This is a genomic window from Mesorhizobium oxytropidicola (assembly GCF_056174625.1).
Window position 1 is genome coordinate 4699809 of the sequence record NZ_CM149692.1, and the last position, 115343, is coordinate 4815151.

The 115343-nt window shown below is 59.7% G+C and carries 106 protein-coding genes and 17 pseudogenes (1 of these 123 only partly in view); 33 read left to right on the forward strand and 90 right to left on the reverse strand.

Annotated features, from left to right (window positions below):
- Together AC0V8S_RS23485 and AC0V8S_RS23490 are read left to right on the forward strand one after the other, a co-directional pair.
- Nucleotides 1–196: the final stretch of a TetR/AcrR family transcriptional regulator gene (locus AC0V8S_RS23485; protein ID WP_475433658.1), read on the forward strand. 407 nt of this gene lie to the left of the window's left edge; 196 of the gene's 603 nt are visible here — the last part of the coding sequence; its start codon lies beyond the left edge, outside the window; it ends in the stop codon at nt 194–196.
- A gap of 32 nt (nt 197–228) precedes the next feature.
- Complete coding sequence (locus tag AC0V8S_RS23490) at nt 229–1395, forward strand: DmpA family aminopeptidase (RefSeq protein WP_475433660.1); 1167 nt, start codon at nt 229–231, stop codon at nt 1393–1395.
- Between the two features lie 117 nt (nt 1396–1512).
- Here the strand turns inward: AC0V8S_RS23490 and AC0V8S_RS23495 are convergent, their stop codons facing one another.
- On the reverse strand, nt 1513–2553 hold the full coding sequence (locus AC0V8S_RS23495) for a glutamine synthetase beta-grasp domain-containing protein (RefSeq protein WP_475433661.1): 1041 nt from the start codon (nt 2551–2553) through the stop codon (nt 1513–1515).
- Nucleotides 2554–2868: 315 nt separating this feature from the next.
- Here AC0V8S_RS23495 and AC0V8S_RS23500 point away from each other — a divergent pair, with 315 nt between their 5' ends.
- Nucleotides 2869–3060 (forward strand): DUF2735 domain-containing protein, encoded by a 192-nt coding sequence (locus AC0V8S_RS23500; protein WP_475433663.1) that lies wholly within the window; start codon nt 2869–2871, stop codon nt 3058–3060.
- A gap of 75 nt (nt 3061–3135) precedes the next feature.
- Here AC0V8S_RS23500 and AC0V8S_RS23505 read toward each other — a convergent pair.
- From AC0V8S_RS23505 to rpsL, 43 genes and pseudogenes are all read right to left on the reverse strand, one after another.
- Nucleotides 3136–5024: pseudogene (locus AC0V8S_RS23505) on the reverse strand (MFS transporter).
- Between the two features lie 179 nt (nt 5025–5203).
- Nucleotides 5204–5995 carry an ATP12 family chaperone protein gene (locus AC0V8S_RS23510; RefSeq protein ID WP_475433665.1) on the reverse strand — a complete coding sequence of 264 codons (792 nt, stop codon included), beginning with the start codon at nt 5993–5995 and terminating at the stop codon, nt 5204–5206.
- Nucleotides 5996–6007: 12 nt separating this feature from the next.
- Nucleotides 6008–6880 (reverse strand): DMT family transporter, encoded by an 873-nt coding sequence (locus tag AC0V8S_RS23515; RefSeq protein ID WP_475438685.1) that lies wholly within the window; start codon nt 6878–6880, stop codon nt 6008–6010.
- Between the two features lie 47 nt (nt 6881–6927).
- A pseudogene (locus AC0V8S_RS23520) lies at nt 6928–7907 on the reverse strand (RluA family pseudouridine synthase).
- Between the two features lie 61 nt (nt 7908–7968).
- Complete coding sequence (gene crcB / locus AC0V8S_RS23525) at nt 7969–8343, reverse strand: fluoride efflux transporter CrcB (RefSeq protein WP_475433667.1); 375 nt, start codon at nt 8341–8343, stop codon at nt 7969–7971.
- Nucleotides 8344–8384: 41 nt separating this feature from the next.
- Nucleotides 8385–8747, reverse strand: a complete 363-nt coding sequence (locus tag AC0V8S_RS23530; RefSeq protein ID WP_475433669.1) for a DUF779 domain-containing protein — start codon at nt 8745–8747, stop codon at nt 8385–8387.
- A 102-nt stretch (nt 8748–8849) separates the two neighbouring features.
- Nucleotides 8850–10366: pseudogene (gene adh, locus AC0V8S_RS23535) on the reverse strand (aldehyde dehydrogenase).
- A 141-nt stretch (nt 10367–10507) separates the two neighbouring features.
- The gene (locus AC0V8S_RS23540) at nt 10508–11473 is read right to left on the reverse strand and encodes a helix-turn-helix domain-containing protein (RefSeq protein WP_475433671.1); all 966 of its coding nucleotides are present in this window, start codon (nt 11471–11473) and stop codon (nt 10508–10510) included.
- A gap of 194 nt (nt 11474–11667) precedes the next feature.
- Nucleotides 11668–12498: an aspartyl/asparaginyl beta-hydroxylase domain-containing protein gene (locus AC0V8S_RS23545; RefSeq protein WP_475433673.1), complete on the reverse strand. Its 831-nt coding sequence runs from the start codon at nt 12496–12498 to the stop codon at nt 11668–11670.
- Nucleotides 12499–12675: 177 nt separating this feature from the next.
- Nucleotides 12676–13371, reverse strand: a complete 696-nt coding sequence (locus AC0V8S_RS23550) for a DUF930 domain-containing protein (protein WP_475433674.1) — start codon at nt 13369–13371, stop codon at nt 12676–12678.
- 5 nt (nt 13372–13376) lie between these two features.
- A complete protein-coding gene (locus tag AC0V8S_RS23555) occupies nt 13377–14684 on the reverse strand; it encodes a replication-associated recombination protein A (protein WP_123167584.1) in 1308 nt (435 codons plus the stop codon).
- A 41-nt stretch (nt 14685–14725) separates the two neighbouring features.
- A pseudogene (locus tag AC0V8S_RS23560) lies at nt 14726–16220 on the reverse strand (DegQ family serine endoprotease).
- Between the two features lie 180 nt (nt 16221–16400).
- A complete protein-coding gene (gene rplQ / locus AC0V8S_RS23565) occupies nt 16401–16832 on the reverse strand; it encodes a 50S ribosomal protein L17 (protein ID WP_183458980.1) in 432 nt (143 codons plus the stop codon).
- A 104-nt stretch (nt 16833–16936) separates the two neighbouring features.
- Nucleotides 16937–17947 carry a DNA-directed RNA polymerase subunit alpha gene (locus tag AC0V8S_RS23570; protein ID WP_006205443.1) on the reverse strand — a complete coding sequence of 337 codons (1011 nt, stop codon included), beginning with the start codon at nt 17945–17947 and terminating at the stop codon, nt 16937–16939.
- A gap of 103 nt (nt 17948–18050) precedes the next feature.
- Complete coding sequence (gene rpsK, locus AC0V8S_RS23575; protein ID WP_006205444.1) at nt 18051–18440, reverse strand: 30S ribosomal protein S11; 390 nt, start codon at nt 18438–18440, stop codon at nt 18051–18053.
- A 139-nt stretch (nt 18441–18579) separates the two neighbouring features.
- Nucleotides 18580–18948: a 30S ribosomal protein S13 gene (gene rpsM / locus AC0V8S_RS23580; protein ID WP_006205445.1), complete on the reverse strand. Its 369-nt coding sequence runs from the start codon at nt 18946–18948 to the stop codon at nt 18580–18582.
- 218 nt (nt 18949–19166) lie between these two features.
- Nucleotides 19167–19763 (reverse strand): adenylate kinase, encoded by a 597-nt coding sequence (locus AC0V8S_RS23585; protein ID WP_475433680.1) that lies wholly within the window; start codon nt 19761–19763, stop codon nt 19167–19169.
- Nucleotides 19764–19767: 4 nt separating this feature from the next.
- Nucleotides 19768–21100: pseudogene (gene secY, locus AC0V8S_RS23590) on the reverse strand (preprotein translocase subunit SecY); the annotation flags it as partial.
- 194 nt (nt 21101–21294) lie between these two features.
- Nucleotides 21295–21768: a 50S ribosomal protein L15 gene (gene rplO, locus AC0V8S_RS23595; protein ID WP_010909286.1), complete on the reverse strand. Its 474-nt coding sequence runs from the start codon at nt 21766–21768 to the stop codon at nt 21295–21297.
- Nucleotides 21769–21790: 22 nt separating this feature from the next.
- Nucleotides 21791–21988: a 50S ribosomal protein L30 gene (rpmD, locus tag AC0V8S_RS23600; RefSeq protein WP_006205449.1), complete on the reverse strand. Its 198-nt coding sequence runs from the start codon at nt 21986–21988 to the stop codon at nt 21791–21793.
- 24 nt (nt 21989–22012) lie between these two features.
- Entirely contained in the window at nt 22013–22576 is a 564-nt protein-coding gene (gene rpsE / locus AC0V8S_RS23605) for a 30S ribosomal protein S5 (RefSeq protein WP_032933400.1), read from the reverse strand.
- Between the two features lie 81 nt (nt 22577–22657).
- Entirely contained in the window at nt 22658–23017 is a 360-nt protein-coding gene (rplR, locus tag AC0V8S_RS23610; protein WP_095203285.1) for a 50S ribosomal protein L18, read from the reverse strand.
- A 137-nt stretch (nt 23018–23154) separates the two neighbouring features.
- A pseudogene (gene rplF / locus AC0V8S_RS23615) lies at nt 23155–23687 on the reverse strand (50S ribosomal protein L6).
- Nucleotides 23688–23775: 88 nt separating this feature from the next.
- Entirely contained in the window at nt 23776–24174 is a 399-nt protein-coding gene (rpsH, locus tag AC0V8S_RS23620) for a 30S ribosomal protein S8 (RefSeq protein WP_006205453.1), read from the reverse strand.
- Between the two features lie 12 nt (nt 24175–24186).
- Nucleotides 24187–24492, reverse strand: a complete 306-nt coding sequence (gene rpsN / locus AC0V8S_RS23625; RefSeq protein ID WP_010909282.1) for a 30S ribosomal protein S14 — start codon at nt 24490–24492, stop codon at nt 24187–24189.
- Between the two features lie 27 nt (nt 24493–24519).
- A complete protein-coding gene (gene rplE / locus AC0V8S_RS23630; RefSeq protein WP_095203283.1) occupies nt 24520–25098 on the reverse strand; it encodes a 50S ribosomal protein L5 in 579 nt (192 codons plus the stop codon).
- Nucleotides 25091–25405 carry a 50S ribosomal protein L24 gene (gene rplX, locus AC0V8S_RS23635; RefSeq protein ID WP_006205456.1) on the reverse strand — a complete coding sequence of 105 codons (315 nt, stop codon included), beginning with the start codon at nt 25403–25405 and terminating at the stop codon, nt 25091–25093. The genes rplE and rplX overlap by 8 nt, the downstream gene beginning before the upstream one ends.
- 12 nt (nt 25406–25417) lie before the next feature.
- Nucleotides 25418–25786 carry a 50S ribosomal protein L14 gene (gene rplN / locus AC0V8S_RS23640; protein ID WP_006205457.1) on the reverse strand — a complete coding sequence of 123 codons (369 nt, stop codon included), beginning with the start codon at nt 25784–25786 and terminating at the stop codon, nt 25418–25420.
- Between the two features lie 71 nt (nt 25787–25857).
- Nucleotides 25858–26097 (reverse strand): 30S ribosomal protein S17, encoded by a 240-nt coding sequence (gene rpsQ, locus AC0V8S_RS23645; protein ID WP_010909280.1) that lies wholly within the window; start codon nt 26095–26097, stop codon nt 25858–25860.
- Between the two features lie 11 nt (nt 26098–26108).
- On the reverse strand, nt 26109–26309 hold the full coding sequence (gene rpmC / locus AC0V8S_RS23650) for a 50S ribosomal protein L29 (protein ID WP_006205459.1): 201 nt from the start codon (nt 26307–26309) through the stop codon (nt 26109–26111).
- A gap of 13 nt (nt 26310–26322) precedes the next feature.
- Nucleotides 26323–26737, reverse strand: a pseudogene (gene rplP, locus AC0V8S_RS23655) (50S ribosomal protein L16).
- A 27-nt stretch (nt 26738–26764) separates the two neighbouring features.
- Nucleotides 26765–27490 carry a 30S ribosomal protein S3 gene (gene rpsC / locus AC0V8S_RS23660; protein ID WP_010909278.1) on the reverse strand — a complete coding sequence of 242 codons (726 nt, stop codon included), beginning with the start codon at nt 27488–27490 and terminating at the stop codon, nt 26765–26767.
- Nucleotides 27490–27879 carry a 50S ribosomal protein L22 gene (gene rplV / locus AC0V8S_RS23665; RefSeq protein ID WP_010909277.1) on the reverse strand — a complete coding sequence of 130 codons (390 nt, stop codon included), beginning with the start codon at nt 27877–27879 and terminating at the stop codon, nt 27490–27492. Before rplV ends, rpsC begins: the two co-directional genes overlap by 1 nt.
- A 2-nt stretch (nt 27880–27881) precedes the next feature.
- Nucleotides 27882–28160 (reverse strand): 30S ribosomal protein S19, encoded by a 279-nt coding sequence (gene rpsS / locus AC0V8S_RS23670; protein ID WP_006205463.1) that lies wholly within the window; start codon nt 28158–28160, stop codon nt 27882–27884.
- Between the two features lie 16 nt (nt 28161–28176).
- A complete protein-coding gene (gene rplB, locus AC0V8S_RS23675) occupies nt 28177–29010 on the reverse strand; it encodes a 50S ribosomal protein L2 (protein ID WP_010909276.1) in 834 nt (277 codons plus the stop codon).
- 22 nt (nt 29011–29032) lie between these two features.
- Nucleotides 29033–29326, reverse strand: a complete 294-nt coding sequence (locus tag AC0V8S_RS23680) for a 50S ribosomal protein L23 (protein WP_010909275.1) — start codon at nt 29324–29326, stop codon at nt 29033–29035.
- Nucleotides 29323–29943 carry a 50S ribosomal protein L4 gene (rplD, locus tag AC0V8S_RS23685; RefSeq protein WP_475433692.1) on the reverse strand — a complete coding sequence of 207 codons (621 nt, stop codon included), beginning with the start codon at nt 29941–29943 and terminating at the stop codon, nt 29323–29325. The genes AC0V8S_RS23680 and rplD overlap by 4 nt, the downstream gene beginning before the upstream one ends.
- Nucleotides 29943–30656, reverse strand: coding sequence for a 50S ribosomal protein L3 (gene rplC, locus AC0V8S_RS23690; RefSeq protein ID WP_115143197.1), 714 nt, complete (start codon nt 30654–30656; stop codon nt 29943–29945). The genes rplD and rplC overlap by 1 nt, the downstream gene beginning before the upstream one ends.
- A 61-nt stretch (nt 30657–30717) precedes the next feature.
- Nucleotides 30718–31026, reverse strand: a complete 309-nt coding sequence (gene rpsJ, locus AC0V8S_RS23695; protein ID WP_010909272.1) for a 30S ribosomal protein S10 — start codon at nt 31024–31026, stop codon at nt 30718–30720.
- Nucleotides 31027–31095: 69 nt separating this feature from the next.
- A pseudogene (gene tuf, locus AC0V8S_RS23700) lies at nt 31096–32272 on the reverse strand (elongation factor Tu).
- A gap of 67 nt (nt 32273–32339) precedes the next feature.
- Nucleotides 32340–34430, reverse strand: coding sequence for an elongation factor G (gene fusA, locus AC0V8S_RS23705; protein ID WP_095205311.1), 2091 nt, complete (start codon nt 34428–34430; stop codon nt 32340–32342).
- Nucleotides 34431–34459: 29 nt separating this feature from the next.
- Nucleotides 34460–34930 (reverse strand): 30S ribosomal protein S7, encoded by a 471-nt coding sequence (gene rpsG / locus AC0V8S_RS23710; RefSeq protein ID WP_475433695.1) that lies wholly within the window; start codon nt 34928–34930, stop codon nt 34460–34462.
- Between the two features lie 60 nt (nt 34931–34990).
- Nucleotides 34991–35362: a 30S ribosomal protein S12 gene (gene rpsL, locus AC0V8S_RS23715; RefSeq protein ID WP_006333356.1), complete on the reverse strand. Its 372-nt coding sequence runs from the start codon at nt 35360–35362 to the stop codon at nt 34991–34993.
- 502 nt (nt 35363–35864) lie between these two features.
- Between rpsL and AC0V8S_RS23720 the strand changes: the two genes are divergently transcribed.
- The 3 genes from AC0V8S_RS23720 to AC0V8S_RS23730 all read left to right on the forward strand — a co-directional run bounded on the left by AC0V8S_RS23720 (nt 35865) and on the right by AC0V8S_RS23730 (nt 38266).
- Nucleotides 35865–36146, forward strand: coding sequence for a transcriptional regulator (locus AC0V8S_RS23720; protein ID WP_095205310.1), 282 nt, complete (start codon nt 35865–35867; stop codon nt 36144–36146).
- Nucleotides 36147–36162: 16 nt separating this feature from the next.
- Entirely contained in the window at nt 36163–37275 is a 1113-nt protein-coding gene (locus tag AC0V8S_RS23725; RefSeq protein WP_475433703.1) for a PLP-dependent cysteine synthase family protein, read from the forward strand.
- A gap of 64 nt (nt 37276–37339) precedes the next feature.
- Entirely contained in the window at nt 37340–38266 is a 927-nt protein-coding gene (locus AC0V8S_RS23730; protein ID WP_475433705.1) for a Gfo/Idh/MocA family protein, read from the forward strand.
- Between the two features lie 286 nt (nt 38267–38552).
- On the opposite strand, the pseudogene AC0V8S_RS23735 reads toward AC0V8S_RS23730, so the two are convergent.
- Both AC0V8S_RS23735 and AC0V8S_RS23740 read right to left on the reverse strand, forming a co-directional pair.
- Nucleotides 38553–39217: pseudogene (locus AC0V8S_RS23735) on the reverse strand (O-methyltransferase).
- Nucleotides 39218–39439: 222 nt separating this feature from the next.
- The gene (locus AC0V8S_RS23740) at nt 39440–39958 is read right to left on the reverse strand and encodes a chlorophyllide reductase (protein WP_475433707.1); all 519 of its coding nucleotides are present in this window, start codon (nt 39956–39958) and stop codon (nt 39440–39442) included.
- Here AC0V8S_RS23740 and AC0V8S_RS23745 point away from each other — a divergent pair.
- Together AC0V8S_RS23745 and AC0V8S_RS23750 are read left to right on the forward strand one after the other, a co-directional pair.
- On the forward strand, nt 39939–40517 hold the full coding sequence (locus tag AC0V8S_RS23745) for a DUF2975 domain-containing protein (protein WP_475433708.1): 579 nt from the start codon (nt 39939–39941) through the stop codon (nt 40515–40517). The genes AC0V8S_RS23740 and AC0V8S_RS23745 overlap by 20 nt on opposite strands.
- Before the next feature lie 13 nt (nt 40518–40530).
- A pseudogene (locus AC0V8S_RS23750) lies at nt 40531–40650 on the forward strand (helix-turn-helix domain-containing protein); the annotation flags it as partial.
- 245 nt (nt 40651–40895) lie between these two features.
- Here AC0V8S_RS23750 and rpoC read toward each other — a convergent pair.
- The 8 genes and pseudogenes from rpoC to secE form a co-directional block, all read right to left on the reverse strand.
- Nucleotides 40896–45092 (reverse strand): DNA-directed RNA polymerase subunit beta', encoded by a 4197-nt coding sequence (gene rpoC, locus AC0V8S_RS23755; RefSeq protein WP_095205119.1) that lies wholly within the window; start codon nt 45090–45092, stop codon nt 40896–40898.
- A gap of 129 nt (nt 45093–45221) precedes the next feature.
- Nucleotides 45222–49358: a DNA-directed RNA polymerase subunit beta gene (gene rpoB / locus AC0V8S_RS23760; protein WP_475433711.1), complete on the reverse strand. Its 4137-nt coding sequence runs from the start codon at nt 49356–49358 to the stop codon at nt 45222–45224.
- Between the two features lie 249 nt (nt 49359–49607).
- Nucleotides 49608–49984, reverse strand: a pseudogene (gene rplL / locus AC0V8S_RS23765) (50S ribosomal protein L7/L12).
- Nucleotides 49985–50038: 54 nt separating this feature from the next.
- Nucleotides 50039–50557: a 50S ribosomal protein L10 gene (gene rplJ, locus AC0V8S_RS23770; RefSeq protein ID WP_115143192.1), complete on the reverse strand. Its 519-nt coding sequence runs from the start codon at nt 50555–50557 to the stop codon at nt 50039–50041.
- Nucleotides 50558–50931: 374 nt separating this feature from the next.
- Nucleotides 50932–51630, reverse strand: coding sequence for a 50S ribosomal protein L1 (gene rplA / locus AC0V8S_RS23775; RefSeq protein ID WP_010909263.1), 699 nt, complete (start codon nt 51628–51630; stop codon nt 50932–50934).
- Between the two features lie 4 nt (nt 51631–51634).
- Nucleotides 51635–52063, reverse strand: coding sequence for a 50S ribosomal protein L11 (rplK, locus tag AC0V8S_RS23780; protein ID WP_095205116.1), 429 nt, complete (start codon nt 52061–52063; stop codon nt 51635–51637).
- Nucleotides 52064–52235: 172 nt separating this feature from the next.
- The gene (nusG, locus tag AC0V8S_RS23785; RefSeq protein WP_010909261.1) at nt 52236–52763 is read right to left on the reverse strand and encodes a transcription termination/antitermination protein NusG; all 528 of its coding nucleotides are present in this window, start codon (nt 52761–52763) and stop codon (nt 52236–52238) included.
- Nucleotides 52764–52792: 29 nt separating this feature from the next.
- Nucleotides 52793–52996: a preprotein translocase subunit SecE gene (secE, locus tag AC0V8S_RS23790; RefSeq protein WP_010909260.1), complete on the reverse strand. Its 204-nt coding sequence runs from the start codon at nt 52994–52996 to the stop codon at nt 52793–52795.
- 835 nt (nt 52997–53831) lie between these two features.
- Between secE and AC0V8S_RS23795 the strand changes: the two genes are divergently transcribed.
- A complete protein-coding gene (locus AC0V8S_RS23795; RefSeq protein ID WP_475433714.1) occupies nt 53832–54056 on the forward strand; it encodes a hypothetical protein in 225 nt (74 codons plus the stop codon).
- Nucleotides 54057–54203: 147 nt separating this feature from the next.
- Nucleotides 54204–54380: a hypothetical protein gene (locus AC0V8S_RS23800; protein ID WP_475433715.1), complete on the forward strand. Its 177-nt coding sequence runs from the start codon at nt 54204–54206 to the stop codon at nt 54378–54380.
- A 559-nt stretch (nt 54381–54939) separates the two neighbouring features.
- Here the strand turns inward: AC0V8S_RS23800 and proB are convergent.
- From proB to AC0V8S_RS23865, 13 genes and pseudogenes are all read right to left on the reverse strand, one after another.
- Nucleotides 54940–55794 (reverse strand): glutamate 5-kinase, encoded by an 855-nt coding sequence (gene proB, locus AC0V8S_RS23805; protein WP_475433717.1) that lies wholly within the window; start codon nt 55792–55794, stop codon nt 54940–54942.
- A gap of 154 nt (nt 55795–55948) precedes the next feature.
- Complete coding sequence (locus tag AC0V8S_RS23810) at nt 55949–57172, reverse strand: ATP-grasp domain-containing protein (RefSeq protein WP_475433719.1); 1224 nt, start codon at nt 57170–57172, stop codon at nt 55949–55951.
- Between the two features lie 54 nt (nt 57173–57226).
- Nucleotides 57227–57400, reverse strand: coding sequence for a hypothetical protein (locus AC0V8S_RS23815; RefSeq protein ID WP_475438763.1), 174 nt, complete (start codon nt 57398–57400; stop codon nt 57227–57229).
- Between the two features lie 222 nt (nt 57401–57622).
- Nucleotides 57623–59221, reverse strand: coding sequence for a M81 family metallopeptidase (locus AC0V8S_RS23820; protein ID WP_475433721.1), 1599 nt, complete (start codon nt 59219–59221; stop codon nt 57623–57625).
- Between the two features lie 68 nt (nt 59222–59289).
- A complete protein-coding gene (locus AC0V8S_RS23825) occupies nt 59290–60621 on the reverse strand; it encodes an FAD-dependent oxidoreductase (protein WP_475433722.1) in 1332 nt (443 codons plus the stop codon).
- A 133-nt stretch (nt 60622–60754) separates the two neighbouring features.
- The gene (locus tag AC0V8S_RS23830; protein ID WP_475433723.1) at nt 60755–61381 is read right to left on the reverse strand and encodes a helix-turn-helix domain-containing protein; all 627 of its coding nucleotides are present in this window, start codon (nt 61379–61381) and stop codon (nt 60755–60757) included.
- A 2-nt stretch (nt 61382–61383) separates the two neighbouring features.
- Nucleotides 61384–62366, reverse strand: a pseudogene (locus AC0V8S_RS23835) (Ldh family oxidoreductase).
- Nucleotides 62367–62435: 69 nt separating this feature from the next.
- Nucleotides 62436–63299, reverse strand: coding sequence for an ATP-binding cassette domain-containing protein (locus AC0V8S_RS23840; protein ID WP_475433724.1), 864 nt, complete (start codon nt 63297–63299; stop codon nt 62436–62438).
- Nucleotides 63296–64282: an ABC transporter ATP-binding protein gene (locus tag AC0V8S_RS23845; RefSeq protein WP_475433725.1), complete on the reverse strand. Its 987-nt coding sequence runs from the start codon at nt 64280–64282 to the stop codon at nt 63296–63298. The genes AC0V8S_RS23840 and AC0V8S_RS23845 overlap by 4 nt, the downstream gene beginning before the upstream one ends.
- A 9-nt stretch (nt 64283–64291) precedes the next feature.
- On the reverse strand, nt 64292–65098 hold the full coding sequence (locus tag AC0V8S_RS23850) for an ABC transporter permease (protein WP_475438686.1): 807 nt from the start codon (nt 65096–65098) through the stop codon (nt 64292–64294).
- 87 nt (nt 65099–65185) lie between these two features.
- Entirely contained in the window at nt 65186–66103 is a 918-nt protein-coding gene (locus AC0V8S_RS23855) for an ABC transporter permease (RefSeq protein WP_475433727.1), read from the reverse strand.
- 60 nt (nt 66104–66163) lie between these two features.
- Nucleotides 66164–67684, reverse strand: coding sequence for an ABC transporter substrate-binding protein (locus AC0V8S_RS23860; RefSeq protein WP_475433729.1), 1521 nt, complete (start codon nt 67682–67684; stop codon nt 66164–66166).
- A 77-nt stretch (nt 67685–67761) separates the two neighbouring features.
- A complete protein-coding gene (locus tag AC0V8S_RS23865) occupies nt 67762–68769 on the reverse strand; it encodes a dipeptidase (RefSeq protein WP_475433731.1) in 1008 nt (335 codons plus the stop codon).
- A gap of 745 nt (nt 68770–69514) precedes the next feature.
- Here AC0V8S_RS23865 and AC0V8S_RS23870 point away from each other — a divergent pair.
- Nucleotides 69515–69791 (forward strand): annotated as a pseudogene (locus AC0V8S_RS23870) (transposase); the annotation flags it as partial.
- Between the two features lie 273 nt (nt 69792–70064).
- Here the strand turns inward: AC0V8S_RS23870 and AC0V8S_RS23875 are convergent.
- The 6 genes from AC0V8S_RS23875 to AC0V8S_RS23900 form a co-directional block, all read right to left on the reverse strand.
- Entirely contained in the window at nt 70065–70937 is an 873-nt protein-coding gene (locus AC0V8S_RS23875; RefSeq protein ID WP_475433733.1) for a PhzF family phenazine biosynthesis protein, read from the reverse strand.
- Complete coding sequence (locus tag AC0V8S_RS23880) at nt 70934–73639, reverse strand: AMP-binding protein (protein ID WP_475433735.1); 2706 nt, start codon at nt 73637–73639, stop codon at nt 70934–70936. The genes AC0V8S_RS23875 and AC0V8S_RS23880 overlap by 4 nt, the downstream gene beginning before the upstream one ends.
- A 1043-nt stretch (nt 73640–74682) precedes the next feature.
- Nucleotides 74683–75360: a DUF6602 domain-containing protein gene (locus AC0V8S_RS23885; RefSeq protein ID WP_475433737.1), complete on the reverse strand. Its 678-nt coding sequence runs from the start codon at nt 75358–75360 to the stop codon at nt 74683–74685.
- Between the two features lie 44 nt (nt 75361–75404).
- On the reverse strand, nt 75405–76343 hold the full coding sequence (locus AC0V8S_RS23890) for an AAA family ATPase (RefSeq protein ID WP_475433739.1): 939 nt from the start codon (nt 76341–76343) through the stop codon (nt 75405–75407).
- 10 nt (nt 76344–76353) lie between these two features.
- Complete coding sequence (locus tag AC0V8S_RS23895; RefSeq protein WP_475433741.1) at nt 76354–76857, reverse strand: HORMA-1 domain-containing protein; 504 nt, start codon at nt 76855–76857, stop codon at nt 76354–76356.
- A gap of 4 nt (nt 76858–76861) precedes the next feature.
- Nucleotides 76862–77827, reverse strand: a complete 966-nt coding sequence (locus tag AC0V8S_RS23900) for a CBASS oligonucleotide cyclase (RefSeq protein WP_475433743.1) — start codon at nt 77825–77827, stop codon at nt 76862–76864.
- A 101-nt stretch (nt 77828–77928) separates the two neighbouring features.
- Between AC0V8S_RS23900 and AC0V8S_RS23905 the strand changes: the two genes are divergently transcribed.
- Both AC0V8S_RS23905 and AC0V8S_RS23910 read left to right on the forward strand, forming a co-directional pair.
- Nucleotides 77929–78282, forward strand: a complete 354-nt coding sequence (locus tag AC0V8S_RS23905) for a helix-turn-helix domain-containing protein (protein WP_475433745.1) — start codon at nt 77929–77931, stop codon at nt 78280–78282.
- A gap of 3 nt (nt 78283–78285) precedes the next feature.
- On the forward strand, nt 78286–79170 hold the full coding sequence (locus AC0V8S_RS23910; protein WP_475433747.1) for an ImmA/IrrE family metallo-endopeptidase: 885 nt from the start codon (nt 78286–78288) through the stop codon (nt 79168–79170).
- Between the two features lie 169 nt (nt 79171–79339).
- Here the strand turns inward: AC0V8S_RS23910 and AC0V8S_RS23915 are convergent, their stop codons facing one another.
- Nucleotides 79340–79636 carry a hypothetical protein gene (locus tag AC0V8S_RS23915; protein WP_475433749.1) on the reverse strand — a complete coding sequence of 99 codons (297 nt, stop codon included), beginning with the start codon at nt 79634–79636 and terminating at the stop codon, nt 79340–79342.
- Between the two features lie 81 nt (nt 79637–79717).
- Here AC0V8S_RS23915 and AC0V8S_RS23920 point away from each other — a divergent pair, with 81 nt between their 5' ends.
- Together AC0V8S_RS23920 and AC0V8S_RS23925 are read left to right on the forward strand one after the other, a co-directional pair.
- Complete coding sequence (locus tag AC0V8S_RS23920) at nt 79718–79963, forward strand: CopG family ribbon-helix-helix protein (RefSeq protein ID WP_475433750.1); 246 nt, start codon at nt 79718–79720, stop codon at nt 79961–79963.
- Between the two features lie 10 nt (nt 79964–79973).
- Nucleotides 79974–80251 (forward strand): annotated as a pseudogene (locus tag AC0V8S_RS23925) (type II toxin-antitoxin system RelE/ParE family toxin).
- Between the two features lie 54 nt (nt 80252–80305).
- Here AC0V8S_RS23925 and AC0V8S_RS23930 read toward each other — a convergent pair.
- Complete coding sequence (locus tag AC0V8S_RS23930) at nt 80306–80680, reverse strand: helix-turn-helix domain-containing protein (RefSeq protein WP_475433752.1); 375 nt, start codon at nt 80678–80680, stop codon at nt 80306–80308.
- A gap of 460 nt (nt 80681–81140) precedes the next feature.
- Between AC0V8S_RS23930 and AC0V8S_RS23935 the strand changes: the two are divergent.
- A pseudogene (locus AC0V8S_RS23935) lies at nt 81141–81529 on the forward strand (IS30 family transposase); the annotation flags it as partial.
- Nucleotides 81530–81894: 365 nt separating this feature from the next.
- Here the strand turns inward: AC0V8S_RS23935 and AC0V8S_RS23940 are convergent.
- From AC0V8S_RS23940 to AC0V8S_RS23990, 11 genes are all read right to left on the reverse strand, one after another.
- Nucleotides 81895–83145, reverse strand: a complete 1251-nt coding sequence (locus AC0V8S_RS23940; protein WP_475438687.1) for an IS256 family transposase — start codon at nt 83143–83145, stop codon at nt 81895–81897.
- 75 nt (nt 83146–83220) lie between these two features.
- A complete protein-coding gene (locus tag AC0V8S_RS23945) occupies nt 83221–84444 on the reverse strand; it encodes a serine protease family protein (protein ID WP_475433754.1) in 1224 nt (407 codons plus the stop codon).
- A 351-nt stretch (nt 84445–84795) separates the two neighbouring features.
- The gene (locus AC0V8S_RS23950; protein WP_475433756.1) at nt 84796–86646 is read right to left on the reverse strand and encodes a di-heme-cytochrome C peroxidase; all 1851 of its coding nucleotides are present in this window, start codon (nt 86644–86646) and stop codon (nt 84796–84798) included.
- Nucleotides 86647–86987: 341 nt separating this feature from the next.
- The gene (locus AC0V8S_RS23955) at nt 86988–87386 is read right to left on the reverse strand and encodes a hypothetical protein (RefSeq protein ID WP_475433758.1); all 399 of its coding nucleotides are present in this window, start codon (nt 87384–87386) and stop codon (nt 86988–86990) included.
- A 207-nt stretch (nt 87387–87593) separates the two neighbouring features.
- The gene (locus tag AC0V8S_RS23960) at nt 87594–87890 is read right to left on the reverse strand and encodes a hypothetical protein (protein WP_475433760.1); all 297 of its coding nucleotides are present in this window, start codon (nt 87888–87890) and stop codon (nt 87594–87596) included.
- A 1355-nt stretch (nt 87891–89245) separates the two neighbouring features.
- On the reverse strand, nt 89246–90613 hold the full coding sequence (locus AC0V8S_RS23965) for a DNA methyltransferase family protein (RefSeq protein WP_475433762.1): 1368 nt from the start codon (nt 90611–90613) through the stop codon (nt 89246–89248).
- A 157-nt stretch (nt 90614–90770) separates the two neighbouring features.
- A complete protein-coding gene (locus AC0V8S_RS23970) occupies nt 90771–92390 on the reverse strand; it encodes a DNA methyltransferase (RefSeq protein ID WP_475433764.1) in 1620 nt (539 codons plus the stop codon).
- A 406-nt stretch (nt 92391–92796) separates the two neighbouring features.
- Nucleotides 92797–93822: an OmpA family protein gene (locus tag AC0V8S_RS23975; protein WP_475433765.1), complete on the reverse strand. Its 1026-nt coding sequence runs from the start codon at nt 93820–93822 to the stop codon at nt 92797–92799.
- Nucleotides 93810–95072, reverse strand: coding sequence for a hypothetical protein (locus tag AC0V8S_RS23980; RefSeq protein ID WP_475433767.1), 1263 nt, complete (start codon nt 95070–95072; stop codon nt 93810–93812). The genes AC0V8S_RS23975 and AC0V8S_RS23980 overlap by 13 nt, the downstream gene beginning before the upstream one ends.
- Before the next feature lie 3 nt (nt 95073–95075).
- The gene (locus AC0V8S_RS23985) at nt 95076–95909 is read right to left on the reverse strand and encodes a hypothetical protein (RefSeq protein ID WP_475433769.1); all 834 of its coding nucleotides are present in this window, start codon (nt 95907–95909) and stop codon (nt 95076–95078) included.
- A complete protein-coding gene (locus AC0V8S_RS23990) occupies nt 95896–97341 on the reverse strand; it encodes a hypothetical protein (protein ID WP_475433771.1) in 1446 nt (481 codons plus the stop codon). Before AC0V8S_RS23990 ends, AC0V8S_RS23985 begins: the two co-directional genes overlap by 14 nt.
- A gap of 372 nt (nt 97342–97713) precedes the next feature.
- Between AC0V8S_RS23990 and AC0V8S_RS23995 the strand changes: the two genes are divergently transcribed.
- Both AC0V8S_RS23995 and AC0V8S_RS24000 read left to right on the forward strand, forming a co-directional pair.
- Nucleotides 97714–98541 (forward strand): excalibur calcium-binding domain-containing protein, encoded by an 828-nt coding sequence (locus AC0V8S_RS23995; protein ID WP_475433773.1) that lies wholly within the window; start codon nt 97714–97716, stop codon nt 98539–98541.
- Nucleotides 98542–98593: 52 nt separating this feature from the next.
- On the forward strand, nt 98594–98911 hold the full coding sequence (locus AC0V8S_RS24000) for a hypothetical protein (protein ID WP_475433775.1): 318 nt from the start codon (nt 98594–98596) through the stop codon (nt 98909–98911).
- 21 nt (nt 98912–98932) lie between these two features.
- Here AC0V8S_RS24000 and AC0V8S_RS24005 read toward each other — a convergent pair whose 3' ends face one another.
- Together AC0V8S_RS24005 and AC0V8S_RS24010 are read right to left on the reverse strand one after the other, a co-directional pair.
- Nucleotides 98933–99583, reverse strand: coding sequence for a hypothetical protein (locus tag AC0V8S_RS24005; RefSeq protein ID WP_475433776.1), 651 nt, complete (start codon nt 99581–99583; stop codon nt 98933–98935).
- Nucleotides 99584–99801: 218 nt separating this feature from the next.
- Nucleotides 99802–101301: a DUF4403 family protein gene (locus tag AC0V8S_RS24010; RefSeq protein ID WP_475433777.1), complete on the reverse strand. Its 1500-nt coding sequence runs from the start codon at nt 101299–101301 to the stop codon at nt 99802–99804.
- A gap of 767 nt (nt 101302–102068) precedes the next feature.
- Between AC0V8S_RS24010 and AC0V8S_RS24015 the strand changes: the two are divergent.
- A pseudogene (locus AC0V8S_RS24015) lies at nt 102069–103280 on the forward strand (trypsin-like serine peptidase); the annotation flags it as partial.
- Between the two features lie 68 nt (nt 103281–103348).
- A complete protein-coding gene (locus tag AC0V8S_RS24020) occupies nt 103349–103819 on the forward strand; it encodes a DNA/RNA non-specific endonuclease (RefSeq protein ID WP_475438688.1) in 471 nt (156 codons plus the stop codon).
- Between the two features lie 65 nt (nt 103820–103884).
- Here AC0V8S_RS24020 and AC0V8S_RS24025 read toward each other — a convergent pair whose 3' ends face one another.
- Nucleotides 103885–104799, reverse strand: coding sequence for an ArdC family protein (locus tag AC0V8S_RS24025; protein ID WP_475433779.1), 915 nt, complete (start codon nt 104797–104799; stop codon nt 103885–103887).
- A gap of 608 nt (nt 104800–105407) precedes the next feature.
- Here AC0V8S_RS24025 and AC0V8S_RS24030 point away from each other — a divergent pair.
- The 5 genes and pseudogenes from AC0V8S_RS24030 (at nt 105408) to AC0V8S_RS24050 (ending at nt 110834) form a co-directional block, all read left to right on the forward strand.
- Complete coding sequence (locus AC0V8S_RS24030; protein ID WP_475433781.1) at nt 105408–106577, forward strand: ImmA/IrrE family metallo-endopeptidase; 1170 nt, start codon at nt 105408–105410, stop codon at nt 106575–106577.
- A 7-nt stretch (nt 106578–106584) separates the two neighbouring features.
- Entirely contained in the window at nt 106585–107049 is a 465-nt protein-coding gene (locus AC0V8S_RS24035; RefSeq protein ID WP_475433783.1) for a DUF4411 family protein, read from the forward strand.
- A gap of 915 nt (nt 107050–107964) precedes the next feature.
- Nucleotides 107965–109112, forward strand: a pseudogene (locus tag AC0V8S_RS24040) (IS701 family transposase); the annotation flags it as partial.
- A gap of 778 nt (nt 109113–109890) precedes the next feature.
- Entirely contained in the window at nt 109891–110409 is a 519-nt protein-coding gene (locus tag AC0V8S_RS24045; protein WP_475433784.1) for a Ros/MucR family transcriptional regulator, read from the forward strand.
- Between the two features lie 71 nt (nt 110410–110480).
- Nucleotides 110481–110834: a sunset domain-containing protein gene (locus AC0V8S_RS24050; RefSeq protein WP_475433786.1), complete on the forward strand. Its 354-nt coding sequence runs from the start codon at nt 110481–110483 to the stop codon at nt 110832–110834.
- Between the two features lie 18 nt (nt 110835–110852).
- Here AC0V8S_RS24050 and AC0V8S_RS24055 read toward each other — a convergent pair whose 3' ends face one another.
- A complete protein-coding gene (locus tag AC0V8S_RS24055) occupies nt 110853–111398 on the reverse strand; it encodes a recombinase family protein (RefSeq protein WP_475433788.1) in 546 nt (181 codons plus the stop codon).
- A 239-nt stretch (nt 111399–111637) separates the two neighbouring features.
- On the opposite strand from AC0V8S_RS24055, the gene AC0V8S_RS24060 reads away from it, so the two are divergent.
- The 8 genes from AC0V8S_RS24060 to AC0V8S_RS24095 all read left to right on the forward strand — a co-directional run bounded on the left by AC0V8S_RS24060 (nt 111638) and on the right by AC0V8S_RS24095 (nt 115335).
- On the forward strand, nt 111638–112435 hold the full coding sequence (locus AC0V8S_RS24060) for a hypothetical protein (protein ID WP_475433789.1): 798 nt from the start codon (nt 111638–111640) through the stop codon (nt 112433–112435).
- A 63-nt stretch (nt 112436–112498) separates the two neighbouring features.
- Nucleotides 112499–112870, forward strand: coding sequence for a hypothetical protein (locus tag AC0V8S_RS24065; RefSeq protein WP_475433791.1), 372 nt, complete (start codon nt 112499–112501; stop codon nt 112868–112870).
- A gap of 155 nt (nt 112871–113025) precedes the next feature.
- Nucleotides 113026–113280, forward strand: a complete 255-nt coding sequence (locus tag AC0V8S_RS24070; RefSeq protein ID WP_475433793.1) for a hypothetical protein — start codon at nt 113026–113028, stop codon at nt 113278–113280.
- 76 nt (nt 113281–113356) lie between these two features.
- Nucleotides 113357–113917, forward strand: coding sequence for a hypothetical protein (locus AC0V8S_RS24075; RefSeq protein WP_475433795.1), 561 nt, complete (start codon nt 113357–113359; stop codon nt 113915–113917).
- Between the two features lie 52 nt (nt 113918–113969).
- On the forward strand, nt 113970–114338 hold the full coding sequence (locus tag AC0V8S_RS24080; RefSeq protein ID WP_475433796.1) for a hypothetical protein: 369 nt from the start codon (nt 113970–113972) through the stop codon (nt 114336–114338).
- Nucleotides 114339–114364: 26 nt separating this feature from the next.
- Nucleotides 114365–114586 (forward strand): hypothetical protein, encoded by a 222-nt coding sequence (locus AC0V8S_RS24085; protein WP_475433798.1) that lies wholly within the window; start codon nt 114365–114367, stop codon nt 114584–114586.
- A gap of 30 nt (nt 114587–114616) precedes the next feature.
- On the forward strand, nt 114617–114835 hold the full coding sequence (locus tag AC0V8S_RS24090; protein WP_475433800.1) for a hypothetical protein: 219 nt from the start codon (nt 114617–114619) through the stop codon (nt 114833–114835).
- An 80-nt stretch (nt 114836–114915) separates the two neighbouring features.
- Nucleotides 114916–115335 carry a hypothetical protein gene (locus tag AC0V8S_RS24095; protein WP_475433801.1) on the forward strand — a complete coding sequence of 140 codons (420 nt, stop codon included), beginning with the start codon at nt 114916–114918 and terminating at the stop codon, nt 115333–115335.
- Nucleotides 115336–115343: the final 8 nt, after the last annotated feature.

The window sequence follows — 115343 nt, forward strand, 5'->3', positions numbered from 1 at the left end:
CATCCTGGAAGCGGGTGCGGCCATCGGCATCTTCAAACTGCAGGCGACCAGCGAGACGATCGCGCGCAGCCTGGTGGTGCTCGAGGACGGGCTGGGGCTGCATCTCGTCAACGTCGTGCCCGCGGTCGATCAGGCTTCGGCACTGGCAATCCTGACCAGCTATGCCGAGCTTGCGACCGGCTGCAGCCTTCGCTGAGCCGGCTTATTTCAACGGAGCGAAACCCAAGCATGGACCAACTGCCGACGCAGACCACAACGCCAGCCGGCAAAGCACGAGCCCGGGCGCTCGGCATCCCCTTGCAAGGCACGCCCGGTCCCGCCAATGCCATCACCGATGTCGACGGTGTCCTGGTCGGATATTCCACAATCATTCAAGGCGAAGGCAAACTCGACCTCGGACAGGGGCCTGTGCGCACCGGCGTGACGGCTATCCTGCCGTTCGGCCATGCCGGCGTCGGTGTCGCCTGTGCCGCCGGCTACCACTCCTTCAACGGCAATGGCGAGATGACCGGCGCACCGTGGATCGAGGAGGCCGGCAGCATCAGCCTGCCGATCCTGATCACCAACACCCATGCGATCGGCCCCTGCCATCGCGGCGTCATCGACTGGGTGGCGCGCCACAAGCCCGATGTCGCCAACCAGTGGCTGCTGCCGGTGGTGGCCGAAACCTGGGACGGCTATCTCAACGACATTAATGGCTCGCATGTCACGGTCGACCACGCGATGGCCGCGATCGACAACGCAACGAGCGGGCGCATCGAGGAAGGCTCGGTCGGCGGCGGCACGGGCATGAACTGCTATGCCTTCAAGGGTGGCTCCGGCACCGCCTCGCGGATCGTCGACTACGGCCATCGCTCCTACACGGTCGGCGTCTTCCTGCAGGCCAATTTCGGTTCGCGCCATGAACTCACCATCGCCGGCCTACCGCTTGGCGATCAAATGGCAGACGACAACCCGATGGAGGCCTATTTCCAGGGCGGCCCGACGGGCGCCGGCTCCTGCATCGGCATCGTCGCCACCGACGCGCCACTTCTGCCTGGCCAATGCAAGGCGCTGGCCAGGCGCGTACCGCTCGGCCTGGCGCGGACCGGCACCACCGGCTCGCATTTCTCCGGCGACATTTTTCTCGCCTTTTCGACCGCCAACCGCGATGCGCTCAACGGCCGTTTTCCAAAGGGCCCGGCCAGCGAAAAGAGCTACAGCCACATGGATTTCATCCCGTGGGGGCGCATGGACGATTTCTATGCAGCCGTCGTGCAGGCGACCGAGGAGGCGGTACTCAACGCGCTGGTCGCCAACGGCGACATGACCGGCCGCGACGGCAACCGCAGCCCTGCTTTGCCGCATGCGAAGGTGCTGGCGGCGCTGAAGGCGCGCTGGGCAGTCGCCGGCTGACAGCGGCAGACGCACCCGCCCTTCGCGAGCATGAAAAAGCCCTGGCGTTTCCGCCAGGGCTTTTTGTTATCGAGTCCTGCTCGCGGCGTGGACCTTGCGATCCGCGCCGCGAAACAATCAGGCGGCTGCCGAGACCTTCGCGTCGGTCGCAACCTGCGAGATCGTCTTCAGCACCTGCGAAGCGATCTGGTAGGGGTCGCCCTGGGAGTTCGGACGGCGGTCTTCCAGATAGCCCTTGTAGTCGTTCTTGATGAAGGAGTGCGGCACGCGGATCGAGGCGCCACGGTCGGCGACGCCATAGCTGAACTTGTTCCACGGCGCAGTCTCGTGCTTGCCGGTCAGGCGCTTGTCGTTGTCCGGGCCGTAGACGGCGATGTGGTCCATCAGGTTCTTGTCGAACTGCGCCATCAGCGCCTCGAAATAAGCCTTGCCGCCGACTTCGCGCATGAACTTGGTCGAGAAGTTGCAGTGCATGCCCGAGCCGTTCCAGTCGGTATCGCCGAGCGGCTTGCAGTGGAACTCGATGTCGATGCCGTAAGTCTCGGTCAGACGCAGCAGCAGGTAGCGCGCCATCCAGATCTGGTCGGCGGCCTTCTTGGAGCCCTTGCCGAAAATCTGGAATTCCCACTGGCCCTTGGCCACTTCGGCGTTGATGCCTTCATGGTTGATGCCGGCCGCAAGGCACTGGTCGAGATGCTCTTCGACAATCTTGCGCGCGACGTCGCCGACGTTCTTGTAGCCGACGCCGGTGTAGTACGGGCCCTGCGGCGCGGGATAGCCACTCTCCGGGAAGCCGAGCGGACGGCCATCCTTGTAGAAGAAATATTCCTGCTCGAAACCGAACCAGGCGTCCTCGTCGTCGAGGATGGTCGCTCGGCTGTTGGATTCATGCGGGGTGACGCCATCGGGCATCATGACCTCGCACATGACGAGAATGCCGTTGGTGCGGGCCGGATCCGGGTAAAGCGCCACCGGCTTCAACACGCAATCGGAGCTGCGGCCTTCGGCCTGCATGGTCGAGGAGCCGTCGAAGCCCCACAGCGGCAGCTGTTCGAGCGTCGGGAATTCGGCGAATTCCTTGACCTGCGTCTTGCCGCGAAGGTTGGGGACCGGGGTGTAACCATCGAGCCAAATGTACTCGAGCTTATATTTCGTCATTCTAGCCTCTCGTTGCTTGTTCACCGAACACCAAACGGCGTCGACATGCGTCCGCCGTCGGCAGCCGGCGCTGCCGGTCCTTAAAATGCAATTCGTGTGCCACTCCGGCTTCGGCGGGTGCGGCAAAATGGCCGTGATATCGCGTCGAATTTGCTGAGCCGCCTCATCACTGGGTCCACAGCAGTCAAACGCAGATTATGCATAAATATTAGGCAATTACTGATCTTTTCGTAGGCATATTGCCTAAATGAATCGCAAGCCCTATCTTGTGGGAAGCTGAATCGACAAGCTCCTGAAAAAGAAAGGAGACCGCCCATGGAAGTCGTCCAATCCCGTCCGTCGGCAAAAATTCTGACGTTCCCTCTGGCAGCGCGTAACTCTGCCTCAAATTTAGGCGCAAAGGCGAAATTCGCGGCAGAGCTCGCTTCGCTGCGTTACACGCACGCGGATTTTGACGGCTGGTACCACGAAGCGGCGGTCGAGGAAGAAAATCAGCGCAAGAGCTGAACCTTCCGCATCGTTTTCACATGAAAAAGCCCGGCGTGTTTGCTCACGCCGGGCTTTTTCACGCGGATCTGATCGCTACTGCTTGGCGTGCAGATCGGTTCCGAGCGTGTCCTTGACGAAGATCATGCCAATGACCAGCGTGATCGCCGCGATCACCACCGGATACCAAAGGCCATAATAGATATCGCCCTTGTAGGCACTGAGCGCGAACACGGTCGCCGGCAGCAGGCCGCCGAACCAGCCATTGCCGATGTGATAGGGCAACGACATGCCGGTGTAGCGGATGCGGGTCGGGAACATCTCGACCAGGATCGCCGCGATCGGCCCGTAAACCATGGTCACGAAAAGGACCAGGATGAACAGGATGCCGATTGTCATCGGCCAGTTAACCGCCGCAGGATCGGCGAACATGGCGAAGGCGCCGCCGCCCGGAATGTTGTAGACGGTGACCTCGGGCGCGCCCGCTGCCTCGTCAGCGGTCAAGAGCTTGTCCTTGACCGCCTGATCGGTCGGCACGGCTGCCTTTTCGCCGCCGCGGATGGTAGCGGCGTCGAGCTTGAGTTCAGGATTGGCTGCGATGAAGGCATCGAGTTTCTGATCCGCAACCTTGATCGCCGCGCGCTTCAACGGATAGCCGCCGTCCAGCAGCGACATGTTGACGGCCTTGACGAAGGCAGCGTCCTTGGCCTTGGCCTGGTCGCCTGCGGCGACCGCATCGTAGGATGCCACCGTCTCGTTGCCGATCTTGACCGACGCAGCCGTTCCAGCCGCGGCCGTCGACAACACGTCATAGGGCACCGAGTTCTTGGTCAGGAATGACGTCGCGATGTCGCAGGACGTCGTGAACTTCGCCGTGCCGACCGGATTGAACTGGAACTTGCAGTCGCCAGGGGCTGCCGTCACCGTTGCCCGTGTGCTCTGCTGTGCCTTGGCGAGCGCCGGGTTGGCGGCCCAGGTCAATGCCTTGAACAGCGGGAAGGTGCAGACGATGGCCAGCGCAAGGCCAGCCATGATGATCGGCTTGCGGCCGATCTTGTCGGACAGCCAGCCGAACACGACGAAGAAGATCGAGCCAAGCGCCAGCGCGGCGGCGATCATGATGTTGACGGACTGCGCGTCGACCTTCAGCACGTTCTGCAGGAAGAACAGTGCGTAGAACTGGCCATTGTACCAGACCACGGCCTGGCCGGCGGTGAGGCCGAGCAACGCCAACAGTGCGATCTTGGCATTCTTCCACTGACCGAAAGCTTCCGAAAGCGGCGCCTTGGAGCCCTTGCCCTCTTCCTTCATTTTCTGGAAGGTCGGCGATTCCGAAAGCGATAGCCGAATCCAGATCGAAACGGCGAGCAGCACGAAAGAAACGATGAACGGAATGCGCCAGCCCCAATTGGCATAGGTTTCCTTGCTCAGCGAGCCCTGAACGATCAGGATGACGATCAGCGACAGGAACAGGCCGAGCGTCGCCGTCGTCTGGATCCAGGACGTATAGAAGCCGCGGCGGTCATCGGGTGCGTGCTCGGCAACGTAGGTCGCCGCACCACCGTATTCGCCGCCGAGCGCCAGGCCCTGCAGCATGCGCAGGCCGATCAGGATCACCGGAGCGGCGATGCCCAAAGTCGCATAGCCAGGCAGCAGACCGACCAGGAAGGTCGACAGGCCCATGATCGTCATGGTGACGAGGAATGTGTATTTGCGGCCGACAAGATCGCCAATGCGGCCGAACAACAGCGCCCCGAACGGACGGACAAGGAAGCCGGCAGCGAAGGCCAGCAGCGCGAAGATGTTGCGCGTCGCCTCGGGAATGGTCGGGCTGAAAAGGTCGAACCGATGAAGGCCGCCAGTGAGCCGTAGAGATAGAAATCGTACCATTCGAAAACGGTACCGAGCGAGGAAGCGAAGATGACCTTCTTCTCTTCCCGCGTCATGCCGCGGCTGGTTCCGCCGGCGGTCGATGCCATTGCCATTGAGTTGTCCTCCCGTGAGACCCTTGTCCTCGATGCCGCGTGGCAGTGTCCGTGTTCTCCTCCGAGCGCGGACTCACGACAGCCATCACGGAAAAAATGACAGAAAGCGCCCCACGACGGCAGAGCGACGATGGGATTATGACTTTGGTATTAGGTGCGCTGCGGTATTGGCCGCAGGGTCAGGCCTTGAGCGCTTCGAGAAGGCTGACGGCAGCCATCATGTCGCGTTTGCGGGCGGCGCGTCGGGCGACCGCTTCGGCGTCCTGCCCCCAATGTTCGATCTGCCAGTCCTCGTCGACATGGCCGGCGGCCCAGGCGGCCTCTACGTCGAGCTCGCCAAAATCGACGGCCAGCGCCAGCAGCGCCGAACCGGTCAGCGAGGTCATGACGTGGATGGCGGCCAGCCGCATCGGCTCGGCGCGCTGAGCAAGATGACTGCCAAGAATGGCGATCGTCTCGCGCGGCTGCTCGACATGGATGATCCCCTCGGCAAGGTTGAAGCGGGCTCCGAGTGTGGCACGCGCCCAATCGATGACCGGATCCCAGTGCTCGTTCTGCCACTCAACCAGCCCTTGCGGCGCATCAGTGCGGTAACAGAGCAGATCGGACGAGGCAAAACGCAGTATGTCTTCCAGCACCGCCTGCGGATCGCTGGCAACGCCGTCGATGGCGGTGTTGACCAGGCGCATCACCGGCATCGTCACCGGATTGATCGTCTCGCCCTGCGAGGCGAATTCGTCGGCAACCAGCGCTGCAGCCGCCTCGGTCGGCAGCGCCAGCAGCGCCTTGCCCGGCGTGCGCACCGGCTTGCCGTCGAGATGCACGGCGAAACCTTCCTCCACCGGCGCAACCAAAACGGTCTTGTAGAAGCGCTTGGGCAGCGGCGTCTTCATCTGGATCTGGGCGCGGCGCACCGGATCCGGATCGGAAAGATATTTTCCGGCTTCGAGGTCGTTGAGGATGTCACGCATGAAAAATCTCTCTCACACCGGTGTCAGCTTACGTGCCGGCCGGTTGACCATGATCAGGCCCGCCGCAATCAAGCCAAGTGCCAGAAAAATGCGAATGGTCAGCGGTTCGTTCAAGATGATCGCGCCGCACAAAACGCCGAAAACCGGCGACAGGAAGGTGAAGCTGGACAGGCCGGAGGCCGGATAGCGGCGCAGCAGCCAGAACCACAGGACATAGGTGAAGGCGACGATGTAGATCGCCTGGAAAAGCAGCGCCAATGTCGGCAACAAGGAGGGATCGCGCACCGGTGGACCGGCGAGAGGCAGCACCAATATGCCGACGATCCCCGCGCCGGCGAGCTGATAGAGCAGCAACTTCTCCGCGCTCGCCTCGACCAGTTTGGACCGTTTGATGAGGATGTTGGTCAGCGCCCAGAAAAATCCGGAGCCGAGACTCAGCAGATCGCCGAACAGCATGTCCCCGCCGCCGCCGAGCTTGTCGGAAAAGACGGCGGCAAGGCCGGCGAAGGCCAGCAGCAGGCCAAGGAACTTGCGCATGGTGATTTGTTCGCCAAGCAGGAAGTGCCCGCCAATCAGCATCCAGAACGGCATCGAGTTGACCAGCAGCGTGTTGCGGGCAACGGTCGTGTGCTCCAGGCCGACATAGAGGCAGAGGAACTCGATGCCGAAAAGCACGCCCACGGCAATGCCAGCCAGCAATGTGCCATCGCGCGTGAACAGCGCGATGCCGCGCCAGCGGCACCAGAGGAAGACGCAGAAGCCGCCGATGATCGAGCGTGCGATCGACAGGAAGACAGGATCGTAGCCGGCGTAGGAGATTTTCGCGGCGACGTAGTTCAAGCCCCAGGAAAAGGTCAGGCCGACCATGATGGCGGCGGCGGCCATGTCGACTGCGTCGCGCCGATCGAGCGCGTCGGTGGCGCCGCTCAAGGTCAATCCTCCGCGCTGGCGTCGTCGAAGCCGATCAGGTTCCAGCTCTGGCGCATATGCGGCGGCATCGGCGCGGTGACGTCGATGACACCCTTGTCAGGGTGCGGAATGATGATGCGGCGCGCATGCAGATGCAGGCGGTTTTGAATGCCGCCGGGAAAATCCCAGTTGGTGTCGGCTTCGAAATATTCGGGTCGCCGATGATCGGGCAGCCGATATAGGCGGCATGGACGCGAAGCTGGTGGGTGCGGCCCGTATAAGGCTCCATCTCCAGCCAGGTCATGGTCTGCGCCGCCTGTTCGATGATGCGGTAGTAGGATACGGCGTGATCGGCGCCTTTTTCACCATGCGCAGCCACCCGCACACGGTCGCCGTCCTCGGTCGGCTCCTTGATCAGCCAGGTCGAGATCTTGTCCTCGCGCTTTGGCGGCACGCCCTTGACCAGCGCCCAATAGGTTTTCTTGGTCTCGCGGGCGCGGAACGCTTCGGAAAGCTTCATTGCCGCGAGCCGGGTGCGGGCGACGACCAGCACGCCCGACGTGTCGCGGTCGAGCCGGTGGACCAGCCGTGGCTTCTCGCCCTTCTGGTTGCGCCAGGCTTCCAGCATGTCGTCGACATTGCGGGTGACGCCCGAGCCACCCTGCACCGCCAAGCCCGCGGGCTTGTTGAAGACGAAAACCTTCGGATCCTCATGGATCAGCATTTTTGCCAGGACGTCGGCATCGCCCTGATTGCGGATCGAATGGCCGGTCAGCGCGCTCTCGCCCTTCTTGTCGACCTCGAGCGGCGGGATACGCACCACCTGGCCAGGTTCGACACGGCTGTCGGCCTTGACGCGGCCGCCATCGACGCGGATCTGGCCGGAGCGCAGCAGCTTCTGCAGATGGCCGAAACCAAGGCCAGGGAAATGGGTTTTGAACCAGCGATCGAGCCGCATGCCCGCCTCGCCGGCCTCCACCGTGATCTGTTCGACGCCTGCCATTTGTTCTTCGCTTATCCGTTTCCAAAGCAGGGCTCGGCCTGCGCTTGGCGCGGCAATAGCACTAAGGCAGGCTTCTTGCGAGCCAAAGTCCCAGAAACAGGGCGACAATGGCGCCAACGACGCTGGCCAGCGCATATCCAAACGCCGGCAGCGTGGCACCGCGCTCCCACAGCGTCGCGAAATCGAGCGAAAAGGCGGAGAACGTCGTGAAGCCGCCAAAGATGCCGGTGGCGACAAACAGCCTGACTTCGTTCGATCCGCCGCGGCGCGCCAGTATGGCGATGAACAGGCCCATGGCAAAGGAGCCGACAATGTTGATGGCGATCGTGCCCCAGGGATAATTGGGGCCGACGAGGCGCAGCGCGCCCATATTGGTGAGATGGCGGATGCCGGCGCCGATGCCACCGCCGACGACCACGAGAAGCAGATTGAACATCGCCGTCTACTGCCCCTGCGAAGGCGGTGGCGTCAATCCCTTCACGTCGAGGGCGATGGGATCGCACACACAGTTGAACGTGTCAGAAACCGCCTCTCACGCCCATTGTCGAGCGAGAACATGCCACCCCTGCCCGGCACCACATCGATAAGGAGGTCGGTGTGCTTCCACACCTCATATTGCGAAGCGCTGATGTAGACCGGGGTGTCGCCGATCTCGCCCAGCATGACGTCATTGTCGCCGACGATGAAATCGCCGCGGGGGTAGCACATCGGTGAGGATCCATCGCGGCAACCGCCGGACTGGTGGAACAGCACGCGACCGTGGTCGGTGATGATCTCCGCCAGAAAGGCTCTCGCCTCGGGCGTCGCCGAGACTTTTCCCAGGGAAACCTTGTCTGGCATGTCATCCTCCACGACGAAACCTCAGGCGCGGCCGGCAGCCTGGCCTCGTGACAGAGCGCGCATGATCCCTCGGAAAGGATCATGCGCTGCCTTGGGAGGCGATCAGAAGAAGCCGAGCTTCTTCGGGCTGTAGCTGACCAGCATGTTCTTGGTCTGCTGATAGTGGTCGAGCATCATCTTGTGGTTTTCGCGGCCGATGCCGGACTGCTTGTAGCCGCCGAACGCCGCGTGCGCGGGATAGGCGTGGTAGCAGTTTGTCCACACACGGCCGGCCTGGATGGCGCGGCCGAAGCGGTAGCAGCGGTTGGCGTCGCGGCTCCAGATGCCGGCACCGAGGCCGTAGAGCGTGTCATTGGCGATCGACAATGCCTCGTCGTCATCCTTGAAGGTCGTCACCGAGACGACCGGCCGAAAATCTCCTCCTGGAAGATGCGCATCTTGTTGTGGCCCTTGAACACGGTCGGCTTGACGTAGTAGCCGCCGGCCAGATCGCCCGGCAGATGGTTCTGCTCGCCACCGGCCAACACTTCGGCGCCTTCCTGCCTGCCGATGTCGAAGTAGCTCAGGATCTTCTCCAGCTGTTCGCTCGATGCCTGCGCGCCGATCATGGTAGCCGGGTCCAGCGGATCGCCCTGGACAATCGCCTCGACGCGCTTCAGCGCCTTTTCCATGAACTTGTCATAGATCTTCTCATGCACCAGCGCGCGGCTGGGACAGGTGCAGACCTCGCCCTGGTTGAGCGCGAACATGACGAAGCCTTCGATCGCCTTGTCGAAGAAATCGTCGTCCTCTGACGTGACGTCCTGGAAGAAGATGTTGGGCGACTTGCCGCCGAGTTCGAGCGTCACCGGGATGAGGTTCTGGCTGGCATATTGCGAGATCAACCGCCCGGTCGTGGTCTCGCCGGTAAAGGCTATCTTGGCGATGCGGTTCGAGGAAGCGAGCGGCTTGCCGGCTTCGAGGCCGAAGCCGTTGACGATGTTGAGCACGCCATCCGGCAACAAGTCGCCGATCAGGTCCGCCCACAGCATGATGGTGGCGGGCGTCTGTTCGGCCGGCTTCAGCACCACGCAATTGCCGGCGGCAAGGGCCGGCGCCAGCTTCCACACCGCCATCAGCAGCGGGAAATTCCACGGAATGATCTGGCCGACGACGCCAAGCGGCTCATGGAAATGATAGGCGACGGTGTCGTGATCGATCTCAGAGATGCCGCCTTCCTGGCTGCGTACGGCTCCAGCGAAATAGCGGAAATGGTCAATGGCGAGCGGCAGGTCGGCGGCGGTCGTCTCGCGGATAGGCTTGCCATTGTCCCAGGTTTCGGCGAGCGCCAGAAGGTCGAGATTGTCTTCCATGCGATCGGCGATGCGGTTGAGGATCAGGGCACGTGCCGCTGCACTGGTCCTGCCCCAGGCGTCCTTGGCCTTGTGCGCGGCGTCGAGTGCCGCCTCGATGTCGCTCGCATCCGAACGGGCGATTTCGCCAAGCGGCTTCCCGTTCACCGGCGAGATGTTGTCGAAATACTTTCCTGAATGCGGCGCCACCCATTTGCCGCCGATGTAGTTGTCGTAGCGCTTGGCGAAGGGAACCTTGGCCGTGCGGGAAAATTCCACCTTGTTCATCGACTTCCTCCCAGGAAACAGCGGTACGGGATGTACCGCGCTGCCAAGGAGATTGCGGACGCCATCGGGATTTGTCAGCCCGGGCAAGTCATCCACCCAAGGCCGACTGTCGCAAGATTGCGACAGGTTCGGCGCCGAAACTCAATGTGGCCGGCGAATGCCGAAGCGGGCGAGCTTGCGATGCAGGGTGGCTCGCGAAATGCCGAGATTGTGCGCGGCGGCGGAGACGTTGCCATCGGCGCGCGCGATCGCCCGCTGGATCACTCCGCGCTCCGCTTCCTCGAGTTCCTCCGCGGCCTTGGCGACGTCACCAAGGATGTCGGCGGCGGGCAGCCCCCTGGCCAGAGCCTGTTGCGTGATGCCGAGGCTCTGCCGCGCCGAGCGTGTCGCACCGACGACCAGATCATCGCCGTTGACCGCAATCAACGCGCCGGCGCCGCGCTCGGCCGCCGAGGCAAGCAGAATGCGGGCATTGGGAAAAGACAGGCGAAAATTCTCGGCCTCGATGCGGCGAGCGGCATCACCGACCGCCATGGCGATCAGGCCGACAAAGCCTTCGGTCAGATCCGACCGGCACGACGAGACATCGAGCGCGGCTGCCAGATTGCCCTCGTGGTCGTAAATCGGCGCCGTGGTGCAGCTGAGCAGCGTGTTGCTCGAAAAGAAGTGCTGGTCGCGGTGGATGGTCAGCGCGCGCTGGTCGGCGAGGCATGTGCCGATGCCGTTGGTGCCCTCGGAGTCCTCACTCCATACTGTCCCGGTCCACAGGCCCCATTCGTCGAAGGTCTCGTCATCGGCGGAAGCCCCACGGCGTTCGACAGGGATACCGTCTCGATCGGCAAGCAGGACGCAACAGCCAATGCCGCCGACCGCAAGATAGAGACGATCAAGGCTCGCATTCGCAGCCCGCAGCAGCTGCTCGACCCGCTGCCGCGCCAGCCTGAACTCGCCTTCGGTCAGCCGACGAGGCGCCTGTCGTTGGCCAGGATCCAGCCCATGCACCGTGAGCGAGCGCCTCCAGGAGGCAACCAACGCCGATCGGGCGGCATCGCTGGTGGCAATGGCCGCCTGGACGATATCGGCATGATGGGCCGGCTGTCCGCTCACCTCATCCTCCCAAGGCGCTTCCGACTCAAGCAGCGTTATATCCGTTCAGATATATCCGCCGCATCGAGTTGTAGGGGAACAGCGACTGCTGGCGCTATAAGACAATGGTCCAACAGCAATAGCGGGAGGTGGCCGACCGCTAAAAGCCGCCAGAACGCTGCCAGCGAGGCCGGCAGCGCCGCGAAGCTTTCAGCTCAGGTGGTTTCGACCTTCTTTGGCTTGGTCGAGCCGATCATCTTCCAGTTCTTATAAAACATCGAATTGATGCGCTCGACGCTGACGGAGACAACCGCGAGCATACCTGCGATCAGTCTCGGGAACGGGGACGGCCTGATAATGTCCATGAACACGCAGTAGCGGCGGCCATCATACTCATTGACCGAGCGATGCAGCAGCGTGTCGTCGAAAATGAACAGCGGATTGTCGTACCAGTAGTTCTTGACGTTGCCGCATTCGACGAAGATTTCGGACTTCACCGGAACCAGATTGTAGAGGATGCGCAGGCTGAGTCGCAGTGGGCCGAAATGCCAGGAGGTCGATTCGCGCTTGCTGAAGACCGACACGGCGATGGTCTTGATGTATTTGAAATCCTTGTTGAACTCAGCGACGTTGTCGATCCTGTGCTTGCCATACCACTGGTAGACATACATGCCGCGCCGGCCTGCGCCGAAATTGGCGTCGATGTCGGCGATGATCTCGTCCTTGCGCGCCCTGAAGATGTCCAGGACCTCATTGACCTCGCGCTGATAGTCTTCTGGAAACTGCTCCAGCTTCCACACGCCGGGGTTCCTGTAGCAGAGCAGATCGACCAGCAGGTTGAACGGCGACAGCAGCCAGGTGAACAGGCCGTTGCCGAGGAAGTAGCCTGAGAACAGCGACAGATCCTTCCTGTCGTTGCGCAGCACGTCGATCAGGCCGCAGACGATGAAGATCGTCGTCAGGATGGGGATGAAGTAGAAGCCAAGGGCGAGAAGCGGGATGGCGATGGCGAATTTGCGAAGGGATTTGCGAAGGGTTTTTGTCATTTTTCCACGCGCGGAGCGCGATCCTGTTGCGAATGAGTGTGCCAAATCACGGCAACGACCACCGCCCGGCCGTGCGCCTTGATAAGGTTTTTTCGGGTCGCCGCACAACGCCACGACGTCGTGGCCCTGCAGCTGCCTGGTGGAATTTGCCAGACCTCGGCCAATGCATCGCTGGGGTTAATGCACCGCTGGCAAGCCGAACTCGTCCCATTTCTCCCTGGCCACGGGATCGCCGACCAGGAACTCAAAACCGATGACGCTTTCGCCGTCTCGTGCGAGCTGGCAGTTGAACTTCAGACTATACCAGTTTTTGCGACTGCGGAAAGCCGCGCCATCGGCGGCGATCGTGGTGCCGCTGATCTTCTCTTCGTCCGTTGCGTAGGGCACGACGCGTTCCGGCTGAAAATCCACGCGCCATCGCCGGATCTGGTCCATGGCCTCGAGATTGCACAATTGCACCATGCGCTCGTCGGAAGCGAAGGTCGCTAGATCGGCGCGCGCCTGCCGGCTGCGCGGATCGGCAAGCGTCTTGGCCGACAGCATTTCGGTCGGCCGGATCATAGCCGGCGCGGTGGGCGGTTGAGCTGGAGGAGTACTCGGCGATGGTGTTGGTGTTGAAGTTCGTGCCGGCGCCGGCGCTTGTGCCTCGGGTGCCGAAGGCGATGCTGGCGCCGGCGGTGGCCTTGTCGCGGCCTCGAACTGCTGTGGCGTCAGAATGGCGACCGACACCCGCTCCTCTTCCAGCCGCTTCGGCCGCTTTGGCAGCGGCATAAGCGCCAGCGTCGCGGCGAGCAGCGTGTGGAGAACAACCGAGGTTGAGATGCCCCAAGGCGAAGCCTCGTCACGCAGCGTGACGACCACCGGCCGACGCAAATCAGCTATTCCCGCTCTTTGCGCAGCTTCGCCCAATAATCGAGCCGCTTCCGGATATCGCGCTCGAAGCCACGCTCGGGCGGATCATAGAAGGTCTGGCGGCCCATCTTCTCCGGAAAATAGTCCTGGCCCGAAAAAGCGTCCGGCTCGTCATGATCATAGCGATAGCCCGCGCCGTAATCCTCCTCTTTCATCAGCTTGGTCGGCGCATTGAGGATGTGCTTTGGCGGCAGCAGCGAGCCATGCAGCTTGGCTGCCTGGGTGGCCGCCTTGAAGGCGGTGTAGACGGCATTGGATTTGGGCGCGGTGGCGAGATAGACGGTGGCCTCGGCAAAGGCCAGTTCGCCCTCCGGCGAGCCCAGATAGTCGTAGGCGTCCTTGGCGGCATTGGCGACGACCAGCGCCTGCGGATCGGCAAGGCCGATGTCCTCCATCGCCATGCGCACCAGCCGGCGGCCGAGATAGAGCGGATCCTCGCCAGCGTCGAACATGCGCGCGAGATAGTAGAGCGCTGCATCGGGGTCCGAGCCGCGCACCGATTTGTGCAGCGCCGAGATCAGATTGTAGTGGCCGTCCTGGCCCTTATCGTAGATCGGCGCGCGGCGCTGGACGATGCGCTGCAGCCCTTCGGGGTCGAAGACCTCACCGGGCTTGGCGGCGCGCCAGACTTCCTCGGCGAGCGTCAGCGAGGCGCGGCCGTCGCCGTCGCTCATGCGGATCAGCATCGCCCGCGCCTCGTCGTCGAGCGGCAGCGCCCTGCCCTCCGTCTCCTCCGCGCGCACCATCAGCTTGGCGATGCTCTCCTCGCCCAGCGAATGAAAGACCATGACGCGCGCGCGCGACAGCAAGGCCGCGTTGAGTTCGAAGGACGGGTTCTCGGTCGTAGCGCCAACCAGGACGACCGTTCCATCCTCCATGACAGGGAGGAAGGAATCCTGCTGGGCGCGGTTGAAGCGATGGATCTCGTCGACGAAAAGCAGGGTCTGGCGACCGTTCGCACGACGCAGCTTGGCCGTCTCGAACACTTTCTTCAGGTCGGCGACGCCCGAAAACACCGCCGATATCTGCTCGAAGGCAAGGCTGGTTTCGCCGGCGAGCAGCCTCGCCACCGTGGTCTTGCCGGTGCCCGGCGGGCCCCAAAAAATCATCGAACCGAGCGAGCCGGACCCGATCAAACGCGTCAGCGCGCCATCAGGGCCGGTCAGATGCTCTTGGCCGACGACCTCGCCAAGATTCTTTGGCCGCAGTCTGTCGGCCAGCGGCCGACCGGGCGGCGCTTTTTCCGGTTCATCGACACTGAACAGATCGGCCATGCATTTCTTTTGGTTTGGAGCGCGATCCCTTCAGATCGAACTCAGTAACGCAACACCTGGCGCAGTATCTGCCCGCCGCGCTCGACGGTAAAGCGCCACCAGCGCGTATCCTGCTGGGCTACCTGCGCCAGCGTCGCGGCGGTGTCGATGGTGGTGCCGTTGACCTCGCGCACGATATCGCCCGGCAGGAAGCCGAAATCGGCGGCCGGCGAATCGCGGTTGATATCGATCACCGTCACGCCCTTGAGGTCGGTGCGCAGACCAAGCTTCTGGGCAAGTCGCGGCGAGAGTTCCGCAACCTTGGCGCCCGAGAACGGGCTGCGGCCATGCAGCGTCACTTCCGAGGCTTTCGCGCCCTCCGGCGCACGCTCTAGCGCGATGTCCATCGCCGCCTGCTGGCCCTTGGTCAGGACCGCGAAATTCGCCTTGGTGCCGATCGACAGCGTCGCCATGCGATAGTCCAGCGCCTCGATGCTCTCGACGGGCTTGCCGTTGATCTGCAGCACGACATCACCCGCCTTCAGCCCAGCCTTGCCCGCCGGTCCGGTCGCTTCGACGGAAGAGACCAGCGCCCCGGTCGGCTTTTCCATGCCGAGCGATTCGGCGATCTGCGGCGTCACCGCCTCGAACTCGGCGCCGATATAGGGCCGTTCGAAGAAGTCGAGGCCGGCCTTGGCGGCATCGGCGAAAGCCCGCACCATGTTGGCGGGGATGGCAAAGCCGATACCGATCGAGCCACCGCTGCGGCTGTAGATGGCGGTGTTGATGCCTACCAGCTGGCCGCCCATGTTGATCAGCGCGCCGCCGGAATTGCCGGGATTGATGGCGGCGTCGGTCTGGATGAAATAGCCCGAATCCGAAACGCCGATATGGCTGCGGGCAAGTGCCGAGACGATGCCGCTCGTGGTGGTCTGGCCGACGCCGAAGGGGTTGCCGATGGCCAGAACCAGGTCGCCGACCTCGAGCGCGTCGGAATCGCCGATGGCGATGACCGGGAACGGCTTGTCGGATTCGATCTTGAGCACGGCGAGATCGAGAAGTCTCGTCCTTCAGCATCACCTTGCTGGTGAATTCACGCCCGTCGGCGGTCGCCACCTTGACCTCGTCGGCATCCTTGATGACGTGGAAATTGGTGACGATGACACCGCTCGGGTCGACGAGCACGCCTGAGCCCAGCGAGGACTGCGCGCGCGGCTGGGCGCGGCCGAAAAACTCCTCGAAGAACGGATCACCTTCAAAAGGCGATGTGACCTTGGCCGTCTGCGAGGCATAGACGTTGACCACGGCGGGCGCGGTCTGCTTGACCAGCGGCGCGAACGAAAGCTGCACCTCCTCGCGGCCGAAGGGCACGCGCTTGTCGGGCCCCGAGGTAGAATTCTCGCCTTCAACGCCATGCAACAAATCGGTCAGCACGTCCGACAGGCCTGGATCGGCGGGCTTTGCGGCGTCTTCGGCAAACGCCTGCCGAACTGCCGGTGCGGCTGCGAACACCATGAAGGCGCAGAGCAGAACAAGGGACAGTCTTTTGGCGCGCATTCGCGAATCCTCCAAGGCAAGTTCGGGCGCATTGTCCCGACGATTGTGCAAAATGAAAGGCTAAGCCGCTGAAATCCGATTATTTTCGCGCCTGCCGATCGTTTTGGAGACGCTTTGGCGCGCGCAGAACAAGAAAAGGGGCCCGCAGGCCCCTTCGATTCATTCTGGAAAGACCGAGCCTTATGCGGCTGCGGCTTCCGTGTCGGTGCCTTCGGCTTCGATGCGGGCGCGGTCGCCGGCGCCCTTGGCCGAGGTGTCGCGATCGACGAACTCGATGACGGCCATGGCGGCATTGTCGCCGTGACGGAAGCCCGCCTTCATGATGCGCAGGTAGCCGCCGTTGCGGTTGGCGTAGCGCGGGGCGATGGTGTCGAACAGGCGCTTGACGACGCCTTCATTGCCGATCTGCGCGATCACCTGGCGGCGGGCGTGCAGGTCGCCGCGCTTGCCGAGCGTCACCAGCTTCTCGACGATCGGACGCAGGTCCTTCGCCTTCGGCAGGGTGGTGACGATCTGCTCGTGCTCGAGCAGCGACACGGCGAGGTTGGCGAACATCGACTTGCGATGGCTAATGCTTCGGGCGAAGCGGCGGCCTTTGAAACCGTGGCGCATGGCTCTTTTCCTTCTTCAGTTGTTCAAGAGGCCGCGGCCTCTGATGGTTTTCCGCATGACCGTCGGATCAAGCGGCCCACGCCGCCGATCCTTGGAATTCATGCTCAATATTGGTCTTCGTAACGCTTGGCGAGGTCTTCGATGTTCTCCGGCGGCCAGTCCGGCACTTCCATACCGAGGTGCAGGCCCATCGCCGCCAGGACTTCCTTGATCTCGTTCAGCGACTTGCGGCCGAAGTTCGGGGTGCGCAGCATCTCGGCTTCGGTCTTCTGGATGAGATCGCCGATGTAGACGATGTTGTCGTTCTTCAGGCAGTTGGCCGAACGCACGGAAAGCTCGAGCTCGTCGACCTTCTTGAGCAGCGCCGGGTTGAAGGCGAGCTCGGTGACGGCTTCCGCCGCGACTTCCTTCTGCGGCTCATCGAAGTTGACGAACAGGCCAAGCTGGTCCTGCAGGATGCGGGCGGCGAAAGCCACCGCGTCCTCGCCCGAGATCGAACCGTCGGTCTCGATGGTCATGGTCAGCTTGTCATAGTCGAGAACCTGGCCCTCGCGGGTGTTTTCGACCTTGTAGGAGACCTTCTTGACCGGAGAATAGAGACTGTCGACCGGGATCAGGCCGATCGGCGCGTCCTCGGCGCGGTTGCGCTCGGCCGGCACGTAGCCCTTGCCGGTGTCGACGGTGAACTCCATGCGGATTTCAGCGCCTTCGTCCAGCGTGCAGATAACGTGGTCGGGGTTGAGGATCTCGACGTCGCCAACCGTCTGGATGTCACCAGCGAGAACCGCACCCGGTCCCTGCTTGCGCACGACCATGCGCTTGGGGCCGTCGCCTTCCATGCGGATGGCGATTTCCTTGATGTTCAAGACGATGTCGGTCACGTCCTCGCGCACGCCGGCGATGGACGAGAATTCATGCAGAACGCCGTCGATCTGCACGGCGGTGACAGCCGCACCGCGCAGCGAAGACAGAAGCACGCGGCGCAGCGCGTTGCCCAGCGTGAGGCCAAAGCCGCGCTCAAGCGGCTCGGCGACCAGCGTGGTCAGCGTCTTCTTCTTCGACGAGAACTCGATCTTGTTCGGCTTGATCAGTTCCTGCCAATTTTTCTGGATCATGATGCTTTCCTTCCGTTGACCCGCCACCATCCAATCGTGGCGGGCGACCTGGAATGCCGTGGAGGAGCGCCCTTGAGGCGCTCACGCGGCGTTCGGTAATTTCTTAGACGCGGCGCTTCTTGCGCGGGCGGCAGCCATTGTGCGGGATCGGCGTCACATCACGGATCGAGGTGATGGTGAAGCCGGCCGCCTGCAGGGCGCGCAGCGCCGATTCACGACCCGAGCCAGGTCCGCAGACCTCGACTTCAAGCATGCGCATGCCGTGTTCCTGGGCCTTCTTGGCAACGTCTTCGGCAGCCATCTGGGCAGCGAACGGGGTCGACTTGCGCGAACCCTTGAAGCCCTGGGCACCGGCCGACGACCAGGCAATCGAATTGCCCTGCGCGTCGGTGATGGTGATCATCGTGTTGTTGAAGGTCGAATTGACGTGGGCAACGCCCGACGAGATATTCTTGCGTTCGCGACGGCGAACACGAGCGGCTTCCTTGGCCATGTTATTCCTTTCAGTTGATCTCTACACCGCCGTAATGCCAGCGGCTCCACCTAGGAGAAGGCAGTAGGGGAATATGGCAGTAGGGCAGTATGTCTGCCGGTCCTATTGCCTTACTGCCCTACTCCCTTACTGCCCTAAATTACTTCTTCTTGCCGGCGATCGACTTGGCCGGGCCCTTGCGGGTGCGTGCATTGGTGTGCGTACGCTGGCCGCGAACCGGCAGCGAGCGGCGATGACGCAGGCCGCGGTAGCAGCCGAGGTCCATGAGACGCTTGATGTTCATCGACACTTCGCGGCGCAGGTCGCCTTCGACCTGATAGTCGCGGTCGATGGTCTCGCGGATCTGCAGCACTTCCGCGTCGGTCAGCTGGTTGACGCGGCGCTCGGCCGGGATGCCGACCTTGTCGACGATCTCCTGGGCGAACTTCTTGCCAATGCCGTGAATGTACTGAAGCGCAATGACGACGCGCTTGTTGGTCGGAATGTTGACGCCGGCTATACGAGCCATGTTCTTCTCTTCTCCATGTGGGCCGGCCAACCTTCAAAACAAGGAAGGCCCGGCGCTGTCAAAGTTGCCCCGCGTCCGGTGGAGGCCGGCCCTTGCGGGTGTTTCCAGTTCAAAGCGACTGCCTTGCCCTTGCGGACAAGCAAAGTTCGCACCTGATAGGAAGACGGGCCGCCATACCGCAGCGAGCCGCTCCCGTCAAGCCTAATCTTCAAATTCCCTTACCGCGCCTTGGTAGCCGACGCGAGCACGGCTTCGATCTCGGCGGTCACCGCGTCGATGCTGGCCATGCCGTCGACCGTCTTGAGCCTGCCCTTGGCGTAGTAGTAGCCGGTCAGCGGAGCGGTCTTCTTGTAGTACTCGCGCAGGCGCTCCTCGAACACCGCGGGATTGTCATCCTTGCGCACCGGCTGGCCGGCCGCTTTGGCATCCTCGGCGCGCTTGACGATGCGGCCGACCAGCGCCCTGTCGTCGACGACCAGTTCGATGACCGTATCGAGGCCGATACCGCGCTCCGAGAGCATCGATTCAACCGCATCGGCCTGCACCAGCGTGCGCGGATAGCCGTCGAGGATGAACCCCTTGGTGCAGTCGGCCTGGTCGATGCGTTCGGCGACGATGGCGTTGACGATGGCGTCGGACACCAGTTCACCGGCATCCATCACCGCCTTGGCACGCTTGCCAACTTCGGACCCGGCCTGAACGGCGGCACGCAGCATGTCGCCCGTCGAAAGCTGGGGTATGCCGTATTTGTCTACCAGTCTTTGTGCTTGTGTCCCCTTGCCCGCCCCTGGCGGCCCAAGCAAAATCAACCTCATCTGGCTTTCTTCCCCCGCGCAGCTTCGACTTCTTGATCAGGCCTTCATACTGGTGCGCGATCAGGTGGCCCTGAATCTGTGCAACCGTATCGAGCGTGACACTGACCACGATCAGAAGCGATGTGCCACCAAGGTAGAACGGTACGCCAGTCGCCGAGATCAGGAACTCCGGCAGCAGGCACACCAGCACCAGATAGATGGCGCCGATGACGGTGATGCGGGTGAGAACGTAATCGATATAATCGGCGGTGCGCTCGCCCGGACGATAGCCCGGGATGAAGCCCGAATGCTTCTTGAGCTGGTCGGCGGTGTCCTTCGGATTGAAGACAATCGCTGTGTAGAAGAAGGCGAAGAACACGATCATCGCCGCGTAGAACAGCATGTAGAGCGGCTGGCCGTGGCCAAGCGAGGCCAGGATGGTGCTCGCCCAGGCGGGCATGTTGGTCGTCTGCGAGAAGCCGGCGACGGTGGCCGGCAGCAGCAGCAGCGACGACGCGAAGATCGGCGGGATGACGCCCGACGTGTTGAGCTTCAGCGGCAAATGCGAAGTGTCGCCCTGGAACATGCGGTTGCCGACCTGGCGCTTCGGATACTGGATCAGCAGACGGCGCTGGGCGCGCTCGAAGAACACGATGAGCGCGATGACGACGATGGCCAGAACGATGATCGCCAGGATCAGGCCGGTCGACAGGGCACCGGTGCGGCCGAGTTCCAGCGTGCCGGAAATGGCATGCGGCAGGCCGGCGACGATGCCGGAGAAGATGATCAGCGAAATGCCGTTGCCGATGCCGCGCGCGGTGATCTGCTCGCCAAGCCACATCAGGAACATGGTGCCGCCGACCAGCGTGACGACAGTGGAGATGCGGAAGAACATGCCGGGATCGCTGACGATGCCGTTGCCGTTTTCCAGCCCTACCGAAATGCCGTAGGCCTGCACCAGGGCCAGCAGCACGGTGCCGTAGCGCGTGTACTGGTTGATGACCTTGCGGCCCTGTTCGCCTTCCTTCTTCAGCGCTTCCAGCGACGGGATGACCGAGGTCATCAGCTGCATGATGATGGAGGCGGAGATGTAAGGCATGATGCCGAGCGCGAAGATCGCCATGCGCTGCACGGCGCCGCCGGCGAACATGTTGAACATGCCGAGCACGCCCTTGCTCTGCGAGGAGAAGGCCTGGGCGAAGGCGTCAGGGTTGATCCCGGGAAGCGGAATGTAGGTGCCGAGGCGGTAGACCAGCAACGCGCCAATCGTGAACCAGATGCGTTTCTTCAGGTCCTCCGCCTTGGCGAAGGCCGAGAAATTCAGAATTCGAGGCTAGTTGTTCAGCAGCCGAAGCCATGCCTGATTCTCCGCTTGGTAACGCTTGATGGCCCGTGAGGTCAGGCGGTGCGTTTCACCGAAGCTCACGAGATAAGCTCCGGGCTCTAAACATGCAAGCGGCCGCGTTGACGCGGCCGCTTAATTGAGCAGATCAAAGCGCAATCGTGAGCAAAAACGGGATCCCACTCTTGCCGATCGCGCTTCAAATTGCCGTTACTCGGCAGCTGCCTTTTCCGGCAACTTGACCGAGCCACCAGCCTTTTCGATCTTCTCGATCGCGGCCTTGGAAGCCCCGGCCACATCGAAGGCAAGCTTAGCCTTGAGCTCGCCATCGGACAGCACGCGCACGCCATCCTTGACGCGGCGGATGACGCCGGCGGCGACAAGCGCCTCGGCCGTCACGGTTGCCTTGGCGTCGAGCTTCTTGGCATCGACGGCTTCCTGGATGCGTGCCAGCGACACAACAACGAAGCTCTTGGCGAAGATGTTGTTGAAGCCACGCTTCGGCAGGCGCCTGTAGAGCGGCATCTGGCCACCCTCGAAGCCGTTGATGGCGACGCCGGAGCGCGCCTTCTGGCCCTTGACGCCGCGACCGGCGGTCTTGCCCGAGCCGGAACCGATGCCACGGCCGAGACGCTTCTTGGAATGCGTCGCGCCGTCCTTGTCACGCAGATCGTTGAGTTTCATCTGAGTTCTCCTGCGCTTTGGCTCAGCCCTCGTCCACGACGCGGACGAGATGCTGAACGGCGGCGATCATGCCGCGCACGGAAGGCGTATCTTCCAGGGTGCGCTGCTTGTGCATCTTGTTGAGGCCGAGGCCGACCAGCGTCGCGCGCTGTTCCTTCGGACGGCGGATCGGCGAACCGATCTGCTCAACGGTGATGGTCTTGGTTGCTTTCTTGGCCATGGTCAAAATCCCTGGTCAGATCGACTATTCTTCAGCCGCAACGGCGGTGCCGCGGCGGGCCTGAAGGGTCGAATACTTGATGCCGCGAGCGGCAGCCACATCCTTGGGATGCATCTGGCTCTTCAGCGCGTCGAAGGTGGCGCGAACCATGTTGTACGGGTTCGACGAACCCATCGACTTGGCGACCACGTCATGCATGCCGAGCGTCTCGAAGACGGCGCGCATCGGGCCGCCGGCGATGATGCCGGTACCCTGCTTGGCAGCGCGCAGCAGAACGCGTCCGGCGCCCCAACGTCCCTCGACGTCGTGATGCAGCGTACGGCCCGAGCGCAGCGGTACGAAAATCATGTCGCGCTTTGCCGATTCGGTTGCCTTGCGGATGGCTTCCGGCACTTCGCGTGCCTTGCCATGACCGAAGCCGACGCGACCCTTCTGGTCGCCGACGACGACGAGTGCGGCGAAACCGAAGCGGCGGCCACCCTTGACGACCTTGGCGACGCGGTTGATGTGGACCAGCTTGTCCACCATGCCGTCATCGCGCTCTTCACGCTCGCGGCCGCGGCCGCCTTCCCTACGTTCCTGTGCCATATCCTGTTCCTTGTTTTTTTCCGGAAGCACGGTTGATGATGAGATCCGGTGCCTCTGTGGGTCACCGGGGGCGAAAGTTTTTTAGAAACTAAGACCGCCTTCGCGGGCAGCCTCGGCCAGCGCCTTGACGCGGCCGTGATAGATGTAGGCGCCGCGATCGAAGACGACTTCCTTGACGCCGGCCTTGGTGGCGCGCTCGGCGATCAGCTTGCCGATCGCAGCAGCGGCCGCGGTGTCGGCGCCTGTCTTGAGCGAACCCTTGAGGTCCTTCTCGAGCGTCGAGGCTGCGACGATGGTGTGACCCTTGGCGTCGTCGATGACCTGAACGTAGATGTTCTTCGACGTGCGGTGGACCGACAGACGCGGACGGTCGCCGGCGACCTTCTTGATCTGGCGGCGGACGCGCTGCGCACGGCGCTGGATGGATTCTTTGCTAGCCATGATAGTTCCTTGCCTTCAAAAAACGGGGGCCGCCATATGCGGCAGGCGAAAGCGCCTCCCGCGACCGCTCCCCGCGGCGTTACACTTCTTGGTTTGGCCCTTTCCGAAAAGTCTGCAACTTTTCGGGGCCAAACCCACTACTTCTTCTTGCCTTCCTTGCGGACGATCTTCTCGCCAGCGTAGCGGACGCCCTTGCCCTTGTAAGGCTCGGGCCGCGGTATTCGCGGATCTCGGCAGCCACCTGGCCAACCTGCTGCTTGTCGATGCCGGCAACGGTGATCTCGGTCGGCTTCGGCACGGTGATGGTGATGCCAGCCGGCGTCTCGTAAACGACGTCATGGCTGAAGCCAAGTGCCAGCTGCAGATTCTTGCCCTGAAGTGCTGCGCGATAGCCGACGCCGGTGATCTCGAGCTTCTTCTCGAAACCGTCCTTGACGCCCTGCAGGATGTTGACGATCTGCGTGCGCGACATGCCCCACTTCGAGCGGGCGGTCTTGGTCTGGTCGCGCGGCTCGACAGCAATCTCGCTGCCTTCCATCTTGACCAGGACTTCGTCGTTCACCACGAACTTCAGCTCGCCCTTGGGGCCCTTCGCCGTCACGGTCTGGCCGTTGACGGTCGCGGTCACGCCCTGCGGCAGCGAAACGGGTTTCTTTCCAATACGAGACATTTTGTTGTCCTCGTCACTTCTCTTGTTTCAGGTCTCTGTCTTCGGAACGATCCGAAGACCGGATTCCAATTTGCGGTCAGCTGCCAGATCAGAAGATCTGGCAGAGGATCTCGCCGCCGACGTTCTGTTCGCGGGCTTCGTGATCGGCCATCACGCCCTTCGGCGTCGAAAGGATGGCGATGCCGAGGCCGTTGGCGACGTGCGGGATCGACTTGGCCGAGACGTAAACGCGGCGGCCTGGCTTCGAGACGCGGGCGATTTCGCGCACGACCGGCGCACCGTCGAAATACTTCAGCTCGATTTCGATTTCGGACTTGCCGTTGTCGAAGTCGGTCTGGCTGTAGTCGCGGATATAGCCTTCAGCCTTCAGCACGTCGAGGACGCGGGTGCGCAGACGCGAGGCCGGCGTCGAGACACTCGACTTCTTGCGGCCGTAGGCGTTGCGGATGCGGGTCAGCATATCGCCGAGAGGATCGCTCAATGACATGTTATGTCCTCCTTACCAGCTCGACTTGACCAGGCCCGGGATCTGGCCGTTGTTGCCGAGATCACGAAGCGCGATGCGCGATACTTTGAGCTTGCGATAGTAGGCACGCGGACGGCCGGTGACTTCGCAGCGGTTGCGGATGCGGATCTTGGCCGAGTTGCGCGGCAGGGCAGCAAGCTTGAGCTGAGCGCGGAAGCGCTCCTCCATCGGCTTGGACTGATCCATGATGATCGCCTTCAGGGCAGCGCGCTTGGGACCGTACTGGTCGGCAAGCTTGCGGCGCCTGTTATTCTTCTCGACTGAGCTGGTCTTTGCCATTTCAGATTTTTCCTTTTCTCGCTGCCGTTACTGGCGGAAGGGGAAGTTGAAAGCCTTGAGCAATGCCCGGGCTTCGTCGTCCGTCTTCGCAGTCGTACAAACGATGACGTCCATGCCCCAGATCTGATCAACCTTGTCGTAGTTGATCTCCGGGAACACGATGTGCTCCTTGATTCCCATGGCGTAGTTGCCACGGCCATCGAAGCTCTTGGGGTTCAGTCCGCGGAAGTCGCGGACGCGCGGCAGCGCGATGTTCACGAGGCGGTCGAGGAACTCGTACATACGTTCCTTGCGCAGCGTGACCTTGGCGCCGATCGGCATGTTCTCGCGGACCTTGAAGCCAGCGATCGAATTGCGGGCGCGGGTGACGACGGCCTTCTGGCCGGCGATCATCGCCAGGTCTTCGGCCGCAACCGAGGGCTTCTTGGAATCGGCGGTCGCTTCGCCAACACCCATGTTCAGCACGATCTTGTCGAGGCGCGGAACCTGCATGTCGTTTGCGTAGCCGAACTGCTCCTGCAGCGCCTTGCGGATGGTCTCGTTGTAGACCTGCTTCAGACGCGGCGTGTTGGTGGCAGTCGCCTGCTTGCTTTGAGCCTTAGCCATTGATGACTTCTCCCGAGCGCTTGGCGACGCGCACCTTCTTGCCGTCCTTCTGGAAGATGAAACCGACGCGGGTCGGCTTGCCATCCTTGGGGTCGGCCAGCGCGATGTTCGACAGCTGGATCGGCGCTTCCTTGGTGATGATCCCGCCCTCTTGGGACTGGGACTGCTTCTGGTGACGACGGATCATGTTGACGCCGCGCACCAGCGCGGTGTCATCCTTCGGCTGAACCGAGAGGACTTCGCCCGAACGGCCCTTGTCCTTGCCGGCCAGCACGACGACCTTGTCGCCTTTTCTAATCTTTTGCATTGGTCCGGCTCCTTACAGCACTTCAGGCGCGAGCGAGATGATCTTCATGTGGTTCTTGGCGCGGAGTTCACGCGGAACCGGTCCGAAGATACGCGTGCCGATCGGCTCTTTCTTGTTGTCGACGAGAACGGCCGCGTTCTTGTCGAAACGGATCACGCTGCCGTCCGGGCGGCGGATGTCCTTGGCCGTGCGAACCACGACCGCCTTCATCACATCGCCCTTCTTAACGCGGCCGCGCGGAATGGCTTCCTTGATGGACACCACGATGATGTCGCCCACGGAAGCGTATTTCCGCTTCGAGCCGCCCAGCACCTTGATGCACATGACACGACGCGCGCCGGAATTATCCGCCACGTCGAGGTTTGTTTGCATCTGAATCATGACTGGCCGCCTTCTTCTTTTCTAACGGGACGGGCTCGAAGCCCCTCCCCGGTCTGTCCAAAATTCGTTGTTTACGCCTGGTCCGAAGACACGACGATCCAGCGCTTGTCCTTGGAAATCGGCTTCGATTCCTGGATGAACACCTGATCGCCAACCTTGTGGGCGTTGTTCTCGTCGTGCGCCTTGTACTTCTTGGTCATGCGCACGGTCTTCTTCATCACGGGATGCGTGAAGCGCCGTTCGACCTTGACGACAACCGTCTTCTCGTTCTTGTCGCTGACGACGGTGCCCTGCAGAATGCGCTTTGGCATGGTTTTCGTCCTTAAGCCTTCTTGGCCGCGGACTTTTCCGCAGCGATGGTCTTGATACGCGCAATGTCCTTACGGACCTGCCTCACGCGCGCGGTCTTCTCGAGCTGGCCGGTGGCCTTCTGGAAGCGCAGGTTGAACTGCTCCTTCTTCAGGCTGGCCAAATCGTCGGTCAGCTGGTCCTGGGTCTTGGTCCGGATGTCTTCGGCTTTCATGATCAGCCCGTCCTTATTCTGCGATGCGCTGTACGAAGCGCGTCCTGACCGAGAGCTTGGCCGCGCCGAGACGCAGCGCCTCACGGGCGGTTTCTTCACTGACGCCGTCGATCTCGAACATGATGCGACCCGGCTTGACGCGTGCCGCCCAGTAGTCGACGGCACCCTTGCCCTTGCCCATGCGGACTTCGGTCGGCTTCGACGTGACCGGCAGATCCGGGAAAATACGGATCCAGACGCGGCCAGCGCGCTTCATTTCGCGAGTGATTGCGCGGCGGGCCGCCTCGATCTCACGCGCGGTGACGCGGTTCGGCTCAAGCGCCTTCAGCCCGAAAACCACCGAAATCCAGGTTGGTGCCGCCCTTTGCGGTACCATGGATACGGCCCTTGAACTGCTTGCGGAACTTTGTGCGCTTTGGCTGCAGCATCGTTCTAACTCCAAATTCCTAAATGTCTCAGGCGTTTTCGCGACGACGACCGCGTTCGCGATCACCACCACCGCCATGCGCAGCATCACCCTCGGTCGCGCGACGTTCCGAAGCCATCGGATCGTGCTCGAGGATCTCGCCCTTGAATACCCAGACCTTGACGCCGCAGATGCCGTACGCCGTATTCGCCTCGGCCGTGCCGTAGTCGACATCGGCGCGCAGCGTGTGCAGCGGCACGCGGCCTTCGCGGTACCACTCCATGCGGGCGATTTCGGCGCCGCCGAGACGGCCCGAGCAGTTGATGCGGATGCCTTCGGCACCGAGGCGCATCGCCGACTGCACAGCGCGCTTCATGGCGCGGCGGAACGCGATACGACGCTCGAGCTGCTGGGCGATCGACTGGGCGACCAGGGTCGCGTCGATTTCCGGCTTGCGCACTTCAACGATGTTGAGGTGCGTCTCGGACTTCGTCATCTCCATCAGCTTCTTGCGAAGCTTCTCGATGTCGGCGCCCTTCTTGCCGATGATCAGACCCGGGCGCGCGGCATGGATGGTGACGCGGCACTTCTTGTGCGGGCGCTCGATCACGACCTTCGAGATCGCAGCCTGCTTGAGTTCCTTCTCAAGATACTTGCGGATCTTGATGTCCTCATGCAGCAGCTTGCCGTACTCGCCGGTGTTCGCGAACCAGCGCGAATCCCAGGTGCGGTTGATGCCGAGGCGAAGACCGATCGGATTGACTTTCTGGCCCATTATGCGGCCTCCCCTTTTTCTTCGACTTCACGAACGACGATCGTGAGGTGCGAGAACGGCTTCTCGATACGGCTGGCGCGACCACGGCCACGAGCGTGGAACCGCTTCATGACAATCGACTTGCCGACATAGGCTTCCGCCACCACCAGCGCATCGACATCGAGGTCGTGGTTATTTTCCGCGTTGGCGATCGCCGATTCCAGCGTCTTCTTGACCGTGCCGGAAATCCGCTTGGCCGAGAATTCGAGATCGGAAAGCGCTGTCGCGACCTTCTTGCCGCGGATCAGCGCGGCAACGAGGTTCAGCTTCTGCGGGCTGATACGGATCGTGCGCAACACGGCGCGCGCTTCGTTATCAGCAAGCCTGCGCGGAGCTTTGGCCTTGCCCATGATTATTTCCTCTTCGCCTTCTTATCCGCGCCGTGACCGTAATAGGTCCGGGTCGGAGCGAATTCACCGAACTTATGACCGACCATGTCCTCGTTCACCGAGACGGGAACATGCTTCTGGCCGTTGTAGACACCGAAGGTGAAGCCGACGAACTGCGGCAGGATGGTGGAGCGACGGCTCCACATCTTGATCACCTCATTGCGACCACCTTCACGAACCTTGTCCACCTTCTTGAGAAGGTAGCCGTCGATGAAGGGGCCTTTCCAAATAGAACGAGTCACTTGGCGTTACCTCTTCTTAGCTCTTGCGCTGATGGCGCGAGCGCAGGATGAACTTGTCGGTCGCCTTGTTGGACCGCGTCTTCTTGCCCTTGGTCGGCTTGCCCCACGGGCTGACCGGATGACGGCCACCGGAGGTGCGGCCTTCACCACCGCCGTGCGGATGGTCGACCGGGTTCATGGTCACGCCGCGATTGTGCGGACGCTTGCCACGCCAAACCGTGCGGCCGGCCTTGCCGTCGTTGATGTTGCCGTGGTCGGGGTTCGACACGGCTCCGACGGTGGCCATGCAGGAGCCGTGAACGACACGCTGCTCGCCCGAGTTGAGGCGCAGGATCGCCATGCCCTGGTCGCGACCGACGAGCTGGGCGTAACCGCCAGCCGAACGGGCAACCTGGCCGCCCTTGCCCGGCTTCAGCTCGATGTTGTGGACGATCGTGCCGACCGGCATCGATGCCAGCGGCATCGCATTGCCCGGCTTCACGTCGACCGCTTCGCCAGCCACGATCTTGTCGCCGGCGGCAAGGCGCTGCGGGGCGATGATGTAGGACAGCTCGCCATCGTCGTACTTGATCAGCGCGATGAAGGCGGTGCGGTTCGGATCGTATTCAATGCGCTCGACCGTGCCGACGACGTCGAACTTACGGCGCTTGAAGTCGATGATGCGGTACGAACGCTTGTGACCACCGCCGATGAAGCGGGCGGTGATGCGGCCGTAATTGTTGCGGCCGCCCGACTTGGTCAGGCCCTCGGTCAGACCCTTGACGGGCTTGCCCTTGTAGAGGCCCGAGCGGTCGACGATGACCAGCTGGCGGGTGCTCGGCGTTACCGGGTTGAATTTTTTCAGTGCCATTGTTCTGTCCTCGCGGCCTTGCTCAGAGACCCGTCGCGACGTCGATCGACTGGCCATCGGCCAGCGTCACAATCGCCTTCTTGACGTCGCTCTGGCGGCCGATCGTGCCGCGGAAGCGCTTGATCTTGCCCTTGCGGACAAGCGTGTTCACGGCCATCACCTTGACGCCGAACAGCGCTTCGACGGCAGCCTTGATTTCCGGCTTCGACGCCTTCTTGGCGACGTTGAAGACGACCTGGTTCTGCTCGGAAGCCATGGTCGACTTTTCGGTGATCGCCGGGCTGACGATCACGTCGTAGTGACGAAGGTCGGTCATTTAAAGCGCTCCTCGAGAGCCTCGACGGCGGCCTTCGAAAGGACCAGCGTGCCGCGGCGCAGAATGTCGTAGACGTTGATGCCCTGGATGGGCAGCACGTCGATGTTGGGAATGTTGGTCGCGGCCAGCTTGAAGTTCTTGTCAAGCTCGGCGCCACCAATCACCAGGGCGTTGCTCAGGCCCAGCGTCGCGAAATTCGCGATCAGCGCCTTGGTCTTGGCCTCAGTCAGCTTCAGCTCGTCGATGATGATGATCGACGCGCTCTTGGCCTTGGCCGAGAGAGCATGCTTCAGGCCCAGAGCGCGCACCTTCTTCGGCAGGTCGTGCTCGTGGCTGCGAACGACCGGGCCGTGAGCCTTGCCGCCGCCGCGGAACTGCGGAGCGCGTGCCGAATGGTGACGGGCGCGGCCCGTACCCTTCTGCTTGTACATCTTGGCACCGGTGCGCGCGATTTCAGCGCGGCCCTTGGCCTTGTGCGTGCCCTGCTGCTTCTTGGCAAGCTGCCAGCGCACGACGCGCTGCAGGATGTCTTCGCGCGGATCAAGGCCGAAAATCTCTTCCGAGAGTTCCACCTTGCCGGCGTCCTTGCCGCCAAGCGTTGTGATCTTGAGATCCATTATTCCGCTCCCTCTGTGGCCGGAGCCTCATTCTTCGTGGCGGCGCGGATCGCGGCGGGCTTCGGCGCATTGGCCGGCAGTGCCACCTTGGCCGCATCGCGGACCAGGATCCAGGCGCCCTTCGATCCGGGAACCGCTCCACGGATCAGGATCAGGCCGCGGTCGGCATCGGTCGAGACGATCTCGACGTTCTGCGTCGTCACGCGGGTGTCGCCCATGTGGCCGGCCATCTTCTTGCCCTTGAACACCTTGCCGGGGTCCTGGCGCTGGCCGGTCGAACCGTGCGTACGGTGCGAGACCGAGTTACCGTGCGTCGCGCGGCCACCACCCATGTGGTGACGCTTGATGACGCCCTGGAAACCCTTGCCGATCGTCGTGCCCGTCACATCGACCTTCTGGCCGGCGACGAAGTGCTCGACGGTGATCTCGGCGCCGACATCGATCATGTTGTCAGCGGAGACGCGGAACTCGGCGACCTTCGCCTTCGGCTCGACGGAAGCGGTCGCGAAATGGCCGCGCAACGCCTTCGACGTGTTCTTCACCTTGGCGAGGCCAACGCCGAGCTGAACGGCGGTGTAGCCATTCTTCTCCTGCGTGCGCTGCGCCACGACCTGGCAGTTCTCCATCTGGAGAACGGTGACGGGAACATGTTCCCCGGCATCGTTGTAGATGCGGGTCATTCCCACCTTCTTTGCAATCACACCTGAACGCATCGGTTCAATTCCTTTAGAGTTCCGGGCCAGGGGCACCGCCCCTTACCGCGCTCTCATTCCCTTAGAGCTTGATCTCGACGTCGACGCCGGCGGCCAGATCGAGCTTCATCAAAGCATCGACGGTCTGCGGGGTCGGATCGACGATGTCGAGCAGACGCTTGTGCGTGCGCATCTCGAACTGCTCGCGGCTCTTCTTGTCGACGTGGGGCGACCGGTTCACCGTGAACTTTTCGATCCGCGTCGGCAGCGGAATGGGGCCGCGGACGTTTGCGCCGGTGCGCTTGGCCGTCGACACGATTTCCTTCGTCGAGGCGTCGAGCACGCGGTGATCAAACGCCTTCAGGCGGATGCGGATATTCTGTCCGTTCATGCGTCACTTCCTTGTTCTGGCGCGGCGCGGGCAACTTCCGCGCCCGCGACAGATCGGTTTAAGTCCAAATTACTCTTTGATGGTGACGACGATGCCGGCACCGACGGTGCGGCCGCCTTCACGGATGGCGAAGCGCAGCTTCTCTTCCATGGCGATCGGCACGATCAGCTCGACATCGACCGTGATGTTGTCGCCAGGCATAACCATCTCGGTGCCAGCCGGCAGCGACACGATGCCGGTCACATCCGTCGTGCGGAAGTAGAACTGCGGACGGTAGTTGGTGAAGAACGGCGTGTGACGGCCACCTTCGTCCTTGGTCAGGATGTAGGCTTCGGCCACGAACTTCTTGTGCGGCTTCACCGTGCCGGGCTTGGCCAGAACCTGGCCGCGCTCGACGCCTTCACGGTCAACGCCGCGCAGCAGCGCGCCGATGTTGTCGCCAGCCTGGCCCTGGTCGAGCAGCTTGCGGAACATTTCAACGCCCGTGCAGGTCGTCTTGGTCGTCGGACGGATGCCGATGATTTCCAGTTCCTCGCCGACCTTGACCACGCCGCGCTCGACGCGGCCGGTCACGACCGTGCCGACGGCCAGAGATCGAGAACACGTCTTCGATCGGCATCAGGAACGGCTTGTCGAGCGGACGAACCGGCGTCGGGATGTAGGCGTCGACCTGAGCCATCAGCTCGCGGATCGCGTCCTCGCCGATGGTCTTGTTCGAATCTTCCAGAGCGGCCAGCGCCGAGCCCTTGACGATCGGAATGTCGTCGCCGGGGAACTCGTTCTTCGACAGAAGCTCGCGAACCTCGAGCTCGACCAGTTCGAGCAGCTCGGCATCGTCGACCTGGTCGACCTTGTTGAGGAACACCACGATCGACGGCACGCCGACCTGACGGGCGAGCAGGATGTGCTCGCGGGTCTGCGGCATCGGGCCGTCGGCGGCCGACACGACCAGGATCGCGCCGTCCATCTGCGCGGCACCGGTGATCATGTTCTTCACATAGTCGGCGTGGCCGGGGCAGTCGACGTGGGCGTAGTGGCGGTTGGCCGTCTCGTATTCGACGTGAGCCGTCGAGATGGTGATGCCGCGGGCCTTCTCTTCCGGCGCCGCATCGATCTGGTCGTAGCGCTTGTATTCGCCAAAATACTTCGTGATCGCCGCCGTCAGCGACGTCTTGCCATGGTCAACGTGACCAATCGTGCCGATGTTCACATGAGGCTTAGTGCGCTCGAATTTACCTTTTGCCATGTGATGTCTCCATTTCCTGCTCGCCCAAGCGGGCTTTGAATTGCGTTACCGCGACGGCTCTTTCGAGTTACGCGTATTTTTTCTGGACTTCCTGAGCGACCGCGGTCGGGACCGGCTCGTAGTGATCGAACTGCATCGTATAGGCCGCGCGGCCCTGGCTCATCGAGCGCAGGTTGTCGACGTACTTGAACATGTTGGCGAGCGGCACCATCGCGTTGATGACGACGGCCACGCCGCGTGCTTCCTGGCCCTGGATCTGACCACGACGGCCGTTCAGGTCGCCGATGACGCTGCCGACATAGTCTTCCGGCGTCACGACTTCGACCTTCATGATCGGCTCGAGCAGCTGCACGCCAAGCTTGGGTGCGGCTTCACGGAAGCAGGCACGGGACGCGATTTCGAAGGCCAGCACCGAAGAGTCGACGTCGTGGTAGGCGCCGTCGATCAGCGTCGCCCTGACGCCGATCATCGGGAAACCCGCGAACGGACCAGCACCCATGACGCTCTGGATGCCCTTTTCGACACCCGGAATGTATTCCTTCGGCACCGCGCCGCCGACGATCTTGGATTCGAAGACGAACTCTTCGCTCTCCGTGTTCGGCTCGAAGATAACCTTGACGCGGGCGAACTGGCCGGTACCGCCCGTCTGCTTCTTGTGCGTGTAGTCCTGCTCGTGCTTGCGGGTGATCGTCTCGCGATAGGCCACCTGCGGAGCGCCGACATTGGCTTCGACCTTGAACTCGCGACGCATGCGGTCGACGATGATGTCGAGGTGCAGTTCGCCCATGCCCGAGATGATGGTCTGGCCGCTTTCCTCGTCGGTCTTGACGCGGAAGGACGGATCCTCGGCAGCCAGGCGGTGAAGGGCGAGGCCCATCTTTTCCTGGTCGTTCTTGGTCTTCGGCTCGATAGCGATCTGGATGACCGGATCTGGGAATTCCATGCGCTCGAGGATGACCGGATGCAGCGGATCGCACAGCGTGTCGCCAGTGGTCGTGTCCTTGAGGCCAGCCAGAGCGACGATGTCGCCGGCGAAAGCTTCTTCAACGTCGGCGCGCGAATTCGCATGCATCTGCAGCATGCGGCCGATGCGCTCCTTCTTGCCCTTGACGGTGTTGTCGACCGAGATGCCCTTGGTGAGCTTGCCCGAATAGATGCGGGCGAAGGTCAGCGAACCGACGAACGGGTCGTTCATGATCTTGAAGGCGAGCATCGACAGCGGCTCATCGTCGACCGCATGACGCTCGATCTCGGCGTCGGTCTTGGCATCGACACCCTTGATGGCGGGAACGTCGGCCGGCGACGGCAAATATTCGACGACGGCGTCGAGCAGCGGCTGCACGCCCTTGTTCTTGAAGGCCGAGCCGCAGAACATCGGGAAGAACTTGACCGCGATCGTGCCCTTGCGGATCAGCGAGCGGATCTCGTCATTGCCCGGCATCTTGCCTTCGAGGTAGTTCTCGAGGGCCGTCTCGTCCATTTCGACGGCGGCTTCGATCATCTTCTCGCGGTATTCCTCAGCACGAGCCTGAAGGTCGGCCGGGATTTCGACGACGTCCCAGGCAGCGCCCAGCGTCTCGTCGCGCCAGACAAGCGCGTTCATCTCGACGAGGTCGACGACGCCCTTGAACTCGGTCTCAGCACCAATCGGCAGCTGCATGACGACAGCCTGCGCACCAAGGCGCGAGCCGATCATCTCGACCGAGCGGTAGAAGTCGGCGCCGATCTTGTCCATCTTGTTGCAGAAGATCATGCGCGGCACGCGGTACTTATCGGCCTGACGCCAGACGGTTTCCGTCTGCGGCTCGACACCGGCGTTGGCGTCAAGCAGCGCAATGGCGCCGTCGAGCACGCGCAGCGAACGCTCGACTTCAATGGTGAAGTCGACGTGTCCGGGGGTGTCGATGATGTTGAAGCGGCGCATCTTGCCGTCACGGCCCTTCCAGAAGGTCGTGGTGGCGGCGGACGTGATGGTGATGCCGCGTTCCTGCTCCTGCTCCATCCAGTCCATGGTGGCAGCGCCGTCGTGCACTTCGCCGATCTTGTGCGACTTGCCCGTGTAATAGAGGACGCGCTCGGTGGTCGTCGTCTTGCCGGCGTCAATATGCGCCATGATACCGAAATTGCGGTAGTCTTCGATTTTGTATTCGCGGGCCATCGTAGCTGCCTCTCAGTCCTGTTCGCGCTTTACCAGCGGTAGTGTGCGAAAGCGCGGTTGGCTTCAGCCATCTTGTGGGTGTCTTCACGCTTCTTGACGGCGGTGCCGCGGTTGTTGGCCGCATCCATCAGCTCGCCCGAGAGGCGGTCGACCATCGTGGTCTCGTTGCGGTTGCGAGCAGCCGCGATCAGCCAACGGATGGCCAATGCCTGGCGGCGCTCAGGGCGCACGTCGACCGGAACCTGGTAGGTGGCGCCGCCGACACGACGCGAACGCACTTCCACATGCGGCGCGACATTGTCGAGCGCCTGATGGAAGACGTTGACCGGCTCCTGCTTGGTCTTCGACTGGACCTGGTCGAGCGCGCCGTAGACGATGGTCTCGGCGACCGACTTCTTGCCGTCATACATGACGGCATTCATGAACTTGGTAACGATCAGATCACCGAACTTCGGATCCGGATTGATCTCACGCTTTTCTGCACTGTGACGACGCGACATGGCTTTTGTCTCTCAATCTCGTAGCCCGACGCGTTCAAACAGCGCCAGGGCCGGAAAATCTTACTTCGGACGCTTGGCGCCGTACTTCGAACGGCGCTGCTTGCGGTTCTTCACGCCCTGCGTGTCGAGCACGCCGCGGATGATGTGGTAGCGAACGCCCGGAAGATCCTTGACGCGGCCGCCGCGGATCATGACCACGGAGTGTTCCTGAAGGTTGTGACCTTCGCCGGGGATGTACCCGATCACTTCAAAACCATTGGTCAGGCGGATCTTGGCCACCTTGCGCAGCGCCGAGTTCGGCTTCTTCGGCGTCGTTGTATAGACGCGCGTGCAGACGCCCCGCTTCTGCGGGTTCTGCTGCATGGCCGGGACCTTGTTGCGCTTCACCGGCGCAATGCGCGGCTTGCGGATCAGCTGGTTGACGGTAGGCATTAAACCCTCTTGTCTCTCAATTCCGTGTCTCGCCCGGTCAGGGCCGCTCAAAGCGTCATTTCCATACGCAAATTCGGGCCATAAACCGCGCCTCGCGGTCTTGCCCGAACAAATGGCAGAGGAAGCGGAAGCCGCTTCGTGCACGCCGGAAATGTCTTTTCGCTCGTAAAACGAACCCTGTTTGAGGCAAACTCCAAAGCGTGTCGCTTCGGAAGGGAGAGCCTCACATCGGTTCTGACTGGGCGGCTTCTACTCGTAAGCCCGCGAACCGTCAACCCCGGAGTGGCAAATATTGCATCGAAGCCGGGGCTTGGCAGCTATGCGAAAACCGCATGTAATTTTCTTTCGCCGTTTTGCAAGTGCGAGGAAGAAAGTGCCAAGCCTTTAGCAAAGTGAATGGCTTTCGACTGTTGCAAAGCCATGCTTCATGCGAAAAGTCCGCATGAGCAGCCCAAATCCCCTCGCCCACCCAGTCTCTTTGGCAAAAAACAGGAATCAGCCCGTGAACGACAATGAGGAGCGCCCGGTCACCATCATCACCGGCCGGGTGTGGAAGCGCAAAGGCGGCAAAGTGGAAGGCGTGCATGTCATGCTGGTTGCGCCCGATGACGATTCGGCGGTGCGCCGCGCCCTCGAATCGCTTGCGGCGGAAGGTTACGCCGAGGCTGAGCTCGACCAGATCGGCGATATGGATGGCGTGCCGGACGACGAGCCGCATCTCTCCGCCTTCCAGGGCGCGCTCGAAGGCGAAGTGTCGATCGTCACCTTCGACGTGCCGATCTGAAACCAAGGCACCGACGATGGCCGGATCAAGAGCGGTTGAACCTGCATCCCGGGCCTGGGCCGACCGGGCGGTCGCCGCGATCGAGGCCGACCAGCACCGGTCGGCCGACACGCACCTCTGGAAACTTGACCTGCCGGCGCTGTCGACCATCGACTTCTACCTCAAGGATGAATCCACCCATCCTACCGGCAGCCTGAAGCACCGGCTGGCGCGTTCGCTTTTTCTCTATGCATTGTGCAATGGCCTGATCCGCGAAGGCACCCCGGTGGTCGAAGCCTCTTCGGGTTCGACGGCGGTGTCGGAAGCGTATTTCGCCCGCATGATCGGCGTGCCGTTCTATGCGGTGATGCCCCGGTCGACGTCGCGCGAAAAGATCGCCGCGATCGAGCACTATGGCGGCAACTGCCATTTCATCGATGATGGCAGGCGCATCTATACTGAGTCGGCCGAACTCACCGAACGGCTCGGCGGCCATTTCATGGACCAGTTCACCCATGCCGAACGCGCCACCGACTGGCGCGGCAACAACAACATCGCTGATTCCATCTTCGGACAGATGCGCGAGGAGCGGCATCCCATCCCAAGCTGGATCGTGATGAGCGCCGGGACGGGCGGCACCACCGCCACGATCGGCCGATACCTGCGCTACAAGCGGCACGCCACGCGGCTGTCGGTGGCGGATGTCGAACGCTCCGCCTTCTTCGAAGGCTTTGCCACGCACGATCGCGAGTGCCGCTGCGAGCAGCCTTCGCGGATCGAAGGCATTGGCCGGCCGCGCATGGAGCCGTCCTTCGTGCCAGGCGTCATCGATCACATGCTGCAGGTGCCGGATGCCGTATCGCTGGCGGCGATGCGAGTGTTGTCGCGCCGGCTCGGCCGTCGTGTCGGTGGTTCGACCGGCACCAACTTCACCGCCATGTGCTTTCAGGCGGCACGCATGATCGAGCATGGCAAGACCGGTTCGCTGGTGACGCTGATCTGCGATTCCGGCGACCGCTATGCCAACACCTACTATTCTGATGAATGGCTGGCGGCCAACGGCCTCGACCCCTCGCCTTTCGAGCCAGCGATCGAGGCCTTTCTGGCGGGTGGAAAACTGACGCTGCAATTCGAGGAAAGCTGGGGCTGACTCGACTTGCCCGGGCAAGTGTTCTGATAGAAACGCTGACCATCATCAAACAGACGGAGCGGCCGTGTCCCAGCCCATCAAGATAGGCATCGTCGGCGTCGGCAAGATCGTCCGCGACCAGCACCTGCCGGCCCTGGCGAAAGACCATGACTACCGACTCATCGCGGCTGCCAGCCGGCATGGCAAGGTCGACGGCATCCCGAACTTTCCCACCATCGAAGCGATGCTCGATGCGGTGCCGGAGCTTGAGGCCGTCTCGCTCTGCATGCCGCCGCAATTCCGTTACGATGCCGCGCGCACCGCGATCGAGGCGAAGAAACATGTCTTCCTGGAAAAGCCGCCGGGCGCCACGGTCAGCGAGGTCGAGGACCTGAAGGTGCTGGCCGCGAAAAACGGCGTCTCTCTGTTTGCCAGCTGGCACTCGCGCTATGCGCCGGCGGTGGAGGCTGCGCGCAGCTTCCTCGCATCGACCCGGCTCCGGTCGGCAGCGATCATCTGGAAGGAAGATGTACGCCGCTGGCACCCGAACCAGGACTGGATCTGGGCTCCGGGCGGCTTCGGCGTTTTCGATCCCGGCATCAACGCACTGTCGATCGCAACCCACATCCTGCCGGCAATGTTCATCACCTCGGCGGTGCTCGACTTTCCGGAAAACCGCGCCGCCCCGGTCGCGGCGCAAGTCACCTTCCGCACCTCGAACGGGTTGCCGGTGACGATGGACCTCGATTGGCTGCAAACCGGCCCGCAAAGCTGGGACATCCTGGCCGACACGGATGCGGGCAAGATGGTGCTTTCCGGCGGAGGCTCGAAGCTCGCCATCGACGGCCGTATCGTCCATGAGGAGCCGGAAGCGGAATACCCGATGCTTTACAAGCGTTTCGCTGAGATCGTGCGCGCCGGCACCTCAGACGTCGATCTCGCGCCGCTGCAGCATGTCGCCGACGCCTTCATGCTCGGCAAGCGCAACGTGGTTGAGGCGTTCTTCGATTGATTTGTGCACGCGACCGGGTCGCGGACCTGGCTGGAATGCACGCTCGTGCCAGGTCGACCCCCACTCCGTCTCGGCTACGCCGAGCCACCTCTCCCCCGCTCGACGGGGTAGAGGAAGGGCGCGCGTACCTGTTGCCGCCAATGCTCGCCCAACGCGGCTTCCTTTCTCTCCGGAGGGGGAAAGGTGGCGCTGCGAAGCAGCGACGGATTGGGGGAAGCCGGTCGTCAAGTGAACAGCCAATGACAAGTGAGCATGACCGAGTTGGTCTGATATCAGCGGTGTGTTTTCACTCGACAATCGCAATGGCAAAGCCGTCATAGCCCTTGGCGCCGACCGTCTGGATGGCGGTGCCATCCAGACGCTTGTCGCCGCCGATGAAGGAGAATGCCGCCCGGGCGCCTACGACGTTGGCGTCATGGCCACCCTCGTCGAGCACCGCGCCATCACGGATGACATTGTCGCAGATGATCACTGTCCCCGGCCGCGAAAGCCGCATGGCCCAGGACAGATAGTTCGGGTTGTTCGGCTTGTCGGCGTCGATGAAGATGAGATCGAACGGCCCGGCATTTTCTGCGCCTAGCGCGGCAAGCGACTGAAGCGCCGGCCCGACCCGCAGGTCCACCCGTTCCGACACACCTGCCCGTTCGAAATTCGACCGCGCGACGCCGGCGTGGTGCGGATCGAGTTCAAGCGTCACGATCTTGCCGTCCATGGGCAAGGCTCGCGCCATCCAGATCGTGGAGTAGCCCCCAGCGTGCCGATTTCGAGAACCTTCTTCGCGCCCTGAATGCGCGCAAGAAGCGAAAGCAGCTTGCCCTGCGCCGGCGAGACGTCGATCGCTGGCAAACCCTGGTCGCGGTTGACGGCCAGAACAGCGTCGAGGGCGGGATCTGCCTCGAACAGGGCATCAACGATGTAGTCGTCGACAGCAGCCCAGGTTTTCTTGCTCATCGTTTTTCCGATCCAAAGAGAGCCAAATCACGCAACGTGGCCGCTTAAGGGTTGCGGCGAGGAAGCACCTGGTCTTGTCGGGTGTCCGAAATTCAAGTTCGCTCAAAATGTTCCTACCAACCGCGACACGTCGTCGTAAATGAAAAAGCCGCCGGCTTGCGCCGACGGCTTTCGAATCCGCTCGTTGATCCGCTGTCGATCGCGATCCAGGACCGGTTCGAATCAATCCTTTGCGCGGCAACCGGCGCGCTTGACCATATCGGCAACGATCAGCGGTGTCGCCGGCGTTTGCGACCAGCTGTCCTGACGGGGTGCACCGGCTTCGAGGGCGACGCGCACCGAGCCGGTATCCAGACTGAAGGACTTCCGGCAGGACACGGTGCGTGAGCCGTTGCCGATCGTATCGACAATTGCGCCGGCGGCTTCACCAACCCCGGCGACATAGGCGACCAGCGTTTGCCTGGCGATTGGGCTGGAATCGGCCTTTTCGATCATCTCCATCACCTCCCCCACGGATATCCGGCCTGTCGCGGTCGATGGCTGAGCGTAGGCTGCAAAGGGCATCACGAGCGCCGCCATGAATCCGATGGCAGCAACGGCAGTCTCGCGTTTGAAGGAAGGCATTAGTAGCTCCTGTTGAGTCGGACATTGACAGCGATCATCATCATGCATAAAATAATTATTGTAAAACGATAATTTCTTTTCGCAAAGCGAGACAATTATGATTGAACCCACAATCACGGCTTCGGCCCCAGACCCCGCTCGTCAGACCAGGCTGAGACGCGTCCGACTGCTCAGTCTGGTGCTGGCACGATGCTTTGTCGCCTTGGCGGTACTGCTGACGCTCGGTCTGCTGTTCTACTGGCTGACCGCCTCCGCCGGCTCGGTCGCGGCGGATGCCAACATCCCTCAGGCATGGCTGAGCGGCCTTGGCCTCGGCCGAAGACTGGCCGGATTCGCGATCTCGTTCGTACCGCTCGCCTGTCTCGTTTTCGCGCTGATGGCAGCCCGACGCGCCTTCCAGGCCTTTGCGACCGGAGACTTTTTCGGCCAGAACGCCATCAGGAATTTGCGGTACTTTGGCCTCGGCCTGTTGGCATCCGCCTTGCTGAAACCGGTTTCGGGAGCGGCGCTGTCCGTTCTCCTGAGTTTGGACGCACCGGCCGGCCAGCATCGGCTGTCGCTCGGTCTCGACAGCGACACGCTGCTGACCTTGCTGACCGCAGGCATCATCGCGGTGATTACCTGGGTCATATCGGAAGCATCCGCGCTCGCCGACGAAAACGCGCAGTTCATCTGATGAGGACCAGCCCATGCCCATAAAGGTCAGGCTCAACGTCGTCCTCGCCGAACGAAACGTGAAGTCGAAGGACCTCGCCGAACATGTCGGCATCACCGAAGCCAACCTTTCCCTTCTGAAACAGGGAAAGGTCAAAGGCATCCGCTTCGATACGTTGGAACGCATTTGCGAATACCTCGACTGCGAGCCGGGGATCTGCTGCGCTTCGAGAAGCCGTCTGAATAACAACAAAAAGGCCGCCAGGTTGCCCCGACGGCCTTGTTGCCTGAGATTTCAAAGCGGTCGTTTCAAGGAAACGACCGCTTTATTTTTGTTCTGGCGCAATTCTCGACGGAAAACCGTTTCACACTTTTCCTGGAATTGCTCCGGCCGCCGCGCTTACTGCGCGGCGGTTGTCATGTCTGCCAGCATCGGCTCGGCGACTTCCACACCGGAGGCCTTGCGGCGCTCGTCGATGATCAGTTCGTCGCGCGAGGTGGCGATGCGCCGGATCTGGCTCATCGTGCCGCCGGTACCGGCCGGGATCAGCCGGCCGACGATGACGTTTTCCTTCAAGCCCTGCAGCATGTCGGTCTTGCCGGCAACCGCGGCTTCCGTCAGCACCCGGGTCGTCTCCTGGAAGGAGGCGGCCGAGATGAAGGACGGCGTCTGCAGCGAGGCCTTGGTGATGCCGAGCAGCACCGGCTGACCTTCGGCCGGCTTCTTGCCGTCCTCGATCAGGCGCTCGTTGACCTCTTCCAGTTCGATCACGTCGACGTGGTCGCCCGGAATGTAGGTCGAGTCGCCCTGCGTGGTGATCTCGACCTTCTGCAGCATCTGGCGAACGATCACCTCGATGTGCTTGTCGTTGATCGACACGCCCTGCAGGCGGTAGACCTCCTGGATCTCGTTGACGAGGTAGGACGCAAGCGCCTCCACGCCCTTGATCGCCAGGATGTCGTGCGGCGCCGGATTGCCGTCGAGGATGTAGTCGCCCTTCTCGATGACGTCGCCGTCCTGGAGATGGAACGGCTTGCCCTTCGGGATCAGGTATTCGACAGGCTCAAGCGTCGAGTCATGCGGCTCGATGATGATGCGGCGCTTGTTCTTGTAGTCGCGGCCGAAGCGGATCGTGCCATCGATCTCGGCGATGATGGCGTGATCCTTCGGACGACGTGCCTCGAACAGCTCGGCAACCCGCGGCAGACCACCGGTGATGTCCTTGGTCTTGGCGCTTTCCATCGGGATACGCGCCAGCACGTCGCCGGGACGAACCTGCGCACCCGGCTCGACCGAGAGAATGGCCTCGACCGAGAGCAGGAAGCGGGCATCGCCACCCTTCGACAGCTTGCCGACCTTGCCCTTGGCGTCCTGGACGGCGATCGCCGGCTTCAGATCGTTGCCGCGCGGCGTCGAACGCCAGTCGATGACCTCACGCTTGGTGATGCCGGTCGACTCGTCGGCCGTTTCCTGCACGGAAATGCCGTCGACCAGATCCTCGAACGCCACCTTGCCCTCGATTTCGGTGAGGATCGGGCGGGTGTAGGGATCCCACTCGGCGATACGCTGGCCGCGCTTCACCTTGTCGCCATCGTCCACGAAGATGCGCGAACCATAGGTGACACGGTGCGTGGCACGCTCCTTGCCGGCTTCGTCGAGGATCAGCACCGCCATGTTGCGGCCCATGACCATCTGCTGGCCGTCGGAGTTGCGCACCACGTTGCGGTTGCGGATCTCGACCTTGCCCTCATACGAGGCTTCAAGGAACGAGCTGTCCACCACCTGCGCGGTACCGCCCATGTGGAAGGTACGCATGGTGAGCTGGGTACCCGGCTCGCCGATCGATTGCGCCGCGATGACGCCGACGGCTTCACCCTGATTGACCGGGGTGCCGCGCGCCAGATCGCGTCCGTAGCAGACCGCGCAGACGCCAACCCTGACCTCGCAGGTCAGTGCCGAGCGGATGCGGACCGACTGGACGCCGGCCTTTTCGATCTGCTCCACATCACGCTCGTCCATCAGCGTTCCGGCCTTGACCAGCAGGTCGCCGGTCACCGGATGGTTGATGTCGTCGAGCGCGGTGCGGCCCAGCACGCGCTGGCCAACCGAAGCGACAACCTGACCGGCATCGACGATCGGCTGCATGGTGAGGCCCTTGTCGGTGCCGCAATCCACGGAGTTGACGATGCAGTCCTGCGCCACGTCGACCAGACGGCGGGTGAGGTAACCCGAGTTCGCCGTCTTCAAGGCGGTGTCGGCCAGACCCTTGCGGGCGCCGTGGGTCGAGTTGAAGTACTCGAGCACGGTCAGGCCTTCCTTGAAGTTCGAGATGATCGGCGTCTCGATGATTTCACCCGACGGCTTGGCCATCAGGCCGCGCATGCCGGCGAGCTGACGCATCTGGGTGGGCGAGCCACGCGCACCGGAGTGCGACATCATGTAGATCGAGTTCATCGGCTTCTGACGGCCATTGTCCTCGAACTCGACCGCCTTGATGCGGGCCATCATCTCGTCGGCGACCTTTTCCGAGCACTTGGCCCAGGCGTCGACGACCTTGTTGTACTTCTCGCCCTGCGTGATCAGGCCGTCATTGTACTGCTGCTCGTATTCCTTGGCCAAAGCCTCGGTGTCGGAGACCAGCTTGATCTTGGTATCCGGGATCAGCATGTCGTCCTTGCCGAACGAAATGCCGGCACGGCAGGCGTGAGCGAAACCGAGCGCCATGATGCGGTCGCAGAAAATGACCGTCTCCTTCTGACCGCAATGGCGGTAGACGGTGTCGATCATCTTGGAGATGTTCTTCTTGGTCATCTCCTGGTTGGCGGTCTCGTAAGGCACGTTGACGTTCTTCGGCAGAAGCTCGCCGATGATCATGCGGCCAGGCGTGGTGTCATGGATCTTCGACACGACCTTGCCTTCGGCGTCGACCGTGCGGAAGCGGCCCTTGATCTTGGCGTGCAGGGTCACCGCCTTGGTCTCGAGCGCATGCTGGAGCTCGCCCATGTCGGCAAACACCATGCCCTCGCCCGGCTCGTTCTGGTTGACGATCGAGAGGTAGTAGAGACCCAGAACCATGTCCTGCGACGGCACGATGATCGGCGCGCCGGAAGCCGGGTGCAGGATGTTGTTGGTCGACATCATCAGCACGCGGGCTTCAAGCTGCGCTTCCAGCGACAGCGGCACGTGGACCGCCATCTGGTCGCCGTCGAAGTCGGCGTTGAAGGCCGTGCAGACCAGCGGATGCAGCTGGATCGCCTTGCCCTCGATCAGGATCGGCTCGAACGCCTGGATGCCGAGGCGGTGCAGCGTCGGCGCGCGATTCAGCAGCACCGGATGCTCGCGGATGACCTCGTCAAGGATATCCCAGACTTCCGGACGCTCCTTCTCGACCAGCTTCTTCGCCTGCTTGACGGTCGAGGAGTAACCCTTGGCGTCGAGACGGGCGTAGATGAAGGGCTTGAACAGTTCGAGCGCCATCTTCTTCGGCAGGCCACACTGGTGAAGCTTGAGCTCCGGACCGGTGACGATGACCGAGCGGCCGGAATAGTCGACGCGCTTGCCGAGCAGGTTCTGACGGAACCGGCCCTGCTTGCCCTTCAACATGTCGGACAGCGACTTCAGCGGACGCTTGTTGGCGCCGGTGATGACGCGGCCGCGACGGCCGTTGTCGAACAGTGCGTCGACGGCTTCCTGCAGCATGCGCTTTTCATTGCGCACGATGATGCCGGGAGCGCGCAGCTCGATCAGCCGCTTCAAACGGTTGTTGCGGTTGATGACGCGGCGGTAGAGATCGTTCAGGTCGGACGTGGCGAAACGACCGCCGTCCAGCGGGACGAGCGGGCGCAGGTCCGGCGGGATCACCGGAACCACCTTCATGATCATCCATTCCGGACGGTTGCCGGATTCCATGAAGTTCTCGACGACCTTGAGTCGCTTCAGGTACTTCTTCTGCTTCAGCTCGGACGTGGTCGAAGCCAGTTCCGAACGCAGGTCGCCGGCGATCTTCTCCAGATCCATGCCGGCCAGAAGGTCATGAATGGCCTCGGCGCCGATCATGGCGGTGAAAGAGTCCTCGCCATACTCGTCGACGGCGATCATGTACTCTTCCTCGCTGAGCAGCTGGTGCTCCTTCAGCGCGGTCAGGCCAGGCTCGGTGACGATGTAGTTCTCGAAGTAGAGGACGCGCTCGATGTCCTTCAGCGTCATGTCGAGCAGCGTGCCGATGCGCGAGGGCAGCGACTTCAGGAACCAGATATGGGCGACGGGAGCGGCGAGCTCGATATGGCCCATGCGCTCGCGACGAACGCGCGACAGCGTGACTTCGACGCCGCACTTCTCGCAGATGACGCCCTTGTACTTCATGCGCTTGTACTTGCCGCACAGGCACTCATAGTCCTTGATCGGGCCAAAAATGCGCGCGCAGAACAGACCGTCACGCTCCGGCTTGAAGGTGCGGTAGTTGATGGTCTCCGGCTTCTTGATCTCGCCGAACGACCAGGACAGAATCTTCTCAGGGCTGGCCAGTGAGATCCGGATGGAATCGAACACCTGCGCAGGCGCCTGCGGATTGAAGAGATTCATGACCTCTTGGTTCATGCCGTTCTCCTTTTCGGGGTCCTCGAAAACCCCTTGCATCTAACGCGGACCAAACGCCCGCCGTCTTTGTCGGCCACTGGCCGTCGAATTGTTTGGCGCGCCGCAACTTCGTGCGGCGCGCCGTAGCCTTTACTCGGCCGCATCGGGCAGCCGGACAGGGTTGTCGTCGAGCTTGGTGTTCTCCAGCTCGACATTGAGGCCGAGAGACCGCATTTCCTTGACGAGCACGTTGAAGCTCTCCGGAATGCCGGCCTCGAAGGTGTCGTCGCCGCGGACGATCGCCTCGTAGACCTTGGTGCGGCCGGCGACGTCGTCCGACTTCACCGTCAGCATTTCCTGCAGCGTGTAGGCGGCGCCATAGGCTTCCAGCGCCCAGACCTCCATTTCGCCGAAGCGCTGGCCACCGAACTGCGCCTTGCCGCCCAGCGGCTGCTGGGTGACGAGCGAGTACGGACCGATCGAACGCGCGTGGATCTTGTCGTCCACCAGGTGGTGAAGCTTGAGCATGTAGATATAGCCCATCGTCACCTTGCGATCGAACGGCTCGCCGGTGCGTCCGTCATAGAGCTGCGACTGACCGCTGGTGTGCAGGCCCGCCTGCTCCAGCATGATGTTGATGTCAGCCTCGTGCGCGCCGTCGAACACCGGGGTCGCGATCGAGACGCCGCGGCGCATCTGCTCGCTGAGGCGAACGATGCTCTCGTCGTCATACTCGCGGATCGGCTCGTTGCGGTCGTTGGCCGGCATGAAGCTCTCGAGCGTCTTGCGCAGCGGCTTGATATCGCCGGCCGCCTTGTACGTGTCGATCAGCTCGCCGATCTTCTTGCCCATGCCCGCGCATGCCCAGCCCAGATGCGTTTCCAGGATCTGGCCGACATTCATGCGGCTCGGCACACCCAGCGGGTTGAGCACGATATCGGCATGCGTGCCGTCCTCGAGGAAAGGCATGTCCTCGACCGGAACGATGCGCGACACGACACCCTTGTTGCCATGACGGCCGGCCATCTTGTCGCCCGGCTGCATCTTGCGCTTCACCGCCACGAAGACCTTGACCATCTTCATGACGCCCGGAGGCATTTCGTCGCCGCGCTGGACCTTCTCGACCTTGTCCATGAAGCGCTGTTCGAGCGCCTTCTTGGAGTCGTCGTACTGGCCACGCAGGGCTTCCAGTTCGCTCTGGAGCTTTTCGTTCTCCACGGCAAACTGCCACCACTGCGAACGCGGATACTCGTCGAGCGTATCCTTCGACAGCGTCGAGCCCTTCTTGAAGCCCTTCGGTCCAGCGATCGCTTCCTTGCCGACGAGCACGTCGGAAAGACGCGCGTAGACGTTACGGTCCAAGATGGCCTGCTCGTCGTCGCGGTCCTTGGCGAGGCGTTCGATCTCCTCGCGCTCGATCGCCATGGCGCGCTCGTCCTTCTCCACACCGTGGCGATTGAACACGCGCACCTCGACGACGGTGCCGAAAGTGCCCGGAGGCATGCGCATCGAAGTGTCGCGCACGTCGGAAGCCTTTTCGCCGAAGATGGCGCGCAGAAGCTTTTCTTCCGGCGTCATCGGGCTTTCGCCCTTCGGCGTGATCTTGCCTACCAGGATGTCGCCCGGCTGCACTTCCGCACCGATATAGACGATGCCGGCTTCGTCGAGGTTCTTCAGCGCTTCTTCCGAAACGTTCGGAATGTCGCGCGTGATTTCCTCCGGACCGAGCTTGGTGTCGCGCGCCATGACCTCGAACTCCTCGATGTGGATCGAGGTGAAGACGTCGTCGGCGACGATGCGCTCGGAGAGCAGGATCGAGTCCTCGTAGTTGTAGCCGTTCCACGGCATGAACGCGACCAGCACGTTGCGGCCGAGCGCCAGATCACCGAGCTCGGTCGACGGACCGTCGGCGATGATGTCGCCCTTGTTGACCCGGTCACCCATGCGCACCAGCGGACGCTGGTTGATGCAGGTGTTCTGGTTCGAACGCTGGAACTTCATCAGCCGGTAGATGTCGACGCCGGACTTACCCGGATCGAGATCTTCCGTCGCGCGGATAACGATACGCGTCGCGTCCACCTGGTCGACGATGCCGCCACGACGGGCGCCGATGGCCGCACCCGAGTCACGGGCAACGATCGGCTCCATGCCCGTGCCGACGAACGGCGCCTCGGCGCGCACCAGCGGCACGGCCTGACGCTGCATGTTCGAGCCCATCAGGGCGCGGTTGGCGTCGTCGTTTTCCAGGAACGGGATCAGGGCCGCGGCCACAGACACCATCTGCTTGGGCGACACGTCCATCAGGTCGACGTTTTCGCGCGGCGCCATCATCACTTCGCCGGCGCTGCGGCAAATGACGAACTCGTCGACGAAGCCGCCATTCTTGTCGAGCTCGGCGTTGGCCTGCGCGACATGGTGCTTGGCTTCTTCCATCGCCGAGAGATAGACGACGTCATTGGTCAGCTTGCCGTCGACGATCTTGCGGTACGGGCTCTCGATGAAGCCGTACTTGTTGACGCGTGCGAAGGTGGCCAGCGAGTTGATCAGACCGATATTCGGGCCTTCCGGCGTCTCGATCGGGCAGATGCGGCCGTAATGCGTCGGGTGCACGTCGCGCACTTCGAAGCCGGCACGCTCGCGGGTCAGACCGCCCGGTCCAAGCGCCGACAGGCGGCGCTTGTGGGTGATCTCCGACAGCGGGTTGGTCTGATCCATGAACTGCGACAGCTGCGAGGAACCGAAGAACTCGCGCACGGCGGCGGCCGCCGGCTTGGCGTTGATCAGGTCCTGCGGCATGACAGTGTCGATCTCGATCGAGGACATACGCTCCTTGATCGCGCGCTCCATGCGCAGCAGGCCGACGCGGTACTGGTTCTCCATCAACTCACCGACAGAACGCACGCGGCGGTTGCCGAGATTGTCGATGTCGTCGATCTCGCCCTTGCCGTCGCGCAGTTCGACCAGCGTCTTGACCACGGCCAGGATGTCTTCCTTGCGCAGAACACGCACGGTGTCCTCGGCCTTGAGCTCGAGGCGCATGTTCATCTTGACGCGGCCGACAGCCGACAGGTCGTAGCGCTCGCTGTCGAAGAACAGCGAGTTGAACATGGCTTCGGCGGTCTCGAGCGTCGGCGGCTCGCCCGGGCGCATGACACGATAGATGTCGAACAGCGCGTCCTGGCGGCTCTCGTTCTTGTCGACGTTGAGCGTGTTGCGGATGTAGGCGCCGACATTGACGTGGTCGATGTCGAGAACCTTGATCTCCTGCTCGCCGGTGCCAAGCAGCACCTTGAGCGTCTTTTCGTCGATCTCGTCGCCGGCTTCGAGGAAGATCTCGCCGGTGGCGTAGTCGACGATGTCCTCGGCCAAATAGTTGCCGAGCAGATCCTCGTCGGTCGCCTTGATCGCCTTCAGACCCTTCTCGCCGAGCTGACGCGCCTGGCGGGCGGTGATCTTCTTGCCGGCTTCGACAACGACCTCGCCCGTATCGGCGTCAACCAGGTCGCCGACGGCCTTGAGGCCGCGGAAACGCTCGACGTTGAACGGAATGCGCCAGTGGTCGCCGGCGCGGACATAGGTGATCTTGTTGTAGAAGGTCGACAGGATCTCTTCGCCATCCATGCCGAGCGCCATCAACAGCGACGTCACCGGAATCTTGCGGCGGCGGTCGATGCGGGCGTGCACGACGTCCTTGGAATCGAACTCGATGTCGAGCCACGAGCCGCGATAGGGAATGACGCGCGCGGCAAACAGGAGCTTGCCCGACGAGTGCGACTTACCCTTGTCGTGGTCGAAGAAGACGCCCGGCGAACGGTGCATCTGCGAAACGATGACGCGCTCGGTGCCGTTGACGATGAAGGTGCCGTTCAAGGTCATGAGCGGCATGTCGCCCATGTAGACGTCCTGCTCCTTGATGTCCTTGATCGACTTGGCGCCGGTATCCTCGTCAATATCGAACACGATGAGGCGCAGCGTCACCTTCAGCGGTGCGGCATAGGTCAGGTCGCGCTGACGGCATTCGTCAACGTCGAATTTCGGTCCTTCGAACTCGTACTTCACGAACTCCAGCATCGAGGAGCCGGAAAAATCGGAGATCGGGAAGACCGACTTGAAAACAGCCTGCAGCCCCTCGTCCGGACGGCCGCCCTTGGGCTCGTCCACCATCAGGAACTGGTCATAGGATGCCTTCTGAACCTCGATCAGGTTCGGCATCTCCGCAACTTCCGGAATCTTTCCGAAGAATTTGCGTACGCGTCTGCGGCCATTGAAAGTCTGGGTCTGGGCCATCGTCGCTCCTTAGCTCTAAACTCGGGACGGGCCTCGCCGCGGCCCGCCTTGCATACCGAGCCGCCTGGGCGGCGGCTCTCTGTCTGTTCTCCGTTCGCCTTTCGGCGTCCGGCCAAACGGGAGAAAACCCGTTTCCTGAAGGCCGGTTGCGGCCCTCAGGAAAGAGGTTCTCGTACATCTCGCGCTACGCGTCCTCCCTCCAGGCGAAGGGAGTGGCGGACGGCGCGAGGCCGCCCGCCGCTTTTACGCTTACTTCAGGTCGACCTTGGCGCCGGCTGCTTCCAGCTGGGCCTTGAACTTGTCAGCGTCGGCCTTGGAAACGCCTTCCTTGACCGGCTTCGGAGCCGCTCGACCAGGTCCTTGGCTTCCTTGAGGCCAAGACCGGTGATGGCGCGGACTTCCTTGATGACGTTGATCTTCTGAGCGCCAGCTTCGGTGAGGACGACGTCGAATTCCGTCTTTTCCTCGGCCGGAGCAGCGGCAGCGGCAGCGCCACCAGCAGCGGCAACCGCCACCGGAGCAGCAGCCGAAACGCCCCACTTTTCTTCCAGAAGCTTCGACAGCTCGGCCGCCTCGAGGACGGTCAGCTTCGAAAGGTCGTCTACGATCTTTGCGAGATCAGCCATTGTTGTATTCCTTCGTTAGGTTCGAACGTGTGTTTTTGATAGCGAGGAACGGCCTCATGCCGCCTCGTCCTTCCGGGCGTAAGCGCCGATGACGCGCGCGACCGAAGCCGCTGGCGCATTGACGATCTGGGCGATCCGGGTTGCCGGCGTGGCGATCATGCCAACCAGCTTGGCGCGCAGCTCATCGAGCGACGGAAGTGTGGCGAGTGCCTTCACACCGTCGGCGTTGAGCGAGGTGGTGCCCATTGCGCCACCGAGAATGATCAACTTGTCATTCCCCTTGGCGAAATCGGACGCGACCTTCGGCGCCGCAATCGGATCCTCCGAATAAGCGATCAGCGTCTGTCCCTTGAACAGGTCGATGATCGATGCGGAGTCCGTGCCCTGAAGAGCGATTTTGGCGAGACGGTTCTTCGCGACTTTAACGGTGCCACCGGCAGCGCGCATTTTCGACCGAAGGTCGTTCATTTGCGCGACGGTGATACCGGCATAGTGGGCCACGACGACTGAACCTGCGTTTCCGAACGCTTCGTTCAGGCCCGTGACGAGTTCGCGTTTTTCCGCTCTGTCCACTGCCTATCTCCAGTTGACCCCTGCCCTTATACGAGGACAGGCGTCGGGTTGCCTTTTGCCGGCCGGGCCATCCAGTAACGGATCTCCCGAACGACGCTCGAGGATCCTGCCCCTTTCGCCACACCGACGGCAAAGCCGGCGATGCGCAGACAAAAGGCAAACACGGTTCGAACCTTTCATTGGAGCACTTGCTCCGTTGTCCGGTCTTCACCCGTCTCATGCAGGCCCAATTGAATTAAGGCTTTTGGGCCGCCTGCAATCTCGGACAGGATGTCCGGAAGCCTTTCGACTTCCGGCACCGGGCCCAGGATAAATCCAAGGCCCGGAATTCAGTCACGGATCGGCCTTTCGGCGGCCGATCCAAATGGTCTTAATCAGGACGCAGCGAGCGTCGAGACATCGAGCTTGAGGCCCGGGCCCATCGTCGAGGTGACCGACACCTTCTTGACGTAGTTGCCCTTGGCGCCAGCCGGCTTTGCCTTGGTCACCGCATCGGCGAAGGCACGGATGTTCTCTTCCAGCGCCTTGACGTCGAACGAGACCTTGCCGACGCCGGCATGAACGATGCCGGCCTTCTCGACGCGGAACTCGACCGCGCCACCCTTCGATGCCTTGACGGCGGCGGCGACGTCGGTGGTGACGGTGCCGACCTTTGGGTTCGGCATCATGCCGCGCGGGCCGAGCACCTTACCGAGACGGCCGACCAGCGGCATCATGTCCGGCGTGGCGATGCAGCGATCGAAATCGATCGTGCCCTTCTGGACGATGTCGACCAGGTCCTCCGCACCGACGATGTCGGCGCCGGCGGCCTTGGCTTCCTCGGCCTTATCGCCACGAGCGAACACGGCGACGCGAACCGAGCGGCCGGTGCCGTTCGGCAGGTTGACCACGCCGCGGACCATCTGGTCGGCATGGCGCGGGTCGACGCCGAGGTTCATGGCGACTTCGACGGTCTCGTCGAACTTGACCGAGGAACGGTCCTTGAGCAGCTTCAACGCTTCACCCAGGGCATACGCCTTGTTGGGATCAATGCCTTCGCGGGTCTTCGATACACGCTTTGCAATCTTTGCCATGATCTTAGCCCACCACTTCCAGACCCATCGAGCGGGCGGAGCCCTCGACCATGCGCATGGCCGCCTCGACGTCGTTTGCGTTCAGATCCTTCATCTTCGCGGTCGCGATTTCGCGCACCTTGTCGCGGCCGATCGTGCCGACCTTGAGCTTGCCCGGCTCCTTCGAGCCCGACTTCAGGTTCGCAGCCTTCTTCAGGAAATAGCTCACCGGCGGCGTCTTCATGACGAAGGTGAACGACTTGTCCTGGTAATAGGTGATGACGACCGGAACCGGCGATCCCTTTTCCATTTCCTGGGTCTGCGCGTTGAACGCCTTGCAGAACTCCATGATGTTGATGCCACGCTGACCAAGCGCCGGGCCGATCGGGGGCGACGGCGTAGCCGAACCCGCGGAGACCTGAAGCTTGAGCTGGCCTGCAATTTTCTTAGCCATCTCTTTTCCTGCCTTTGTCTATGCCGGCCCCATCTTGGGAACCACCGGCGGTTGCAGTCTGGTGGTGCGGTTCGCGCGGCCGGCTAAAGCCACATTCGCCTCCCACCGTTCTCAGGCCATGCGTTTCCGCACCGCCTCCCCTGATCGCCAGACCGGCATCAGGGATTTCGGATCAGCCCTTTTCGACCTGTCCGAATTCCAGATCGACGGGCACGGCGCGCCCGAAGATCGAAACTTCCACCTTGAGCCGCGCCCGCTCCTCGTCCACTTCCTGGACGAAGCCATTGAACGACGCGAAAGGACCATCCGAAACGCGGATCGCCTCGCCGATCTCGAACGTGACCGAGGGCTTCGGCCGCTCGACGCCTTCCTGCACCTGGTTCAGGATGCGCTGCGCTTCCGCCTCGGTGATCGGCACCGGCTTGGAGTCACCGAGAAAGCCGGTGACCTTCGGCGTGTTCTTGACCAGCGAGAACACGGCATCGGTCAAATTGGCCTTCAGGAGCACATAGCCCGGGAAGAACTTGCGCTCGGCATCGACCTTGCGGCCACGACGAACCTCAACCACCTTCTCGGTCGGCACCACGATCTGCTCGATATCGGCGGACAGGCCCTTCTGTTTGGCCTTGTTCTCGATATCTTCGGCGACCTTCTTTTCAAAGTTCGAATAAGCGTGGACGATGTACCAGCGCGCAGCCATTTTTTTAGACTTCTCCGTAGTCGCCGGACTTAGCGTCCAATGCCCAGAATCTGTTCGATCGCGAGGCCCATCAACTGATCGGCGCTAAAGAAAAAGATCATCGCAATCACAGCGAAGGCCAGAACCATCACCGTCGAGATCATCGTTTCGCGCCGCGACGGCCAAGTCACCTTGGCGGTCTCCGAGCGAACCTGCTGGAGAAAGACGAAAGGATTTGTGGTTTTCGAAGCCATATGCCGCTCTGTCTTCAAGACCCGTTGGCCGGGTCCCCTGGATGATCCCGCTGGCCGGGACGTGCCGCCTGAGCCCAGTCTCGCGCCGAATCAGCGCAATCATTTCGCCCATGCAAATCAGACGCGTAAAGCCGGCTTCCCAGCTCCACGCGTCGCGTGTCTGTTCTGTCTACATAAAACCGATTCTTGATCCACGCAAGTGGCAAGTGTCCGCTTTATGACCAAACGCCGCCTCGGAACCATCCAGTCGTTCCGTCCCGGCTATGGCGCCCTTATGCCCCAATCGGGCTAATATGGCAAGCGTGTCGCCGATTTTCAAAGGGCGGTCCGCGGAAATGTCGTTTCAGATGGCCATTTCGGAAAATGGCACGGGCAGCAGGGCTCGAACCTACGACCTGCGGTTTTGGAGACCGAAACGCCTTACCACATCTCGTTGTTTATAAAGCGATAATGACAGGTTTTGCAATTGATGTGCAAGGATTTGTGTAACGAAAGCTGGCCATTTCAGCCGATTTTTTGGTCCCTCACTTACTTATGTTCAGCACTTAACAGGCAGGCACCAATCATCGCTGGAGTGCCCGGCATCTCTTTGCGCGGGAAAATCGCTTGGTCGGGTCATTCTCTCTGTTGGCAGCTGCGGCTGTCCTGATAATTCCGTTTGAACGAGCTCAGGCGAGGCATTTCTTGCATCGAGAGCGCGATGATCAAATGACAACCGCGATCGGCCAACTCAGCAAGGCAAAGTTCAACGATGCGCCTTTTTGGCGCGGGGACGGGCCGGGTGACTGGCGGCAATCGCATATCATCTCGAACGCAAACTCCGTCGAACATTGGGTTGGACGAGATGCGCATCCCTGGCAAAAATGCCGAGGATTCCCTGCCTGGAAAACGGGCGGACGAGGTGTTGCGAGCGATCCGGAACGCGCTGACCCATGGGAGCATCATCTATCTCAACAAAGACGGTGAAGAGCGTGACGGCGATGTAGTTCATTACCTCGCTTTTCTTTCACGCTATGAGGAAGGCGCGATCAGCAGGCCCAAGCCGAAACCTACCGAGTGATCATCACGACAGAGGACGAGTTCTTGCGGTTCATAAGGCTCTGGGCGGCATGGATCAACGGCCCTGCCATCGACGACCGCGAGATACACGCGGCATGACCATCCCGCGCGTTCCGGGGCAGATGGTGACTATGGCGCAGGTGTCAGCATGACTGCAGGACCACCGGAACGCATCAAAGACCTTCTTGCGGCGGTTAAGCCGCTGGCGGCCGAATACTACCAACTGACCGGAAAACCGCTTGGCATGACCGGGGAAGTTGCCGAGTCCGTGGCGGCGACCGTCTTGGGGCTCGAACTGGTCCCTCCCCCGCACAGCCGGTTATGACGCCATCCAGCAAATTCCTGCAGGTCCGGAGCGGATCCAGATCAAAGGTCGCGCTTACGACCAGGCCGGCAAGCGCAGCCAGCGCATGGGCCAGATCAAACCGGCAGGCCCCCGCGATACCGTGATGCTGGTGTTGCTGCACAACGCCACCTTGGACCCTGTAGAGATCTGGGAAGCCCCTTTTCTCGCCGTGGTAGCGCGCTGGCCGAGCCCGGTTCTATTTCCCGCAACGAGCGTGGCGCGCTGGCCGTGTCAGACTTCAAGCGACTGGGACGGCAGGTTTGGCCCATGAGTGAGACACAAGCATGAGCAACTACGTGTTGTTTCAAATGTGGCGACCCTACCGGCAGTCTCTGATCAAAGGGCACCAGTTCTACGTCGAACAGGCCCGCAGGCGCGTGCTGTCACAGTTTGAGAGCTCCATGTTGTATCAAGTGACCGACCTCCACTGGGCCATTGCGCCAAGGCGATGGTCTCTGCTGGAGCTGGCTGCCTCTCAGCACTGCAGGCGCTCTTCCAAACGATGATCGCCCTCGCAATTCAAAGGGCGAGGACTTCTTCAACGGCCCCCGCGTGCTGCCGTCTCCTTGGCGGGCGGAATAAACCATGTTGATGGCGCACCGTTCTCGATCGCAGCGAGCGGGTAAGATTTGTTTCCTTTCGCAATGACCACGTTGCAGCCCGCGTCCATGGCTATCCTTGCTGCCATCAACTTTGTCACCATGCCGCCCGAACTATGGCACCCGGAGGAAAGGCCGGCCATGGTTTCTATCTCCGGGGTAATGCACCGCACCTCTGGGATCATACGAGCCAACGGGTTGTCGTGTGGATCTTCCGTGAAGAGGCCATCTACATCGGAAAGCAGAATGAGAACGTCGGCTTCTGCAATTTGCGCGACCCGTGCCGCCAGCTGATCATTGTCACCTAGACAGGTCTCGGGCGTTGCGGTCGCGTCGTTCTCGTTGATAATGGGTACAGCCCCAACTTTGAGGAGTTGTTGAAAGGCTGACCGCGCATTCAGGCGGCAACGCTGGTTGTCTATATCTGCGCGGGTCAATAGCACCTGCCCCAGGCCAAACCCATGGCGTTTCAAACTCTGTTCATAAGCCAGCATCAGTTGAAACTGACCAATCGCAGCGGCCGCTTGCTTCTCCTCAATTCGCAAAGATCTGGCCGACTCCTTGAAGTGCCGTGATCCAACCGCGACAGCACCGGAGGTGATGATGATCACCTGCTGGCCGCGAGCGAAAAAACGGACGACATCCTCTATCAACGTTTCAAGCCAAGGACCGCGTATCTCTCCGGTCTCCATATCGGCAACGACTGCGGAGCCGATCTTGACGATCAGCCGGCGAGCCGAAAGCAGCTGGACCGTGCTCGTTGCATGACATGTCTCTCTAATCTCTTTTGGCATTCAACAGCGATTCAGTTGCGAGCGGTTAGAAACAAAATTAGGCATCTAGTCGACTTGCGTCTCTCTCGTGCCTTGCATCAATTTTTGGACGACGATCATCTTCTAATCTGGGTCCGCCTGCCCTGATGCGTAGGGTGAGGGCCGCTGTGGGTTTCTATTCGCCAATGGTCGGAAATGGTGCGATCGACCAATCGATTAAATCGACGGCACGATGAAGCGTCGCTTCGGTTAGCGCACGACTGGGTGAGGCGACGATAACATGTCCGATCCAGTCCCGGTGATCGCCTTTCCTGACGATCGGCGTATTGGGTCCAACATAGAATTCGACCTCGGCGACGCCTGGTACAGCAATCGCCCGATTGTCGCCGTCGATCCAATCGAGGGTGCCATCGCGATCAGGTACTAGGATTCGCGCAGCCGCAACCTGCGGATCCCTTCTGCGCAAATCCGATTGTTCGCCGATGACAAGCTTGATGTGCTCTGTGACAAGATCGAGCCCGTAAGTTAGCTGAACCAGTTGAGGACCGGGCGCACCACCAAGACGCGGATTAACTTCAATGACGACTGGGCCACGCTTCGTCCACCGGAATTCTATGCAGGTTGGCCCCCAGCCAAGGCCGAGAGCGCGCAAACACCCCAGCGAAACGTCGACGATACGCTCTTGCTCTTCATCAGTCAGTAGGGCCGGCAGGGTGAATTCGCGAAACACGAAATACGGTTCGGGGCCGAACTCACCGGCGTAAATCCCGATGACCTCATCTCCCATTATCTCGGTGCCAAAGTATGGGCCTTGTGCGAATTCTTCGACTAGTATCCGCGGCGAAGATTGCCATATGTGCTTTCCGCCTAACAAATAGGTCGCGTGTTCGGCCAACTCATCGACGTTGCGGCATAATCGGACACCGCTGCTACCGACGCCTACGGCTGGCTTAAGAATTACTGGCAGCCCAATTTCAGCGGCAGAGCTATCTATGTCCGCCGCATTCGCTGCCAAGCGATAAGCAGGCACTGGAACGCCGGCCTCCGCGAGGAGCTGACGTTGGGTGAATTTGTCGCAACATCGTTCAACCGATGTAGGGTTTGGTCCCGGTAGATCGAAATGCCGGCAAAGCTTGCCCACCGTCGCATAGACCGACTCCTTAGCGCACGTAATTCCGGCAATGTCATAGGTCGCACGCAGCCGGGAACATTCGCCGATCAAAGCATCGAGATTGGCTGTATCGACGTGAATTGCCTCAATCCCTTCCGCCGCAATGTAGTCGTACTGCGCCGGATCAGCCGACAGAGTAATTGGAGAAAGGCCAAGCCGCTGGGCCGCCTGGACGTACAACAGACCAGTCCTCGAGCCTTCAACAAGGATAAGCACTCTTTTGGCCATTAGCTGTTGATCCCGAGTTGCGTGCCGTGCCTCAGTCCGAAGAGTAAATCGACGTCAGCCATTTTGGACGCGCCTAATCTCAGACCTTGTCGCGAAGGTATCATCGTCGGCGATTTGCGGTTGTGAAGATTGCGTGAACTTATTGTAAACGCCGGTTAATACGGCTTCCTGGGCATCGGAGACGACGAGCTTGACGCCGCGCAGGCCGCGACGTGTCAGCTTGCGCAAGAACTCCGTCCCGATCGGCTCGGCAGCTCGACCTCGCGCGGGCCGTCGGATTGACACCGACGGGCGATGATGACCGTGACCGATCCGCCCACCGCGGCGGACCTTCAGGTAAGGGGCCTCGAGCGTAACCGCCGGAAGCTGCCCATAGAAGAGGGAGAGCTGTCGCCGTATGGTCGGTTACTCTGCAATGGACTGATTTTGCGAGCCCGGGTCCAAAAGTTGTTACTCTCGGCTCTCGGCAATTTGAAACTCACTCCGCTGACTGGCCATCGAGATCGGCATCCTGCGTACGCCGTGCCGCAGGTTCTTATAGTCAAGAATGTCATTCCGGCACCAATGCGCTCCAGGGGACTCCACCGTAAGAATCTCTTCGGCGATAGGTGCAAAGTCGGCACGGAAGTGAACTGCGCTTTTGACTGCCACAACCGACTGTTCCCTCGGCTCTACCCCAACCGCCCGCAGCAGATCCTGATCGAGACACTGATAGCGGACACTTGCCACGACGACCTGTACGCTGGATCCAGGGTCAAGGATGAGCAAGCGTGCCATGCGCCCAAGATCTACTTGCGCACCGCCGAGGCACGGGCCATTAGCCGTGAATACTCCGTCGGAAAGTGCTTCGACACGAACTCTAGCGTAGTATGGTTCCGAATCGTAACCGTAGCGTCCACCAAGTCGCACGTGGATTTCAGCGCCCAGACCTGCGGTGTGGGCTGCTTCTGCAGTTTCTGGATCCCAAAGCAAGCCAAGCACACTATTTCGAAGGCCACCCTCTACCATACCCTTTAGAAGCCCGATGGTATCTGACGTACCTCCACAGCCAGGGTTGTCCTGCACATCGGCAAGGACAACGAGCGAGCCTATGCGCCCCTTGCGAGCAGCACGTTCGACAGCTTCCTGTACATCAAGCAGCTGCATTTGGAATTGTCCCTCAGCATCCACGATCTCGTTCAGTTGCATATCTACCGCCGCAGCAACCGCTGCCTCGTCGACTCCATAGGCGACAACTGCCGGTCCGCATTCGCGAATATCAGCCAACGGGAAACCCAGCGCGACGTCTACGTTTAGAACTGCTCCTTTGACTCGTCCCGGCAGCTCAGCATAGAGCGATATGCATGGCTCTAGCTCGGTACACTGGGCAGGCAACGGGATCAGGAATGGCGTCTTCCGGAACGCTTTGATGAAGGGCCTCCCGTGGCGAATGCGCTGCTCCAGTAAACTGAAGGCGCGTCTGCCAGTGTCAGCCATGTCTATGTGAGGGTAAGTGCGGAAAATAGTAATACCGTCGGATAGCTCGACCATGGCCTCGGTGACATTGGCATGAAAGTCCAAGCTGATCACGATTGGCATATCTTGGCCGACGACTTCTCGCACGCGCCTTAACAATTCCCCTTCCCCGTCCTGATTAGATTCGACGACCATCGCGCCATGCAGGTCTAGATAGATCGCGTCGAGAGCACCTGCGCGGGCGATCCCATCACAAATCATTCCTGCAATACGCTCAAAGGCGTCATCTGAGACGAAGCTAGTTGGTTCCGCAGCGGCCCAGACCAGGGGTATCAACTCATACGTATCCTTCGCAGAGCTGATAAACCCCCCGATGGGAATTTCAATCGGAGGAAAGACATCGAAAATGGCCGCACCGGTAGTCATAGCGGGCCAGCCGTCGGCACGAACGAAGTCGTCAAAGGAGGCGCCGAATGGAGCAAACGTGTTGGTTTCGTGTTGAAAACCAGCGATGGCTACGCGTGGGCGACCCGATTCAGAGCTGGCGAAGGTTGTCGGCGTTGAATGAACCATATCTTGACCTTTGAACTTCATTTGATGGGTTCCAAATAGGCGAGCCTCACGGTGGCTGGCCTGTGAGTTGCGACAAAAAACCCTGATACTCATACAAGCCAGGGGGCCGTTGATGACACGTCGTTCAGTGAAGGCTGTTCGCCCGTGATCCTCTGCGCTAGAAGCTCACCGCAACCAAGGGACATTGTCCACCCAAGCTGCCCGTGCCCCGTGTTGACACAAAGATTGTGGAATCTGCGGACCCGGCCGAGATAAGGAGGACCTGCCGCTGTGGTGGGGCGCAGACCAGCCCAGAATTCAGGCGTCTCCAAATCCACCGCATTCCCGAAGGACCGTCGCACATAATCGGCTATCCTTGAGGAGCGTGCTTCGGGAATAGAACGATCGTGCGCCGCAAATTCCGCGATCGCTGTCACGCGAAGCTTTCCGCCGTAGACGGCTACGGCCAACAATTCGGTCTCGTCAACATAGGGCAGCGTAGGCACTCCGGAAGGATCGGTGATCCTCCATGTGCCCGAATAGCCCTTGACTGGGTAAATATTGGGACGAAAGCCGAGAGGACGGGTTAAATCGGGCGTTTCGACACCTGTCGCTAAGACGACTGCCGCACACGATATCTCCCCATGGTCCGTTATGACCGCCTCGATGGTGCCTTTTGCACAGCGGAACCCTATGACACGTGTGTTGAAGTACAGGCTTACCTTGTGCATTCGGGTCAAGTAAGCAGCGGTGCGCTGGGTAAACAGCCGGCAATCACCCACGGAATCCATTGCACTGAACAGCCCACCAACTAACCGGTCGGACATTCCGGACAATCCGGGTTCGCGCGAGATCAGCGTGTGACGATCCAGCACCTCGACGGAGCCGCCGGCGCTATCCCCGATCGAGGCCACATAAGCTTCGAATTGCACCTTGTCCTGAAACAGATAAAGGCCGCCCCGGTGCCGGATCTCCTTGGGAAGCCCCATCTCGGCCTCTGCCGCGGCGACGAGACTACGGCTAAATCGGCTCAAACGTTGCAGCTTGTAGGTGTTCCTATGATGAGCGGACGGGAGACAGTTGAGCAGGAATTCAACTCCCCAGCGCCAGAGCGCTGGATCCATTGGGCGGGTTACCTGGACCGCTGGGTCACGCCCCGTTATTGCCCTTATTATTGAGCCAATTGCTTCCGGTCCTGCCCAAGCCTTCGCATGGCCGACAGCGATAATACCGGCGTTCGCTCTGCTGCACATTTCGGCCGGACCGGATAACGCATCAATGACCGCCACATTTTTGCCGCGCCTTGCCAAAGCATATGCAGTCATCATTCCGGCGACACCTGCGCCGACCACGACGATGGGCCGGCAGCCATCGCGAATTGCGTCACTCATGAAACGACCTTCGAGAATATCGAGACTAAGATCATTCGCTCGCTCGCCCAAGCCCGAACTCCGGGCACACCGACTAAGAAGCACAGACTGGTCGAGTGCCTTCTGTCGGGAGCCGGTGTCTCGATTTGCCAGAACCGCTTTGCCTAAATCGATTAGTGCCTTTGCGACCTCCGAAGGGCAAAAATCAATTGTCGCGGATGGACATGTCCTGAACTAGAACCCCATGAACGCGGGTGGCGATCCACAATATCAATGCATCATCCTCGCTCACGGACACTAGCGCGTGGCCCATCGCTGAATCATAATAACTGCTGTCGCCAGGTAAAAGACGAACAGGTGCATAGTGTTCTGTATACAACATTACCTCACCCGACACCACATAGAAGAATTCCTCACCAAAATGCCCCTTGATTTCAGCAAAGTCCCCGATACTACGCGCCCTTATAAATGTCAGCAGTGGCGTGAACTCTTTCGTCGCGAGACCCGCGCATAGCATCTCGTATTCATAATGTGGCGTAGACTGAACGATCCCTTCACCCGCGCGTGTAATCACCATGCGGCTCGTTGCGCTGGTCTTTGGCGTGCTACCAAAAAGCTCCGTTACATCTACATCGAGCCCGACCGCCAAACGCAGGATTGTCTCGTATGTTGGTGAAACCTGACCATTTTCTATTTTTGATACTGCAGAAGGGGACAGTCCTGATTTCTGCCCCAGATCATTCAGGGTTAGCCTGAACTTTTTGCGCAGCTTATGGACCGTGACGCCTATCTTTGGGTATTTAGCGTGGTTTGCATGCTCTAGTAGCGCCATCTCTATTTCACTTCCATTGCATCTTTCGTCAGCCTTTCAAGAATAGCCGAGGAAATTGATATATGAGTTTTGCTGCGGATGCGCCATCGACGCATTCCTGGGTAGCTTTCCATTCCGGCGTCTCGGAGCATTTCGACAAACCGACTACTTCGATCGGAAAATGCGCCTAGCGCGGACGAAGCGGTCGGGTCGATTCCTATGATGATTTGTCCAGTATGCGGCGTCTGGGCGCCGGGATGAGCGGACCAGTCCACCTCCGAGGAGAATTTGCCCCCCGTCAATCCGGCGACCATCAATTCGACCATGAGAGAAATCGCCGAACCTTTGTGTCCACCGAAAGGCACGAGCGCTCCACCATTGAGAATCTTGTTCGGGTCGGTCGTGGGCTCGCCGTTGCTGTCCACCCCCACGCCAGGCGGCAACGAACGACCTTCGCGAGCCGAAAGCTGAACGTCACCATTGGCAACCGAGGTCGTTGCAAAGTCAAAGACCAACGGAGCTGCTCCTCTGACGGGCGCGGCAAAAGCGATAGGGTTAGTCCCGAGAAGTGGTTTCTTCGCGCCCGCCGGGATTGAACAACCGAAGCTATTCACCATCGAGATCGCTATCAGCCCCTCCTGCGCGAAGGGCGTTACATCTGGCCAGAGCGCGGCGAGATGATGCGATCCGTGTATGGAGAGCAGAGCGATGCCGTTTTCGCGGATTCGCTGAACGAAGATGTCCCGCGCCGCATGCAAGGCGGCCTGCGCGAAACCATTCTTCGCATCGACGAAAATGTGACTGGCTGCTTTTGAGCGAATCTGGGCATTGCCGCGCCATCAACCCAACCCGAACGCAGAGATGAAACGTAACCGTCGACCCGGAATAGGCCATGGCTAAACGACCCAGCCGCCTCCGCGCCGGCGCAATTTGCTGCAAGAATAGCGGCGGTGGTGGAAGAGCAGCCATTGATTTCAAATATCCGCGTCAGAAGGCCTTCTAACACCTCCAAAGAAACATCAACGGGGCCATGGTGAACGTTCAATGTGTTGCCTCTTATACCAGATTTTCAGAATCACGGGACAATATAAGAAGGATGGTCACGCATCGCTTGGCGTGCGGCAGTGTCAACGCTCAGATTGGGCACTCCAATTCCTGGGGCGACCGTCAGTGTCGAGTTGAGCAGAAGCTTTGTATAGGGATGCCGTGGCTCTTTGAAGATACGCTCAGACATATCCATTTCGACAATTCGGCCAAGGTACATGACCGCAACGTGTGTCGTCATATGTTGTATCACGCCCATATTATGGCTGATGACGATATACGTCAGATTGAACTCTTCGCGCAGCTCCAAGAGCAGGTTGAGCACCTGGGCCTGCACCGACACGTCTAGCGCGGAGGTCGGCTCGTCGCATATCAGCAGCTTGGGACGTGTGATCAGGGCCCGGGCAATGGCAACGCGCTGCCGCTGGCCCCCTGACATTTGGCTAGGATAGGCGTCGAAGAAGCGTAAAGGTAGGCCCACAATGTCGAGGATCTTTCGCGCGCTTTCTTGTCGCTGCGCGGAGGTGCCCTCGCCTCGCAAATAGAGCGGATAGGCCACGAGCTTGCCCACGGTCTGGCGCGGATTCAAGGAGGAATAGGGATCCTGGAAAATAAAGCCGACGCGCTCTGCGATCTGCCGCCGTGTCAAGCTTACGGCCGGCCGGGCATCCAGCAGAACTTCCCCTTCTGTAGGGGTGAGCAGACGCAGCATTATTTTCGCAAGCGTGCTTTTTCCGGACCCAGACTCTCCGACAATCCCGAGAACGTCGCCTTTCTCCACACGGATCGATACCTTGTCTACGGCACGTACCGGCTCGCTTTGGCCGAAGATACCTCTCCGCCCGCTGAATTCGTGCGAGACGTTGCGCAACTCGAGAACGGGATGGTCGCTCATGCTACAACCTTCAGCCGGATTTTGCTTTCACCGACCTTTATGCACCGGGCCTCGTGATATTCGCCGATCTTCTCTAGCCGAATAGGCTTTCTGCAAGCGTCTGAGGCCAGAGGACACCGGTCAAAGAAATGACAGCCCTCCATTCGGTTCAGAAGCGACGGTACCGTGCCGGGTATCGAAGGTAACGGCTTCATTCGCGGATGCGTGGGATCGGGGACGGAACCGAGGAGCGCACGGGTATAGGGGTGGGACGGATTACTGAACAGCTTCTCGGCGGGCGCCGCTTCGACCACCTGGCCAGCATACATAACGAGCACTCGGTCGGCGATGCGCGAGACAAGTCCCAAGTCGTGAGTGACCATGATCATCCCCATCCCAAACGACCTTTGCAGATCGATGAGCAGCCGCAACAATTCAGCTTGAATCGTTACATCCAGCGCCGTGGTCGGTTCATCCGCCACAATCAGCTCGGGTCCGCACATAAGCGCCATGGCGATAACGACACGCTGGCGCATGCCGCCCGAAAGCTCGTGCGGGTAATTGTTCAACCGCTGCACGGCGTTGGTAATTCCGACCCGTTCGAGCAGATAGATTGCCCGCTCCTCGGCCTCCCTGCGGGACGCCTTGCGATGGGCACGATAGACGTCCGACAACTGGCGTCTGACCGTGTGCAGCGGATTCAGCGCCGTCATCGGCTCCTGGAAAATCATCGACAGGCGGTTGCCCCGGAGGACACGAAGTTCGGATTTTGAGATCCTTTGCAGGTCGACCCCGTCGAAGGTCATCTCTCGCGCTGTTCGCTTCGCCACCTTGGGCAAAAGCCCTAGAAGAGACAGCGCGGTGATCGACTTTCCACAGCCCGATTCACCGACGATGCACAGAGTTTCGCCCTTGGACACGCAGAAACTCACATCCTGCACGGCGGCAAGGGTTCCGTTCACCGTAGCAATGTCAATGTTTAGGTTTTCAACGTTGAGTAGCATTGGCCTTCCTCAATTCCGTCCCTCTGGCGACAGTACATCGCGCAGACCGTCGCCTAGAAGGTTCGTGCCAAGAACCAAGACGAACAGAAATACGCCCGGAATGGTAATGAGCCAGGGCTCAAAGAGGATTTGAGCTTTGCCTTCGGAAATCATCAGCCCCCACGACGGAAGGGGCGCTGGCACACCGAGACCCAAGAACGAGAGCGCAGCCTCGAGGATCATCGCCTGTGCCATCTCGAGCGTAGCCACTACAACGAGATTGTTGAGGAGGTTCGGAAGGATCTCGTGACCGATAATCTGCAGCACGGAGGCGCCCTGCAATTCCGCCGCGGTTACGAATTCGGAAGACCGCAACTGGATCGTCGTGGCCCTGGTTACGAGCGCGAACCGGTCCCAAAGTAGGAGGCCGAGCGTCAGCATAACCACCGTCAACGAAGAACCTACGAGCGCCACGACAGCCAATGACACCAGAATAACTGGCATCGCCAGGCGTGCAGTGATGATGAACATCGCGACACTATCGACCTTACCGCCGAAATAGCCGGCGCAAACACCGATAGCAGTTCCGATGAAACCGGAAACGACAGCGGTTCCAACCCCAATCACAAGCGAGATTTGAGCCCCATAGATGATACGCGATAGATAGTCGCGGCCCAGCTGATCCGTGCCAAGTGGGTGCTCCCAACCGCCGCCTGGGAGCCATATCGGGGGTGTAAACCGGGTTGTAAGCGACTGCAGATAGGGGTCATAAGGCGCCAGCAGCGGCGCAAACACAGCCATGACGATGACGACGAATAGAACCAAGAGCCCAAGCATCAGGCCGCCGTGCCTGAGCCAGCGCACTAAGCTGCTCTTTTTTTGCAATCGATTCCGAGCTTCCCCCGGAATATGCTAATGCTTCGGTCATTTGCGGCGCATCCTTGGATCAAGCATGGCATTAAGCATATCGGCGAGTAGGGTCATCGCGACGTAGAAGAGCGAGAAACAGAGTACGAGCGCCTGGACAGTCGGCAGGTCGGCTCGTGATATGCTTTCCCAGGCGAGGGATCCGGCTCCGTGAATGGCGAATACGTTTTCGACAACGACAGAGCCCGCCAGCATGAAACCGAACTGCGCTGACGCCAGACTGATAACGGGCAACGCCGCATTGCGCAGGGCGTAGTCGAACAGAACTCGCGTTTCAGAGAGGCCCATGGCGCGCGCAGTACGGATATAGTCGGCTTCCAGTGCCGATATCATGCCTGAACGGGTCAAGCGCATGATCGCTGGCGTGGCGAAATAACCTAGGACAACGGTCGGCATGATGAAGCTCTGCCACGACGCGGTTCCCGACGCAGGCAGGATCCCCAGCTTAACCGAAAACAGGATGATCAGGAGCAGGGCAAACCAGAAGCTGGGCATAGCCTGGCCAACAACGGCGAAGAGCAAAGCCAGCCGGTCCACGAGACTGTTTGGCCAACGGCCCGCGACCACGCCCAGAGGTACAGCGATGAGCAAGGCCAGGATCAGCGCGAAACACCCCAGCCGCGCGGTCATGGCGAAACGATCGAGGAGAAGTGTCGCGACCGGCTGACCAAAATAGAGGCTTGTCCCGAAATCTCCACGAAGAACGCCGGAGAGCCAGTGCAGATACTGAACAATTATTGGTCGATCGAAACCATAGAGGTGCCGAAGGCGATCAGCGTCGGCCGCGGTCGAAGCCCGGCCGGCCAAAGCGGCTGCCGGATCACCGGCCGCGAAGATCAGGGAATAGGCAATAAAAGATACGAACAGCGTGAGCAGACAAGCCATGACTATCCGGCGAATGGCGAAGTGCAACATCGAGCGCTCCTAGCAAAAATCACGCCGTCCAGCCGCGCAAGGCGGCTGGACGGCAGGAGATCACTTCCATTTCGCGTCGTAGAATGGAATGAACTCATCGGGATTGATGTGAAGATCAAGGTCTTTCGACATCGCGGTGTTCATACTCCATACCCAGAGCGGAACCCAGTAGGCCCGATCCGCGATCAGCTTCAGCGCCTTCGAATAGAGCGCTTTCCGGCGATCCCTGTCCATAATCTTGGAGGCTTCAACGATTGGCGCCACGATCTCCGGGTCATTCACAACATCGTCGCCAGTGCCTGCGAAGAAGGCACCGACGCTCAAGGCGACGTCGCCCACACCATAAGAGCCCCAATCGCTGTAATACATGTCCTGCTTGTGGCTGCGCCACTGCTCTACGCCCGCGGCATATTGAAGGTTGTTGAGCGCCAGGTTGATTCCCACCGCAGCGAGATTGGCCTTCACCGCTTCCGCCACTGCCACGCCTTCGGAAGAGATGACCATGCTCAGGTTGAGGCCCTTTTCCAATCCGGCTTCCTTGAGCAGTTGCTTTGCCTTTTCCGGATTGTACTCATAGGTGGTAACGTCGATCTCGCAGCCGAACTGTGCCGGATTGCACGCCGAGTTGATGATTGGAGAACTTTCTCCCTTAAACGCGTCGCGTATTTCCTTGCGGTTAATAGCGTAGTTGACCGCCTTGCGGACGCGAACATCGGCGAGCGGAGAGTCGGGCACGTGCGGGTCCATGCTGATTTCGTCGAAACGCATGATTGGCGAACTTTCCACCTGCACGCCGGGTTGGCTTGCTAGACGCTGGATGTCATCGTTTGGTACACGCCAAATCCAGTCGATGTTGCCACCCAGCAATTCGGCATATTGTGTATTGCTTTCCGGCAGGACGCGGAAGTTGATCTTCCCGATCTTCGGATCTTCCTTTTGTCCGCCCTTGTAATAGTCCGCGAACCGCTCAAGTTTGACGCCGACGCCAGGCGTCAGTTCAACCAGTTTGTACGGTCCGGTTCCGATTGGCTTGACCGCCATTCCCGCCGCACCAACCTTCTCGTAGTAGGCCTTCGAGTAGATCGGTACATTGCCTGCGAGCATCTCCAGCGCCAACGGATAAGGCGCCTTCATTGTGAGGCGAACGGTGTCATTGTCCAGCTTTTCAGCCTTGTCGATCCAATTTACAGCGATGGCATATTTGGCACCAAAGTCAGGGCCGGAAACCAGGTTGAGGGTGAAGACGACGTCGTCAGCAGTTAGCGCATCCCCGTTGTGGAATTTGACGCCCTTTCGAATCTTGAAGTCGATCTGCGTGTCGGAAGTGAAGTTGTACGACTCAGCCAGTTCCGGAACAAACTTACCGCTCTTGAAGTCCTTGGAGATGAGGCCATCGTAAAGAATGCGGCCGACAGAGAGTGCTTCACGGCTGGTCGCGGTATAGTAGTCCAGTGTCTCAATCTCGTTGGTAAAGGCGACGTTTAGCGTGTCGTCCGCCTTGCCCGCGAAAACCGGCTGGTTGAGCGTCATAAGGGCAAGGAGGCCCATGGCGGCTTTGTATTTCATCGCAGTGATTTCCATAGCATTTCCCCTGTTACTGACTAGTATTTAATGGCTTCTACATCCGGCCCTTTACTCTTGTTGTTATGCCTCGGTCTTCATTCTCCCCAGATGGTTTCGTAAATCCGCAGCAGATTCTCGCCGTAAATGTTTCGAATGCCTTCGGCGGTAAAGCCACGCCGCAGCAGAGCTTCTGTCAGCGTCAGCATGGTTTCGGGTGTCTCGATGCCTGCCGGATAGAAATGCGGCGGCTCGGGATAGGCTTCGGGACTCCAGATATTATCGGCGAGACATTTCCGGTATTCTTTCAATGAAGTGGCATCATCCATATACGGGAACTGGCCGCTGTAATAATCGATGCCGAGCGTGACGTGCTGCGTGCCGACAAGGTCGCACATGTGAACAATGTGATCGATGAACTGATCGATAGTCGGACGCTTGTCGCTAGAAACGAACCCAGGGAAGCCCACCACTCCAACGGTGCCGCCGTTCTCAGCTATTGCCTTGATCAGCTCGTCAGAAATGTTGCGGGGCGAGGGATGGACCGATTTGGCATTGGCATGCGAAATAATCACCGGCGCCGAGGAATGTTCGATTGCGTCCATCGTCGTTCGAAGGCCGGTATGCGAGCAATCGACGATCATGCGCGCTTGATTCATTCGCTCGATTACTTGCAGGCCAAATCGGCTCAGGCCACCGTCCGTATGCTCTTCGCAGCCATCGCCGATCCGGTTTTTCACGTTGTACGCCAGTTGCATGACGCCAACGCCCAAAGCTTTAAAGGCATCGATCAGATCGAGGTTGTCCTCGATCGGCTCAGGCCCTTGGAAGTGCAGGATAATGCCCGCCTTGCCCAGCGCCTTCGCCTTGCGGATATCGGCAGCAGTACGGACAAGTATCAGGTCGTCGCGCTCTCGAAGTAGCTTATGCCACGATCCGACCGTCCGCAGCGTCGCCCCAGCGCCGTTCCAATACCCGACGGTGGGTGCGATCGCGGTCAGACCGCCCGTCCTATAGGCAGAAATCGTGCTCGTATCGTCCAGCAGTGGGCATACGGCATCGATGATGATTGCAGCCTCATGCAATTGTTTCGTGGTGGAATCCATTCAGTTCCTCTCTCTCCCTTGTGTCGTGCCGTCTGGTCGAAGCCGGTAGCGCCGAACTCGGTCCAACCGGGGCAGCGGCAAGTAGACGGCGGCCCACGCCCTGCACGCCCTTTCCACGATGTAATTTTCCTGTAAGAAATTTTTATCACTTTGGCAACAAAAATGTCATATTGTTCATATCTAAAAGGCGGTCACAGTGAACCTGCCGCGCCTGGAAGCGTAGCGACGGCTGCTGATAGGTGTTCGATTTCAAACAGTGTGGGCGTGTCGCCGTCGAAGACGGTGAGCGCGTTGCCCACGCTGATCTGCGAACGCATCGCCGGAGCACGCGAGCTCAACGCGATCTACCTCGACCCGCATGGTCGTGGAATCGTTGAGGACGGAGTAGGTCAACCGCTGCGGCGCGTCCGGACGCTAGACCGCAAACTCATGGACTGAGGTATCGCTATGTGACGAGGTCCGATTCAAGCCCTCTTTTGGCGTTTCCGGACCGGATCGCCCTCTAGAGATCTCCACCACCAAGTCCTTGAGCGCGGCGCTCGACAAACCATTAGAGCGGTAACACAACAGCTGCGGCATCGCTTGATCGAGTCAGAAACAGCTGGCTCGGGTTCCGTAAGCGGTGATGCGGCTGCTGATCGACCAGAAGGGCCACTTTGTCGCGGACGCGCGCGCGGTCGCGCGGTATTGCCCTCGGGCCTGGAAACGGCAGCGTGGGGCTGTTCCTGGAGGAAGTGGCAAGGAAGTAGCCGAATGGCAGAACCGGCCGCTCGACCTCTGCTATCCGCTGGTCTTCTTCAACGGCATTCGGGTCAAGATCAGGGTCGATGGCTTCGTGTGCAACAAAGCGGCATCCTGCCCGATGGCAGGATGGAGATACTGGGCATCTGGGCCGAGCAGACCGAGAGGGCGCCAATTTCCGGGAGCGCGTCACGAACGAGCTGAAGAACCGCGGCGTTGCCGATCCCTGATCGCCGTCCGTCGACGGCCTCAAGGGCTCTCCCAAGGACACATTTCCTCAAGATCCCGCCGGCTCAGATTGCAGGCCAGTACCGGTGCACGCACAGTAAGATCACTAAGCGTTCGAAAGGTCACCCCTGATCATGCACGACGCCCGGCAACAATGCTGGCCACCTATGCCACGCTCGCCGTACCCAAAGTTGCAACGGAGCCCACTCAAGGCAACGGATCAGGTCCACCTTACTTGGTTCCGCTGTGCTATTCCCCCAACTGCAAGCGCTATCCCCAAACGCAGACGCCAATTCGTGGTGCGCGTCTCGCGAGTCCCGTGCCGACTATCGATCGCCCCCCAGCTTGGCTTTTCCTCCAACGATGACGCGTCCATCCGATGATGAGAGCTCAAGGATTCCGCCGCTCACCGATGCCTGCAGCGCGCGCAAATCCGTTCTACCAAGGAGCCTCGCCCAATATGGATAGAGCTTGCAATGCGCCGACACACAGACTTGATCCTCATCAATTGCGATTCTCGGCGAAAGAAATCTTGATACGAAATCAAATTCCCTGAGCGCTCCACCTCGATCAACCAGAGCCGTGAGAGCAACACCGCGGCAATCGATCTGAGCTATGCTTTGAAAATTCGGCACATAGTTAAGCACGACATGTTCGTTGTCGACGACAACGACATAATCATCATATGCCTTCCGAACCTCCTTAACCTGGATACTCATGCATCGTTGGACAGCTTCGTATTCCGTCGGGTCGGCAGGAGTCGTCTCGATGACCGGAAGGGCAACTTGTACGACGTCGTCTTTCCGCCAAGCCTCGAGAAGCCCGCTCCGGGAGTGATAGAAGATTCGATTGGACCGACCATAACCGGCGCGAAACAGCCAATATGTCGCCGCCAATGTTCCATGTCCACAGAGGTCCAGTTCGGAATTTTGCGTGAACCAGCGAATTTCAAAATGGTCTGTCTCCTCCAAGGCGCGAAGAAACACTGTCACAGGCTGGCGAAAACGTTGCGCCAGCTGCAGACACTCAGCCCTTGCTGGATAACTCTCAAAAAGCACAACTGCCGCCGGATTGCCGGCAAAGCGGCCGTCCGCAAACGCATAGACCACTCCCGACGGTGGATCGCCGCCCGTACCGCTCGCATCAAACATTTCCTCGCTCAAGGCTCGCGGTAGAATAAAACCTCTTCTGGCTGTCATGTCTCAACTCCCGAAATCCTCGATTCAGGACATGTCATGTTCCGGCCACCGTTCAACTCCAGGCTAAGATCTCGGTGCTCTACGCTTGGATACGCCTGCCGCGCCTCGGCTCTGGCCCTTTGATGTAAGAACCCGAATGGTTCCGTCCGCATGATGGGAACCAGCTTGGACTCCATGTCTATTGCGTCTACCAACCTCGCGGAGGTCCCAGCTATTGCGAACTGCTGCAGAACATCTCTCATCTCGTGAACGTCGCGCGTGGTGTCGTGTGCTAGAAACGAATACTCGGGTCGGCCCTTGATGTCGCGAATATAGATGGGCGTCGACACGTCAATCGGGCCGCCTCCGAAGTCGGCGAGCCCTTGCAAGTTAATCGTCTTACTGTAAGGCACATCCGCCAAGAGTTCGCACCGGTGCACATGAGTAAAGCTTGACGTGCCTAGGCCGACAATTAAGCCAGCGGAACGGCTTATTTCACCAAAAATCGAGTCGTCACCGAACGGACTGCATTTCCACCAATCGGCTTCGCATAATTCCTGAGCTCTCGGGCCGGTCACGACCATGGAATAAGCGGGATGTTTGGTGCGCCCAGCAGGAAGCTCTCGCATTACAAGATCTGCCAAAACCCCTGTTTCGGATTTGGTCTCCGTCCAATGAAAACGCTGCGTAGTGCAGTAGCTCAAAGTGAACGCTGGGAGAATAACGGTAGACGACGCGGAGACGCGCTCTATCCCTTCAAGAAGAGTGGTCGTTACCTCCTTGGCGCTCACATTCTTTAAAGCAACAAGCGAGGAGTGCAGTACAACCGTGCTGGGGGCCCGATTTTCAATGTATTCGATAATTTGCGCCAACTCGTCCCGAAATTCGGCACCCTGCCCGCTCTTCCCTGTGGTGCTCGCATGAGATCCGCTGCGACCCACCGGTTGGATTCGCCTTGCCCACTCCCCGAGCGACAAGTCTTGCTCTTGATAGACGTCCTCGCCAAACATGAGGCCGGCTTCGGCCAACTTGAGTTGGATATCGAGGAAGTTCAGTGAATCTATGTCGCACTCCCGAGCTGTTAGACTGGGAAATACCCATCTTCCCTTTGCGGCGTGTACCGCTTCCAGCAAGTGATCCAACGGAGACCCCGCGGAATGTTTTGTCTGAGGTGTGGCATGGGTCATGTTCGCCCTGAGCGCCTCCTTGGCAATCCTGTCAAGGGCGTGCTGATCGAGTTTTCCATTGGCAGTGAAAGGAAGCCCGGCAAGAGGCACAACGAGCCCCGGAACACGATCATTCGGCAGGACATCCGACAGTCGCCGATGAACTTTCACAACGTCGGCGTCCGCGGGCGTCACCATGCAGACCAGATCCTGGCCCTTGTGCTCGTCTTTATCTACGACGATGACCGCTGAATCCGTGCATAGGCCCGTCCTGTCGATGGCGCTGGTAATCTCCCCTTTCTCCAGCCGGGTTCCTCGATATTTGATCTGATCATCGTTTCTTCCCAGAAACCGCAATCCATTTTCTTCCGTTGCCACGACATAGTCACCCGTGCGGTACAGCACTTGTTCGCCATCAGCCGTCATGAAGGGCACGAACCGCAGTTTCGACTGTGCTTCGTCCGCCACGTAGCATTGGGACGTTTGCGCGCCTCCCACCCAGAGCTCGCCCTCGACCTCAAAACCAACGTCGGAATTGCTTTCGTCAAGAACATAGAAATCAACGTTGCATGCTGGTTTGCCGATGAACATCGGAAGGTCGACATCGCCACGGCGGCAATAGTGATAGCTAACGGCTACACAGCACTCGGTTGGCCCGTAGCTGTTTACTAGCGTCGCGTTGGGAAGAATCGAGTAAAATCGCCGCCTAACCGAGTCTGGCAAGGATTCACCATTGCAGACCACATATTTGAGATCCGTGAACCGCTCCGCAACATAGGGAAGACGTTCAAGAGTTCCTAGGAAGCTTCGCAGCAGTGTTGGAACCATCTGAAGGACGTTCGTGCCGCTTTGAACTAGGAACTCAATCGTCTGAATGATCTGCGCTTGCAGTTGCGTAGTGGGCAAGACAATTGTCCCGCCGGTCGCAAACGGTACGAAGAACTCGGGGATTGAGACATCGAATGCTGGTCGAGTAAGCTGCGAAATACTGTTCCCCTCCGAGAAACCGATCATCTCGATGTACCAGTCGATCAAATTCAAAAGACCTGCCTGGGAGACCGGTACCCCTTTCGGGATTCCCGTGCTCCCGGAGGTGTGCATGATGTACGCTATGTCTGAGAACGCTGAGTTGATGCCTTCGCGCGTCGGAAGACGCTCAACGCGCATCGAGCCACTTGGATCCGGACTAATGATCGCTTTAGCGTTCGTGTTGCGGACGATATGATCCAATCGCTCGTTAGAATCCGATGGATCAATAGGCACGAAGACAGCGCCCAGCATTTGGGTAGCAAGAATGACCGTGACAAAATCAACTGATCGGGGGAGTTTGACAATAACCGCGTCGCCGGGGCGGATGCCGATGGCCTCGAAGCGCCTAATAAGACTGGAGGCGGACGTCCCCAGCTCCCGGTAGCTTATGTCGCCGCCCTCGTTCGTACGCACAGCCGTGTTGGCCGCAAATTTATCCAAAGTTTTGGCAATAACATCGCCTATGTGGTCGTCGCCAAAACGTAACGGCCGGCGCGGACCGGACAGGGTCGGCATTAGAGTTTGCATCGTAGGCATCTCCATTGCAGTTTTCCGTCAACCGCCCTTCGGTTTACATGGGACGCTTCGCGGTGAAGAGGCCCATTCCCAGTCGGCAGGCCGCGGGAGTGCGGCCAATCTCATTTCGTCTAGCGTCGCGACTTGGGAGCTTCAACAATCGTGCCAATTGCGCCGAGAGAGCGTCAGAACAAATTATCTGCAAAGCATTCAATGGTTTAAATTGTGCAGCAGGACATCGGGGCTAGCGATATCGTGTGCGACCTCGACAAACTCGACACAGTTGTCGGGTTACCGAAGTTTTCCAACGCTGTCGGTTTGTCGATTAGAATTCCGTCGCGATGTACCTGCAGATGCGATCGATGGCAGAGCGGTTGAGGACGTGGTCAATGCGCTCAACGATGCCGTGCATCTCCTTTCCGCCGGCGCATGGTTCGGCCCCTTCTCCGCTGCTCATTGTGCTTTCGCAGTCCGGCCATTGAAAGTTAGCTTGATCGCCAGAAAATAGTATCGTGAATGAGCCGGGGCAGATCGAGGGCATCCCCGTCGCGGTATTTTATCAGCCAGTCGTCCTTGTGCGCGTCGCCGCTAACCTCAAGACTTAGGTAAAAATTCGGGTCGCCGTGGTGATTGCTCACGTCAACCCTCCCCTTCCCATCAACCACGAGGGTTGTGACAAACAACGGCTCGGCTTGAGCGGACGACGCTTGAAAACCCTCGTCATAAAGGTGGTGACCGTCACCGATCCGGCAGCGAGAGTAATAAGTTGCGCGCGTGAAAGGCTTTGCAAGTGGGACTCGGATAGCGTTCGGGAAATCCGCCTTGATCCTGTCTTTCAGGAAGCGGATCGCAGCCTCGCCGTCGATCGTGGTGTGGTGACCGACGTTACGTGCGTGGTCACAGCAGTCGCTGCAGTCGAATGGCAGGAAGATGTTGAAGATCGTCTCGTTCAGCGCAGAAGGCTGCTAGGCTCAGGGTTAAGGCCCCCAGTGGTCGTTCGACGAGAGAAGCGCGGATGCCTTGGAGCATCTTGGTTGGGGCCAGAACCCTTAACCTTATTTGGCGAGCCACTCGGCGTAGGCCTGGACATCGATCATGGGCACGGTGCCGCTGAATTGCAGCTGGGATATCAAATCGAACAGAAACGCCGTGGCCGGACGGTTTGCTGGAAACAGCGCATAATCGCTGTCTTTGGGATTGTACCGGAAATTTCCATGAGCGGCGACGCAGCCCATGTTGAGGCGCTGGTCCCCAACTCCCTTTTCAAGCGCTTTCTGAAGCGGAGCGCCCAGAGGCGGCGTCCAGTCGCTCTCAAACGTTAAGATCCCTCCGAGAATCGGAATCGGCGGCTTCGCGGCGTAGGTGCCGCCGGCGTGGGGGATCGGCAAACTTGTCCGATGTAAGGTCCGAACAGAGGCAACCTTCTTCTGCGCGTAGTCAACCTGCTCCGCGTTGATCGACTGCTTCGCTTCAAAAACCGCGTATACGCTCTCGGCAGGGACGATGATCTGGCCCTCGTATTTGAAGATGAAGGGCGAGTACTGTCGGTCGAAAATGACGATGTCGATTTGGTCACTGAATTTGTCGGTGCTGTCGACCACATGCGCGGTCTCGGCTTGATAGCGCTGCGGCAGATAGGTTTGCAGCAACTTCAGCCAGACCGTCTCGCTGGCATTACCTTTGGTGACCGGGTGGCCAAAGACGCCGCGCGATGTCTCCAGACGTTGTTGCATATCGTTGTGCAGGCCTTCAAGGAGGCGCGGAAGGGACCAAGTAGTCACGATGTTGCCCCGTCCTGGAATGGCGGGGTAGCGAGCATCTTCGATGCAATTTCTGCTGCTCGTGCCGGCCTGACTGCCGACGCCGGATAGGCATCCAGAACAATCGAAGGCAGAAGGCGCTGCATGATATCTGAAAACGTAAACCCAAAAGGCTGGTCTCGTCGCGGCCCCGTTGCAGCGACGAGTTCTCTGATATCAGCCACCGAGAAGGCCAATTCGGATAACGCTCCGGACAACAGGGCACGCCGCTGAGCATCGTTCGGCCGCACGAAAGACAGAATATCGGCGGCACGCCGCTTTACGGCGGGGTCGAGGGCGCTCAGACGGTTCGTGCACATAATCACCGCAGCGGGCAGCGCTGCATTGGCAATCCTGTCAATGCCCCGGATAAAGGCATTCACCCCTGCCCTATCTTCATGGTGCATCTGCGCATTCTCGCGCGACTGGGCAAGCGCATCAGCCTCGTCGACGAGCAAAATGACGCCACCGCGGGCCCTGCCAGCGCCCTTGAGTTTCGAGGCTTCCGAAATCGTGAAATCGAACGCCGAGGTAAGAAGCTGGGTCATCTCGCCGACACGCCCCTGCCCGCGAGCCGACAGGCTGAGCGGCAACAGCGTAATTTCAATGTCTTCCTGGCGCGCCACGGCATCGCCAATGGTTTCCGCGAGTTCCGTTTTGCCCGAACCAACGTCCCCGGCAAGAACCACAAGGGGCGGGCGACGAAGAACCGTGGTGAGCAAACCCTTCATCTGCGGATGATGCTTCCGTGCCCATGCCTCAAGGCCGGACGGATTGACCAGCAACGAAAGGATCTTGGTAAGCCGCGAGATTTGATCATCGAGGCCCACCAATCGGGCTAGCCGATCACGTGCTGCAAAATCTGGGTAAGAAATCCGCCGTTCGAATACTCCGTCGGTCATTGTCACAGCGTTCATGCCCATGTCCTTACTGTTGCTCGGTTAAGTGCTTGGCCACCTGCCGAATAAACATTGTCATTGCTAAAATAGCCCGAGACCCCCGGTTCCGGAGCCCCGCCCGGATAAATGGCAAATTTCGCTCGATCGCCTCGCGTTCGGAGACCGAGAGGGAGCGCCAAGCCGCAGTGAAGGTCAAATAGGAAGCGAAGGTGGCACCGGTAATGTTCGCTCCAGGTCGGACACGCCCCGGATCATCGTCGGTCGCACTGGCACCCGAGAGCTCCTGGGCCGTGTAGCGCAATGTCGGCTCGATCCAGTCATCATTACGCTGGTAGCCGTAAGTGACCATATCGATGTACTTGCCCTTGAGCAGCGGGATCAGTTCGCGTTCATAGTTCGCAATGGAAGCGTCACTCGGCAGCCCGTAGAAGCGCTGCATACGCTTAAGGTCGGTCGCGACCTTTGCCGCGATGTGCTGGGCGTGAGTAACGGTGAACGTCGCGGTATCGGTATAGGTAAAGCTTTGCGTCATTGGGTTACACCTGAAAAGCCGAGCCAAAAACTTTTTGCCAGTAATAGACGGTCTCTTGTTTCGTCGGCGCCGCGCACGCCGCATCGATGGCGTCACCCGCGTCAATCGCCGCTTCCACAATCGCGTCCACGTTCTGGGCCGTGTAAAGTCGGCTCACATTGTTCTGGGCGTTCACCGGGTCGATGATTTGCATCGGCTCCGAGAAACTGCTGACCGTGGACGGCTTGTAGTAATCTGAAAAAACGATTCGTTCGCGAAGACTGCTGGTCGCAATGTATGTGAAGAAGTGCTGCAGAGCCTCAGGATAGTTCGAGAAATCGGCCCCCTGATCCTGAAGATGAGCCAGAATCATTTCCACCATGAAGGATTTGAACCGGAAGCCGTCCCGCTCCCGCTTCATGACCCGCGTCCAGAATTTCGCCAACCGCACCACCTGAGCGAAATGCGTCTGCTGTGCGGCCTTGCGCTTGCGGGAAAACTCCAGGTGCAGGGGTATGCTGGTTTTCAGGAACGAACCGTCGTCCTGGCTGACCAAGTTGCCGTACCACTGTGGATCTTCGTCATAGAGGATCGGCACCACATCGACGTCGAGGCCAGAGCCGCGGAACGATACAGTAACGCTGTATGTCTGCGGCTGCACCTGATCCGGACTGAAGTTGGGAAACGCTTTCCGCAGCCGTTCTGCCAGATATTGGAGAAGAGCGTCGACATCACGGGGAGCGTTCGCACCACTGATATAGCACGCGACGTCAATATCATTCAGCGACCGGAGAGCCGTACCCTTGGCAAGGCTGCCGGATAGCAGCATCTTCCGGAGCGTGAAATCCGGATGTTCATAAAGGTAGCCCTCGAGTTTCTCCCGAAGCCGTCGTGCCTGGGCCCGATACTCGTCGGCCTTGTCCTTGGGCAGATTCACCTTTTCGTCCGCGAAACGGACAATGTCGGCGTGGGCAACATGAAGCAGGCTCATCGATTATGTTTTCCTTGCCCTTGTCGGGTTAGACATGTGATACATGTCTATATATAGGCGCTTCGTTATAAGTCGTCAAGTTCAACATGTCGGAGTAGACAATGCCTGACGAACCTCTTCCCTCCGTAATTTTTCAACAGCGGTTGCGCAAAGCACGCGAAATCCGGGGCTGGAGCCAAAGCGACCTTGCTACCAATGCAGGGATGCCATCCAGCTCGATCGCACATTTCGAGACGGGTAGCAGAAAACCGTCTTTCGATACCCTCAGGCGCCTGGCCAATGCGCTGGACATGACCACCGACTTCTTGTTGGGTCGCGTCGAGGATCCGGGTCTGGCCGAGGCCGGCGACCCGCTTTACCGCGACGTGGGCAAACTAACCGGGAGCGACCGCGAGATTGCGCGCGATTTTCTGAAGCTGCTTGCCGAGCGAAATGCTGCCAAGAAAGGCGAATGACCCATGAGCAAAGGCTTCCGCTTAGTCCTGGCGAGGCAGGAGGCCGAAAATTTCCTGAAACAGGAAGCAATCACGTCGCTACCGGTCGATCCGTTCGCCATCGCCAAGAGTCGCGACATTACGGTGGAAGGAAAACCTGAAAGTGCCGAAGGTGTATCAGGGATGCTGCTGCGCTATGGCGACACCTTTGGCATTATCTACGGCACTCACATCCCATCCCCCGGATTTCAACGATTTAGTGTCAGCCACGAGCTCGGACATTACTTCTTGCCCGGCCACCTGGACCACATTTTGCCAAAAGACGGGGCACACGTCTCCCGGGCCGGATTTGTCACGGCCGACTCCTACGAACTTGAGGCTGACCATTTTGCGGCCGGCTTGTTGATGCCCGCGACGCCTTTCAAGCAGGCCATCGGCCGTCACGAACCGGGTTTGGACGCGATAATAGCGGTTGCCGGACTGTGCCAAACCTCGCTTACGTCGACAGCCATTCGCTTCGGAGAACTGACGGATGCTGCTGTTGCGGTCATCCTCAGCACCGGAAACACCATCGACTACTGTTTCTTGTCGGATGCGATGAAATCTTTGCCGAAGTTGGACTGGCTGCGAAAAGGAACACCACTCCCATCTGGAACCTCTACAGCCGCTCTTGCCGGTGATCCTCGACGCGTTCTGAGCGGAGACCGCGTGAGCGAGGAAACCGACGTCAGGGACTGGCTAGGAGGCACACGGAAGGCTGTGGTCACTGAGGAATCTATCGGACTTGGGAGCTACGGCAAAGTGCTCACCGTCCTCGTCTCCACCGAAATAGGCCAGGAGGAAGAGGAGACGGAAATCTCCGAGGAAGATGATCTTATCGAGAGCTGGACTCCACGCTTCCGCCGATGATTAGGCCGCTTCCGCTGCAGATTTGCGCGGCTTGTGCCGAACGACCACGTCAACCTTGTAGTCGAGCCGGTCCAGGCACGGCCCGGTTCCAGGTCGTCACGCGGCCTGCCTTCATGCGGGGTATCGCCAATCCGGCACCGCGCCATGATTCGCTGCACAAAACCTGACGTCACCGGCTGGCCTCGGCAATTCGGCGGTAAATCTCTTGCAGGTCGGCTATCGCTTCCGGCCGATAGGTGACTTCAACGCGCCGCATGGGGGGCGGATTTGCGCTCGTTCTCCATGAAGCGGTCCATTTCCGCTTCCGCCTCGTCAGCCGTGAGGCTCGACGGGGGTCATCTGGCGACCGGCCCACGCGGGCACGAATCGCCGCCAGCCGCTCGGCATCTTCCAGCCGCTGGCGCTGCCAGACGCGTACCGCATCCCGCATCGCCTCGCTGGACACCGGCAAAATGTCGTTCGACATTCAAGCTAATCGCAGACTTGACGAACCAGCTTGGTTCACCAATAATCATAGTGAACCAACGAGTTATACCTCCATGACTCCATGACCGCCTTCACCGTCCGTGTGCCGGACGAAACCGCAGACAGGCTGGACCAACTCGCCGAAAAGCTTGACCGCTCACGCTCCTATGTGGCCGCACAGGCCATTGAGGACTTCGTGGCCCGGGAAGAGTGGCAGCTGGCTGAAATAGAGGCCGGGTTGGCCGAAGCCCAGCGCGGCGAATTCGCAAGTGACCATGATGTAGCTGCCGTGGTCGGAAAATACGTCAAGTCCGCCCGCCAATTATGAGCCGTAAAGAATCCGCTGGACCCAGCGGGCGTTGCGGCGGCTTGACGAAATCGGCGCCCACATCGAGAAGACAGCCCCGACGCCGCCGGCCGTGTCGTTGCGCGCATTGTGTCAGCGGCCGAGCACCTGGCCGAGCAACCGGCCATGGGTCGCATCGGACGCATCAAGACGACGCGGGAGCTCGTTTTGGCTGATATACCCTGTATCATCCCCTATCACGTCAATGGCGAGACTGTCGAAATCCTGACTGTCATGCACGCCGCCCAACAGTGGCCGCAGGCCCTGTAAAGTCGCTACACCAGCAAATTTCCCGCCGTCGCGCCAGAACCTGTTTCTCCTAGTTTAGCCCAATAGCTTCTGCGACCGGGTCTGCCGCGCTACACGCCGGGTAGCTTCATCTTTTTTCCGGATGGCTGAGGTCAGCTCATCATAGTCGACGCCGCGCTTCTTCAGCGCCCTGCGCGCATCGTCGATCTCGAAGCCCAGCAACTCGAATACGGTCATATTGAGCTTGGAAGCGACGCGCTCCATTGTCTTCAGGGTCGGATTTCCGATGCCGCGCAGCATCGTATAGTAGGTCCCTCGCGCCAACCCCGTCTTGGGGAGGAAGGCCTCCATCCCACCATTCCGGATCTCAAGCTGCTGGAGGTGCAGCGCCAGCATTTCATTGAGGATGGAATAATGATCGACCGGCTGGGGCTTGCGGACGCGCGACATGAATGGACGAACTCCGGATGAGGCACCTGCGGCTCCGGAGACCGAATGACCTTCTTACATCTCATTGTTTACAAATCAGTATTTGCCACTTATCCGACCGATGTGCAAGGATTTGTGTAGTAACCAAAACTCCGCCCTTTCCTCACCAGTTGGGATGTTCAATACGGCCCTTCACTCGTCCCCGTACACAGTGAATGCGAGGCTCAGGGGTGGCTCTGCTTGGAGGACCTGCAGCAGCAAAGGGGCGTCCGCTTGCGCCAGAAGCGGTCATCTGCCGCCAATTCTCGAATGACCACGTTGGGCGGTGGGTTCAATCGGTGAGGGCAACACACTAGTCTTTCATAAAAGATGGAGTGTGGGCCATGAAGCAGCGACGTCGCATCTATTATTCTGCCGCCCAGCGATCGGAGATCTGGGATCGATGGCAGGCTGGCGAGTCGATGAAGTCGATCGGGCGGTCAAGCTGCAGCGGAAATGGTCGCCAGAGCAGATTGCCGGCTGGCTCAAGCGCACCTACCCAGGGGAGCCGCATAATCAGGTGTCGCACGAAACGATCTATCGCAGCCTGTTCATCCAGGCACGTGGAGTGCTGAAAAAGGAACTGCTGGAGCATCTTAGAGCCAGGCGCACGATCCGCCGTTCCCGGCACGCCAGCATGAAGCGGAGTGGGCTGGGCCAGATCAAGGATGCATCTCCATCAGCGAACGGCCCGCCACCGTCGAAGATCGAGCAGTTCCCGGCTACTGGGAGGGCGACCTCATCGGCGGGTCCAAGAACAGCTACGTGGCGACGCTGGTCGAGCGTCACTCGCGCTATGTGATGCTGATCAAGGTCGCCAACAAAGATACCGAAAGCTGCCACGTGGCAGATATTGGCGCAGCAGTCGGTTGGTGTTTTCATTCGAGCCGCGCTGCCAAGGTGATCGAGGATCGCAGAAGTAGACTCGACCACCGACCTATCCCTGCAAAGCCAGGCAAAGCTCAGCGCCATCGCGCGGCAGCTCAACGAACGCCCCAGAAAGACCTTGCTCTAAAAGACCCCAGCGGAGAAGTTCGCTGAGTGTGTTGCAGCGATCGGTTGCAGCTAATACGTTCTCAACTATCGCTGAAAGTCAGATACACAGATATTGTCACGGCGGAGTGACTTGCCCCGGTGCCGTAGCGGGTCGTGTTGGAATTCGGCGGAGCAGCCTCCGGTAGGTTAAGATTAACGGCTCATGCGGCGAGGTCAATCTGCTGATCGAGTGGCTTCGTAGGAAGCGTCTGCCAGCCGTCGATCTTTCGCATCGAGATTTGACCGGACGCCATCAACGCCCAGAACAACATTGCCGCGGTTTCGGCCGAAGGCAGAACGGTCTGGGTCTTGATGCGCCGCTTGAACTCCTCATGCAGACGCTCAATCGCGTTTGTTGTTCTGGCGCTTTTCCATTGGCTCGGCGGCAGCCGGGTGAAGGCGAAGAGACGCTCGCCGGCCTCCTCCAGGCTGTCGGCCACCGCCCGGCACTTGAGCCGCCATTTGCGCAGGAACGCCTTGCGGCGGCTCTCGATCTCCTCCGGCGTGGCCGCGTAGATCATGTCGGTGTAATCGGCGCTGATCTCCTCGTGCAGCCGCTCGGGAGCATGGGCAAGCAGATTCCTGTGCTTGTGAACCGTGCATCTCTGCACCGGCACCCCGTCCCACAGCGCGGCGATCGCCCTGTCCAAGCCAGGTGCGCCATCGACGATGAGAAACTCAGGTCGGCGCAGGCCGCGCCCGACGAGATCGTCGAGAATGGCCCGCCAGGCCTCCGTCGTCTCGCCACCCATATTCTTGACCGCGAGCAGGATCTTCTGGCCGTCCGCGCGCACACCGATGACCACGAGCAGCGAGATCGAGGTCGCTTTGCGGTCGAGCCTGACACGAACCACCGTCCCGTCGAGGATGAGGCGCACCATCGGCTCGTCGGCCAGAGAGCGGGCATTCCAGGCGTCCCAGTCCGTCTTCACCTTGCGCCAGGTGCGGCTGACGACGTCCTTGCCGATCGCGCCGCCGAACAGCGCGGCGAGCGCACGCCGCACGCGCCTGGTGTTCGTGCCCGCCAGGTAGCTCGACGCGATCAGCGCGTCGGCGGCCATCGTGCGCCGCTGATAGGCGCGCAAGGCCTTGCTCTTCCATTCCACCGTCTTGTCCTTGCCGGCATCGAGGCGCGCCCGCGGAACCGTGATCTCGGTGGTGCCGAAGGTCCCCGTCAGCGTGCGCGTCCGGCTGCCGTGGCGGTGGCCGGCGACACCGGTGGTCTCCTCACTGCGCGCCGCCGGCTGCCGGCCATAACGGGGACGGGCAAGCACCGCGTCCAGCTCGGTCTCGAGCATCGTCTCGATGAAGCCGCGCACCCGCTCGCGCAGGCCAGCTTCGATCGGATCAAACCAGTTGTCGAAAAGATAGCTCGTCGCCTCATCCCCAGGATGAACGGCTTCCGCATTCATGGTAGTCCTTGTCATGGCGTAGTCTCCTGTCCGGCGCTCTAACGCCGGATGATTCGAGGTTTGACACCCCGGAGACTACGCCAACTCACAATTCCAACCACTCCTGCGACGGCACCCTTGCCCCTCCACTATCTTCCGTAACTCATCAACCGGAAGACTGACCCCATAATTTCCGAGCCAAATTGAGCAATCGCTGAGGGCTGTAATTCCTAGTTTGTCGGTTGGCCCAGCGTGGACCCCAATCAGCCGTAGATGGCCGGCGGCATCCGCTTGTATGTAGGCCGCGCCACTTGTGCCTTCCTCGGACTGGCAGGCGTTAAGCAAGAACCCATTGCCGGCCACCTTGAGCAACCGGCAGAACGGATTGTCTAGGTTCGTGGTAAACCCGGCGAGGTCACCACTAGCAGGGGCATTTGCGGCCATCAAAGCGTAGATATTCAATTGATCGATAAAAAGGCGCGAGTTCTCAATCGGCTGGTCGAGCCAAGCTGCGTCAGCGGCGCTATCGCCAAGCATCGGTTTATCCAACGTGAGTAGGGCATAGTCACGCGCCAAAACTCTTCCTTGCTCCTGTCCGCCACGACGAGTGACGGTTGCAACCAGTAGCGCAGGCTCCTCCAGCGTGCGAACTGTCAACTTGGCGCCGACGGTATTGCCAGCAAGACAGTGATCCGCAGTCACGATAAAGTTGTTGAGACGAAAGCCATGACAATAAGGCTGGGCGTCCTCACCAACCAGAAGCATCGTGCGCTCGGCGATCCGCTTAACTTGGGCGGCATTGAGGACGGGCTTATAGACCGACGTCGGCGGCGATAGGCAAAGGTTGGTGTAGGTTTTCGCCAAGTCGCGCATCGCAGGTGTCACCCCGCCGGTACGCTCGGCAGCCAACATATCGAACCGCTGCTCGAGCAAATCGGGCAAGAACGCGTCGCACTGATTGACGCTGGGTAAAGCAAAGAATTCCTTCGCTATACCTGCTTCGTTTGTCTTATCTAGACCCAGTTCGTTTTTAAGAACGCAGCTCCTAAGATGGTCGACTGGAGGGCCAAGCACAGTCTCCAGTTTCTCGGCGGGCGCGGCCAAACCGGCGCCTATCTCGTTCTTACCTGTTTGCATTGCCTCAATATTGCAGCCCGATGACTGGCAGCACTTTCCGCCAGGATCTGCGAAACAGCAATTGCAGTTCGGTTGTTCCGTTTCCTTGTGTGAAAAAAGTGACTCAGCTGCCGTGCCTGACCCGAAAAGCATTCCAAAAAAAGTAGCAAGGAAGAAGCGCCGCGCGATAAGCGAAAGGTGCATTTTTAGCCTCCCAATTCAAAACCTATCCCATCCACGTACGCATCACTTTCCACAGCGTTGTTCCGCCTCAAAACAAGTTGACCTCGTGGCCAGCACCGGTTGTAGAGCGTCGCCCAACATATCTGGACCGCCAGTGCTTGGGACGACTGCCTGGCGCGCACTTGCGCAAGGTCGAGCGGAATGTACTATGGCTCGGCTTTCGTCAAATGCATATGGCGACATCAAAAAATAGGCGTCCATAAGTGGCGAAATGACCAAGCGGCTCGCGGTCACGCTACCTTCGGAATAGCGCCTTCGAAGTTCTTTTATGGCTCGGCCGCGAATGTGTTCGATCGCAACCACACGCAATCCTCAGAGCGATTTCAAGTATTCCATGATCGCATATCGCTCTTCATCACTAAATTTCTCGTTTCCGTAGTCGTGCCCCGAATTCGAATTACCGTCCACCGAGGTGTCAAAAGTAAACAACTGGTTGCCGTCCGCACCTTGACTACCGCCGACGCCCAGGCGAACCGGATCAATCTCTCTTCCGCCAACTGCGAACTTCTTTGGCCGTTGTTCTGCCGGGAGCAGAAGGTCGTAAATACTCGGTATAGATCCATTGTGCAAGAACGGCGCGGTCGCCCATATCCCGTTCAAAGGGCGGCTCGTATAACCCAAGTTGGGATGGGTCGAGCCCAAACATTTTCCCAATTGCCTTTGCTTTTTTTCTGACCGATTCGGGTGTGTTGGTACTGTGACAGGTGGGCCAATTTTCTCTAGTCCAGGCAAACGACGTATGCCGATTAACCTAAGAGCCGTCTCCTTTGTTAATGCCCATTTTTGATCCAGCAACGTGCCAGCAACAACCAATCGGAGAAGATTTGCTACGCCAGCTTCATGCAGGGGGATTTGCTTTCCATCCATAAGTAGGTTGCTTGAAAAGCCTGATAGGAGTCCGGGAGGGATTTGATAGGCAAACGCGTTGCAAGCCATCCAGGGATCTGTGCCCGGAGGCGGTAGCATCTTCGCTGAGATTGTGCTTTTTCCGGATCCGTCGAAAAGGCTCATTTGCACCGGGATCAGCTTTGCCAAGTCGGTGCGTGCAACGACTTGGTGGCAACCGGCGCAATTTTTATTATACAGCAATTGTCCGACAGAACGTTTCGCTGGATCGATTTTGCCGAGCACCGATTCCGGCCAGAGCGGGGGCTGTAACTGACTCAGGACGTCTTCAAGGCGCAGCAGGTTCCTTGTCTTTATACTCGAAGCAAAGCCGTTACCGATCCCTGGATTTGAATTCGGCCGAACATCCCCAAACACGCCGATCATCTCGCCTGTGTTCCGCCCCAGCGCGCCGATGTCGACCGCACCATGTAGAGCTGGCAAATTTTCAGCAATTCCGTTGTACTGAACACGATCAAGCTGAGGTGCCCTCCAAATGAACGGGATGCTTACCGGCGCATCTGAAGGGTTTCCTCCGACATTATTACCATTTAATATAAGAGCAACCTTGTTGAAGATGTGCCCGAAGGCGTCTATACGCCCCGGTCCGTATTCGATCGGAGCTTCATTTACTTTTGACTCTAATTGTTGCCAATTCGCCAGATCTACGAAAGCTTGTCGAAGCAATTTCTTGTTTTGATCTGTTCCCTCATCGCCCGGTAACACAGCTCGCGCGAAGCGGCCCCATTTGTTGCTGTCGTCCTGCGTTTCAGAAAGAGCTTTATTAAGCCCGCGCATGAAAGCTTGGAAGTCAGAGAGCGATGGCCCGCCATCGATCCGCATTACGGCTCCCTTGTAGGTCAGTTGTGCAGTATGGCAAGCTGCACAGGTTAAGCCGACCCAAGCCTCATCGTGCTGATTGACTTTCCAATGCACCCCGGTCCGCTGCAGGTTTCCGTCGGGACCCTTGTCTGGGACAAAGCCTAGGGGCAGCCCCGTAGAGTCTTCAGATGGCAAGTAACCGAATGACGCGATATTGTCTGGCTCAAGGAATAATTTCGTCGATCCAGATTGTTCAAGAGCTTTAATCCAACTCAGGGGAATTAGCCGTGACCCTTGAGACGCGCTATACCAAGCCTCACGCTGCTCCTTTGTCCAGCGCTGGTCGAGCGGCGTGAAAGCTGCTGGGGCAATAGCGCCGGCTTGATGTCCCAACACCAGTGAGCCAACTAGGAGGGCGAGCGAAATCCCACCGCACGTGATAAGCATCCGGTTCATTTTACCTCCAGGACCGATATCAGGGACAATCATAGCTGACCTCATTTTTCGTGGCTTCTTCAGGAGCCCTCGGCAAAGTCTGACATGACAGCATCGCTGTCACAAACCGACCAACTCGGCCTCCGACATGTTGCACGCCCTGCATACTTCAGCACTGACGAGGAACGGACCACTGTAGGTGCCGGTCTTGGGGTTCAACACCCACTTCTCGTAGACATCGCCAACCTTGTAGCAGCGGCACGCGTACAATTCATTGTTGTGCTGTTTGGCGATTACGCCAACCGAAGCTTTCCTAGTTTTCTTCACAATGTCATTCGCCCCCTGTGTCGACTTCATCCAAACTACTGCCCGATCGTGCTGGCAACGTTGGCGGCAACGGACACCCCGATGTCTGCTGCTAAGGCTGCGTTAGCTGCAGCCTGCCCCAGCGCGGTCGACCGCATGACTGGTTTCCCGGTGGCGGGATCAATCTTTGGCCTTTTTGTCTTGGGGTCGATGACGACCACCGACCAGGCAGGGTCCGGAGGGCCAAAGGTTATAGTGAGGTCCTGGGTGCGGTCTCGTGTGGCGCCCAAAAACGTGCCGGACTGGTTGACAGTAGCCCTGACCAGTTTCCATCCGGGGGAAACGCCGCCTGTCGTAACGACCTCGAATTTCACCTGATGCGAGATCACATTCGACTTAAAAGGGCCGCTCTGGTTCGCTGGCGGCGGCGTGTCGCCATTGCCAGATGAAATCATGGTCGCCTGGAGCCAATCATGAAGCTTCAGATCACCCTGGAGGATGAACGGGCCAGTATTCTCCTTTCGGATCGCAGACCTGCAACGACTTCAGGTCCGCGACTGTAAAGAACGATCCGATCTTGTCGATCCGCGTTGCATCGGCCGAAAGTGTTCCCCCCAGATTGACATTGAAAACGCTGGTCGCGGGACTTGGCGGCAGTAGGTTCACGACTGGGTTGACCGAGCTCTTTCTTCCGTTGTAAGGCTGAGTGACAACTGCGCCGCCCAGGAATCGAACCACTGCAAATTCCTGTTTTGCGGGTCGATCGTCGCATTGTCGGCATACAGACGCACAACAGCGTCCTGGACCTCGCATCGCACATTTCGTGCGATTGCATTCACGAAATCACTACGTGCGTGCTCCGAAGCAAAAGCATTTTCCTGGATTTCCGGGACGCGGGTGCCGCAAGCCCCGAGAAAAAGGCAAATTAATACAGCCGCAGACCTGCGTTTGGCCGCCATAGAACCCCTCCCCCGAGAAGATATTCTCTACTAATACCGTTATATATCTATTGGGAAGGAGTCCAGATTCGTTGGCAACCCCGAGTCGAGTGAATTCAGGAATCGCTAAAGAACACGAAAACGTGATGGTAGGGGTGGAAGGAAGACGCAAATACACCTGCTGAGGAAGGCTTCGGTTCAGCTTGCTGAGCGCCCTCTTAAATTCGCAACAGAATTTTAAGATTCAGCCTAATTTTCAGCTCGAGTTTCCCTGCAATAGCAGTCTGTTGAACGATAGGTCCGCTTCGCTGTCTCTCGCGAGCTCCAGGCAAGTCCTGCTATCCCGTCAAATTTGCTCCGAATACGATGGAGTTTGGATTCGATCATATTCGAGGAATCCGCATCGCCCAGAACGCGGTACAATTCGAGGAAGTGCGTCTGCGTTGGAATCTCGCTGGCGTTAGCAGGTCGGACAGGGCTATCCCCTTCATTACAGGCCGCTTCGCTCTCGGTCATTTGAGGGCCGTAGCTCATTATCGGCATGGCGTCCGGATGGGCGGTATTCCGGAAAACGTCAACCACCCGGCGGTGGTTGGATAACCGGTTTCCATCAGCGAGCACCCGTGCTTCCGAGTGGACGGCCATCCTCGTGACATAGCAGTGGCTGCGCAAGTTGCCGCGCGGAGCTGTGGCTATTCCTGAGGAATAACTCTTACATCCATGATCAATGGCGCGGCGCTGCATCTTTGGTTGTGAACGATCGGGGTCCGGAGAGCACGTCTTTCCGGCGACACTTGGCATGGCCGAGTCTCTCGACACGCTGCGACCGCTAATACCTTGTCGGTCGCTCCCACAGCGGCACCTAGATTTTCTCCTGTTCGCGGTCGATGCCTAGCTCGATGCCACACGCACCGATTTTCGATGTGGCATCGAGCTAGGCATCGGCCGGAAAGTCGCGCAGTGGTTCGGCAATGCGGCGGTCGAGGATCCGTCATTGCTCCGCAGCGAGCATCCGCAACGTGTGTGCGGATCGAAGCCACGCTTGGCCGGCTGGTCAAGCTGGGAGTTCCAGAGGCGCAGGAAATCGAGATTCGGATCCAAGCTGAGAAGGCCAGTATTGGCTAGAGCCGATGAAGCTTGCCCGATCCACTCACCGACATAGCTTGACGAGATTCGAAAGCGACGCCGCTCCCCCCTGCGAATGTGGTCGGCCGGTTGCATCAACGAACGACCGCTTCTGTGATCGCTCACAGCTAACGGAACGGCGACAATTGGGCGCACAGCAGTACCTCATGAGGCGTGGCGGGAATGACGGGAATGGGGTCGCGATCAGCAATCCTGGGTCAAGGGAGTCTCGCACAACTTGGCTACCTGGGTCAGCTTGCCCGGCGTTTGGTGCTTCGCGGACGCTTTGCTGATTTCGGCTGGTTTTCGCGATCCTCGGTGGTCAATTGCTGCGGACCGACTCCTGACTTGCGGCCACCTGCAATGGGCAACTTCATCTGCGGAGCACGTCGAACCTCTTCCGGCGTTGGGCGACGTGACTTTCTTGTCTTCAGACCGGGTTTGGCGCACGCGTTGAATGCCTCGCGCACCAGATTGAGTTCGAGGAGGTTCGCCAGGGCTTCATCTTCCGAGATATCCACAGGCCACCCGTAGGTTACGGCAACGGCGGCATCGAGCTTCGAGTGAGCGTCGACCAGCCACTGCGGACGCCGGTTGTAGAGGTTGGTCAGGGTGCGCTCGCGCAGGATCTCGTCCGACGCGAGGTCCTTCGGAAGGATTCGATCCGGATAGCCGGGTACGACCTGAGGCTCGATCTGGACAAGATCGCTCGGGTTGAGCCACGCATTCCGCAGGTCATCAAGTCTCTTGGCTGCGCTTGATATGGCGATGGCACCTGAATCCTTTTCATATCGAACTGCGGGGATGTCCGGCGTGAGGCCCTCGGGGAACGGGAAGGTCTCGAACACCCCCGCACTATTGTAGGTCGGATCATTACCGACGCCGTGCCACGAGCAAGTTGCTAAGCTCCAAGCCTCGTGAAAACGGGAATGAAGAATCCCGAAAAAGACATCGTCTGATCGAGAAAACGCGAAGATACGGGAGTCGGGAACTATCGATTGATCAAGCCATACGAATGTCCGATGCTTTGCGACGCGAGGTGTTGCCACATAGCGCGAGTGGCCCCGCAAGGAGGCGTGAAAAGCCGGCCTTGGCTCCACGTGCCGCCACCAGCGCTCACGGTACGCATCACGCCTATTCTGTGAGCGCTCCGGAAACACGTACTCCTTGATGTGCTGGAACGGCGCCTCGTAGAGAGCGGCCTCCTGCTCGGACATCTCCCACCCGAAATCGATGATCCACATGTCGCGGCCGCGGCGAGTGATATCCATTCCGTTGCGCCATGGACGGAGCACATCTGAGTTCGGCCTGCCATTGGGATTCGTCGGCATGCGGAGCCAGGTCCGGGCCAAGCTACCCGCGACATCGAAGGCACCACCTTTCGTATCGCCCATGAACGCTACGTGTTGGTTCTCTGAGAGCTGGCGCGCCTTTGTCAGGTCGGTCACGCCGGCGGTAAGATCTGCGTTTATCTGTGCAACCGACCTGCCATCGAGGCGCAACGGGTCCTCACCCCGACCGAAGCAAATGAGGGACACCCGCACGGCCGCGCCATCTATGACCCACGGCTCATCGCTCCAGGCTTCGAATAGCCGGTTCTCGGTGATGATTCGATCCAACACCTTTCGGTTCGCTCCACCACGTATGGAATTCGTTGTGACCAGTCCCACCCGACGCGTTCGATCTGCAGCTACAGCGGCGCGGGCTTTCTCCACCCAATAACAGACGAGATCAGCCTCGCGAGAGACCCGTCCGTCGTACACCTCGAAAAGGCGTTCAACCGTCGGATCGCCTAAGCCTTGCCGCATCAACCGTACGCCCAGAAACGGTGGATTCCCCAACGATGAATTCTGCTTCCGGCCATTCCGCCTCGGCATCTCCGGTGCGTGGCCCTAAGGCAGCCAGAAGGTCTCCTTGTGCGTCATGAGCTGTATCGACGTCTTCGGCCTGTCTGACCAAGGCGTCGCGCCTTTCGATTGCATCCAGCTTGCGCAGGATTGGAATCGATTTCGAGCGAATCCCGTTCTTTATCTGCCACTGAATATCGCCGATCCAGATGGTCGTGCGTGCAAGCTCGGCTGCCATCATGTTGATTTCGATGCCGCGCAGGATTTCCGGCCCTGTGAGCGGAAGCTGCGCGGGCAAGCCGAGCATCTCGCAGTCGAGGTTGGCGCGGTGTTCGATATCCTTCACGCCCTGGAGAGCGAGGTATAGGAAGTTCCCGGACCCGCATGCCGGATCCAGAATGCGGAGCTTTCGCAGCCGTTCCGTGAAACGGGACCGCACTTCGGCCGCCGCTTCCTCACGCGTCATCCGGCGGGATTGCTGCCTTCGCATTGGCGGCTTGCGATTGCCATTCAGGAATTCGACGATCTCCAGACTTGCTTGTTCCCATTCCTGTCGCAGAGGCCTCAGAATGACGGGGTCGACAAGGCGCATGATCTTTTCTGGATCGGTGTAATGCGCGCCGATCTGGGCGCGTTTTTCCGGGTCCAGAAACCGCTCGAACAGGGTTCCAAAGATCGTAGGATCGATGAGACCCCAATCGAGGCTATCTGCGGCGATAAGCAAACCGATGTCGCCGTGGTCGAGCTGTAGCGCTCGACGACCGTCGAACAGACCACCGTTGAACCATGCGATATCGGTCAGATCGAACTCGCCGCCGCGCTCCATCGCTTCAAACAGCTTGTTGAGGTAGCTCATGGCTCGTTCCGGAGCGCGGGCGGATCGCTTTAGGAGCTTCGTGAACAGCCCATCATCCAGCAGGCTGACACTCTGGGCGAAGAAGCAGAACACCAACTGATTCACGAAATGAGCGATCTCATCCGGAGTGCCGCGCCCCTGAAGGCGGAGGGCGATCGTGGAAAACTTGTCTGCTGCTTCCTTGGTGACTGCCGCGCGTGTTCTGGTCGGCCTCAGCTTTTCCGGGCTGAAGAAGACGTTGTGCAACATCTCGCGTGCTGAAGGCTCCGCGAGGTCATCTAGAGTGATCTCGTAGGTGGACGGGACGGTGTTGGTCCAAGCGGTATGGATGCGAAGGCGTTCGATGTCGCAAACGATATGGAGCGGTGGGCTCAAAAGCGCCGGCGCGTATCGCATCAACTGTAGGAGGGCCTCGTCGAGGTTTCCCTTCTTACGCTTGTACTCCCATGCGAAGTGACCCTTCTTCCAGACGTCAGCAAAACCTTTGCCCCCTCCGAGCTTGTTCGCGCCTTTCTCGAACGCGAAGAATTCCCCACTCGGGTCCTCATGAATCGGAGATGGGTGGCCGATCAGCGAGCAGATATCGAGGAAGTGTTCTTGAGCCGTCTGCCGCTCGCCAAGATCGGACTTCCTCCACTTCTTGATGAAAGCAGTCGGCGTTATGGGCGTGAGCCCTGTGGCACCCAGACTCATTACGCATCCCCTCCGACACAGCCATCGGACCCAGTAGAAGAGGTTGCCAATCAAACTCTGATTTATTGGTTAATATTAGACAGCCGATGCATCAACAATTTATCGTCAATGACCTATGTACATCAGAAATAAGGGCACCATGCATTGCGGCAGCCGTTATCGCGCGGCTGGAAAAACGGGCTGGTCCCTGCCAACCGTTATGCTGGTGCTCCTGCACATCGTAACTCTTGACCCGGTTGAGATTTGGGAAGTTTCCTTCCCTGTAGTAATGACGCGCCTCGCGGAAACAGGCTCCATCTCATGCAATGAGTGCGGTGCGCTGGCTGAGGACCAGCGGCAGTTTGCGGGCTTCCAGCCGCACTGCGCTTGATGGCATCCCACGCTTTGTCTCAGTATGGTTTGCCTATCAGTTGCCTTCGTGGTTGCCCTCGGCGGCCAGTTTCTGCTTACTCTTGCGTACTCGGATCTCGATACGACGTCTTTCTGGAGCATCGCCGGACTGGGCTCCATCCGTCAGGCGATCGTCAGGCAGGATCAGCTGCCCACCTGACATGGGCAGAACGTTCAGGTGGCGGAAGTTTGGTATCTTTTTCAGAACCGACGCGACGGATATTGCTCGCGCCAGGCCCAGCCCGGCATTGTCACCGGGTTCCATTTTGCTGACGCTCTCATCTCCAGAGAGTACGCGCCTCAAAACGTAGTCCATGTTCGACTGCCTCGACAATCGCTGTTCGTCAGTGTGGCCAATGACCTCGACGACATCGACATCGTATTTCGCGACGATCTCAGCAATCTGCTCGGCAATGATGCCCTCAAGCTTGGCCCTGAAGTCCGGTTTGAGTTCGGCACTACTGACTTCGAAGGAATAGCCGTTGGCTTCGCTGAGATTGATGATTGGTGGGAGGTCCTTAGGCTGCCGTGTCGTTTCGGCGAGTTCCTTTTCGGCCTCGGCCAGCTTACGTTCGGCTTCGGTCGCGCGCTGATGCGCCGACACCAGCTTGCGCACGTCATCGGCTGTGAGCTTGTTGTCGCGGACTGCGGCTGTGGCTTCCGCCAGGCTAACTGCTTGTTCGGCCGTCAGTCCCTTTTGCTCGATCTGCTCGATCGCTTTTTTGGCGAGGACAAGTTTTCGCCATTCCTCATCAGGCACTTTGTGCCCGGTCGACCGTTCCATGAGCTCAGCAACCTGGGCCAGCAGGTTCTTGTTCTCCTGTTTGAGTTGTCGGACCTCTGCCTCGCTGCGAGATACCTTTTCAAGGGCAGTCTCCAGTTCCGCCTTCTTCTTTGCGACAATGGCGCCCGCCACTAACAGCAAGCAGAAGACGAGCAGGAGCATCGTTTCGGCCATGGTGAGCCCGAGGATCAAGCCGCGGGCATAGCCTTTCTTTTCGTAGCCGACCGAAGCTCCGCCAAGTTCGTTCAGCGCCACCATCTCGGCCTCAGTTGGGCTTTCTCCACGATCGGCTGGGAGGCCGGCTGCCCGGCATCAGTCCCGTTGGGTGTTGCCGCTGCGCCTGGCTTCCCACCCTGCGCAGCTACCTCGGAAATGGGGATGAAGATGGGAGGCTCAACAGACGGTTCATTGGCGGGCACGGGTGCAACCGGACGGATTTCGTGCGGGACAGGCACACGATCGCGATCGAGGATGCGCGATAGCAGGTTCGTCGTACTGGCGTTTTGTTCAGCCTGCTTCTCAAGCTTCTCAAGGAGGAGCCTCTGATGCGCTGCCATCTTCAAGACGGCATCCGAAAGCTTGTCGGTCCTTTCTCCCTGTTCTTTCGAAAGCGCTTCGGCCCGCTCGGTGAACCTTCCGACAGATGCTGCTAGCACCTTGAGAACCGTGACGACGTCGGTCTTGAGGACCTCGTCGGGAATAACCACTTTGGCGAGCTTCCCGGCAACAATGTCGGCCTGCGCCTCGAACTTCGAGACCGTGCCAGCCATGGAGGCATTCGCCGTGTCGAGCGACGCAGCGACCGTGCCGACCTTTTCGGCAACTCCAGAAAACCTGCTTTCGATACGGCCGAAGGTATCATCGAGGCTTTTGACGATCTTCTCCGAAGTCTCCTGGACGGGTTTTATCGCTTTGGCGGCCATACCCTCGAAGGCCTGTCGGACCTGATCGCCGTTCTTTTCCGCCTGTCGGGCTATTTCGTCGAACCCTTCCTCCAACATCTGATTGCAAACCCGGCGGAAGTCGGCGAATTCACGCGCTACGCTTTCCATCTCTGTGCGCACGCGGCGTGTCATATCCGCGAGCTCGTGACGGGCAGCCCGTTCCACGTCGGCGGGGTCGCGTCGGACCTGATTGTGGAAGATGCGCAGCGCGATGCCAGTGATGGTCGACGTCACGGCAATGCCGAAATTCCTGACGATTTCGTCCGTCGATGCGTCTGTGCCGAACTGGTAAAGCGAGGTGCCCAAGCTGGAGAGCGTGAACAGGAAGCCCATGTAATAGAGGTTGTCACCTGTCTGCTCGTCGTGAACGCGCAACTTCCCGACGTACCAGGAAAACGCGAAGTAGCCGATCATGATGCCGATCGGCACTGTTGACGAGATAACGGGACTTATGCCGGCGGTCTTGGTGACGGCGATGAAAACGCACCCGCCTACCGTCAGCGCGATATAGAAAGCCTGCGGGAACATCCACGTATCGAGGAAGGATTGTCTGCGCTCGGCCATGGGTTACATCCCTTCCAGCTTTGTAAAGTCGCTGAGATTGCCCCCGTTCTCCGAAAACCACTGGGTCCAGAAATTGGCATGGTCGACGGACGGGAACTTCCTTTCCGGCCTGTTGAAATAGAGGATGGTCACGTCAGCGCCGAGAAGATCGGTCCTAAAACGCGAATTCGCTGGGCTTTTCTTGAAGGCGTTGTAGTCGGCCCCCGATTTGTATTGGGAATAGGCGGGCGTGTTCTCCATCATGTCCGACACGAGGACCAACCGTTTTGGAACATTGTCGAACATGCCGTTGTCGAACAGGCTGAGCTTCAGTTTCTGGATGCCAGCCATGATCGGCGACTGATCAGCCTGGCTATCCGCCGGCAAGTGCTCCGGCAGCTCCTTGAGGGGCTTGTCGAAGGCCTCTTCCCAGATTCTCTGATGCTTCCCGGGATTGCTGGTCCAGACGTCAACCGTTGAGCCGTCTCCCGGATTGCATCGCGCGTACAGTTCTTTCAGATCGCCAGGTACCGCTGTCAGGGTGCCAACCCAGAGGTAGCCGCCCTGTTTGATCGAGCCGGCAATCTGCCTGAATTTGTTGGCAAGATCCTCCATGGTGGCGTGCGGGACGGGATCAGAGGTGTCAAAAAGAACAGCGGTGACGCTGTTCGGTCCCGCCTTTGTCGGGCAGCCCGTCTTTGCGTCTGTTTCCACTACGTCCCGGGCCTTTACGTTGAGCCAGACGTAGCCGGAAAACATTGCGAGCGAGGCAAGTCCAAGCAGGATTGCTCCAACAATCGCTCCAACGCCTTTCCCGCGCGAGCTCCCTGCCCTGCGACGGCTTCTAGGCCTGGCCATCGAGCGTCTCCGGATACAGTTTGTCGAGGTCGCGATACTTTTCGATCCCGGACTCGCATTCCTTGCCGACCTGCTGCATCTGCTCGTTCAGCGCCTGCTGGGCCGCGGCAATCGATGAAGCAAGATCGCTATCCTTGATCTCACCATCGTTTTGGACAATGGGCTTGGTCTTTTGGAGTTTGAAAGGTTGGGAGAAGTGTTTCGGAGCGGGAGTCTTGCGCGCACGGATGTTTGCTTCGCGGTACTTTGAGAGAAGCTGGTTGCCGCTCCTCTCGAGTTGCTCTTGGTGTTCATTGAACAGAGCCGAAAGCCGTGCACGGCTGGAGAGGATTGCAGCGTGTTCTCTCCTGCGGCTGCTGAGCCCCTTCAAGATGTCTTCGACCTTGCCGTTATGGTCGTCCCGCAATTCGATGAGACGGTCTATGAGGTCGGCTTTGGTATCGGTGTAATCCTGCCGCCTCTCCCGGCGCCTTTTCTCCACGCCGGCATAGCCCGGATATGGATCGAGGACGAACCAGCCGTCGATGAAGGCGATGATCGAAAAGAGCAGACCGACCAGGAAGAGCATCCACGATCTCACCTCCTCAAGCCCGAGCGGGTTATGGAGCATTCTCTGGACCGCAATGTTGCCAGCGCCGTCGGCGAGCGTTCCGCTGACCTCACGATAGTGCGCAAGCAGCAAGTTTATGCCGAGCGCAATAGCGGCATAGACCAGGATGAAAGCGGTCCCGACAAGCTTCCCTCCCCAAGACCGATGGGTCACCCAGCGCACGCAGAAGATGGCGAAAATCAAGGCGGACACGATATTCACGAAGGAAAAGGCGAATGCTTCCGTGGCGCCACCGAGGAAGCCTTGGTCGTTGCCCTTGGCCAGAAAGGATCCGTTGAGATACGTCTCGACCAGCAGGAGGAAAATGAGGAGTGCCACCCTGAAAAGATGGGCTGTTCCTTGCTGCAGTCTGGCGACACGTTCCAAACGGTGGTTCTTGCGAAAGCTGGAAAGCTCCCTGGTGGCCTCGTGAAGGTCGGTTCGCTTAGCGTGAAGGGTATCCAAACCGACCGCTATTTCTCCCTTGAAGTCGGACAGGCTTGAGGTGTTTGCCTGCTGCAAGAGGCCGAACTGCTCCTCAAGGCCCAGATTCGCAACGCGACCGGAAAAGAGGTGAAGCTGATCCTCCAGGATCTGGTGGGCCGCTTTTTTCTCGTCCTGCACCCTTTCGACGACGGAGTGTTCGACCTCGTCGAGGGCCTTGGACGAAGTCGATGGCTGGTCCTTTTCGCCATGCGCCGTTCCCTGATTGTCGAGGTCCATGTCCCGGGCAATCTTGTCGACGTTGAGACTCGGGAAAATGTCTGCCCCCACCCTATAGTCGTGGTTCGCTTCCATTATCCGATTGCGCAGCTTCTCGAGCGCTTCAAACCTCGCAGCCAACGTCTTTACCCCTACGATCTAACCCCGGAAAACACATGCGTGTGGCACGCCGCGCGCTTCAGCGCGCAGCAATCCCACAATCGGCGTCTGTCATATCCGGCTTCCCCCACCCAGCAGAATGCAAAAAACCCATTCTGAATGTGCTCGATAGTACATCGACGCGCTGCGTGCAAACTAAAGGAGCGGCCCGCCCCCCGAGCGAATTCCTTACAACCAGCGCTACCTATTGCTCCAGTTCGCAAGAGTTATTGACACACTTTGTTGATGCGATCGATCAGCTCCCGGCCATACAGAAAGATTCTCAACCCTTGTCACCCGCCAAACCTAGACCAGCGCCAAATTTGATAGCATTCTAGGGATGGGGAGAATGGCTTGGACAAATCTCGATACAAAAATCGCTCGGGTTGGGGGCGCAAGGGCAATGGCGTGGGTCGATCACCCGCCTGGCGTCGCGCAAGCCTGCCGTTGGGCCTGGTCTTTGTGACAGTGGCTGCCGCTGCCGCCTTAGCCACGCAATCAGCTATGCAGCATACCGACCGCATACCAGACATTGGGGTTTCGAGCTGGTTCGGGTCGAAGCCAGAGCCGATCGCTGGCGTCGCGTCCGTTATCGATGGGGACACGATCGAAATCCATGGCCAGCGGATCCGCTTTAACGGCATCGACGCTCCGGAGAGCAAGCAATCCTGCAGTGACGCCAAGGGATTCGACTATCCCTGCGGGCGCCGCTCGGCCGAGGCTCTGGACGCCTTTCTAGCGGCCTCCAGGCCGGCGCACTGCACCTTCGTAGCTTGGGACCGCTATCACCGGTTTGTCGGTGATTGCCAGCGAGCGGACGGCGTCACCGTCGCTTCCTGGATGGTCGAGCACGGCCAGGCTCTGGATTGGCCCCGCTACAGCCACGGGGCCTTTTCAGCGCAGCAGGCGAAGGCGGAGGCCGCGAAGCTCGGTCTTTGGGTCGGAACGTTTCAGGCGCCCTGGGAATGGCGGGCTGCGCACGCTGGCGATGCGAGGCCGTCGAGCCAGCCGCTCGGCATCATCAGCCGCCGACAGGTAGCGCAAAGCTTTTCATGCCAACCGCGGCGGACGTGCTCGCAAATCAGCTCTTGCGACGAAGCCCAATGGTATCTCAACAACTGTCCATGGGGCGGCAAGCTGGATCGCGATGGCGACGGAATTGCTTGCGAGACACTCTGTTGATGGCGCCGGGTAAGAAGCGGCTACGGATGCAAACGCCGTAAAGGCGGAGGGGATGAGAGAGATGGTGTTCTTTGCAACAATCGGACTTCTTATCATCGCCGTGAGCATCCCCATTGCCGCCATGTACGCCTGCGGACAGTTTGTCGGACAGAAACCGCCACACGCGCTGTTTAAGATGGCCGTGATGTTGGCGGTGGGGTTAGGCCTGTTCTCAGCCGTGGTAGGCGCAATGCTCTACGCGCGCGCCGGCGGCATGACCGTTTCCGAGTGGGTGATGCTGGCCTGGGTTGCCGGATCTGCCGTTACCGGCCAGGTCGCTCTGCTGGAATCGCTGGGCCGCAAGCCTCTTTCGTCGCCCGCAACTGACTGACAGTTTCATTTCCGCTGACTCTTACCTGCCGCGGGTCGTGATCGGTGGGGCCTCATGCCGTTGGCCCGTCGCCACGGCACGCCAGTGCATCGCAAGCGCAATAATGCCCGCCAGGGTTAGCGCGCCAAAGATTGTTGGCTCAAGGCCCGGCAGCACGGTCGCATTACCGATACACGGATCGGCTAACTCCCTGTGAAAATCAGTGCAGATACGAGCGGGATCGTTCAGCGTCCGCAGCTGAGACCAATCCCAAAGGCTGGCGCCTGGGTCCTTCTTGCCGTCGTTCAGCATTACCGTCGCGGAGAGAAACGTACACCAGAAATAGGCCAGCGCGATCGCGGGTAGCACAGAGAAGACCGCAATCATCACGCCTTGATAGACGCGGCCCTCGGGCGAGCCCGTATCGATTGCGTCGAAGCCGACAACGGGTATCCGCGCGTGCCAGTGCGAGCCGCCGCGTAGGGCATAGACGCGTCCAACGAGTGAGGTTAGGGCGAGCAAAATCGAACATATCGGGACTGCGATCATTACTGCAGGCACCCTCGCCTTCATGACCAGCTTTGCACCGAATATCTCTTCCCCGCCTTGCGCTACCACCCAGGAATTCAGGGCGTAATAGAGAAGGAGCGCACCGACCACAAACCAAACCTTGCTAAGCTGCGATTGCGTCATTTGCACCTCTTGTTCGTTATGGGTGGCCACGGCTCATTTGGCAGGCGGGCTACTGACCTACTAAATCAGCTGATAGCGCCATATCGAAATTCATTTTGAGCCGGGCACTGGCAATCAGATTTTTTGGCCCGACGGTGATATCGAGAAGTTCGATCGACGGAGTGTCAGCGGAAATCTTCAATCCCGGAACGTTGGTATTGTGAACGGCCTTCAAAATCTCATCGGACGCGTCGTTGATCTGCTTGTTGAGATCGACTTCTCGAATGAGCCTCTAAATCTGCGAGGATCTGGGTTTCGAACAGGGATTGTGCTGCCTTCCAGAAGGCGTTGTCCAGGACGGTCGCGAAATGCAATTCATCGATCGAGATCGCTGTGCCAGTTTTCTCGACGCGGGGTAGCCCTGAGAGGTAAACCCAGCCGGTCGTGTTCAGGAACTCTCCCGGCAGCTTTGCCTGTACCTTCAGGCCCACCACGACGGAGCCAGCGCTAGGATAGAGGTCAACATCCTCGACCTTGACATCGATGGCGCCGGCCGGCGTCTGCTGCTGGAAGTCGTGACCCTTAAGGTTCTTTGACAGCTCGTCCAACAGCAATGCATAGGGAGCAGCTGCTTGCACGGTGATATCGGCTTGACTCCGATCGGCTGATGTTTTGCCCAATGGCGGCAGAGACAGGGTCTGTGTGGGAACTGGCTCTGCGGCAAGACTGGTCTTTGCCGCGACACGCACGGTCATCTTCATGCCTTGCGCTTCACCGACCAGGCCCGAAAAGCTCGCCGCTGTGGGGACGATGTTGAGATAGACGGGCGTGCTGTCCGCTCGGTCGATCTTGATCGAAAAGGCGTGCCATTGGGCCTCCACCTTTGACCGAAGCGCATCACAGGGCAGAGCTTTGGAAATGGCATCCTGTATCTTGGCACGGTGGTCATTGATCTGGCCGTTCAACACGTCAGCCAGTCCCAGATTGATCGGCCCTGCGCAGACCTGGGGGTGCCCCAGGTTGCCAAAGTCAAAGCCGAGGCAGTTTTTGCCCACTACTTCCACCGAAGCACTGCTCACCCATCTGCCGGTTGGGGTTCCCGAGAGCACGGGGCACCACCTATCGTTCATGTCGAGCTGCAGATCGACGCCGGGGACCAGCCGAGCCTCGAAGTTCTTTCCGGAAAGCGAAAGCAGTTTGGCAAGGTCGCCGCCTACGCCGGCCTGACCGCTGACAAACAGCGGCTGTTCGACGTGAACGCCATTGCCCGCCTGGGTCACGACCAGAGGTCCATCAGTTTTGATATCAGCATGCCAATGATAGTCGGCGCATTGGTTCGTAGTGCCAATGCTCGGAGCCGTAATATCTGGCACCTCAGCGCAAACACGGACACCTATCCAACGGCACTCAGTGTGATGTCCCACCTGTCCGGGATTAATATGAGGAATACCGACACATCCGATTTGACCATCTCCTTGCACTGGAACGGATTGCGGTATCTTCAATTGCGCTGCTTGCACTAGCGTCTCATACGGGATTTGTGCCACCAGCGTGAGAACGCTGTCCGAAACGGGTGCCGGCGGCACATCGGCAGTGCCGCCATGGGGTGGCGCCTGGAAGAGATTTTTTTCGCAGCCCGAAACGCCAAGCAAAATGAGAAGGACCGGAACGAACCGGCGAGCGGCGGCGGCAAAGTGAGCGACACGCAACTTCGTGTCCGGTCTGGTACGCGCTGTCATGGACGTCTCCCCCAAGAATGCTCTGCACCCGTTGAAGCGGCGGCACTGAAAGTCACCGCTTTGTGATCTCTACGTGATCGAATGACCTTCAGGTCCCCCTATGCGCAGGCAGGCGCCGAAGCTCCTGCCGCCAAAGACAACCGAACAAGCGATCCCGCCCTAGGAACTTCGTCGAGAACTCTATTCTTCACATTGACCGCACATTACTCTTTGTTGCATAGTGGCGTAAGAGGAGGTTTGGATTTTTTAGAACCGGACAGAGGAAGAGCGGGTTGGAAAGGCCTGCGTTTTCAAATATGTTAGCCGCTTAAATATGACGCGTTTCAACTATTCACTCGTTTGAAGATTAAATCGTTTAACGTCAAATCTCTCAATCGCTATCGTCAAATAGAATCTCATAGATTGTCCCTATTCCTTGGAGGGAGGAATCTACCATGGCCGCGACTAATTTGTTCGACGAACGGCGCCGCGCGGTAATGATTGCGGCTGCAAAACGATGGAGAGCGCAGCCGCCAACACCTGCGACGACGCAAGTGACGCCATCGGAACAGGCGCGCTACGACGCTCGCCGCTCGAGCTTTGATCAGGCGAGCGAACTGAAGGCACAAGGCCGTCTTCCGGTGTTCGTCGAGCGGAAGATGGGCCCTACCCTTGACTGGTACACCTTGCCGCCAGACGATGCTGCCCGAGCCGCTGGCCGGCCGGTCGCGCGCATCGTGGCCAACGTCGATCCGAAGGTCGACCCGGTCGGGTTTGCGACCGGATTCATGGTTTCACCTAACGTTCTTCTGACAAACTGGCATGTGTTTCCGGATCCCGGCTCGGTACGAGGAACTGGCGCCAACTTTCTTCATGATGAGACGGCATCAGGTGTCGCCCGCGGCATCATTTTCGAGTTTGATCCGGACGCCCTTTTCTTCTCGGCGGAGGATCTCGATTTCGCGCTCGTCGCGGTGAAGCCGAAGTCGATCACCGGCGAGCTTCTCGCCTCTGTCAACTTCCTGGCGATCAATGGATCGCGGTCAAAGATCCTGCCCGGAATGCCGATCCGGATGATCGAATATCCTGACGGCGGGCCAAAACGCTATGCGATGCAGAATTGCCGGCTGCTTGAGCTGCGGGACGACGGTTTCCTCCGGTACGAGACCGACACCGAGGAAGGATCATCGGGCTCGGCTTGCTATTCGGAAATGTGGGAGGTCGTTGGGCTGCACCACGCCTCCATTCCAAAAATGCGTGGCAATGCAATTCTCAATAAGGACGGTTCGGCATGGTCACCTGGCCAGCCGGATGACGGGATAGACTGGATCGCGAATGAGGGTGTGCGGATAAGTGCGTTGGTCAAGGCCTTCGGCGGCCTTGTGCCGACCACGCCCGCCTCCAAGCATCTTTTGGACGAATTGCTGGCCAACACGACCGATCCTACCGATGAGGTCGCGAAGCTGGCGACGCCTCGCGCGCCAGAAGCGATTAGTCCTCTGCTACCTGATCCCTCCAAAATTTTCGCAAACACGAAAGGAAACGTGATGGGCGGCGTTACCATGAATTTTTCCGGACCAGTGACGATTTTCGTTGGTAGCGGCGTGCCGGCATCACAGCTTCCACAGGCGACGGCCGCGGTCGCGGGGGACGAGGCGCTCGAGAAAGCACTGCGCTTCGACCCCAATTACGACGATCGAGAAGGCTACAACCCTGACTTCCTCGAAAACGATATCACCGTGCCGCTGCCTCGCATTTCGCAGGAGCGGGACCAGGAGATGTATAAGGAAAATGGCCAGATCGTCGTGCTCAAGTACCATCACTTCAGCCTGGCCATGAACGCTTCCCGGCGCATGCAGATGTGGTCAGCGGTCAATGTCGACTACGATGCATCGAAAAGGACCTCCAGCGGCCGCGCCTTCTTCGGTCAGGATCGTTGGGTGTTTGACCCGCGAATTCCGCAGCAATACCAATTGGGCGATCCCGACATTTACGCGCCCGCCAAACAGATTGACCGGGGCCATATCGTGCGCAGGGAAGACAATGCCTGGGTGATACGCCGACGGAAATCGAGTTTGCCAATTCCGACACGTTTCACTTCTCAAATTGCACGCCGCAGCACGCGGCCTTCAACCGCTCCCAGCCGGGAAAGCAATGGCCAGGAGTTCAAGGCTTGTGGGGCGGCTTCGAAAATCACATTCAACGCGACTTGCAATCCGGTGACACGCGCGCCTGCATCATAGCGGGACCGATCTTGGACGCGAACGATCCGTCTGAGGATTTTGGGACCGGCGTCGTGCAGTATCCTCTTGTCTTTTGGAAAGTGGTTGCGGTCTCGACGCGCGATACCAACGGGCGCCGGTCACTACGCATCTACGGCTTCAGGCTTTCCCAAAAGGATGTCGTCGACCGGTTCGGCGTGGAATTCGCGCCCGGCGAGTATGCCCGCTATCAAGTCGCCCTGTCAGCCATCAGCGACGAGGCCGGCGTTATTTTTGACGATGTTCTCTTGCGCGCCGATACCCACGCCGAGGCGTAACGTGACACTCGGCGTGGCAGCGACGGCCAGCTGTCGCTAATCGCTTCGGTCCAGAAGGCCGCCGCTCACGCGGCGGCGGCTTCGGAGGCGCTGAAGCGCGACAGATAGTCCGCGGCGCGTTGCGCGTGCGCGGCGGCGGCGAAGATAGCCCGCTTGTCGTCCTTCAGCACGGACAGCCAGTGGCCGATATAGGCGGCATGGTCGTCGCGATCCTCGAGGCGCAGCCCCAGGTCGGCGCACAGGAACGCGGCCCCGAGCTCGGCAACAAGCTCCTCGCGGGCATAGCCGTCATCTCCGAACCGCTTGCGACCGAAATCACGATCAAGGCGCGTAGCGTGCCGGGTCCAGTGTGTGGCCTCGTGGGCCAGCGTGGCGTAATAAGCCTGTGCGTCCCGGAAGGCCTCGAAGGCGGGCATCTGGATAACATCAAGCGCCGGGCTGTAGTAGGCGCAGTCACCGCCATGACGGATGTCGGCGCGGGTCGCGGCGAAGAAAGTTTCGGCATGGGCGATGCGCTCATCCGGGTTCCGGCCGGTTTCGGCGCTGGCATAGAAGTGAGCCGGCAGACCGTCGACCTGCTCGACATTGAAGACCGTGTAGGCCTTCAGGAACGGGATGAAGCGCTCGGCCTCATCGCCTGTGGCCTCGTCGGTCTCGGTGCGCCGCAGGGTGTCGGCATAGACGACGGGAGAGCCCTTCTCGCCCTTGCGGACACGGCCGCCCAGCTCGATGGCCTGCTTGAAGGTCATCCAGATCGGCGCGGCGTAGTGCCCGGTCATCGCGGACGCCCAGAGCGTCAGGACGTTGATGCCGGCGTAGGGCTGGCCGTTGTGGCGAAGCGGCCGGGAGACGTGGCCAGCGGCATGGGCGGCACTCCAGGGCTGCGTCCAGGGTTTGACGCCCTGCTCAAGGGCCTCAATGATCTGGTTGGTGATGCGGCTGTAGACATCCTGCCGCGGGGTTTCGTTGGTGTCCGACATGACCTTGCTCCTTTTGCGTCGGGTTTTTCTCAAGACGCGGAGAAGCTGGGCCGGGCGATTGAGCCGGCCGGTCAGGCCCTAACACGGTCCCGCCTTGGCGGGAGTGGTGCGGGCGGGGTTTGACCGGGCGGCGCGCGCGGCCGGACGATCGCGGCAAAGATTGAGGAAAGCCCGCCGCAATGAGCATGGGCGGTACGCCGGGACGCCGAACCGCGCGGCATCGGCGAAAGTCGAGAGGAAGCGCCCCTGCAAAGGCACGCAGCACGCGAATCGACGCTAATGGACGTCGCCGTGCGAGACCAACTTTACCGCGGCCCTTTTTAAGGTACGGGGCCACGGCTGGCCCATGCGACTGGAAAGCGACGACCATCCGAGCGAAAGCACCGCGACCGGCTTGCGTTAGCTGAACCCGATCCAAGGATCACTGGAGAGAAGATCGCGTGAGCCGGGAGAACGCCAAAAACGGTCCGGCGGCCTTCCGCCACGCCTAGCCCTTGCGACGTCCTTTCGAGTATGACCGGGATGCAACGCCACCACGATCCAAAGGCGTTAACTGGAACAAGAGGTGCGGCGGCCATATTGACAGCTGTGATAGAGTAAACGCGACCATGACCAAAAGCACCCTCGCCTATATCAATCCGGCCATCCTGCGATGGGTCCGGGAACAGGCCCGTCTCAGCCCCGAGGCGGCGGCCGAAGGCATTGGCATATCCGCCGATAAGCTGCAGGCCTGCGAGGCCGGCGACAAGCACCTGACCTTCCCGCAGTTTCTGGCCGCGGCGAATTTTTACAAGCGCGCACCCGCAATCTTCTATCTGAATGAGCCTCCGGTCGGATTTCTACCGATTCAGGATTTCCGGCGCCTTCGCGAGACGCCGGAGGACGCCTTTAAGTCTGGTCTGGAATGGGCGATCCGGCAGGCCAGGGAGAGACGCGAATTGGCGCTCGAGCTCCGAAATGATTTGGGCGAGCCGGTTCAGCCGTTCAAACTGCAGGCCTCCGTCAAAGACAACGTAGAGACCGTTGGGGCGGCGATCCGGACCTATCTTGGCATCAAGCAGGCTGACCAGCAGACCTGGCGGGCCAAGGCTTTCGATAATTGGCGCACCGCCATTGAAACCAAGGACGTGCTGGTCTTCATGGTACCGCGCTTGGCATTGACCGAAATGCGCGGCGTGGCGGTCGCAGAACCCAAACTGCCGATCATCCTGATCAATTCCAAGGATCGCACCAACGGGCGCACTTTCACCCTGTTGCACGAATTCTGCCATCTGGTCGTCAGGGCCAGCGGTATCAGCGGTCTCGATTTCGTCGCACCCGAGCCCGCCAGCGCCGTCGTCGAGCAATTCTGCAATGCGGTCGCCGGCGCCGCCCTGGTTCCGAGCGACTGGTTGCTAAGCGAGCATTTGGTACGCGCCAAGGGCCAGGTGAAGATCTGGGACGACGACGAGCTGGCCGCGCTGGCCGGCCGCTTCGGCGTCAGCCGCGAAGTCGTCTTGCGCCGTTTGCTGAGCCTCGGCCGCACGACACAGGCATTCTATGAAAGCCGCCGTGCGAGCTTCCAGGCCGAGTATGACGCCTTGGCCGAGAAAAAGAGTAGCGGAGGTCCCGAGCGTCATCTGGTGGTGCTCAGCCAGCTAGGTCGTGGCTTCACTCGACTGGTGCTACAGGGCTACTACGATCGCCAGTTGACGCTGCGCGATGTTGCAAGCCACCTCAACATGCAGGTGACTGCCGTTCCGAACATCGAGCGCGCCGCCTTCGGCCTTGCAGGGTAGCCGCTACGTGGCGACGATTTATTGCATCGACACATCGGCTCTGATCGCCGCATGGTACGAACGTTACAAGCCCAAGCGCTTCCCGAAACTGTGGGACGAGTTTGACAAGCTGATCGGTCAGGGCCGCCTGGTTTCGTCCCTTCTGGTCCAGGCCGAATGCGAGAAACGCTCCCCGGAGTTGCATGACTGGCTGAAAGAGCGCGCGGACATGTTTGTCGCGCCCGACCAGGCGATCCAGCAGCGCGTCCAGCATGTGCTGAACACCTACAAAGGCTTGGTCGCCGCCGGCAAAGAGAAGTTTGCCGCCGATAGCTTTGTCATTGCCACGGCTGAGGTGTTGGGCCACACGCTCATCACCGAGGAAACCGGCGTGGACAGCTTACGCAAGATCCCCGGCGTCTGTAATGCCATGAAAATACCCTGCATCAACCTGATGCAGCTGTTCGACGCCGAAGATTGGACCGTCGGCTAGGCGAAATGCCGTGGGAACGGCATAAGCCACCCCACAGAGATAACTCTCTCTATGGAAGGCGTATTACCCGGCGCAGAGGTCCCAACGGCGAAGCATCGTCAATCCAGGTGCGAGAGCGCTCTATCTTGGCGCCAGCTACTGCAATCGACAACGCCACTCAGGACATGCCATCGTCGCAGCCCGATTTCCTGTTCTCATTTATCCGGGTGGGCCAGGCTCACCCGTTGATCAATATACGCCGTCGCAAGCGTGAGCCTCTCGAAAAGGTCTCCCTTGCGCGGACTATAAATCTTCGCAAGCCGCGCACCATCGCCCCCCCGGTCATCCCAACTGTCTTCTCTTTATCGCGAAAGTACTCTTCTACAACCGCTTAGTGGGATCCGATCAGAGATCAACTGCACCGAGATTCTGATAAGATAACGCCAAGTGATCACTTCCACGAAATATGGATTCCATTGCGTCGCACCAATAACTGACCGGAAAATCTGAACAGTCTCGACGTCATGAAATCATAAATGACGCCATGATTGAATGTCGGCACTACAAAATTAGGTTGCCACCTTTTGCTTCGTCTCTCTGGTTCTTCGTGTTCGGTCACTTATCCGCTGCGATCCAACGCTTATTAAACATATCGACTCTTAATTCTCGAGCCTTGAAGCCATTCTATCGTTTATCCTTCGCAGCGATGCTTGCATTTTCGACTACGTCGGGGTTATGGCAATCACGGGTTGTTAAGTCAAGCTTGTCCTGAACAAGAGAATGTGAGAGTTGTGTGCCGACCAAGTTGTTGCGACGGCATTACTTTTATCGGTAAAAAACAACGGAGAAAGAGCCTAGTATTACAATTGCGTTTCACACATGAATTAGTTATTTTTTTCGATTCCGTGCCGGGCGGCCAAAGGGGGGTTATTGATAATGGTTGAATCGATTGAAATGACACTGGAGATATGGGCCTCGGCACTACGGGAGGTGAAGTCTCGGATCAAGGGGCTTTTCCCTCAGGAACGCGTGGCGATCTCGGCCGGTCTGTTCCTTGAAGGCCTGCTCCGGGACGCGCATCGCAAAACCGGGTGGATGCGCGCCGAGGCTGCAGGTGACCCGGGGCCGTGGCGCCAACAGGCCATTCTCGGAAGGGGCAGGTGGGACGCAGACGCCCTGCGCGACATCGTGCGCGAATATGCACTCGAAACGCTAGCCGACGCCGAAGCGGTCCTCGTGATCGATGAGATGGGTTTCGTCAAGCAAGGCAAGACGTCCTGTGGGGTAGCGCGCCAGGTCAATGCCTCGACGGGCAAGATGGCCAACTGCCAGATCGGCGTGTTCGCCGCCTATGCATCGAGGCACGGGCATGCTTTCGTTGATCGCGTACTGAATCTCCCGAGGGCCTGGACGGAAGACCCTGCCCGCCTGGCGCGGGCCCACGTGCCTGCGGGCACGACTTTCGCGACAAAGTCCCGCCTGGCTCTTGATATGATCGCGCGCATCGTCGCAGCCGACGTACCCTTCAGCTGGGTAGCCGTTGTCCGGGTCTACAGTGGCGTCGACATCGAGATGGCCCTGCGACGCTGGTGCAAGGGATACGTGCTCGCCGTTAGCGCAAACCATCATTTCGCTTTCCGAAATCGCTTTTTCCCCGAAGGAGGAACGGCCGAAGATGTCGCACGGAACCTCGATCCCTCCGTTTGGCGGAGCTTGCCCCCAGGAGGGGCCCTCCAGGGCCCTGAATCATGGGCTTACTGCCCGTTCACTGACTCGGACGTCGCGCAATACGACAAAACCCGCACCGGGCTCTGGACCCAGGGCTCTTGATCCGACGCGATGCGAACCAGCCTCTCTGCTACTTTTCAACATGGTCCCCAGCGGGCACCGACATCGAAACGCTGATTGCAGTCGAGCAATGTTGCAGGATTGTCGAGGAAGGCCTTCGCGCGGCGAAGAACGAACTTGGCCTCGACCATAACGAAACCCGTTCCTGGCACGGGTGGCACCGCCACGTCTCGCTGGTCATGCTCGCATTCGCGATGGTGTCGACCGTGCGTCTCAGGGCGAGCCCCCAGCCCCCGGGAGTGGTCAGTAAGCTCAAGGGGACTAGTTGCCAGCTCGAACGCTTGCCGAGGACCTTCAGGAAGCCGAAACCGGGATCGCTCGGCGCCGCAGCCGCTCCCCCATGGCAAGATCAATCCGGCGAATGTGCCCGCAAGCCCTTGCCGAGCAAAACGCAATAGTAGCGTGAGGTTCTCATCATGAAATTGTCCGTGAAACCGAGATGCTCCCGACTTCCGAACCAGGGCCGGCAAGGCCGCCGGATTCGCTTGGATTGGGAGAAATGAAGAGGTGGTATGCGACAAAATGCCATCATCGGTGTCTGTACGTCAGATCGAGCTATCCGACCTGAGCAAGGGCTTAGCCAGGGGCTCTCTAGAGGATCGGTATTCCGGTTGGAGCGAGTTTCACCTGTCGTTTGAGGAGCAAACCGTTTGGAAGCCAGGATTCCAGGCCAAGCCTGACACTAGGATGGCAACAAAGCCCGCGGCAGAGCGATTTCCAAGCACGCAACCCAGGCGGATCCCGGGGACGCACAGAGCGAAGAAGATGGCCCGCCGATCTAGGGCCCTGCTCTTACTTGGACAAGCACGTAATCTTCAATGGAGAGGTTGGGCGCGACACTAAATCATCCGTACTCGAAGAATACAAGATGCCATCCCTTTTGATGGCTACAATGAGACCCCGTGGGAAAGTGCAGTTAACGCCTTCAGAGATGACGACTTCAATTTGCGCCGCGCAAGTGGACCGTCAACACTTCTCGAATATGAAGGCTTGCAGAAAGCAAGGAGCATGCTTATGACCGAAGACAATACCGAACGCACAAGCGCAGATGACAACACTACTGACCAGACAGGCGTGAATGAGGAGAATACCGAGCTCATAAACGTGGATGAGCAGGATACCGAACAGTCGGGCGTGGACTTGCTGGCCCTTACGGCAGATATTGTGGCAGCCTACGTCCAGAAGAATGCGACCCCCGTTGCCGACCTTCCGGACTTGATCTCTAGCGTCAATTCCGCGTTGAGGGGCATTGCACAACCACCTGCCCCAGCAGAATCTGAGCTCGTTCCGGCGGTCAATCGCAAGCGGTCCGTGTTTCCCGACTATATTATCTGCTTAGAGGACGGAAGAAAACTCAAGTCCCTCAAACGACATCTCAGAGCCCATTTCGGACTGACACCCGAGGAATATAGAGCAAGATGGGGACTTGCCTCTGACTACCCGATGGTGGCGCCCAATTATGCTGCCCAGCGGTCCCTCCTTGCGAAGTCCGCTGGTCTCGGACGCAAGCCGGCCGTCAACACGGCAGGGTGAAGTCTCCGCTCGCTCGCGGCTTCTGGACTTTTGGCTTTGAGAGACCCATCCTCCCCTCGGGAGAGATGGCGATGGGGAATGCGGTTCAGTCATGGCGTAAACGGCGCACACCATGGTGGCGCGCGGTTCTCAAAGCCCGCTTTGCAATCGTTGTTGCACTGCTTGCGATCTCATCTGCAGCCTATGTCGCGGCTGACAACCGGCCGCGGCTCCCAACTGTTCACTCTTATGGCACATCTTCGAACACAGGGCGTAAGGTAGGTTGTGACATCAAGGGCAACATCAACCAGCGTGGTGAACATATTTATCACGTGCCGGGCCAGGAATATTACCTGGCTACCCGGATCAACCCTGCGCGTGGCGAGCGATGGTTTTGCTCCGAATGGGAAGCATGGTGGGCGGGTTGGCGAAAGGCTAAGGTTTGAAGAAACCTGCTATATCCTTTACGGATGAAGCCGCGCGATCGTGCTGTTGCTGACATTGTAGCGGTGGGCGACCTCACCCCTTGCCTCCCCGGCCGCAAGCCGTGCCAACGCCTCTCGTCGCTGCTCTTGGGAGAGCTTGGGCTTGCGGCCGAACTTAACCCCCATGGCCTTGGCGCGAGCGCGTCCATTCGACGTGTTCTCGAGGATCCTGCGCCGTTGCCATTTGGCGGCCCATCCGACAAGGAAAAGTACCAGATCCGACATCTCCGACGTGGTGTCGATAAAGGGCTCGTCCAGCAGGCGCAGCCCGGCGCCGGCCGACGTCACGGTCCTGAGGATGTTCAGCATATCAAAGGGGTCCCGCGCCATACGGTCGCTGACGACGGCATAAACCACGTCGCCTGACTTCAGGGATCTTAACAACCGCTGCAATTGAGGACGGTCGGCATCCTTGCCGCTGCGCTTTTCAAAGAAAATCTTCTCGCAGCCTGCCGCCTGCAGGCGCTCAATCTGGGCGGCCAAGTCCTGCGCTTCGGTCGATACCCGCGCATAGCCGTATTTCATTCACCCATGCCTCCTCCGTTGCTCCAAAAATCACGACTTTTGCAAGAGTCGTCATGAGCAATATTTGCCTTTTTTTGAGCTTATCTGATAGGTATTTTGCTCAAAGTATGTGCAGAAAGTCGGTGCGCGCACAGCGCCACCGCCGCGCGCAGGCGCGCGCAAAAGTCGTGATTTCTGCATAAACCTGCCGTCTCTCCAGCCTCCTCCTTACAGGTGCACCTTTGAGACGTAGCGCAGCCTTGTTCTTCGTCGCGGCCGGGTCGATTCCGCCGCGTAACCCGTTTGAAGGCCCTAAGGTATTCGTGAAACGATCCCGGGTTTTGTCGCTCGCGTTTGCGTTAGCAGTCGCCGCCACGCCCGCCTTTTCTCAAGAGAAACTTTCTCTCGATGTTGCGGTGCCCGCGGCGAGCCTGCCGTCGGATTTGTTCAGGCCCAATGGCCGGTCAGTTGACTTCCTTGGAATAGGTCTCGGCCAGACGGTTGATGACATTCGCAAAATATTGACCGACCAGAACTTTTCCAACGAGGAACCATCGAACCGCTTCCTGCTCGAGGAGGAATATTTCAACGTCGAGGTCATCGCCACCGGCCCCAACAGGTACTTCCCTGACATCACCTGGACCGGGCCAGAAGACGCTGAAGCCACCCAACGCATAAGGGTGGAGTTCTCATCTCCCTTGACCGGCCAGCGCTCTACCGACGTCCGGCGCCTCGTCACCTACAACGGCGGCAAAGGTCCTTTGGTCGCGACGCTTCGTGCGGCGATCGTCCAGAAGTTTGGCCCGCCAAGCGTCGATAGCAGCTCGTCGATGCGCTGGTTTTGGAGCAAGGGCCAGTTGGTCAAGAACGGCGCCCGTGACAAGCAGATGGCGATCGGTATGGAGACCGAAAGCGATTACGTGAAGGCTGTCTCCTACGAGGTGGTCGATGACGCCGCAGCGGCCGCTGACCGGGATCAGGTTGCCCAATTTGAGAAATCCGTCGAGAGCGCCACCAAAAAGGTGCGCGACACACACTCCACGGCGCCCAAGCTCTAAAATCTGTCCCACAACAAACGGAGGAAGATTGTGAATATGATTTCGCGCGTCCAGGCTCTTCGGATGGCAACCCTCGCCGCCGGTCTGTTGGCCGTTGTTTTGCCTGCAAGGGCCAAGGACATTATTGCATTTATTGATCAGGAGATGTCGCAAGCCAACCCAAGTTATATGCTCATTCTCCACAACAAGCAGGGATGGACCTCCAACATCATCGACACGATCAGAGCCCGGTTGGATGCCAAGCACTTCAAATACGACTTTCAAACATACAACGATGGCGATCGGCCGAAAGACATAGCCCGACCCTTCAACTGGCCCAATTACGGTGCGGTGTTCTGTTTCGGGCAGTTCCTGGAGTGCGACTATGTGCACCAGCAAGCTACGGCAAAAGGCTTCGAAGGCGATTTCTTCAACTCCAATTTGGAGAAGCGATAGACATCGCCCAGGCCTACCCGGCTTATCCCCCAAAAATAGGTGCTCTCTTGAGACGTAGCGTAGCATTGCCACTCTTGGCGGCCGGGATGTCCGCTTGCAATCCACTCGCAGCTGACCCGAAAATCGGAATCGTTGGACGGTGGGAGAGCCCCACCTTGACCCGAAGCCAGCGCCGGCTTTTCGCGGAATTCAAAATGGGCGGGAACGTGTTCTTCCTCAACAGCAACGCCTCTACCTCCAGGGCCGATTGGACGTTTCTCCAGAGCGGCGAGCTCCAAATCACCTATCCGGCTGGCTTTTCGAGACGGTGCAAGGCGACGATCGCCGGCACCTCTCTGACCATCGAGCCGCCAACATGCCTTTACGGCTGGGATGAAGTCGGCCCGAGTATCGCGCTCGTCAAGCAATGACGCGCTGTCGCCTGACTGCGCCCGTTTCGCCCCACCGTACAGACGACTGTCCAGCCCTTCTCTCGAGGTTACCGCCATGCAAAACACAATCAAGATTCCGGCCATCGCGTGGGGCATTGCCGCGCTGGTCTTCTTTCCGTTCTTTGTTCCGAACTCCTACAATATCAGCCTGTTCGGCATTCGCTTCCTCCCCGCCGCTCTCTTCGCCTATTTCGCCTATCGGACTTACAAGAACGGGCTCGCGGCAGGTGCCAGCCCCGAAGAACGCGCCCTGGCCCGGCACCAAGCCTTCGCAGCCGTGGCCTTATCTGTGGTCAGTGTGATCCTCGGTATCGGGTTTGGCCTGATCCGACCGCCAAACTTCAACTCTGTCATGCCCTCTGTCGCCAGCATCGAGGGCAAGTACAGAGATCCGAACGGCAGCACGGTCGAGTTTCTTGCCGACGGCACTGCTGTCATCGTTATTCACGGCCAGCAAGCAATCTGGAAATGGAGCACCTATGCGGGCAATCGCCTGAAACTCGAGCCCGACCCCGGTATGATCGGCGTTTCGTCCGCGATGTGTGACTACCAGCTCAACGGCTCCAGCTTGCGGGTCACCGGGTGCGAGTATGCGATGCAATTGACCCGGCTCTGAAGGCATTTCCGAGCTCCTTGTCGAGCTGACCCAACACCATCGGAGAATCCCCATGACCAAGCACAATGTTAGACTGGCCGTCCTTGCGTTCGCCGTCCTGGTGGCGGCGACCGGGGTCACCGCTGCTCACGCCCAACCTCCAAAGTTGGGCGAAGCGGCCGCAACCCTGGCTATCACCGAATATGCCGAGGCTAACTGCCCAGGCCTCGCCGTGGACCATGCCAAGCTCGCAGCCTATTTCGCCGCCGGCGGCTTCACCGCCGATCAACTTAAGAAAGAGGGGAAATACCGGCACGTAAGGGATATCGACCTCCCTGGCGACGTCGCCAACAGGGGAGCCGCCGCAGTCTGCTACGACATTCAGGCATCCTGGTACGTGCCGAGCGATACCCTTCGCCACAAGATTGTCTTCAAACCATAAGTCCACATCTGCTGAGGAGAGATTTCATGAACAAAGCCATAGGCCTTGGCATAGTAGGCGCACTGGTCGGGGCCGGCGTCGGGTTTCTGACGAAACCACAACCTGCATTGTCGATGCTGGCGACAGCTGACCCCGACGCCACCTATCAGTCAGCCATAGTGAGCCACATTGCAACTTATGCCGTGGTTGGGCTTGTCGCCGGCGCAGTCTTGGGGGCGCTAACGCTCCTGGCTGGGAAAGCCAGGTGAGCCTATCCGAGCGCCAGGAGCGGGAGTTGAATGATTTTGACCCGCGATGAAGCTAGGGCAGCACTTCGCCGCCAGATAGACGGCTTGCCGGATAAGCAAGCCGCTATCGCTCACAAGCTGGTTCCGATCTTTGACGAGATTGAAGATGACGCGTCCTACGTGAACGATGTGAACACGCTCATGGCCGCCCTCCAGTTCGTAGAATACATGGCGACTGGTGTCCGCCCTAGGACAGACGCGGTGCATTAGGGTCGTGCCGTTCCCATCTCCGTGCGCGGCATGTTTTGCTTTTGATGCGCTTCTGATGAAAGTTGACGTGAGAGGGCGACATGGATTTCAGGCTTATATTGGCGTTCACCGTGGCGGCGGGCGCCCTCCTGCCGGCGCAGTCCAGCGCCCAGGAGGAGCCTACACAACCCGGCCCCAGCCAGAGATTCAAGCTCGGCCAAAGTGACGGCTGCTTCCGCTACATTGGCGACGCGGTCGAATTTGTCGGCCGCTTCAAAGCCGGGAGCTATATCGGCGTGTCGATGATCACCATCGGCCAGGACGGCTTGCCGACACCGGCCGCCGATGAGGACCGGACACCGGCAATGGATTTGCCGGTGTGGACAAGCTCGTCGCCGTATTTCTGGTTCGGCCCGACGACCAGCAGCCGCGACTACTCCATCACGTTCTCACCTCGTGCCGCATGGGGCAGTGCCGCGATCGTCACGATCTGCGGCCGCCAGTCCCCGCCGGGAAGCTGACACAGGCT

Coding starts and splice junctions, on each gene's coding strand:
- AC0V8S_RS23490 (WP_475433660.1), top strand. CDS start 229: ATGGACCAACTGCCGACGCAGACCACAACGCCAGCCGGCAAAGCACGA.
- AC0V8S_RS23495 (WP_475433661.1), bottom strand. CDS start 2,553: ATGACGAAATATAAGCTCGAGTACATTTGGCTCGATGGTTACACCCCG.
- AC0V8S_RS23500 (WP_475433663.1), top strand. CDS start 2,869: ATGGAAGTCGTCCAATCCCGTCCGTCGGCAAAAATTCTGACGTTCCCT.
- AC0V8S_RS23510 (WP_475433665.1), bottom strand. CDS start 5,995: ATGCGTGACATCCTCAACGACCTCGAAGCCGGAAAATATCTTTCCGAT.
- AC0V8S_RS23515 (WP_475438685.1), bottom strand. CDS start 6,880: ATGGCCGCCGCCGCCATCATGGTCGGCCTGACCTTTTCCTGGGGCTTG.
- crcB (WP_475433667.1), bottom strand. CDS start 8,343: ATGTTCAATCTGCTTCTCGTGGTCGTCGGCGGTGGCATCGGCGCCGGC.
- AC0V8S_RS23530 (WP_475433669.1), bottom strand. CDS start 8,747: ATGCCAGACAAGGTTTCCCTGGGAAAAGTCTCGGCGACGCCCGAGGCG.
- AC0V8S_RS23545 (WP_475433673.1), bottom strand. CDS start 12,498: ATGACAAAAACCCTTCGCAAATCCCTTCGCAAATTCGCCATCGCCATC.
- AC0V8S_RS23555 (WP_123167584.1), bottom strand. CDS start 14,684: ATGGCCGATCTGTTCAGTGTCGATGAACCGGAAAAAGCGCCGCCCGGT.
- rplQ (WP_183458980.1), bottom strand. CDS start 16,832: ATGCGCCACGGTTTCAAAGGCCGCCGCTTCGCCCGAAGCATTAGCCAT.
- AC0V8S_RS23570 (WP_006205443.1), bottom strand. CDS start 17,947: ATGATCCAGAAAAATTGGCAGGAACTGATCAAGCCGAACAAGATCGAG.
- rpsK (WP_006205444.1), bottom strand. CDS start 18,440: ATGGCCAAGGAAGCCGCTCGTGTTCGCCGTCGCGAACGCAAGAATATC.
- rpsM (WP_006205445.1), bottom strand. CDS start 18,948: ATGGCTCGTATAGCCGGCGTCAACATTCCGACCAACAAGCGCGTCGTC.
- AC0V8S_RS23585 (WP_475433680.1), bottom strand. CDS start 19,763: ATGAGGTTGATTTTGCTTGGGCCGCCAGGGGCGGGCAAGGGGACACAA.
- rplO (WP_010909286.1), bottom strand. CDS start 21,768: ATGAAACTCAACGATCTGCGTGACAAGGACGGCGCGACGCATTCCAAG.
- rpmD (WP_006205449.1), bottom strand. CDS start 21,988: ATGGCCAAGAAAGCAACCAAGACCATCACCGTTGAGCAGATCGGTTCG.
- rpsE (WP_032933400.1), bottom strand. CDS start 22,576: ATGGCACAGGAACGTAGGGAAGGCGGCCGCGGCCGCGAGCGTGAAGAG.
- rplR (WP_095203285.1), bottom strand. CDS start 23,017: ATGGCTAGCAAAGAATCCATCCAGCGCCGTGCGCAGCGCGTCCGCCGC.
- rpsH (WP_006205453.1), bottom strand. CDS start 24,174: ATGTCATTGAGCGATCCTCTCGGCGATATGCTGACCCGCATCCGCAAC.
- rpsN (WP_010909282.1), bottom strand. CDS start 24,492: ATGGCAAAGACCAGCTCAGTCGAGAAGAATAACAGGCGCCGCAAGCTT.
- rplE (WP_095203283.1), bottom strand. CDS start 25,098: ATGGCTAAGGCTCAAAGCAAGCAGGCGACTGCCACCAACACGCCGCGT.
- rplX (WP_006205456.1), bottom strand. CDS start 25,405: ATGCAAAAGATTAGAAAAGGCGACAAGGTCGTCGTGCTGGCCGGCAAG.
- rplN (WP_006205457.1), bottom strand. CDS start 25,786: ATGATTCAGATGCAAACAAACCTCGACGTGGCGGATAATTCCGGCGCG.
- rpsQ (WP_010909280.1), bottom strand. CDS start 26,097: ATGCCAAAGCGCATTCTGCAGGGCACCGTCGTCAGCGACAAGAACGAG.
- rpmC (WP_006205459.1), bottom strand. CDS start 26,309: ATGAAAGCCGAAGACATCCGGACCAAGACCCAGGACCAGCTGACCGAC.
- rpsC (WP_010909278.1), bottom strand. CDS start 27,490: ATGGGCCAGAAAGTCAATCCGATCGGTCTTCGCCTCGGCATCAACCGC.
- rplV (WP_010909277.1), bottom strand. CDS start 27,879: ATGGGCAAGGCCAAAGCTCCGCGCAGGCTTGCTGATAACGAAGCGCGC.
- rplB (WP_010909276.1), bottom strand. CDS start 29,010: ATGGCACTGAAAAAATTCAACCCGGTAACGCCGAGCACCCGCCAGCTG.
- AC0V8S_RS23680 (WP_010909275.1), bottom strand. CDS start 29,326: ATGACCGACCTTCGTCACTACGACGTGATCGTCAGCCCGGCGATCACC.
- rplD (WP_475433692.1), bottom strand. CDS start 29,943: ATGGATCTCAAGATCACAACGCTTGGCGGCAAGGACGCCGGCAAGGTG.
- rplC (WP_115143197.1), bottom strand. CDS start 30,656: ATGCGTTCAGGTGTGATTGCAAAGAAGGTGGGAATGACCCGCATCTAC.
- rpsJ (WP_010909272.1), bottom strand. CDS start 31,026: ATGAACGGACAGAATATCCGCATCCGCCTGAAGGCGTTTGATCACCGC.
- fusA (WP_095205311.1), bottom strand. CDS start 34,430: ATGGCCCGCGAATACAAAATCGAAGACTACCGCAATTTCGGTATCATG.
- rpsG (WP_475433695.1), bottom strand. CDS start 34,930: ATGTCGCGTCGTCACAGTGCAGAAAAGCGTGAGATCAATCCGGATCCG.
- rpsL (WP_006333356.1), bottom strand. CDS start 35,362: ATGCCTACCGTCAACCAGCTGATCCGCAAGCCGCGCATTGCGCCGGTG.
- AC0V8S_RS23725 (WP_475433703.1), top strand. CDS start 36,163: ATGGCCGGATCAAGAGCGGTTGAACCTGCATCCCGGGCCTGGGCCGAC.
- AC0V8S_RS23745 (WP_475433708.1), top strand. CDS start 39,939: ATGATTGAACCCACAATCACGGCTTCGGCCCCAGACCCCGCTCGTCAG.
- rpoC (WP_095205119.1), bottom strand. CDS start 45,092: ATGAACCAAGAGGTCATGAATCTCTTCAATCCGCAGGCGCCTGCGCAG.
- rpoB (WP_475433711.1), bottom strand. CDS start 49,358: ATGGCCCAGACCCAGACTTTCAATGGCCGCAGACGCGTACGCAAATTC.
- rplA (WP_010909263.1), bottom strand. CDS start 51,630: ATGGCAAAGATTGCAAAGCGTGTATCGAAGACCCGCGAAGGCATTGAT.
- rplK (WP_095205116.1), bottom strand. CDS start 52,063: ATGGCTAAGAAAATTGCAGGCCAGCTCAAGCTTCAGGTCTCCGCGGGT.
- nusG (WP_010909261.1), bottom strand. CDS start 52,763: ATGGCTGCGCGCTGGTACATCGTCCACGCTTATTCGAACTTTGAAAAG.
- secE (WP_010909260.1), bottom strand. CDS start 52,996: ATGGCTTCGAAAACCACAAATCCTTTCGTCTTTCTCCAGCAGGTTCGC.
- AC0V8S_RS23800 (WP_475433715.1), top strand. CDS start 54,204: ATGACTGCAGGACCACCGGAACGCATCAAAGACCTTCTTGCGGCGGTT.
- proB (WP_475433717.1), bottom strand. CDS start 55,794: ATGCCAAAAGAGATTAGAGAGACATGTCATGCAACGAGCACGGTCCAG.
- AC0V8S_RS23810 (WP_475433719.1), bottom strand. CDS start 57,172: ATGGCCAAAAGAGTGCTTATCCTTGTTGAAGGCTCGAGGACTGGTCTG.
- AC0V8S_RS23820 (WP_475433721.1), bottom strand. CDS start 59,221: ATGAAGTTCAAAGGTCAAGATATGGTTCATTCAACGCCGACAACCTTC.
- AC0V8S_RS23830 (WP_475433723.1), bottom strand. CDS start 61,381: ATGGCGCTACTAGAGCATGCAAACCACGCTAAATACCCAAAGATAGGC.
- AC0V8S_RS23840 (WP_475433724.1), bottom strand. CDS start 63,299: ATGAGCGACCATCCCGTTCTCGAGTTGCGCAACGTCTCGCACGAATTC.
- AC0V8S_RS23845 (WP_475433725.1), bottom strand. CDS start 64,282: ATGCTACTCAACGTTGAAAACCTAAACATTGACATTGCTACGGTGAAC.
- AC0V8S_RS23850 (WP_475438686.1), bottom strand. CDS start 65,098: ATGCTTGGGCTCTTGGTTCTATTCGTCGTCATCGTCATGGCTGTGTTT.
- AC0V8S_RS23855 (WP_475433727.1), bottom strand. CDS start 66,103: ATGTTGCACTTCGCCATTCGCCGGATAGTCATGGCTTGTCTGCTCACG.
- AC0V8S_RS23860 (WP_475433729.1), bottom strand. CDS start 67,684: ATGGAAATCACTGCGATGAAATACAAAGCCGCCATGGGCCTCCTTGCC.
- AC0V8S_RS23865 (WP_475433731.1), bottom strand. CDS start 68,769: ATGGATTCCACCACGAAACAATTGCATGAGGCTGCAATCATCATCGAT.
- AC0V8S_RS23875 (WP_475433733.1), bottom strand. CDS start 70,937: ATGACAGCCAGAAGAGGTTTTATTCTACCGCGAGCCTTGAGCGAGGAA.
- AC0V8S_RS23880 (WP_475433735.1), bottom strand. CDS start 73,639: ATGCAAACTCTAATGCCGACCCTGTCCGGTCCGCGCCGGCCGTTACGT.
- AC0V8S_RS23885 (WP_475433737.1), bottom strand. CDS start 75,360: ATGCAACAACGTCTGGAGACATCGCGCGGCGTCTTTGGCCACCCGGTC.
- AC0V8S_RS23890 (WP_475433739.1), bottom strand. CDS start 76,343: ATGAACGCTGTGACAATGACCGACGGAGTATTCGAACGGCGGATTTCT.
- AC0V8S_RS23895 (WP_475433741.1), bottom strand. CDS start 76,857: ATGACGCAAAGCTTTACCTATACCGATACCGCGACGTTCACCGTTACT.
- AC0V8S_RS23900 (WP_475433743.1), bottom strand. CDS start 77,827: ATGAGCCTGCTTCATGTTGCCCACGCCGACATTGTCCGTTTCGCGGAC.
- AC0V8S_RS23905 (WP_475433745.1), top strand. CDS start 77,929: ATGCCTGACGAACCTCTTCCCTCCGTAATTTTTCAACAGCGGTTGCGC.
- AC0V8S_RS23910 (WP_475433747.1), top strand. CDS start 78,286: ATGAGCAAAGGCTTCCGCTTAGTCCTGGCGAGGCAGGAGGCCGAAAAT.
- AC0V8S_RS23915 (WP_475433749.1), bottom strand. CDS start 79,636: ATGTCGAACGACATTTTGCCGGTGTCCAGCGAGGCGATGCGGGATGCG.
- AC0V8S_RS23920 (WP_475433750.1), top strand. CDS start 79,718: ATGACCGCCTTCACCGTCCGTGTGCCGGACGAAACCGCAGACAGGCTG.
- AC0V8S_RS23930 (WP_475433752.1), bottom strand. CDS start 80,680: ATGTCGCGCGTCCGCAAGCCCCAGCCGGTCGATCATTATTCCATCCTC.
- AC0V8S_RS23940 (WP_475438687.1), bottom strand. CDS start 83,145: ATGAATGCGGAAGCCGTTCATCCTGGGGATGAGGCGACGAGCTATCTT.
- AC0V8S_RS23945 (WP_475433754.1), bottom strand. CDS start 84,444: ATGCACCTTTCGCTTATCGCGCGGCGCTTCTTCCTTGCTACTTTTTTT.
- AC0V8S_RS23950 (WP_475433756.1), bottom strand. CDS start 86,646: ATGAACCGGATGCTTATCACGTGCGGTGGGATTTCGCTCGCCCTCCTA.
- AC0V8S_RS23955 (WP_475433758.1), bottom strand. CDS start 87,386: ATGATTTCATCTGGCAATGGCGACACGCCGCCGCCAGCGAACCAGAGC.
- AC0V8S_RS23960 (WP_475433760.1), bottom strand. CDS start 87,890: ATGGCGGCCAAACGCAGGTCTGCGGCTGTATTAATTTGCCTTTTTCTC.
- AC0V8S_RS23970 (WP_475433764.1), bottom strand. CDS start 92,390: ATGAGTCTGGGTGCCACAGGGCTCACGCCCATAACGCCGACTGCTTTC.
- AC0V8S_RS23975 (WP_475433765.1), bottom strand. CDS start 93,822: ATGGTGGCGCTGAACGAACTTGGCGGAGCTTCGGTCGGCTACGAAAAG.
- AC0V8S_RS23980 (WP_475433767.1), bottom strand. CDS start 95,072: ATGGCCGAGCGCAGACAATCCTTCCTCGATACGTGGATGTTCCCGCAG.
- AC0V8S_RS23985 (WP_475433769.1), bottom strand. CDS start 95,909: ATGGCCAGGCCTAGAAGCCGTCGCAGGGCAGGGAGCTCGCGCGGGAAA.
- AC0V8S_RS24000 (WP_475433775.1), top strand. CDS start 98,594: ATGAGAGAGATGGTGTTCTTTGCAACAATCGGACTTCTTATCATCGCC.
- AC0V8S_RS24005 (WP_475433776.1), bottom strand. CDS start 99,583: ATGACGCAATCGCAGCTTAGCAAGGTTTGGTTTGTGGTCGGTGCGCTC.
- AC0V8S_RS24010 (WP_475433777.1), bottom strand. CDS start 101,301: ATGACAGCGCGTACCAGACCGGACACGAAGTTGCGTGTCGCTCACTTT.
- AC0V8S_RS24025 (WP_475433779.1), bottom strand. CDS start 104,799: ATGTCGGACACCAACGAAACCCCGCGGCAGGATGTCTACAGCCGCATC.
- AC0V8S_RS24030 (WP_475433781.1), top strand. CDS start 105,408: ATGACCAAAAGCACCCTCGCCTATATCAATCCGGCCATCCTGCGATGG.
- AC0V8S_RS24045 (WP_475433784.1), top strand. CDS start 109,891: ATGACCGAAGACAATACCGAACGCACAAGCGCAGATGACAACACTACT.
- AC0V8S_RS24050 (WP_475433786.1), top strand. CDS start 110,481: ATGGGGAATGCGGTTCAGTCATGGCGTAAACGGCGCACACCATGGTGG.
- AC0V8S_RS24055 (WP_475433788.1), bottom strand. CDS start 111,398: ATGAAATACGGCTATGCGCGGGTATCGACCGAAGCGCAGGACTTGGCC.
- AC0V8S_RS24065 (WP_475433791.1), top strand. CDS start 112,499: ATGGCAACCCTCGCCGCCGGTCTGTTGGCCGTTGTTTTGCCTGCAAGG.
- AC0V8S_RS24075 (WP_475433795.1), top strand. CDS start 113,357: ATGCAAAACACAATCAAGATTCCGGCCATCGCGTGGGGCATTGCCGCG.
- AC0V8S_RS24080 (WP_475433796.1), top strand. CDS start 113,970: ATGACCAAGCACAATGTTAGACTGGCCGTCCTTGCGTTCGCCGTCCTG.
- AC0V8S_RS24085 (WP_475433798.1), top strand. CDS start 114,365: ATGAACAAAGCCATAGGCCTTGGCATAGTAGGCGCACTGGTCGGGGCC.
- AC0V8S_RS24090 (WP_475433800.1), top strand. CDS start 114,617: ATGATTTTGACCCGCGATGAAGCTAGGGCAGCACTTCGCCGCCAGATA.
- AC0V8S_RS24095 (WP_475433801.1), top strand. CDS start 114,916: ATGGATTTCAGGCTTATATTGGCGTTCACCGTGGCGGCGGGCGCCCTC.